This is a genomic window from Devosia sp. XGJD_8 (genome assembly GCF_046614475.1).
Taxonomy (GTDB): Bacteria; Pseudomonadota; Alphaproteobacteria; order Rhizobiales; family Devosiaceae; genus Devosia.
This window is the reverse complement of record NZ_JBKJHF010000001.1, coordinates 2,974,191-3,085,224: the sequence shown is the minus strand read 5'-3', so window position 1 is coordinate 3,085,224 and position 111,034 is coordinate 2,974,191. Positions and strand designations below refer to the sequence as shown.

Genomic DNA, 111,034 nt, shown 5'->3' with positions numbered 1-111,034 from the left:
GACCCTCGAGACTGTCGACCGCTTCGTCGACAAGCTCTCGAGAAACGGCCTTGTCGAGGACAACCGCGTGGTTGCCTCGGTCGTCTCCGGGCATCCGATGGCCATGTCGGAGCGGACGATGCAGCGGCACTTCCTCAAGACCACGGGGCTGACCTACAAGGCCTTCACACAGATCGAACGGGCCCAGAAAGCAGCTGCGCTGCTCCGGCAGGGGCGCCCGGCCGCGGACGTCGCCTTTGCGCTTGGCTATGCCGACCAGCCGCACCTGATCCGATCGCTGAAGGCCATCATGGGGCAGACGCCAAGCCAGCTTGCCGCTCCCTAATCTGTCGGAAATCTTCAATCCCGCCGTTGGCCCGCTGGCTAGAAAGGAAGCCCTTTCCACCAGCGAGGACGCCGCAAATGACCACCATCACCCCCTTCAAGATCACGATTCCCGAAGCCAAACTGGCCGACCTGCAGCAGCGACTGGCCAATACGATCCTGGCCAATGAAGTGCCTGGCGCCGGCTGGAGCCAGGGCCCAACGGTCGCCTTTGTCAGCCGCATGATCGACCGCCTGCAGAACGGGTTCGACTGGCGTGCACAGGAAGCCGCAATCAATCGGCATCCACAATTCCTCACCGAGATCGACGGGCAAACCTTGCACTTTCTCCACGTCAAGTCTGGCCGGGCCGGCGCCATGCCGCTTCTGCTGCTGCATGGCTGGCCGGGCTCGTTCGTGGAGTTCCTCGATGCCATTGCGCCACTGTCGGCGGCGGGGTTCGATCTCGTCATTCCCTCCCTGCCGGGCTTCGGCTTTTCCGGGCCGACCCGCGAGGCCGGCTGGAACGATGGCCGCATTGCCGGCGCCCTGCTCGAGCTGATGCAGCGGCTCGGCTATGAACGGTTCGGCGTGCAGGGCGGGGATGCAGGCGCGGTAATCGCGCCGGCCATTGCCCGGGCCGCGCCCGGCCGGGTCATCGGCGTTCAGGTCAATGCCGCGACCATGGGCTTTATTCCCTTGGGTCCGATCGAACCAAGCGAGATTGCCAGCTTCAGCGATGCGGAGAAGACGCGTCTGCAGCGTCTGCAGCAGTTCATGGCAGAACGCTTTGGCTTCAACGCGCTGCAGTCGAGCCGGCCACAGACGGTCGCCTTCGGGATTACCGATTCCCCGGCTGGCCTGATCGCCTGGCTCGGGGACATGTTTGCCGGATTTGGGGACAGCCCGGATGCCGTGGAGCAGGACAAGTTCCTGACCAATGTGCTGGTCTACTGGTTCACTGGCACTGCCGCTTCGTCGATCCGGCTGTATTACGAAAACGCGCACGACCCGGAGGCCTGGTCGCCAAAGCCCAATTCGGGCGTGCCGACGGGTGTGGCGGTGTTTGCTCGTGACGAGGTCGCCATCCGCCGGTTTGGCGAGACCGGCAACAGCATCGTGCGCTGGACCGAGCTGGACAGTGGCGGCCACTTCGCGGCGATGGAAGTGCCGGCGGTCTGGGCAACGGAGGTCGCCGGCTTCTTCTCAACGCTCAGGACATAATTGCTGGAGAGCCGAGCGAAGCACTTTTCGGGGTCGGCGCCTTGCCGACCCTCTTTGCTAGTCCTCCGAACGACCGGCGGTGTCGCGATCCTGCTCGTAGTGGTGCTTGAGCGGGAAGGGCGGAAGCCAGGATTCGCGGCGGGTGGTCCAGAGTTCGTAGGTTGGTACCAGCTGGTTCGGGGCATCGAGGGAGCCGAGGTTGACCTCGATTTCGTCGGCGCTGCGCGAGAAGACGGGCGAGCCGCAGCGCGGGCAGAAGAAGCGACCCAGATAATCCCGGACCTCGCCCTCAATGGCCACTGCATGTTGCGGGAAAATGGCGGACGCGTGGAAGAGGGCGCCGTGATGCTTGCGGCAATCCAGGCAATGGCAGATGCCAACCCGGTAGGGTTGTCCTGTAGCGACTATCCGCACGCTGCCGCACAGGCAGCCACCGGTGTACTGGTCCATGCGGGTCTCCTTGCGCAGGCTATTCCGCGGGCTCGGGGACGTCATTGGCCGCATCGAGTTCGCGCTCCAGGCGGGCTTCCTCCTCGGCCTTTGGTTTGCTGAAGCGGGCCAACAGGAGATAGGCCACCGGCGTCAGGTAGAGCGTCGAGATGGCCGCAAAGCTGAGGCCGCCGACCATGACCCAGCCGAGGGCCGAGCGGGCTTCGGCGCCGGCGCCGCTGGCGAGGACCAGGGGCAGGCCGCCGAGAATGGTGGCGATCATGGTCATCATGACCGGACGCAGGCGAATATTGGACGCTTCCTCGATGGCTTCGGCGACGCTGCGGCCCTGATCCCGCAGCTGGTTGGCGAACTCGACGATCAGAATGCCGTTCTTGGCCATGATGCCGACGACCAGTACCAGCCCGATCTGGCTGAAGATATTGAGACTGCCCCCTGTCACCAACAGCGCATAAAGCGCCGCCGCCACACCGAAAGGCACGGTGGTCATGACGATGATGGCGCTCCAGAAACTTTCGAACTGGGCGGCCAGGACGAGCAGGATGATGACGAGGGCGAAGCCGAAGGTGATGAAGAGGCCGTTGCTGGCTTCCCCGATGGTCCGGGCTTCGGCCAGCGGGACGATCGAGACGCCTTCAGGCAGGACGGGGCGGGCGATGTCGAGCATGCTGTAATAGGCGTCGCCCAGCGCCTGCGCGCCATCGAGACTGGCCGAAACCGGCACGGCCCGGCGCTGACCTTCCCGGCGCAGCGAGGGGGGCACGGCGGACTCGGTGATGCTGGCAATGGTCGACATGGGCACGTAACGGCCATCGCCGGTACGCAGGAAGATGGATTCGAGGTCGCGCGGGTCGTTGACCGGATTGCTGGTCGAGACCATGCGCACGGTATAGCTGGTATCGTTGATGAAGATGGTGCCGACGTCGCTGCCGTCGATCATGGCCTGCATGGTGGTGGCGAGGCCATTGATGTCGACACCCAGAGCATCAGCGCGGGCCCGATCGACAGTGAGCGTGAGCTGGGGTTGGGTGGTGTCGAAGTTGACGCTGACATTGCCGAAGCGGCCATCGGCATCGAGCAGATCGGCGATGGACTGCGCGGTTTCGGCAAGGACGGCATAATCGGAGCCGACAACGGCAAACTGCAGGCCCGAGCCGCCGCCGCGAATGCCGAGGCTGTTGCCCTGGCCGACATTGGCGCGTACGCCCGGCACCTGCGCCATGAGGGCGGTAATGTCCGCCGCGATCTCCTGCTGGCCGCGCTCGCGTTCGCCCCAGGGTGCCAGTGTCAGGGTCAGCGCGCCGCCGCTGCCCCAGCCGGAGAGCACGAAGATGGACTGCACTTCGCCGTTCTCGACGAAGGGCTGCAGCATGGCTTCGATCTGGGTCATGCGGGTGCGCACGAAATCGAGGCTTACCGTATTGGGCGCGGAGACCCGCAGGAAAATCTGCGAGCGGTCTTCGGGCGGGGTGATTTCCTGCCGGAGGTTGCCATAGACGAAGTAGGAGGAGGCGGCGAACAGCAGGGCGATCAGCACGACGACGAAGGGGTTGTGCAGCGCGACGCGGAGGGTGAGGCGATAGAGGGCGGCGAAGCGGCGCCCGAGCGCGGCGACCGGGCCGCCATGGTGGCGGGGTTCATGCGCCTTGAGGAAGCGCGAGGCGATCATCGGACCCATGGAGAGGGCGACGACCGAGGAGAGGAGCACCGCAATGGCGAGGGTAAAGCCGAATTCGCGGAACAGCCGGCCGGTCTGGCCCTCGAGGAAGGATAGCGGGACGAAGACGGCGGCGAGGGTCAATGTGGTGGCGACGACGGCGAAGAAGACTTCCTGGGTGCCCAGAACCGCGGCGGCGCGAGGACCGGCGCCCATGGATTTGCGGCGGACGATGTTCTCCAGCACGACGATGGCGTCGTCGACCACGAGACCGGTGGCGAGGACAAGGGCGAGCAGGGTGATGATGTTGAGGGAGAAGCCGGCGAGATAGATGCCGGCGACGGCGCCGAGCAGGGCAATCGGCATGGCGATGGCGGGGACGATGGTGGCGCGCCAATCGAGCAGGAACAGGAAGATGATGGCGACGACGACGACCAGCGAGACCAGGAGGGCAATCTGCACCTCGTGCAGGGCGCCCTCGATGAAGACGGCATCGTCGCTGGACACGCGGATGTCGACGCCTTCAGGCAGGGTCTGGTTGAGCGTCTCGACCGCGGCGTGAATGCCGTGGGAGATCTCGATGGTGTTGGACTGGGCCTGCCGGACAATGCCCAGGCCGATGCCCGGCTTGCCGTCGGAGCGCAGCGAGGAGGTGCTGGCGGCGGCGTCGAAGACGACTGTCGCCACATCGCCCAGCAGAGTGCGGCCATCAATGATGATGCTCTCGAAATCCTCGGGCGTGGTGACTTCCGAAATGGCGCGGACGGAAATGTTCTGGTTGGGGCCGTTGATCGAGCCCGCCGGCGTATCGAAGGCGATGGTGGCGAGCGCGTTGCGCACATCGGCCACCGTCAGGCCCAAACTGGCGAGCTTGAGCGGATCGACGTCGATCTCGAAGGCGGTGTCCCTGGTGCCATAGACCTGCACTTCGGCCACGCCATCGACCGCGGCGAGACGCTCGACCACGATGTTCTCGACCAACTCGCTGAGATCGGCAACGGACAGGGCGTCGGCGGTGACGGCGAGCTGGATGACGGCCTGGGCGTCGCTGTCGGCCTTGAAGATGGTAGGATCTTCGACGCCATCGGGCAGGTTTCGGTTGACCCGGCTCAACGCGTCGCGGACGTCGGACGTGGCAGTGTCGAGATTGGTGCCGTCGGAGAATTCGAGGGTGACGCGGCTGCTGCCGACCGATGAGCTGGCGGAGATGGAGGTGACGCCCTGGACGCGGGCCACGGCGCCCTCGACCACGGCGGTCACTTCGCGATCCACGGTTTCGGCGGCGGCGCCGGGAAAGCTTGTGGAGATCGACAGCACAGGCTGCTCAACGCTGGGCAGCTCGCGCACTTCGGCCCCGAGCAAGGCGGCAAGGCCCGCCACGACGATAAGCGCATTGATGACCACGGCCATAACCGGCCGCCGCACGAAGAGCGCCGCCAGGGTGCCGCCGCGTTCGTTCTTCTGGGCGATCGACATGGGCTCTACTCCGAGGTGGCTGCGGTTTCCGCGGCGGCCTGGCTGCCGTCGGGGCCATCGAGCAGGGTCACCGCGGCGCCATCGCTGAGCTGGAGGATGCCTTCGGTAATGATAGCGTCGCCGGGGCCGAGATCGCCGCGGACGAGGACGCCGTCGCTGTTGCGCTGGACGATTTCGGCCGGCACGCGGGCCGCCTTGCCGTCAGCGTATTTCCAGACATAGGAGCCTTCGGCCGACCACAGGATCGCCAGCGGATTGACGGTGGGATACTGCTCGCCCGGGAAGCGCAGGGCCACCGAAAAGGACATGCCGGCGCGCAGGTCGCCGTTCTCGTTGGGAATCTGGGCCTGGACCTGCAGCGTGCGGCTGGCCGGGTCGATGCGGTTGTCGATGGCGCTGACCTCGCCGGAAAAGCTGCGCCCGGACAGGGCAACCGAGGAGATCGTCACCGGTGCGCCCAGCTCGATGACGCCGACATAGCGCTCCGGCACCCAGAAATCGACGAGGATGGAGGAGGTGTCCTCAACCGTGGTGACCGTGGTCTGGGCGGCGACATAGTTGCCCGGGGTGACGCGGATCAGGCCGACGGTGCCGGCAATCGGGCTGGCAATGGTGCGGCGGGCGAGGGCAACGCCGGCATTGCGCAATTCGAGATCGGCATTGGCCGCGGCCAGCTGGGCTGCCGTCAGGGCGGTGGTGGCGACGACGCTGGAACTCGCGAGGCCCTCGGTGCGGGCCAATGTGGCCTGGGCGTCCTCCGCGGCCAGCCGGGCGCGGTCATAGGCGATCTGCTCGGCCTCGGCATCGAGCCGGGCGATGACGTCGCCCGCCGCAACCACCTGGCCCGGCCGCACCAGAATCTCCGCGAGCGTACCGCCGGCAGGGGAGGTCACGGTGACGGAACTGGCGGCAGTGCCCTCGCCAACTGCGGCGAGCGTGTCGTTTATGGTCGACAGGGTAACCGGCGTGGTCACGACATTGGTTTGCCGGCCGCCAAAGCCGCCCGGTCGTCGGCCGGCCTGGGCCTGCGGTTCAGGCGGCCCGGCTGCGAAGGGAAGGACTATGCCGGCACGGGCCAGAGTTTCGGTGGAACCGGGGACAAAAAAGACCCAGGCCGCTGCCGCGGCCGCCAGAATGAAGAGAGACGCGACGAGTTGCCGGATCAAGCGAAGAATCCTGAAAATTGCGATGGGGTGGCCGAGGCCGCCGAATATGGAGCAAGACTAACAGTGCCTGCCCGGACCGCACATTACAAAACTGTAAGGTCAGTTCATCAAGACGCGATCTCGGCGTCCGGCCGTGCGCCCCATTCGGCCCATGAACCATCGTAGACCGCGACCTCGGAAGCACCCGCCAGTTGCAGCGCCAACGCCAGCGTCGCGGCGGTGATGCCCGAGCCGCAGGAGGTGATGACCGGCTTGGTGAGGTCTATGCCGCGATCGGTAAAGAGCTGGGCCAGTTCAGGTTCGGGCCGCATCTGGCCATTGGCGGTGAGCAGGCTGACCGGGATGTTGAGGCTGTTGGGGATGTGGCCGCCCCGCAGGCCGGGGCGCGGCTCGGGTGCTTCGGCGTGAAAGCGGGGCGCTGGGCGGGCGTCGGCGATCTGGGCGGCGCCATCGTGGCTGCGGTCGCGCACGGTTTCAAAGTCGGCGACCAGATCGGGATCGAAACTGGTGTGAAAGACCTGTGGCGGGCGGGCGACGAGGCCGGTTTCGGTAGCGCGACGCTCTGCCCGCCATTTGGGGCCACCGCCGGCCAGGATGCGGACATCGGCGGCGCCCATGGTGCGGAAGGTCCACCAGACGCGCGGCGCTGAGAAAAGGCCAAGCTCGTCATAGATGACGATGGTCATGGTGTCCGAAATGCCCAGGGCGCCGACCATGCGGGCAAAGTCATTGGGCGCGGGCAGCATGTGAGGCAGGTCGGTGCTGGTATCGGCAACGCCGTCGATATCGAAGAAGACGGCACCCGGGATATGACCGGCGAGATATTCGGCCTGGGCGTTGCGCGCGGCATTGGGCATATGCCAACTGCCATCGAGCACGACCAGGTTGGGGTCGCTCAAGTGGGTGGCAAGCCAGTCGGTGGTGACGAAGGGGGATTCCATCTGGGCGTCGCTCCGTCGGTTCGCGTCAGTCGTACCCTCCTGTCCGCCTCTCCCGCAAGGGGGAGTGCCATTGCATGTCCGCTATGTGGCTAGAGAATCAGCAAATTCTTGCTGGCAAGACTGATGGTGACCGGCTCGCCGCGAACCGGCGGGACGGTGCGCTGGTCGTTGAATGTGTCGAGGCTGATGACATTCTTGCCCAGCGAGACGCGCAGGCGAATGACCGAGCCGAGGAAGGTGACATCGGCAATAGTGCCGGTGAGCGTGACGTCATTGCCCTCACTGGCGCCGACAGCCACGACTTCGGGGCGCAAAGTCAGCTGCGTCTGGGCATTGGCCGCGGCGTCGGCGGGCAGGTGGGGGACGGTAACAATGTGGCCATCGATCGACACGGTCCTGGCCGCTGGATCGACAATGGTCGCCTCGATGCTGTTGAGCTGGCCGACAAAGGTGGCGACGAAACGGGTGGCAGGCTTGTTGTAGATTTCGTGTGGCGCGCCGAGCTGTTCGATATTGCCGGCATGCATGACCACGACGCGATCGGAGATGGAGAGGGCCTCCTCCTGGTCGTGGGTGACGAAGACGGTGGTGATGCCCAGATCGAGCTGAATGGCGCGGATTTCCTCGCGCAGCGAAACGCGTATCTTGGCGTCCAGCGCCGACAGCGGTTCGTCGAGCAGCAGCATACGGGGGCGCGGGGCAATGGCGCGGGCGAGGGCGACGCGCTGCTGCTGGCCGCCGCTCATTTCATAGGGATAGCGTTTCTCGTAACCCGGCAGGCCGATCAGCCTGAGCATTTCGTCGACGCGGGCGCGGCGCTGTTCGGCGGGCATGCCGGCGATCTTGAGGCCAAAGCCGATATTGTCGCCGACGTTGAGGTTAGGGAACAGCGCATAGGCCTGAAAGACCATGCCGAGCTGGCGCTGGTTGGGCTTGAGATGGGTGATGTCCTGCCCCTCGACCTGGATGGTGCCGGCTGTGACGCTTTCAAAGCCGGCAATCATGCGCAGGATCGTGGTCTTGCCGCAGCCGGAGGGGCCGAGCAGGGAGATGAACTCGCCCTTGTCGAAGGCGAAGCTAACGCCCTTGACCACGGTATTGCTGCCGAAGGACTTGGTGAGGTTCTGGACTTCGAGGAAGGCTGCCATGGGGTCAATCGGTCCGGGCGGAGGTGCGGGGGGCGAAGCGGCCGAGCACGTTGATCATGCCCATGGCACCCCAGGTGATGATGAAGGAGATGATGGCGAGCGCTGCCGGCTCATAGGCGCGGTTGGTGCCGATGCCGACAAGATAGGGGCCGAAGGCGGGCCTGTTGAGCAGGCTCGCAATGGTGAATTCGCCGATGACGATGGCGAAGGTCAGGAAGGCGCCGGAAAGAATGGCGACAAGGATATTGGGCAGGATGATCTGCCAGATGATCTGGACCTGATTGGCGCCCATGATCTGCGCGGCCTCGGTCAGCGTGCCGATATCGATGGTGCGCATGCCGGTATCCACGGCGCGGTACATATAGGGCAAAGCGAGGGTGACATAGGCGCCGGTCAGCAGGATGTCGGTGCCCAGGGCGCTGCCGGTGAAGGGGATGATAGAGCTCGAATTGTAGAGCCGGATGTAGCCATAGACCAGGACCAGCGCCGGGATGACCAGCGGCAGCAGGGTGACAAACTCGACGAAGGGCCGGAGCCAGGGCATGCGCAGCCGCACGAAATAGACCGCCGGAACGATGACCAGGACCCCGACCACGATGGTGAACAGGCCAATGAGCGTCGAATAGCCGAAGGTCGCGTGAAAGCGCGGATCGGCGAAGACGGAAGCGTAGGCGTCGAAGCTGTATTCGCCGCGGCGCATGCGCAGGGAAAATTCGAATGTGGCGATCAGCGGCACGATGAAATAGGCGGCGCCCAACAGGAAGACCAGCCAGGACCAGAAGCGGTTGGTCTTCATTTCATCCACCTCTCGGCGCGGTGGGCAATCACGAGGTAGATGATGTTGGCGCAGGAAGTGATGACGATCATGCCCAAGGCCAGGGCGGCGCCGAGACCGGGGTTTTGCAGGGCATCGCCGCGGATCTGGTTGTAGAGCAGCACGGTCACGATGTTGAGATTGGAGCCGGTCAGGGCCCAGGCCGTGGCGATGGCGCCGAAGGCATTGGCAAAGAGCAGCGACAGGGTGCCGAGAAAGCTGGGCCACAGGATGGGCAGGCCGATATAGCGCCAGAACTGCCATTGGCTGGCCCCCAGCATCTGCGCGGCTTCGCTCCATTCCTTTTTCAGGCCGTCGACGGCCGGCGCGATGATGAGCACCATCAGCGGGATCTGGAAATAGAGATAGGTCAGCGTCAGGCCCCAGAAGCTGAGCAGGTTGAAACCCGAGCGATAGAGATCGAAACCGAAGACGGTCTTGAGCACGATGGTGACCAGCCCGAGCCGGCCCAGCGTCGAGATGAACGCGAAGGCCAGCGGGACGCCGGCGAAATTGGAGGCGACGCCGGAAAAGGTCATGACAGCGGAACGCAGCCCGGCGGGCAGGCGACCGCGAATGATGGCGAGCGTGATGGCAAGGCCAATGATGGCGCCAAGAATGGCGGATGCGCCGGAAATACGGATGGAGATCCAGTAGGCGGCAACGATCTGGCCAGTGCCGAGATCCAGGATGTTCTGCAGGGTGAAATTGCCCGCGCGGTCGGTGAAGGCGGCCACGACCAGCGACAGGGTGGGCAGGAAGAGGAACATCACGGCGAAGATGGCGAAGGGAGCGACGGCCAGGACGTCCCAGGGCAGGCGGCGGGTGGATGGAGGCGTGCTCATGGCGGCGTGGGAAGACCCCCTCCTGGCCTCCCCCTGGAAGGGGAGGGACCGCGCCCTGAATGTTGCGCGATACTACCTCAAACTCGATATGGCTCCTCCCCCTCTTGAGGGGGAGGATGGGTGGGGTGTCGCGCCCCATGGGCGCGACGTTGAGCAGGTTACTGAACCGAGGCGCCGACGGTGGTGTCCCAGCCGGTGGTGATGGTGGCCTTGTTGGCGTTCTGCTCTTCGATGCTCGGAAACACGGCCTTGGCATAGTTCTCGGCGGCGGGGAGCTTGGCCATCAGGTCGTCCGGCAGCACACCGGCTTCGGCCATGGCGCTGAAGCGGATCGGGTGGCAGTAGCCGGCCAGCCAGCCGAGCTGGCCTTCGTCGGAATAGAGATACTCCATCCAGAGCTTGGCAGCGTTGGGATGCGGGGCGTGGGCCGAGATGGCCTGGACATAGACGCCGGCGACGACGCCATCGGAGGGCACAACCACGTCGATCGGCGGGTTGCCGTTGAGGTTGTCGCGGGCGGCCAGCAGATTGTAGTCCCAGTTGATGGCGATGGGCGTGGTGCCCTGGGCGATGGCTGCCGCTTCAGCGTCGACGGGCACGAAATTGCCCTTGTCGTTGAGGGCCTTGAAGTAGTCGAGGCCAGCCTGGGCGGCCGTGGCGGCGTCGGCACCGGTCGACAGACCGGCGGCATAGACCGACATGATGGCATTGTTGGCGGTACGCGGATCGCCGGCCAGGGCGACGGAGTTGGCGAACTCGTCCTTCATCAGGTCGGCCCAGGAAGCCGGGTTGTCGCCAGTGATGATGTCCTTGTTGATGCCGAAGGCCAGCACGCCGTAATAGTCACCATACCAGAAGCCTTCGGCATCCTTGGCGTCATCGGGGATTTCGTCCCAGGTGGAGACCTTGTAGGCCTGCAGCAGGCCCTCATCCTTGGCCTGCGGGCCGAAGGCAAGGCCGATATCGAGGACGTCCGGCGCCTGTGGGCCGGTATTGCCGATATTGGCGCGCACTGCCTCGAGTTCGTCGGCAGAGCCGGCGTCGGGGTTGAGTTCGTTGACGGTGATGCCTGGATACTTGGCCTTGAAGCCTTCGATCACGCCGCCATAGTTGCACCAGGAGTGGGGCAGGGCGATGGTGGTGAGCTGGCCCTCGGCCTTGGCCGCTTCGTAAAGCGCGTCGAGGTCAGTCTGGGCGAAGGCGGGGGCAGAAACGGCGAGCACCGCAAGCATCGATACCGATGCGGCGAGAGTCTTCTTGATGGACATGTTCAGTCTCCCTGAAAAGTCGTTCGCGAGTGCCTGACGACAGGCGACCCGGGCGAACTTCTGGTGGAATTAGAGAGACGGTGTGACAGTGCAATGACGGTGGGCGGAACGGCGTGTGACAGCCGCAATCGCCATGATTTCAACCGTTTGCGCCATGCGCCCGTCGGTGCTGCTTCCTCCCAGTCGCAACCATGACAGTGCCCGTTTGTGACAGTTTCGTCCAGATGGTCAAAAATTGCTTTTGGGCTGCCGGCTACGGCGGTGGACGTGAGCTTTCGCGCAGGACCAGTTCCACGGGCCAGAGCTCGTGCACGTCCTCCAGCGGCTTGCCGCCCAGCATCTGCAGAACCAGCTCAGCGACGCGGCTGCCGGCCTGCCGGATGGAGGAGCGGGTGGTGGACATGGTGGGGTACATGTTGTCGGCGTTGAGATAGGGGAAGACGTCGTCATGGGCGATCATCGAGACGTCCTTGCCCAGGACGAGGCCGGCCTGGCGGATGGCGCGGAACACGCCCAGGGCCGTCATCATCGAGCCGGCCAGAAAGGCCGTGGGGCGGGGCCGGAGCTCAAGCATGGCCTGGGCCATGCGGAAGGCCACTTCGTCGGTGAAGACCGAATTGCCCATCAGTGCCGCGTCGAAGGGCACGCCGCGGGCCGACAGGGCGGCCAGATAGCCGATTTCGCGGTGTTCGGCGAAGGTGCGGCCCTTGACCCCGTTGAGCAGGGCGATGCGACGATGGCCCAGATCGAGCAGGTGGCTGGTGGCGCGTTCGACCGCGCTGGTATTGTCGATGTCCATCCAGGCAACCGGCTGGCCGATATTGGTGCGGCCATGCATGACGAAGGGAATATTGAGGTCGAGCAGCAGTTCGGCCCGTGCATCCTTGAGCGTGGGCGAATGGAGCACGAAGGCGTCGACCTTCTGGCTCGCCGCAAGCCGGCGATAGGCCGCCATCTCGTCCTGGAAATTCTCCACCGTGATGAGCAGGATGTCGATTTCCTCGGTGCTCATGCGCCCGCTCATGCCGGCCATGAACTCGCTCATATGCGGCCCCAGTTCGTCCGCGCCGCGCAGCACAAGGCCGATCGCGCCAGCGCGGCCGGTGGCCAGACGCAAGGCGCTGGCATTGGGGCGATAACCGAGGCGCGCCGCCGTCTCGGCCACGCGCAGACGTGTCGCCTCGTTGACTTCAGGATAGCCATTGAGCGCGCGGCTGACAGTGGTTTGCGACAGGCCCAGGTGTTCGGCCAGATCCTTCAATCTCATCGCTGCAAACTGGCCCCAGGCACGGCATGACCAACGCTTTGTGGGCGGCGCATCCAAGGGGCGCGCCCGGTCTGCCTTGCCTTTAGGGCACACAGGCCGCCTTGAACAGCGGTTCCTGCCTACTCCTCCGGCGATCATTCAAAGCGATTTCAAATTTTGATGCAAGAGCCGAAATCGTTGTCAGTATTCTGAGGTGCGTACCTCATGAAAAATGTGGATGGGTTTCGGTGCGGCGTCGTTGGCTTCATATCAACGTATTGAAAAGATTGATGAATTCAGATCGCCTGGTGAAATTCACAAAGATTCCACCTGAGCCCCGCTTGACAGAAATTCGCAGCTCTGGTTCTTTTTGACCCAAAGCGCTTTGGAAATGTAGGCGGAACAGCCGCTGAAACGGGCGCTTTTACGGGGAGGAGAATTTGTTCAAGGCCGGCGCTTCAGCGCAGGCCGAACAGGTGTGCCCCCCGACGGTTGCTTCATTCGGGAGGATATCTAATGAAAATCAACAAGCTGCTCGTTGGACTTTTGACGAGCGTAACGCTGGTCGTGGGCTCAGCGCAGGCCGCGGAACTGTCGATCGTTTCGGGTGACACCGGCAATGGCCTGGCATTCCTGCGCAGCCAGCTCGACAAGTTCGAAGCCGACACCGGCCACACGGTCACCGTTGTGCCGATGCCATCCTCGACCTCCGACCAGTTCGGCCAGTATCGCCTGTGGCTCGCTGCCGGCAATACCGACATCGACGTGTACCAGACCGACGTGATCTGGGCGCCCCAGCTCGCCGACCAGTTCCTCGACCTGACCGAGGCCGCCAAGGACGTCGTGGGTGACCACTTCCCGTCCATCATCGAGTCGCAGACGGTTGACGGCAAGCTCGTTGCCCTGCCGGCCTTCACCGACGCACCCGCCCTGTTCTACCGCACCGATCTGCTGGAAAAGTACAGCAAGCCCGTGCCGACCACCTGGGCCGAGATGGAAGCGACCGCCAAGGAAATCATGGATGCCGAGCGCGCTGCCGGCAATTCCGAGATGTGGGGTTTCGTGTTCCAGGGCAATGCCTATGAAGGCCTGACCTGCGATGCCCTCGAATGGGTCATGTCCAATGGCGGTGGCCAGATCATTGAAGCAGACGGCACGATCTCGATCAACAACGAGCAGGCCGCTGCTGCTATCGACCGCGCTGCCGGCTGGATCGGGACGATCTCTCCGGAAGGCAACCTGGCCTACCAGGAAGAAGAAAGCCGCGGCGTGTGGCAGCTCGGCAATGCCGTGTTCCACCGCAACTGGCCCTATGCCTATGCACTGGGCAATGGCGATGACTCGGCCGTGAAGGGCAAGTTCGACGTGGCTCCGCTTCCCGCCGGTGACGGCGAAGGTGCTCGCTCGGCGGCTACGCTGGGTGGCTGGAACGTCGCTGTGTCCAAGTACACGCCCGATCCGGAAGCTGCCATCGAACTGGCACTCTTCCTGAGCTCGACCGAAGTGCAGAAGGAACGCGCGATCAACCAGTCGAACCTGCCCACCATCGAGTCGCTCTATGACGACGCCGATGTGCTGGCCGCTTCGCCGTTCATGGCAAACTGGAAGGAAATCTTCCAGAATGCCGTGCCGCGTCCGTCGGCGCCGACCAAAGTGAAGTACAACGAGGTCTCCTCGATGTTCTGGAGCGCCGTCCATAATACCCTCTCGGGTAACGGGACTGCCGCCGAGAACCTCGAACTCCTCGAGGCCGATCTGGCCGATCTCAAGGGCGACGCCTGGTAAGTCCTCCCAGGGCCCATGCAGGGCGGACGGCCGGGCTATCCCGGCCGCCCGCTTTGCGCCAAGATGACGACAAACGGGGAGGAGGCCGCAATGACGACCGAAACGCTGGCGCCGCCGATCACGGTGACCGCGCCTAAGATCAAATCGGAGCTGATGCAGCAGCGCGTGCGTGCCGCGCGATGGTTCCTGGTGCCCATGCTGCTCGCTCTTGCCGTGGTGGCAGGCTGGCCGCTCCTTCGCTCGATCTATTTCTCTTTCACCGATGCCTCCCTCAACGACCTCTATGGGGCCGAGTGGGTGGGTTTCGGCAATTATCTGCGCTGGCAGACGCTCGACAGCGGCGTGGTCCGCTATCGCGGACTGCTGGCGGATCCGGCCTGGTGGAACGCGGTGTGGAATACGCTTCGCTTTGCCTTCGTGTCGGTGAGCTTCGAGGCGGTGCTCGGCATGATCGTCGCCCTGGTGCTCAATGCCGAATTCAAGGGCCGCGGCATCGTCCGCGCCGCCATTCTCATTCCCTGGGCCATCCCGACCATCGTGTCGGCCAAGATGTGGTCATGGATGCTCAACGACCAGTTCGGCATCATCAATGACCTGGGCATGAAGCTGGGCCTGCTGAGCCAGAAGGTGGCCTGGACCGCGACGCCGGAGACGGCAATGACGGCGGTGCTGATCGTCGATATCTGGAAGACCACGCCGTTCATGGCGCTGCTGATCCTGGCCGGTCTGCAGATGGTGCCCAAGGATATCTATGAAGCCGCCGAGCTCGATGGGGTGCATCCGGTCAAGCAGTTTTTCCGGATCACGCTCCCGCTGGTGCGTCCCGCCCTCATGGTCGCGATCATCTTCCGGCTGCTCGATGCCCTACGCATTTTCGACCTGATCTACGTGCTGACGCCCAACAGCGTTGCCACCAAGACCATGAGCGTGCTGGCCCGAGAGAACCTCTTCGATTTCGACAATTTCGCCTATGGCTCGGCGATGTCGACCATGTTGTTCCTGATCATCGCGCTGATGACCATTCTCTACATCTGGCTGGGCAAAGTTCGGTTCGACGGGGGAGACCGCTGATGGGCGCGACAATCGATCTCTGGAAAATCACCAAGACGGTACTGTTCTACGCGCTTGTGACGTTCATCGTCGTGGTGTCGGTCTTCCCGTTCTACTATGCGATCCTGACCAGCTTCAAATCGGGCACGGATATCTTCCGCGTCACCTATTGGCCAGTATCGTTCAGCCTCGAAAACTATACCGCGGTGTTCAGCCAGGGCAGTTTCCCGCGCAACCTGCTCAATTCGGTCTTTGTCGCCTCGGTGACGGTGATCCTGGCACTGTTTCTCGCCGTGACCGCCGCGTTCGCTCTCAGCCGCGTGCGGTTCCGGGGCCGGGGCTTCCTGCTGATGGTCATTCTGGCCGTGTCCATGTTCCCGCAGATTGCGGTGCTGGCGGGCCTGTTCGAGGTCATCCGGTTCCTGGGCATCTACAACACGCCCTGGGCACTGATTTTCTCCTACACCATCTTCACGCTGCCCTTCACGGTGTGGGTGCTGACCACATTCATGCGCGACCTGCCGATCGAGATTGAAGAGGCTGCGATTGTCGATGGGGCCTCGCCCTGGGTCATCATCACGCGGGTATTCATGCCGCTGATGTGGCCGGCGCTGGTGACGACGGGCCTGCTGGCCTTCATCGGAGCGTGGAACGAGTTTCTGTTCGCGCTGACCTTCACCTCATCGAACGACACGCGCACCGTGCCGGTGGCCATCGCGCTGCTGTCGGGTGGTTCGCAGTATGAAATTCCGTGGGGCATCATCATGGCGGCATCGGTGATCGTGACCGTGCCCCTGGTTTTCCTCGTGCTGGTCTTCCAGCGCAAGATCGTGTCCGGCCTCACCGCCGGCGGCGTCAAAGGTTAAGGAGCTACAGAAATGGCAAGCATTGAGCTTCGCAATATCCGCAAGGCCTTCGGCGCCGTCGAGGTGATCAAGGGGGTCGACCTCGAAGTCCGCAAGGGCGAGTTCATGGTGTTCGTCGGCCCGTCGGGCTGCGGGAAATCCACGCTGCTGCGGCTGATCTCGGGGCTGGAGGACATCACCTCGGGCGAGATGCTGTTCGACGGCAAGGTGGTCAATGCGCTGGCACCCTCCAAGCGCGGCATCGCCATGGTGTTCCAGTCCTATGCGCTCTACCCGCACATGACGGTCTACGAGAACATGGCCTTTGGCCTGACGCTCGAAAAGGGCCACGACAAGGACGAGATCCGCCAGCGCGTCGAAAAGGCCGCGGATATGCTGCAGATCCGGCAGTATCTCGATCGGTTGCCCAAGCAGCTTTCGGGCGGTCAGCGTCAGCGCGTCGCCATTGGCCGCGCCATCACCCGTGATCCCAAGGTGTTCCTGTTCGACGAGCCGCTGTCGAACCTCGACGCCGCTTTGCGCGTGGCGACCCGTATCGAGATCGCCAAGCTGCATGAGAGCATGGACAATGTCACCATGGTCTATGTGACGCATGACCAGGTCGAGGCCATGACGCTGGCTGACCGCATCTGCGTGCTGCGCGATGGGCTGATCGAGCAGGTCGGGACGCCCATGGAGCTCTATGAGAAGCCCAATTCGGTATTCGTTGCCGGCTTCATCGGTTCGCCCAAGATGAACTTCATCGGCGGCGAGCGGGCGGAGAAGTTCGGCGCGCATACGCTGGGCATTCGCGGCGAACACATCACCATCACCCCCGATAACGGGCTGTGGAACGGCACGGTGATCCACACCGAGAATCTGGGCGCCGATTCCTACGTCTATCTGGAGATGGGGACCGAGGAGCCGGTCGTGGTGCGCCTCGATGGCTCGAACAATTACAAGAGCGGCGAGGTGGTCCACATTTCACCGATGGAAGACAAGATCCACCGCTTCGACGCAGCCGGCAAACCTGTCCGCTAAAATTACGGGCAGGGCCATGGCCCTGCCGCAATGCCTTTCTACCCCCGGATGCGCAAGCGGCGGCGGGTGGCAAAAGACGCGCCGGCAGCCAGCCGGCGCCAAACCAATGCGATAGCCGTGACGGACGGGCCTCCCTCCTGTGACTGCGCGGCAAATTCCAGCACGTATTCCAAGGAGACTACCAATGCCGATCCGTACCCTAGTGTGGGGCGAAAACGTTCACGAGCAGAAGAACAAGATCGTGGCCGACAACTATCCCACCGGCATGCACAACCAGATTGCCAAGCTGCTATCCGCCGACAGCAATATCGTGACCAAGACCACGACCCTGCAGGACCCAGAGCATGGCTGCACCGTCGAGGCCTTGGCCGAGACGGATGTGCTGGTATGGTGGGGCCATGCCGCGCATGGTCAGGTCGAGGACGAGATTGTCGAGCGCATCGCCAAGCGGGTGTGGGAGGGCATGGGCCTGATTGTGCTGCATTCCGGGCACTTCTCCAAGATCTTCAAGCGCCTGATGGGCTCGCCATGCGCGCTGCATTGGCGCGAGGCCGGCGAGCGCGAGCGGCTCTGGGTCACCAATCCGGGGCACCCCATTGCCAAGGGCCTGCCGGCCTATTTCGAGCTCGAAATGGAAGAGATGTATGGCGAGCCCTTCAGCGTGCCTGAGCCGCTGGAGACGGTGTTCGTCAGCTGGTTCCAGGGTGGTGAAGTGTTCCGGAGCGGCCTGACCTATCGTCGCGGCGCCGGCAATATCTTCTATTTCCGCCCGGGCCACGAAACCTATCCGACCTATCACGACGACACGGTCGGCCTCGTGCTGCGCAATGCGGTCAACTGGGCCTATAACGAGAACCAGTTCCCCCAGATTCTCGACGCACCGAATACCCCGGTGGAAGAGGCGCTGGAAAAGATCGAAGAGCGCGGCCCCAAGCTGCATCACGGGCGTGAAGAGGGCTTCCGGTAGGACCTGCAGGCGGGCGCCGATCCAAAGCCGCCCGCCCACTGCGCCATTCCCGCGAAAGCGGGAAGCTCAGTTTGTCGGTGCCGTAAGAAGACAGGGGTTTCCGCCTTCGTGGGAATGACCCGGTGGAATGTTGACCAGCGGTCACTGCGGTGACCCACAAGGAATATGAAATATGCGTATCCTCATTCTGGGTACCGGTGGCATGGCCAATCAGCATGCCAAGCATTTTGCCGCGATCGAGGGCGTGACCCTGGCCGGTGGCGTGGACGTCGATCCGGCACGCGTCGAGGCGTTCTGCACGACGCATAGCATCGAGCGGGGTTTCGGCTCGCTGGACGCCGCCCTGGCGTGGGGCGAGTTCGACGCGGTGGCCAATGTCACGCCCGACAGCGTGCATCATCCGACGACCATGGCCGCGCTCAAGGCGGGCAAGCATGTGTTCTGCGAGAAGCCGCTGGCGACCGACCATGCCAAGGCCATGGAGATGACCGAGGAAGCCGAGCGGCTGGGCCTGATCAACATGGTCAACCTGACCTACCGTAATGTCAGCCAGCTGCAGAAGGCGCGCGAGATCGTGCAATCGGGCGCTGTCGGCAAGGTCAAGCATTTCGAGGCGAGCTATCTGCAGAGCTGGCTGGTGAGCAAGGCCTGGGGCGACTGGCGTACGGAATCGCAGTGGCTGTGGCGCCTTTCCAAGAAGCACGGTTCCAATGGCGTGCTGGGCGATATCGGCGTGCATATTCTCGACTTTGCCGCCTATGGGGCCGGCAGCGATTTTTCCAAGGTATTCTGCCGGCTGGAGACGTTCGAGAAGGCCGAGAACAATCGTATCGGCGAATATGATCTCGACGCCAATGACAGCTTTGCCATGACGGCACAGCTGGAGAATGGTGCGCTGGGCGTGATCCATGCGACGCGCTGGGCCACCGGGCACTTCAATGAGCTGCGGCTGCGCGTCTATGGCGAACTGGGTTCGGTGGAAGTGCAGCATCGGCACGACTGGTCCAAGCTCTTCACCTGCCTGGGCGACGATGCCGAAACCGGTACCTGGACCGAAGTGGTGACCGAGACCGTTCCGACCAACTATATGCGCTTTGTCGAGGCGGTGCGGGCCGGCAAGAATGATGAGCCCAGCTTCCGTCACGCCACCAACATCCAGAAGGTGCTGGACCTGGCTACCGCGACAGACCGTGACCGGATGGAACACCAAGTCTAGGTCGACTTGCCGATTAGAACAAAAAACCCCGGCCTCGCGGCCGGGGTTCGTCGTTCATACCGTCAGATTAAGCGCGGTCGTCAACATAGACGATCACGGAACCATCGGCATTGCTCTTAACCGCGACAACGTCGCTGGAGGCATGGCCTTCGGCTTCCAGCTTGGCCTTGATGGCGGCATTGCCTTCCACATTGGTGTGGAGGGTCGTCATGGCATCGGCATTGGCCGAAAGCGCCTCATCAAGGGCCGCAGCCTCGGTGTCCGCATTGCCCTGCAGGGAGGACAGCAGGACGATCGTGACATTGGCTTCATCGGTCACAGCCGACAGGTCAATATCGGCAGAGCCGGAGATGGAGGACATCACCGAGCCGAAGGTGTTGTCGGACATGCCGCCGGCATTGGCGCTGGCGTTCGCGGCATTGGCATTCGCATTGGCGTTTGCGTCAGCACCGGCTGCAGCGTCTACTGCAGGGGTATCAACGGTCACGCCGGCGCCGGCATCGACACCGACTGCAGCGTCCTGAGCCAGCGCGGGGAGAGCGCTGGTCGAGAGCAAGGCAGCAATGGTGGTGGCAATAATGGTCTTCTTCATTTTCTAGACTCCTCAGTGGGATTGTGCCCCCCACTTGAACAGCCTCCCAACGGCACCGTCGGCGAAGAGGTTGCACATTTATTGATCACATTTGACCATTCGGGGACGCCTCTTGGACGGGATGTGTCCCCTCAGGCCTGCTGGTAACGCGGGGCCGGCGCACCATTCTGGGTGCCGCCAAACAGGCGGGCGCGAGCCTCGTCATAGGCGGTCCACAGGGCGGCATCATGCACGGAGGGGAGGGTGACTTCTTCGCCGCGGTCCATGCCGACGAGAGCCGCATCGACAAGCTGTTCTGCGGTCATGAAGGCGGACTGGTCAAAGGCTGCAAGGGGCACGCCGGCGGTGTCGTAGAAATCGGTGATGGTGCCAGCAGGCAGCACCGCCTGAACCAGGATGCCCTGGTCTTTGACCTCCTGTTGGATGGCCCGGCTATAGGTGAGGACGAAGGCCTTGGTGGCGCTGTAGAGCGAGGTGACCGGCATGGCATGAAAGGCCATGACCGAGCCGACATTGACGATAGTGCCCTGGCGGCGTGCACGCATGCCAGGAAGCGCGGCCCGTGTCAGGCGCATCAAGGCGGTGACATTGAGCGACAGGGTCGCGGCGGCATCGGCGTCGGATAGATCGGCGGTGGGCGTAATGGGCCCGATGCCGGCATTGTTGACGAGGATATCGATGGGTTCGCTGCGCAGCGCCTGCTCGACAAGCGCGATGTCCCCCTCGGCGGTGAGGTCGGCCGGCAGGGTGCGAACGGCGACAGCGTGATCACGCCTCAGCGCAGCAGCCAGAGCGTTCAGGCGGTCGGCACGACGGGCCACCAGAATGAGGTCATGGCCGCGGGCGGCCAGACGGCGCGCATAGACCGCACCAATGCCGGACGACGCGCCAGTAACGAGAGCGAGGGAGGGAGCAGACATGGAATTCTCCTTTGGTTGAGTGCTCAACTATCTGTGTCGGGTTTCACGCCTTGTCAATGGTAGAGTGCTCAACTATTTTAGGTGCAGAGGTGTCAGGTGGCCAATAAATTGCGTTCCGACGAAGCCGACGTGGAGCCCTATGACGCGCTGAGCTGCACGCATACGTCGTTGCGACGCGCGGCGCGGCAGTTCACCCAGCTCTATGACGATGCGCTGGCGCCGGCAGGGCTCAGCTCGGCCCAGGCCCTGCTGGTGGCGCAGATTGACCAGCTGGGCGGCGCGCCGGGTGGCAGGGGACCGTCCCTGCAGGCGCTGTCGAAGCGGCTGGCGATCCAGATCTCGGCCCTGACCCATGCGCTGCGTCCCCTGGTGCGCGATGGGTTGGTGAGCCTTCATACTGACGGGGAAGACCGCCGCATCAAGCGCGCCGTGCTGACCGAGCAGGGCATGAGCCAAACCAGGCAGATGTATGTGTTGTGGCGTGAGGTGAACCAGCGGATCGAAACCGTGCTGGGGGACGGTGCAGCCGAGCAATTGCGCGGCCTTGCCAATCGCGTCGCCTCTCCGGATTTTCTTGCGGCCTTTGGCCAGACGACAAAATCAGCCGATTGACCCGCAGGGCTGCAACCACCTCGGCCGATGCGAATTGTGTTGCGAGATCAAACTGGAGCGTCAATTCATGGGAATTATCTGGGCCATCATCATCGGTTTTCTCGCGGGCCTCATCGCCAAGTGGGTCACCCCGGGCGATAACAAGCCGAGCGGCTTCATCCTTACGACGGTGCTGGGTGTCATCGGTTCGGTGCTGGCGACATGGCTGGGCCAGGCGGTCGGGCTCTACGGTCCGGGCGATGGCGCGGGCTTCATCGCGTCCATTATCGGCGCGGTGATCATCCTGCTGGCCTGGAACCAGATTGCGCGACGGGCCTGAGGGCCGTCGCCCCGCGGAAAGAAAAAGGGCGCCCACCGGGCGCCCTTCCTGCTTAGAGAGGCTTATTCGATGACCGTGATGCGGCCGTCGGTATAGGGGGTGTATTCCCCACCCTGCTTGGCGATGAAATCGGCCAGGACCTGCTCGAGCGGCGGGCCAAAGTCGTAGGGATTGTCGCCTTCGGCAAAGGTGCCGTAGCCGTCGCCGCCACCACGCATGTAGTTGTTGGTGACGATGGAGTAGGTGGCAGCCTCATCGATCGGGGCCCAGGTGTCGCCCGAGCCGACCATGACATCGCTGATGCGTTCGCCAGCCGGGCTAGCCAGGGTGTAGCTGTATTTGAGGCCTGCAACCTGCGGGAAGCGGCCGGCACCGTTCTCGATATCGCTGACGCCGTTTTCGAGCGCCTCGATCACATCTGCGCCCGAGAGGTCCACGGTAGCCAGGGTGTTGGAGAAGGGTAGCACGGTGATGACTTCACCGACGGTGATTTCACCAGCGTCGATGGAAGCGCGCAGACCGCCACCATTCTGGATGGCGATGGTCACACCCTGATCGACAACGCGGTCGAGCATGGCATCGGCAACGAGATTGCCCATCTGGCACTCGACGACGCGGCAGGTTTCGCGCGAGCCGTCGATGTCAGCGGTGGTGGTACCGATGACCACGCCCATGGCTTCCTCGATCGGCGCGGCGAGTTCGGCGAGCTGGCCGGCGAAGTCCTCGTTGCCGACAACCGAGGCGTCGATCAGGTAGGGTTCACCTTCGGCCTTGGTGACAACACCGTTGTCATCCCAAGTGATGGCGATGTCGCCGAGATACTTGCCATACTGGTTGGCCTGAACCACCGGCACTTCAACCCCGTCGGGGTTGGTGACCATTGTGGGATAGGGGCCGGCAGCGCCTTCGGCGGTGTTGGACAGCAGGGTGTGGCTGTGACCACCCACAATCACGTCGACCAGCGGCAGGGCGGCGGCGACATCCATGTCCACGGTATAGCCGATGTGGCTGAGCAGGATGATCTTGTTGACGCCAGCGGCGTCGAGCGCTTCGGAGGCGCCGCGGACATACTGGATCACGTCGGTGAATTCGACGTTCGGACCAGGCGATGCAATTTCCGGCGTATCTTCGGTGGTCGCGCCGATGATGCCGATCTTCTCGCCGCCGATTTCGATGACGAAGGAGCCCTTGATCTTGCCACGCAGGTTTTCATCGCGCGTGACGTCGAAGTTGCCGCCGATAATCGGGAACTCGGCCGCTTCGATGAACTTCATGAACTCTTCCGGGCCGTCATCGAATTCGTGATTGCCGGTGGCGACCACGTCAAAGCCCATCTGATTGAAGAAGTCCGACACCACCTTGGATTTGTAAGTGGTGTAGTAGAGCGAGCCCTGGAAGTTGTCGCCGGCCGAGAGCAGCAGCGAATTGCCGTCTTCATATTTGGCACGGGTGTCGTCGATGATGGTCTTGAGGCGCGCAATGCCGCCGAAGCACTCACCGGCCGCATCATCTTCAGCATTGCAGTTGGAGTCGGTGCCAGTGATCGGATCGAAGCGGGAGTGGAAGTCGTTGATGTGCAGGATGTTGAGCGTGAAATCCGCATGGGCCGCACTGGAAAATCCAGCGCAGAGGGTGAGCGCCGTAGCGCCGAGTAGTAGTCGTTTCATCCCTGTATCCTTTGGTTGCTTGACGGCAGTCCAGACCCCGCGGCCCTCGGGTGTTGTCGATCGGCACTCCTTGAACGGGAACGCGCGTTTCCAGCCACGGCGATAGGGGAGTTAACCAGTCTTTTGTGACAGTGAAAAGTGGACCTTTTGGTCAATTTTCACGTTCATCCCTCCACAGGCATGGGCGCCATGCGGTGATGTGGGGTTCAACAATCATCAACCATCCCGCAAGACAGCATCTGGCGGGGGCGTCGCATAAACCGGCGGGAAAGGCAGCGGGCGCATTGTGTCCCCTGGTAGAACCGCCAGCCACCACAAGGACGATACCGGCCATGAGTGCCTCGCTAGAAAGCCTGATGCGCGAAGTGCCCCGAGCGAGCGCACCGCAATGGGGCGGGCTTTTGCTCTTCATCGCCATAGGCGGGGCGGGGGCTGCGGCCTTCGTGGTGCTGTCCACGCTCATCATCTGGCTCGATACCGGCATTGCCGACTGGATCGTCAACACGATCTGCTATGGCGTCCTGATCGTTCCAGTTTACCTGCTGCACCGGCTCTATTCGTTTCAGTCCGAGGCGTCGCACTGGCAGGCTTTGCCGCGCTACCTGGCCGTGCAGGGCATGGCACTGCTGCTGGCGGCGCTTTTTTCATTTGTCATTCACGGCGTCACGGCGCTGCCCAGCGTCGTCGTATCGATCCTGGTGATCGCGCTGACCTCGGGCGTCAATTTCATGGTCTTGCGCGGCTGGGCCTTCGCCCGGGCGCAATGGGGCGTTGCGGTTCCAGCATGATCGCACAGTCTGCCAAGGCCCTGCTCAATCGCGTGCACGATTCCGTGGTCTTCGGGCGACGGGTAAAGGTGTTGTCCCAGGCCCTGGCCGCGGCCATCCCCACTGGGGGAAGCGTGCTCGATCTGGGCTGCGGCGATGGGCAGGTGGCGTTGGGCCTGATGGCGCTGCGGCCCGATCTTGCCGTAGAGGGCGTGGATGTGCTGCTCCGACCGGTGACGCATATCCCGGTGACACTTTATGATGGGGCCAGCCTGCCTTTTGCCGATGGCAGCTTCGATTATGTGACCATTGTCGACGTGCTGCACCACACCGACGATCCAGCGGCGGTGCTGGCGGAAGCAAGCCGCGTTGCCCGAAGGGGTGTGGTGGTCAAGGACCATCTGCGCCAAGGCGTGCTGGCCGGCCCGACACTGCGGCTGATGGACTGGGTGGGCAATCGCGGGCACGACGTGCGCCTACCCTACAACTATCTCGATGCTGGCCAATGGACCACCGCCTTCGAGCGTGCCGGGCTTGCGAAAGCAAGCTGGGCGGATGCGCTTGGGCTCTACGGCGCCCCCCTGAACTGGCTGTTCGAACGCAAGCTGCATTTCGTGGCATTGCTGAAGCCCGTCGAGCGGGGTTCCTTTAGCCAGCCAGTCGGGTAATCTCCGCGCCGTTTGATTTGCGGGGAATTGCAGTATGAAAAGCGCATTGATCGTCTATGGCGGCTGGTCCGGGCATGATCCGGAAGAGTGCGCCGCCATCTATCGTCGATGGCTGCACGAAGACGGTTTCTCCGTGCGGACCGCCACCGAGACCAGCGCGTTTGCTGACCCGTCCATCCACGATCTGTCGCTGATCATTCCGATCTTCACCATGAGCAAGATCGAAAAGGCCGAGGTCGAGAACCTGACCAAGGCGGTCGAAGGTGGCGTGGGCCTCGCCGGCCACCATGGCGGCATGAGCGATGCCTTCCGCGATGCGGTGGACTACCAGTTCATGGTGGGCGGCCAGTGGGTGGCTCATCCCGGCAACATCATCGACTACACCGTCGACGTGGCCGATCCGCTCGATCCGGTGATGGCGGGGATCAAGTCGTTCCCCTACACGTCCGAGCAATATTACATGCATGTCGACCCCTCCAACAAAGTGCTGGCGACGACCACATTCAGCGGCGAGCACGCGCCCTGGATTGCCGGGGTGAAGATGCCGGTGGTGTGGAAGCGGATGCATGGCAAGGGCAAGGTGTTCCACTCCACGCTGGGGCATCAGGCCAAGGAGTTCGACGTGCTTGAGATGGCCACCATCATGCGGCGCGGCATGAACTGGGCGGCGCGGGACGAGTAGCCGCTACCAGCGCAGCAGGAAGCGACCCAGGACTGCGCCCAGCACGCCGACAATGAGAATGCCCAGCGTGTACCAGAGCGCAAGGAACATCATGCCGTTCTCGGCGCAGGCAAAGGAATAGACCCAGGCGCCGGCGCCGCCGGCCATGATGCCGGCGGCGAACCCCGCCAGGGTCGGGTTGGCGGGGGCCATGCGGCGCAGCGCGATGATGGAGGCTAGCAGCATGGGCAGGCCCAGGACGACGATGCGCCAGGGGCAGACCAGCGAGGTGCCGCCAATAATCAGCGGCATCATGTCGTCGGGTCCGGCGGCGGCGAGCTGGATGAAGGCGCCGATGACCAGCAGGGCGAGCAGGCCGAGCACTGCTATCCACGGCCAGCGAATACGTCCGTCCGGCCGGGCCAGTGCCATTGTGGCCACGCCGCCCAGCACGGCCACAGACAGCGTATAGCCGAACTTGGTCCAGAAATTCATCGTGGACATGGCCGTGTCCAGGTCCGGGCGCATGCCGAGCCACATATTCATCGCGACAATGGCCACGAGTGTACTGACCAGAGTCGCGCCGAACAGCAGCCGCTGCATGGCCATGGGGCGCACGGGCTTAAGATCGGCGGAAAGGCGGGCGATCAGGTCGTCGGTCATTTCGGCCCTCCCGCAAAGCGAGCGGCCAGCGACTTGAGCCCGCGATGGATGGATACCTTGGCTGCGGTTTCGGAGATACCGTGAGCGGCGGCCGCCTCGGCAACCGAGGCGCCATCCACCTTGGTGCGACGGATCAGGTCGCTGGTGCGGGGCGGAACAGCCTCGAGCACGACATCGAGATCGCGCCGGGCAATGGCGTCGGCGCTGTCGTCGTGGGCGAAGATGGGCGCGTCATCTTCCAGCGGCACGGTCAGCCGGATCGACTGGCGCCGGACATGGTCGACGAATTTGTGATGCGCCACGGCATGCAACCAGGCCGTGAAGGGCCGGTTGCGGTCATAGGTCATGCGGCGGGTATGAATGGCCAGCAGAGTGTCCTGCACGAGGTCCTCCGCGTGCGATGCGAAGGCGGGGGTGAGCCGCCGGGTGAAATACGGGCGCAGATGGCGGCCCAGTTCGGCCAGCAGCGACCGGTAGGCCGCGGCATCGCCGTCCAGCGAAGCAAGCATCAGCGCCCGCAGTCGCTTCTCGGTCGGATCGGTCTGCATTGCTCGTTCATTCGGCCCCATGGCCAGTATGGTTACATCGCGGACGGAAATCAGGAAATGGCTTTTCCGCGATCACGACGGCGTGAGCACGTAACGGGCATCGTCGGCGCCGCGAATGGCGGGGCATGATCTCGCCGATGGGGCGAAGGTCGATCCAGGGAGACCATTCATGACAATTTCACTGCGCAGCCTTTCCTTCGCTGCAGTCGCGGCTATTGCTTTTGCCGGCACGCCTGCCAGCTTCGCCCAGGACGCAATGGCGACCGATGCCATGGCCACCGATGCGATGGCACCAGACGCCATGATGAGCGACGACGATCTCAAGCTGTGCCTCGAACAGGCGGCGATGATCACCTTCCCGCATGTGATGGATGTGGCGTCGGCAGCCTGCCATGAGGCACACAACAGCCCAATGGGCGGGGACGCCATGGCGACGGATGCGATGGCGCCTGATGCCATGGCCACCGATGCCATGGCGCCCGCTACCAAGTAACGAATACGTGTTATCTGTCATTTTGCCCCGCACCGAGCCGTTGCTCATAGTGTGGGGCAGTTTGGTCCCAGGACCAGCGGGGGAAATATGAGCGACGTATCCGGCATGCCGGCGGCCAAGGGGCCGCTGATCTATCGTCAGTCGATCTGGACACGGGTGACGCACTGGATCTGGGCGATCTGCCTGTTCTTCCTGCTGCTGACAGGCCTGCAGATCTTCAATGCGCATCCGGCGCTCTATATCGGCCAGGAATCGGGCTTCGAATACGAGAACGCCATTCTTGAGATCGGCGCGTTCAATACCGAGGCCGGTCCGCGCGGGCGGACGACGATTTTCGGACAGACCTTCGACACCACTGGCGTTCTGGGCATGAGTGGCGCTGCCGAGCGGCCGGTATTCACGGCCTTTCCAGGCGCGGTGACAATTCCCTCCTATCGCGACCTCGGCACCGGGCGCGTCGTCCACTTCTTCTTCGGCTGGATTTTTGTCGCGACCATGCTGGTCTGGTTCGTCGCCAGCTTCATCAACGGCCATATCAGGCGCGACATCGTGCCTGGTCCGAGTGACATCAAGGGGGTGCCACGCGATGTCGCCGAGCATGCGACCCTGCGCTTCAAGCATGGACGCAGCTATGGTCCACTGCAGAAGCTTGCCTATTTCAGCGTGTTCTTCATCCTGTTTCCGCTGATCGTCGCCACGGGCCTCACCATGAGCCCGGGCATCAATGCCGCAGCGCCGTGGATGCTGGACCTGTTCGGTGGGCGGCAGACGGCGCGGACCATCCACTTCATCGTCATGGTTCTGCTGGGGGCATTCTTCATCATCCATATCGCCATGGTGCTGCTGGCCGGACCTTTCAACGAATTGCGCTCGATGATCACCGGCTGGTATCGCGCCAGCCCGGGCACGCCGAGCGTCGAAGGAGACAAGCCATGAGCCGGCTGATCACACGCCGCAACTTCCTGCGCAGCTCGGCCATTGCAGGGTCCGGGCTGGTGCTGGCGGGCTGCAACCAGTTCGACTTTCTCGGGTCCAAGGAAAACCAGGTCCGCAAGGTCATGGAGCAGGCCAATGTCCTGACCTATCAGGTGCAGCGACAGTTGATCGGGGCACAGACGCTGGCGCGCGAATATTCGGCCAGCGAGATCCGCCAGGGCATGAAGCCCAATGGCTCGGTGGAGCCGAGCACGCCGGAATACATGTTCCTGCAGGCGCAGAACTTCGCCAACTACAAGCTCACCGTCAAAGGCATGGTGGAGCGCGAGGTGAGTTTCTCGCTTGAGGAATTGCGTAATATGCCCGCGCACAGCCAGATCACGCGGCATGACTGCGTCGAGGGTTGGAGCTGCATTGCCAAATGGACCGGCACACCACTGGGGCCGATCCTCGACATGGCCGGGGTGAAGCCGGAAGCGCGGTTCTGCGTCTATCACTGCTTCGACAATATCCAGAGGACGCTCAGCGGGGACATTCTCTACTATGAGAGCTCCGACCTGATCGACGCCTACCACCCCCAGACCATCCTCAGCTATGGCCTCAACGACCAGGTGCTGCCGGTGTCCAATGGTGCGCCGATCCGCCTGCGCATCGAGCGGGCGCTGGGCTACAAGCAGCCCAAATACCTGCACACGATCGAGCTGGTCGATGACCTGTCACCGTTCGGCCAGGGCAAGGGCGGCTATTGGCCGGACCAGGGTTATGACTGGTATGGCGGGATTTGAGGGGAATCCGAAATCCCTGCAACCCCGTCATGCAGCGGCCCGCCGCGAATATCCTTGCTATTTCAGGCGCCTTCGCCCATATCAGCTGCATCGTCGCGGCTGAGGCTTAAGCCCAGCACATCATAATCGCGACGGACTTCTCTTCTTATCCCCTGCGGTGAGCGGCGAAGTCAGCCCGGAAACAGTTTGTCCGGGTTCGAGCCAGCACCCGCGCGATATCTCCCTTTTATCGCCCGATTGCACCTGTTGACCCGCCGACGCATTGCGTCCGGCGACATGCGCGCTTGCATGGTCCTGCGCGCGTTGCAGCGCCATATCGGCGCAGAAAGACGTGTCTTTTGAACGACTTCATTTCTCTCGGCCTGCCGACCGTACTCACCGACAGCCTGACTGCCGGCGGCTTTACCGAGCCCACCAAGATCCAGGCCCAGGCCATTCCCAAGCTGCTCGAAGGCCGCGACATGATGGGCATCGCCCAGACCGGTTCGGGCAAGACGGCGGCCTTCGGCCTGCCGATCCTGGCCGGCATCCTGACCCTCACCGGCCGTCCGCGGCCGCTGACCACCCGCGCCCTCATCCTTGCCCCGACGCGCGAGCTGGCCGTCCAGATCGACGAAGCCATCCGCAAGTTTGCTGGCAGCAAGATGAAGCTTGATACCGTGCTGCTGCTGGGCGGCGTGTCGCGCTACCATCAGGTCAAGCGCCTCGAGCGCGGCGTCGACATTGTCGTCGCCACCCCGGGCCGCCTCAAGGACCTGATGGACGACGGCAAGATCAAGCTCAACGAAACCCGCTGGCTGGTGCTGGACGAAGCCGACCGGATGCTCGACATGGGCTTCATTGCCCCGGTTCGTGCCGTGGTCAAGGCGATCGGCATAAAGCGCCATACCATGATGTTCTCGGCCACCATGGCCCCGGAGGTTGCAGACCTGGCCAAGAGCCTGCTGCAGGATCCGGTACGCGTCGATGCGTCGGTTGCCGGCTCCACCGTGGTCAAGATCGACCAGCGCGTGATCCTCTCCGGTGCCAAGGCCAAGCGCGGCGTGCTCAATGAGCTGCTGGCCAGCGAGACCGAGAACATGGAACGCGTGATCATCTTCTCGCGCACCAAGCATGGCGCCGACCGCGTCGCCAAGAACCTCGAGATCGACGGCCACAAGGCCGCGGCGATCCATGGCAACAAGAGCCAGAATGCACGCCAGGCGGCCCTCAAGGGCTTCACCACCGGCGACGTCCGCATTCTCGTGGCCACCGACATTGCCGCCCGCGGCATCGACGTGCCCGGCATCACCCATGTGGTGAACTATGAGCTGCCCGACGATCCGGAAAACTATGTCCACCGCATCGGCCGCACTGGCCGCAACGGCGCCTCGGGCATCGCCATCACCCTGTGTGACGGCACCGAGCGCGGCAAGCTGCGCGATGTGGAGCGCCTGATCCGTCGCACGCTGCCCTATACGGGCGACCTGCACCTGGCCAATGAAACCGGCGTCGTGGAAGCACCGCGCTCGGCCTACAAGAAGCCAAGCGGTGGCCGTCCCGGTCCGCGTTCTTCCAAGAATCCGCGTGCGCCGCAGGCTGACCGCCGCTCGCCCGCCGAGCGTCGTCCCTTCGCCGAATTCGCCAAGGATGTCGGTGGCCGCAGCCAGCCGCATCACCAGCCTTCGGACACCCCGCGTGCCCGTCCTGTCGATGCGACGCGCGCCCGTCCGGACAGCGCTCCGCGCACCCGCCCGGCAGAGGGCGGCGCCCCGGCGCGCGGCGTACGCCGCGACATGGAAACCGGCAAGCCGATGGCCAACAACAAGCCGGCTGGCGACAAGACCAAGCAGCGCTGGGGCAAGACGCAGAAGGAAGCGGCTCGCAGCAATGGCCGCTCCAATGCCGATCGCCAGCGCGGTCGCGCTTAGCGCCAAAATCGAATAGACGAAGGGCGGCCCTCGGGCCGCCCTTTTTGTTTGGAGCTGAGCATGACGACAATCGCAGTCATCGGACCGGGCGCGATCGGCGGTACCGTCGCCGCATGGTTGGTGCAGGACCCAGCTCTTGCGATCACCATCTGCGCCCGCACGCCGCTGGATGATCTGAGGGTCGAGACGCCGAGCGGGGTGATCACCGCGCGCCCCAAGGTGCTGACGGACCCGGCCCTGGCGCGACCGGTCGATTGGGTGCTGGTTGCAACCAAGACCTATGATGTCGACTCGACCGAGCCTTGGCTGGGTCATCTGGTGGATACCCATACGCGGGTCGCCATCATCCAGAACGGGGTGGAGCATGTCCGGTTGTTTTCCCACCTCGTCCCGGCCGAGCGCCTGGTTCCCGTGATGATCAACCTGCCGGCCGCACGCAGCGCGCCGGGACGGATCGTGCAGAGCCGGCATGGCATCATCGCCGTGCCGGCGGGACAGAATGGCGACGATCTTGTGGCCTTGTTTGCCCATACCGAAATCGAAGCGAGGGCCCATGCCGATTTCCTGTCGCAGGCCTGGGTCAAGCTGTGCGGCAATTGCGCTGCCATTGTCCCGGCGCTGACGCTGCGGGCGACAGGTCCGGTCTGGAGTGCGGACCTCGAAGCCATCGTGCGGGGGCTGGCCGAAGAATGTGCGGCCGTGGGGCGGGCCGAAGGCGCCGATATTGCGGACAGCGTGGTCGAGTCCACGGTGGCCAATGCCCGCAACATGGCGGAAGGGTCGACAGGGGGTTCCATCCATGCCGACCGGCTGGCCGGCAACCGGATGGAAATCGATGCGCGCAATGGCGTGATCGTCCGGCTCGGCCACAAGCACGGCATCGCGACGCCAATGAACCAGCTGCTGGTCACCCTGCTGGCGGCGTCCGGCAGCCCCTGGGTGAAGTAGGCTTACAGTCCCTTCACCGCCGGAGTCATCGCGGTGCGATCTGCCGATCCGGTCGGGCCGCCCTGTCCACCACCGGGTGGTTGGCCGCCGGCGGGCCGATTGCCGCCACCCATGGAGAAGCCCACGGCCGAGCTGGCAGTCGGATCGACGCCGACGATCATGGCGACGAGATATTCCTCATCCAGTTCCTTGATGAAGGCGAAGGCGGCGCGCGTCGACTGGGCGGCAATGCTGTCATTGGAATTGAGCGTATCGCGGTTTCCGGCTCGATCATTGTAGGGCGCCACATTGAGGTAGATGTATTCGCTCAGCGCATCGGGGAAGAAGATCTGGCCGGTGAGGATATTGGTCTCGTCGAGGAAGATCTTGAAATGTACATGGGTCGTGCGCCCGCGATACCAGCTGGGATAGACCGTTTCGAACTCGACAATGCCATTGTCGTCGGCGAACTGGGTGCCGCGCATGAAGGTCTGGCCAGTCGTGTCGATCGAGCCGTCGTCACCCTGGCCGGCATAGCCTGAATAGACGCCAGTGGCGTCGCAATGCCAGATGTCGACGCGGGCGCCGGGCATCGGCGCGCAGGCGCCGTCGACCACCTGCAGGCGAATGCGGGTGGGAATGCCGGGGCGGCCCTCGGTGATGTCGACCCGCTCCATAGCCGGATCGAAATAATAGGGGCCTTCGGTCACTTCGGGGATGATGGCGCAGACATCGGCGCCCTGCAGCAGGGCCGCGGTCTGGGTAACTGTGGCGCCGGCCTCTTGCGCGAAGGCCTGCTGGCTCATCAGCAATCCACCCGAGGCGGTTACGGCAACGGCCTTGAAGGCGTCACGACGATTTATCCTGGTCATCTTGCATTCCCTTGCTGCACCGGATCGGGCCATACCCCGCTCAACGCCGGCATCATGGGAATGTGATACTGCCCTGCAGCGCAAAAGAGGCGTTACAAGGCAGAGAGGTGGATGACGATTTGGTAAGGCGCCCATCAGGCGCTTCGGGCGTTAAGCGACCGACGCCAGATAGAGAATATCCCGCGTCGACGTACCGTCGCGTGCACTTGCCGGGGCCAGCCGTTCAAGGAAGCTCTGGCTCCAGTTGTCGATATTGTGCTTGCGCGCGGAGGCCATGAGCGACTGCCAGCGTTGCTTTCGTTCATCGAGAGACATGTCGAGCGCCATGCGCAGGGCTTCGGCCGTTTCATCGGTATCGAAGGGATTGACCAGAATGGCATCCTCGAAAATCTCGGCGGCGCCGGCAAAGCGGGACAGCACCAGCACGCCTGGATCGTCCGGGTTTTGCGAGCCGACATATTCATGGGCGACAAGGTTCATGCCGTCGCGCAGGGGCGTTACGAGGCCGACGCGAGCCAGCCGGTAAAGCCCGGCCAGGCTCGCCTGGCCGTAGGCGCGCTTCACATAGGTCAGCGGCTGCCAGTCGGGCTCGGCAAACCGGCCCATCACCCGGCCACACATGGCGTCCAGCGTGTCGCTGGTTTCCTGGTATTCCTTGATGCTGTCGCGCGAGGGCGGCGCCACCTGGAGCATATGCACCAGACGGCGGAAGCGGCTGTTGTTGGCGAGGAGCTTCTCATAGGCCTCGACACGTTGTGGCAGGCCCTTGGAATAGTCGAGCCGGTCGACGCCCAGAACGAGTTCCTGCTCACCCATGACGCGCTCCATGCGCCTGATCATCTTGGTGGCGGCGGGGCTGACGGCAAGCCGGGCGAACGCGTCGGGGTCGGAACCGATGGGAAAGGCGGCGACCTCGGTGCGGCCGAAATCGACCGATTGCAGCGGAGATCCCGACAGCGTCGAGGGGGTCTGGTGTTCGGCAAATTCGGTGAAGGCGGCGACATCGCGATTGGCCTGCATGCCGACCAGATCGTAGCGCGACAGGTCCCGCATCAGCTCCTGGTGGTGCGGAATGGCATAGAGTGCGTCGGTGGTCGGGAAGGGGATGTGCAGATAGAACCCGATGCGGTTGCGTACGCCCAGGTTGCGCAGCTCGCTGGCCAGCGGGATCAGGTGATAATCGTGCACCCAGATGATGTCGTCGGGCTTGAGCAGAGGCAGCAGCGCGCGGGCGAACTGCAGGTTGACCCGCCTGTAGCCCTCATACCAATGCGCCTCAATGGTCGCGAGGTCGAGGCGAAGGTGAAAGCTCGGCCAAAGGATCGAGTTGGAGAAGCCTGCATAATAGGCGTGATGATCGTCGCGGGTCAGGTCAATCTGGGCGACGGAGAGGCCATCGATATCTTCGATACGAGCGGTCGGCGCGGGGCTCTCCACCAGCTTTCCCGACCAGCCGAACCAGAAGCCCTCGCGCTCGGCCAAGACCTTGCGCAGGGCCACGGCCAAGCCGCCTGCCGCCGGACCCTTGCCCGGCGTACGGTTCGAAACAACGATAATTCGGCTCATGCAATGCCCCCAGTCAGTCCAGTTTAGTGTGTCAGTGCGGTTTCGCGATCGCGCGCGGCGATGTCTCCCAGTCCCCGGATCAGTGCATGCACGGAGGCGACATTGGGAATGCGCATGCGTGCCGCGGTTTCGCCGTCGCCCAGCTTGATGCCGACGCCGCCCAGGTCCTGGGCAGCGATAAAGCCATCTTCGTCTGTGACGTCATCGCCAATGAAAATTGGCGTGCGACCGATAAACGGTTCTTCCCGCATGAAGGCGCGCAGGGCCTCGCCCTTGCTGACGCCGAGCGGCCGTGCCTCGAGCACCATCTTGCCCGGCACCAGGCCGAAGCCCGCAGTGTCGCGGACGGCTTCTTCCATGGCGCTTCGCACGGCGGCCTCGAGCTCGGGCGCCTGGCGATAGTGCAGGGCGACAGCGCCCTCCTTCTTTTCCAGCAGCAAGTCCGGATTGGCAAGGATCAGCGGCTGCACGGACTTCGCAATGGCTTCGGCACCACGGACTGTCGCGGGGTCTATGGCTTCGAGCACGCCGTCGGCGCGTCGACGCTGTGTGCCATGGGCGCCGGCGACCGGCAGGTGCAGTGGCGCCAGATATTTGTCGATGTCGGCGATCTCGCGACCGGTCAAGACAGCAAAGGCGCTGTCCAGTTCGCGCATGGCGTGCCGCAGCTCCTCAAGCAGCGTGTCGGCAACTTCAATGGCATCGGGAGTTTCCGCGAGTTCTACCAGCGTGCCGTCAAAGTCGGTGAAAATGGCGAGCTGGGGTACTGCGCGGGAAACGGTGTCGATCTGCGACATCTTCTGGGCCTTCCAAGAATGGGTCGGAAACAGAACGCGCTTTGGCAGGATTGGTTCGCTTCACATGGCTGACATGCGGGAACCGGTATTCTGAACAGAAGATTAATGCGCCATTGGTTCGGCGTTCAAACCCTTGGGGCTAACAGAAGAGTCATGCGTCACCTAATGCCCGGATTGAACAAGATGTCCCAGTTCCTCCTCACCGCGCTTTTTGCGATTGCGCTGAGCTTCCTGACCTTCGCCGCCTCGTTCGCCGAGGTTCCGCGCAGTGAACTCGTGTCGCTCGCGGTCACCCAGCAGTAGTTCAGGCCAGGGGGATGCCTTTGGCACCCTTGCCGTTCTGGTAGGTGGCCGAGAGGTCACCATAGAGCCCATTCAGATCGTCGAAACGCCCGAGCAGGGCTTCCCGGTGGTCCCGGTCGAGGCCGGCGATCATCTGCACGATATTGTGGCTGGTCCAATAGCGATTGGTACGGTTGTAAAGCGGGCGGTCGGGCGGAACCGAATCCTGGCCGGGATCGGGCACCGCATAGACAGCCTTCAGGATCTGAATGTCATAGGGGATGGCGAAAGCGTCCCGGCTGTCTTCGTGGCTGAACAGGTAGTAAAAATTGTCAAAGCCTGACCAGGTGATGCCTGAAAGGCAGAGCGAACAGGGTTCGTGCGTGGCGAGGAACAGGCAATTCTTGACGTCAGGCCGCTGATCCGCCGGCAGCTCGAAGAAACGCTTGATGGCATGCATTTCGCCGTGCCAGAGCGGATTTTCGATTTCGTTGTTGGTCTCGGCGACCACTACGGACAAATCAGATTTCCGCAGGATGGCCGCACCGAAGAGCTTGTTGCCCCGCGCGACGCCGTTGCGGGTCACTGGGGCGATGTCGCGTTCGATGACGTCGAGCAGGCGGGAGACGAGAAGAGCGGTATCCATGGTGGCCCCAATTGCGTGGCCCGAGCCTAGCCACACGGAGCCGGGTTGGAAAGCCTCAGTCTTGTCTGACGAGGCCGACCAGGGGCACGCCTGCAGCGTCGACCAGTTTGAGGGAGTTGCCCGAAAGCTCGTAACCCACGGTAGCGCCGAGCGCGGCGAAGAAGCGGGTCTCCTGGGCCATGATGTCAGGGGCGCAAGCCATGCGCGTACCGGCGATGGGGCCGAAGGCCAGGGGCGGTTCGGTGAAGCCGGCTTCGGTGAAGTAGTTGTTGCAGCCACTATTGCCGCCGGCGCGGTAGTCGGCCGCAATCGAGAATGTGACCTTGCTCCCCGGCAGGGTTGGTTCACCGCCGATGCTGGTGACGGTCCAGATGGTTTCGAGCAGGGGGTTGGGTGTCTCGACCGGTGGAAGGATGGTCTCTTTCTGCTCATGGGGAGGATCTGGCGAGAGGGTGACCAGGATAACGGTATGGGTGGGCGCCGCAGGATCGACCGGCACGGGTTGCTGGCTGCGGAAGAGCGTTCGTCCCTCGCTGCGGATTTCGGCGACAAGGCCATAATCACGGTCGGGCCTGATGACGTTGCTGCGCACGTCGAGAGCAAATTGCAGCGGCGCACTGGCCCGACCGACAGTGTCGGCGGTGGCGCCGGCGACGGGTATCGCCCCCGGCAGGGCAACCAGCGTAATCCGGAGTTCCACGCCCGCCGGCAGGGCGATGCGCTCGCGATAGGTGACTTCGCCGGAGAAGGTGATGTCGTCGGCCGCTGCCGGCAGCACGAAAGCAAGCAGCGCAAACAGCGCCATGGCACAGCGAATGAGCCGCGTGGGCAACATGATGATCTCCATCCCTGGCCACCAAACTAGCGCAGGGGCGTTTCGGTTGCGAGGCTGGATGGATGGCAGGGTTTACGGCGCTGCGATGGGCCCGCTAGCGCGCCACCGTCCAAGGCGGATCGAAGTGATGCTCTTCGAGATTGTTGCCCTCGCCGCCCCGGTCGACGACGATGAAGTCACTGACAGCCTCCAGCGGGGTCAGCACGCCGTGCCAGGTATTCATGGCTATATTGACGCCTTGGCCGGGGACGGGCTGGAAGGCGCGGAGACGGACGGGAACGCCACCCTCGTCCTCGGCGACGATGACCAGCCAGGGATTGGCCGAAAGCGGGTAAAAGGCCTGGCTGCCCAGGGGGTGTCGCTCGACGAGACGCAGCGTCAGCGGCAGAGCATAGGGCTGGCCGCGAAAGATCGAGATCAGCGGCCGGGCATGGACCCCGCCCAGTTCGACCCGCGCCAGATCATGATAGCGCTCGGTCATGCCGTTGTTGATCTTGTAGTGCTGGGCGTCGTCGATCTCGATCACCTGCCCGAACGACGCGAAGGCCGCCGCGGTCAGGGGCTCGATGCGGATCGCGTTCATTTCGGCAATCCCAGCTTCATGTGCCGGTTGACGTCCTTGTACAGCAGATAGCGGAAGCGGGCCGGTCCGGCATAGCAGGCCTGCGGGCAGAAGGCGCGCAGCCACATGAAATCGCCCGCTTCCACCTCCACCCAATCCCGGTTGAGCCGGTAGACGGCCTTGCCCTCCAGCACATAGAGACCGTGCTCCATGACATGGGTTTCCTCGAAGGGTATGACCGCACCGGGCTCGAGGGTGACGATATTGACATGCATGTCGTGACGCAGGTCGGTGGGATCGACGAAGCGTGTGGTGCCCCAGGTGTTGTTGGTGCCGGGCATCCAGATGATCGGCTCATCCTGCTCGTTGGCAACGAACGCGGTGGGCGATGCCACCCCTGCGACGGCCTCATAGCGCTTGCGCACCCAGTGGAAGCGCGTGGGGGCGGTGCCCTTGTTGAAGAGCGACCAGCTGCAGCCGGGCGGCAGGAAGGCATAGCCGCCGGGCTTGAGCAGGTGGCTCTTGCCATCAACGACAAGGCTGGCATGTCCCTCGACCACGAAGATGACCCCTTCAGCCTCCGGTTCGGGCTCGGGCTGGGACGAGCCGCCGCCGGGCATGACCTCCATGATATATTGCGAGAAGGTCTCGGAAAAACCCGACATGGGTCGCGCAATCACCCAGGCACGGGTCTGGTCCCAGTGCGGCAGATAGCTCGTAACGATGTCGCGCATCACGCCATGTGGGATAAGCGCATAGGCCTCGGTGAAGACGGCGCGGCCGGTGTGAAGTGCGACTTGGGCCGGCAGGCCGCCGGGCGGCGAGGCATAGGTTGAGTCGGCCATTATGGTCCTGGGCAGTGCGGGTTCGCGTGGCGCGAACTCAGGCGGTCTGGCGATAATCGGCGACGATGCGGCCGGCGGCAAGGGCTTCCTGCTCGTAGGCGGTCCGCCGCCAGCTTTCTCTGAGCGCCGCCGCGTACCAATCCTGCATCGCGGGCAGGTCGAGCAGGCGCCGGGCATAGGCGGCGGCCGGTTCGCTCAGCTGCAGATTGTAGGTCTGCACGCGGAAAGCGACAGCAGTGAAGAAGGCATCTACGGCCGTGAAGCGTGCGCCGGCAAGGAACGGACCACCAAACCGGCTGAGGCCGGCGCTCCACAGCGCGTCAATGCGGGCAATGTCCTGCGCTAGGCCGGCAGGGATCGACGCGAGTTCGATGCGAAGGCCGACATTCATGCCGCAGATATTGCGCAGGTTGGGGAAGCCGGAGTGCATTTCCGCGGCGGCGGAGCGGGCAAAGGCCCGGGCGGCGCGGTCCTCCGGCCAAACCTGCCTGTGGCTCTCGGCCAGATATTCGGTGATGGCGAGCGAGTCCCAGACCACTGTGTCGCCATCGATGAGGCAGGGGAAGCGACCGCTGGGCGAGACCCCGGCGAAAGTGAGGCCCGGTCCATCGTTGAACGGGCGCACCTGTTCGTCAAATTCAATGCCCAGCACGCGCATCAACACCCAGGGACGCAGCGACCAGGACGAGTAGTTCTTGTTGGCAACGTAGAGCGTGTACATGAGCGAGCCTCCCTACATCGCGCATAGCGCCTTGGCAGCCGCGCTGCAAGCCAGGCCGCGCAAGGGGTGGTTAGGGTTACCAGATCTTCAACCTTTGGCGCGACAATGTCGGTTATGTACCAGCGTTCTGTCCATCCCGGGGTCGCGCCCCATTCCTGGCTGCAGCACTATCTGCCATGGCTGGGTCTCTTCGCGCTGATGCTGGGCCTGTCCCGGGAAGAGCCCGATATCGGCTTCGACCCGGATGAGTTGAACGGGTAGCCTCGCTCCCGTAATCACCCCAGCAACGCCTGCAGCCGCAGGAGCGCAATCCGCTCGACCTGCGTGCAGGCAGTGGCAAATTCCAGCTCCGCGCTATTGTCGATCCGCCGCTCGAAGGCCGCCAGGATCGACGCCTTGGTATTGTCGCGCACCGCGATGATGAAGGGGAAACCGAATTTCTCCACATAGGCGGTGTTGAGCGCGCTGAAGCGCTCGCGCTCGGCGTCGGTCAATGCGTCCAGACCGGCCGAGGCCTGTTCGGCCGTCGAGGCCTCGGTCAGGCGCCTGGCGGCTGCCAGCTTGCCGGCGAGATCGGGATGGGCCCGCAGGACGGCGAGGCGCTCCTCCGGCGTTGCCAGGCGGAACTGCGTGCGCAGCGCGAAATGGAGGCCGACCGCGGTATCGTTGGCCGGGGCCAGTTCGCCCTCCCAGGCGCGTTCGGCGATCCAGGTTGAATGCTCGAAGATCGACCCGTAGCGGGAGACGAATCCGGCCTTGTCGAGCTGGGAGGGAATGACCTCTGGGGCGATATAGGGATGCTCCCTGGCCCAATGCTCGGCGATGGCGAGGCGCGTTGGCACCCAGACCTTGTCGAAGCCCTTGATGTAGTCGACAAACTTCTTGAGTCCCTGATAGCGGCCGGGCTGGCCGACGAGGCGGCAATGCAGGCCGATCGACATCATCTTGGGCGCGCCGGCCTGGCCCTCGGCATAGAGGCAGTCGAAACTGTCTTTCAGAAACTGGAAATACTCTTCGCCGTTATCGAAGCCCGAGGCGGTGACGAAGCGCATGTCGTTGGCGCTCAGCGTATAGGGAATGATGAGCTGCGGGCGGCCGTGATGCACGCGCCAATAGGGCAGGTCGTCGTCATAGGTATCCGAGACATAGGCGAAGCCGCCTTCCTCCGAGACCAGGTCGACGGTGTTGAGCGAACACCGCCCGGTATACCAGCCGCGCGGCCGCTCCCCGGTGGCGATGGTGTGGATCCGGATCGCCTCGGCGATCTGCTGGCGCTCGATATCGGCCGGCATATCCTTGTGCTCTACCCACTTGTAGCCGTGGCTGGCGATTTCCCAACCGGCCTCCTGCATGGCGGCGAGCTGGGCCGGCGCGCGCATCAATGCGGTGGCGACGCCATAGATGGTGACGGGCAGTTGGGCTTGGGTAAACAGCCTGTGCAGCCGCCAGAAGCCGGCGCGGGCGCCGTATTCGTACATGGATTCGATGTTCCAGTGGCGCAGGCCCGGCCAGGGCGCGGCGCCCACGACGTCAGCGAGGAAGGCCTCCGAGCCGGCATCGCCATGCAGGATATTGTTTTCCCCGCCCTCTTCGTAGTTGAGCACGAACTGCACTGCCACATGGGCCCCCCCGGGCCAATTGGCCTTGGGCGGATTGGGGCCGTAGCCATGCATGTCGCGGGGATAGCGCATCGGTCTGCTCGCGTCTGGTGTTTGCAGAATAGTATGAGTCTGGAACCGCAGAACAAGATGCACAAAAATGGACCAGATGGTAAAAAATGGGCATTGCGCAACGGCGGTGATGCGGTAGTCTTGCCCTGGGGACGACGGACGGAGCAATCATGGCGGGTAGTGGACGCCTCACGACGCATGTACTGGACACCATGCACGGCAAGCCGGCGCGTGGCATGCGAATCGAACTGTTATTCGTCCATGGCGACCACACTCACCATATCGCCGACAGTTATACCAATGCCGACGGGCGGGTGGATCAGCCTCTGCTCGACGAAGCGCAGTTCCAACATGGCGAGTTCGAGCTTCACTTCCATGTCGGGCAGTATTTCGAGCGGCTGGGCGTCGAGCTCGAAACGCCCTTCCTCGATGTGGTGCCGATCCGCTTCACGATTTCCGAGGACAAGCATTATCACGTGCCCCTGCTGGTCAGTCCCTTTGCCTATTCCACCTATCGGGGGAGCTGAGGCATGACCGAGGTTTCGGGCGCCATCCGCTTCATCCTAAACGACGAGGAAATCAGCCTTTCCGACGTCAAGCCCGATGCCACGCTGCTGGACTGGCTGCGGCTGGAGCGGCGCCTGCGCGGCTCCAAGGAAGGCTGCGCCGAGGGCGATTGCGGGGCCTGTACGGTGCTGGTCGGCCGGCTGATGGGCGACGAGATCATCTATGACTCGGTGACCGCCTGCATCCGCTTCGTGGGCAGCCTGCACGGCACCCATGTGGTGACTGTCGAGCATCTGCGCGGCAAGGAGGGGCACCTTCATCCCGTGCAACAGGCCATGGTGGACGAGCACGGCAGCCAGTGCGGCTTCTGCACGCCGGGCTTCGTGATGAGCCTTTATGGCCTCTGGATGCGCGATCCGGACCCCAGTCAGGCGGCGATCGAAAAGGCGCTGCAGGGCAATCTCTGCCGCTGCACGGGGTATGCGCCGATCATCCGTGCCGGCAAGGCAATGTCCAGCTATGGCCGGCCCGAGGGCGATCCGCTCTGGGCCGAGCGCATCGCGCTCAAGGGCAAGATCAAGGCGATCAATGACGGCAAGCGCGTCGAGATCGGGGAGGGCGCGGCGCGGATCATCGTGCCGGCGAGCCTCGACGACTTCGCTGCTGTCTATGAGGCGCATCCTGATGCCACCATCGTCAATGGCTCGACCGATGTCGGGCTGTGGGTCACCAAATTCATGCGTGCCATCGGGCCGGTGATCTTCATCGGCCATCTGCAGGAGCTCAAGCGCATTGCCGAGAATGACAGCGAAGTGCGCTTCTATGCCGGCGTGAGCTATTCGGAAGCGCTGCCGGTGATTGCGGCGACCTTCCCCGATATGGCCGAACTTTGGAACCGCATTGCGGGTGAGCAGATCCGCAATATGGGCACGATCGGCGGCAATATCGCCAATGGATCGCCCATCGGCGATACACCGCCACCCTTTATCGCGCTGGGGGCCAAGCTGCATCTGCGCCGCGGCGAACACCGGCGCGAGATCAAGCTCGAGGATTATTTCCTCGCCTATGGCAAGCAGGACCGGCAGCCCGGCGAGTTCGTCGAGAGCGTCACCATCCCCCTGCTGCCAGCAGGCGAGAAATTTGCCTGCTACAAGATTTCCAAGCGCCGCGAGGAAGATATCTCGGCGCTGTGCGGGGCGTTCCGGGTCTTTGTCAGCGATGCCGGCATGGTGGGCATGGCCCGCATCGCCTTTGGCGGCATGGCAGCAACGCCCAAGCGGGCCAAGGCCGTCGAGGCCGCCCTGGTCGGCAAGGCCTGGACCATGGAGACGGTGGAGGCTGCAATGGTGGCCTTCGCCGAGGATTATCAGCCGATCTCGGACATGCGGGCCAGCGCCGAATATCGCCTGCTGACCGCGCAGAACCTGCTGCGGCGCTTCTTCCTTGAAACCACCGGCCAGGGGCAGCGGCTCAAGCGGGAGGTGGCATGAACAAGCACGAAGCGCCGATCAGCCTAGCCAGCCTTCATACGTCCACCCGCCATGACAGCGGGCCCAAGCATGTCACAGGCACGGCCGAATATATCGACGACATGATCGAACCGGCTGGTACGATGCATGCCTATCTGGCGCTGTCGACACGGGCGCATGCGGAGATCGTCGCCATCGACTATGCGGCCGTTCGATCCGCGCCGGGCGTCATCGGCGTGCTGACGGCTGAGGATATTCCCGGCGAGAACGACGTCAGCCCCAGCCACAAGCATGACGAGCCGATCTTCGCCATCGGCAAGGTGCATTTCTGGGGGCAGCCCCTCTTCGCCGTCATTGCCGAGACGCGTGATCTGGCCCGCCGGGCGGCGCATCTGGCCAAGGTCGAATACCGGGATCTGCCTTACGCCACCGATATTCGTGCCGCGCAGGCAGCAGGCGGACAGCTGGTCACCGAGCCGCTCAAGCTGGAACGCGGCGATATCAAGGCCGGCCTCTCCGCTGCGCCACGCCGGGCCAAGGGCAGTTTCGAGATTGGCGGGCAGGACCATTTCTATCTCGAAGGCCAGATTTCCATGGCCGTCCCGGGGGAGGATGAGGACGTCACGATTTTTGCTTCCACCCAGCATCCGAGCGAGGTGCAACTGATGGTGGCGGCCGTGCTGGGCATTCGCCAGCACGCGGTGACGATCAATGTGCGCCGCATGGGTGGTGGCTTTGGCGGCAAGGAAACCCAGGGGAACCTGTTTGCCGCGGTGGCGGCGCTGGCCGCCAAGAAGTGGAACCGCACCTGCAAGATCCGGCCCGATCGCGACGACGACATGACCGCCACCGGCAAGCGGCACGATTTCGTGGTCGATTATGACGTGGGCTATGACGATACGGGCAAGATTCACGCGGTGGATGCGGTCTATGCCGCCCGTGCCGGCTTTTCGTCAGACCTGTCTGGCCCGGTGACCGACCGTGCCCTGTTCCACGCCGACAATGCCTATTGGTATCCGGCGGTGCGGGTGCGCAGCGAGCCGCTCTACACCAATACTGTCTCCAACACCGCCTTTCGCGGATTTGGCGGGCCGCAGGGCATGCTGGCGGCCGAGCGGTGGATCGAGGATATCGCCTATGCCCTGGGCAAGGACCCGCTGGCGATCCGCAAGGCCAATTTCTATGGCACCCACACCGACAATGTGACGCCCTATCACCAGACGGTGGAAGACAATATCGTTCACCGCGTGGTCGATGAGCTGGAGGCCTCGTCGGACTACCAGGCGCGCCGCGCCGCAATCGTCAAATACAATGCAGGCAGCCCGATCCTCAAAAAGGGCATCGCCCTGACGCCGGTCAAGTTCGGCATCTCCTTCACCGCCACCTGGTACAATCAGGCCGGCGCGCTGGTGCATGTGTACAAGGACGGCTCGATCCATCTCAGCCATGGCGGCACCGAGATGGGGCAGGGGCTCCATATCAAGGTGGCGCAGGTGCTGGCCGATGCCTTTGGCGTCGGGCTCGACAGCGTCAAGATCATGGCGACGTCGACAGGCAAGGTGCCCAACACTTCGGCCACCGCAGCCTCGTCCGGCTCTGACCTCAACGGCATGGCGGCGTGGGACGCGGCCGAACAGATCAAGACGCGGCTGCTGGCGCATGCGGCTCGCCTCTACAATGCCGATGCAGGCGACTGCCATTGGGTGCAGGGCGGCATGCAGGTCGGCCGCAAGTTCGTGCCCTTTGCCGAACTGGTCGCCTCGGCCTATCTCAATCGCGTGCAGCTTTCCGCCGCCGGCTTCTATGAGACGCCCAAGATCCACTGGGATCGCGCCACCGGCCGGGGGCGTCCATTCTACTATTTCGCCTATGGCGCCTCGGCCAGTGAAGTCACCATCGACACGCTGACCGGCGAATATGTCGTCGATCGCGTCGATATCCTGCATGACGTTGGCAAGTCGCTCAATCCGGCTATCGATATCGGCCAGATCGAGGGCGGCTTCATCCAGGGCATGGGCTGGCTCACCACCGAGGAGCTGGTGTGGGACGACAAGGGCCAGCTGCGCACCAAGGCGCCCTCGACCTACAAGATCCCGCTGGCCAGCGACGTGCCGCCGATCTTCAACGTCAAACTGGCCGAATGGTCGATCAATGCCGAGCCGACCATCGGTCGCTCCAAGGCCGTCGGCGAGCCGCCTCTGATGCTGGCGATGAGCGTGGTCGAAGCGCTCTCGATGGCGGTGGCGAGTGTCGCCGACTACCGGGTAGCGCCGCGGCTGGATACGCCGGTGACGCCGGAGCGGGTGCTGATGGGCTGTGAGCGGATGAAGGGGGCGCGGGGGTGAGGGCACGTCTCGGCATCGGAGTACCCCCACCTAGCCTCCCCCTGATAGGGGGAGGGACCGCTCCGTTCCTGAACCGCTATCGAGGCAAACTCGATGGGCCCGTCCCCCTATCAGGGGGAGGTTGGGAGGGGGTATCCTCTTCAAAATGGGCCGTATGCTCATGACCCGCCTCACCCAACTCACCAATTTCCTCGCCGCCAATCCCCACGCCATCGCCTGCGAGCTCACCTCAGTTCGCGGCTCATCCCCCCGCGAGCAGGGCACGTTCATGCTGGTCGGCCCCGCCGACTTGTTCGGCACCATCGGTGGCGGCGCCCTCGAATACATGGTCATCGAGCATGCCCGCCGGCTGATCGCCAACGGCAAGGCCGAAGAGGCCATGGACGTGCCGCTTGGCCCCGAAATCGGCCAATGCTGTGGCGGCCGGGTCGAAGTGAGCCTCAATTATGCCGATGCCGATATGCGGTCGGCGCTTGCGGCGCGGATTGCCGCCGAGGATGCCGCGCTGCCGCATGTCTATGTGTTCGGTGCTGGCCATGTTGGCCGGGCGCTGGCGCAGATCCTGTCGCTGCTGCCGGTGCAGCTTGAGGTCATTGATACAAGGCGCGAGGAACTCGACCTGCTGCCGGCCGATATTGCAGCGCATGCCGTTGCCATGCCGGAAGCCGTGGTGCGTTCGGCCCCCGAGGGCAGCAGCTATGTGATCCTTACCCATGACCATGCGCTCGATTTCCTGATCGCCCAGGAAGCACTGGCGCGGACCGACGCGCCCTATATCGGCATGGTCGGCAGTCGGACCAAGCGGGCGCGGTTTGCCAGCTGGTTCAAGACCGAAGGCGGGGACGCCCGGGCGCTCGAACAGCTGGTCCTGCCCATCGGACAACAGGGCCTTGGGGATAAACGGCCGGCGGTTATCGCGGCACTGGCGGCGGCAGAAATTATGGTTCACATTGGGCAACGGGAAGCTGAAATCGCGCGGGCACGCGCCCCCAGAACCAAGGGGGCGGTGATTGGACGCTAGTATGCCGTATCGGCTTGAATTGACCGGCATTACCAAGCGGTTTCCAGGCGTTCTCGCCAATGACAACGTGACATTTGCGGTCAAGCCGGGCGAGATCCATGCGCTGCTGGGCGAAAACGGCGCCGGCAAGTCCACCCTGGTCAAGATGATCTATGGCATCATGCAGCCCGATGCCGGCGAGATCCGCTGGGATGGACAGCCTGTCGTGGTGCCCAATCCCAAGGCGGCCCGCAAGCTCGGCATCGGCATGGTGTTCCAGCACTTTTCGCTGTTCGACGCGCTGACCGTTCTCGAAAATATCGCACTTGGCATGGATGCCAAGATCCCCTCGCGCGAGCTTGAGGCCCGCATCCGCGAGATCATGGGCCGCTATGGCCTGCTGCTCGATCCACATCGTACCGTGGCGACCCTGTCAGTGGGCGAGCGGCAGCGGATCGAGATCGTGCGCGCATTGCTGCTCGATCCAAAGCTGCTGATCATGGATGAGCCCACCTCGGTGCTGACGCCGCAGGAGGTGGAGCAACTGTTCGATGTCCTGCGCAAGCTGGCGGCGCAGGGTTGCTCCATCCTCTACATCTCGCACAAGCTGCATGAGATCAAAGCCCTGTGCGACACGGCGACCATCCTGCGCGGTGGCAAACTGGTCGATACCTGCGACCCCAGGCAGGAGACCAGCCGCTCGCTGGCCGAGAAGATGATCGGCGCCGGCCTCAAGGACATCGTGCGGGGCGAGGGCCGGACGCTGGGCCTGCCCAAACTGGTCGTCTCGCGGCTCTCCACCGTCAAGACCGGGCATTTCGACGTGCCGGTCGACAATGTCAGCTTCACCGTTCGCGCCGGGGAGATCTTCGGCATAGCCGGGGTAGCCGGCAACGGGCAGAATGCCCTGCTCGATGCGATGAGCGGGGAAGTGCGCGGCGGCGACAAGGATGCCATTACCCTTGACGGGTTTCCGCTCGGTCTGCTGGATACGACGGGGCGCCGCAAGCGCGGCCTTTGTGCCGTGCCGGAAGAACGCAATGGCCACGCCGCCGTGGGTGATTTCACGCTGAGCGACAATTCGGTGCTCACGGCGCGCGACCGGCTGGGCATGGTGATGATGGGGCTGATCAGCTCAGGCGCCGCCCGGACCTATACCGGCAAGGTGATCGCCGACTTCGCCGTCAAGGCGCTGGGGCCGGGCTCGACCGCTGGATCGCTGTCGGGCGGGAACCTGCAGAAATACATCATGGGCCGCGAGATCCTGCAGAACCCCAGCGTGCTGGTGGTGAGCCAGCCCACCTGGGGCGTCGATGCCGGCGCTGCGGCGGCGATCCATCAGGCGCTTGTCGACCTGGCCGCGGCCGGTTCGGCCATCGTGGTCATCAGCCAGGATCTCGATGAGCTGCGTGCACTGTGCGACACGCTGGCGGTGATCAATATGGGGCGCCTTTCGCCGGCTCGCCCGACCGAGGAGATGAGCGTTGAAGAAATCGGCCTGCTGATGGGCGGCGTGCATGGAGCGACGGAGGTGCATGATGCAGTTCCGGCTTGAAAAGCGCCGCGAGCCGTCCAAGGTCATGGTCTATGCGACCCCGGTCGTGGCCGTGGTGCTGACCATGGTGGTGGGCGCCATCATCTTCTCGCTGATCGGCTATGACGGCGTCGGCGCGGTGCGCGAGATCTTCCTCACCCCGCTGACCAATTCGTTCAAGTGGCAGGACCTTGGGGTCAAGGCGGCGCCGCTGATCATCATCGGCGTCGGCCTGTCGATTTCCTACCGGGCCAATGTGTGGAATATCGGCGCCGAGGGGCAGTATATTATCGGCGGGCTGGCGGCCACCTGGGTCGCGCTGGCCACCCATGGCATGACCGGGTGGTGGATCCTGCCGACCATGTTCGTCGCCGGTATGCTGGGCGGCGCGGCCTATGCGTCCATCCCGGCGCTGCTCAAGACGCGCCTCAACGTCAATGAAATCCTGACCTCGCTGATGCTCACCTATGCGTCGGTGCAGCTGATCTATTACCTGGTGCGCGCGCCCTGGAAGGACCCCATGGGCATGGGCTTTCCGCAGACCCGCATTTTCTCGGAGGCCGCACGCCTGCCGACGCTCATTCCCGGCACGATCGTGCATCTGGGCGTGCCCATCGCCATCGTGGTGGCGCTGATTGCCTGGTTCATCATGTCCCGCTCGGTGTTCGGCTACCGCATGCGCGTGGTGGGGGCGGCGCCCCATGCGGCGCGCTATGGCGGGTTCAGCGAAAACAAGACGATCTGGCTGGCTTTGCTGGTCAGTGGCGGTCTAGCGGGCATGGCCGGCATGCTGGAAGTGGCAGGGCCCTTCCAGCGCATGGTGCCGGGCTTTCCGACCAATTACGGCTTCACCGCCATCATCGTCGCCTTCCTCGGGCGGCTCAATCCGCTGGGCGTGATCTTTGCCGGCATCGTCATGGCCATCACCTTTGTCGGTGGCGAGGTGGCGCAGACCACGATCGGGCTGTCCAGTTCGGCCACCGGGGTGTTCCAGGCCATGATGCTGTTCTTCCTGCTGGCGGGGGATATTCTCATCCGCTACCGCATCAAGCGCGTGGTCCCGGCGGCGGAGGTGCGCGCATGAGCCCGGAACTGATCATTGCCATCATTGTCACCGTGGTGGGTGCCTCGACCCCGATCCTGATCGCTGCCTTGGGCGAGCTGGTGGTCGAGCGCTCTGGCGTGCTCAACCTCGGTGTCGAGGGCATGATGCTGGTGGGCGCGATCACCGCCTTTGTGGTCGTCTTCCTCACCGGCAACCATTATCTCGCCATCCTGCTGGCGGCGGCGGCGGGGCTGGGCACGTCGCTGATCTTCGGCTTCCTGACGCTGAGCCTTTCCGCCAATCAGACCGCTACGGGCCTGGCGCTGACCATTTTCGGCACCGGCTTTTCGGCGCTGGCCGGGCAGGGTTACAGCGCCAGGCCGGTCACGCTGCTGGGGCCGCTGTTCCCGTCGGAGCTGGCAACCCATCCCGTCTGGCGTGTGCTGTTCGGCTATTCCGCGCTGGTCTATTTCGCGCTGATCATGGTGGTCGCCATCTGGTGGTTTCTCAAGAAGACCCGCGCTGGCCTCATCCTGCGCGCCGTGGGCGAGAATGACCTGTCGGCCCATTCGATCGGCTATTCGGTGATCGGCGTGCGCTACCTGGCGGTGATGTTCGGCGGCGCCATGGCGGGTATTGCCGGCGCATGCTTTCCGCTGCTGCTCACCCCGCAATGGGCCGAGCGCATGACGGCCGGGCGCGGCTGGATCGCCGTGGCGCTCGTCGTGTTCGCTTCCTGGCGGCCGTTCCGCCTGCTGGCCGGGGCCTATCTCTTCGGCTTGGTCATGACCATGGAGCTTTATGCCAAGGCCGGAGGCGGCCCGCTTTCGGTCGTGCCCTCCGAGCTTTGGGCGGCTCTGCCCTATCTCGCCACCGTCGCCGTGCTTGTGCTGATCTCGATCCGGCGCGATGCTTCCACCAATGCTCCGGCCTGCCTCGGCAAGCCGTTCTTGCCTTCCAATTGAGGCGGCGGCAATGACCGCCTCGATCACCAACGAAAAGCAATCCTCAGGAGAAACGAAATGACCCTATCTCGTCGCAATGTCCTCAAGGCCGGTGCGGCCGCGGCTGCCCTGCCGCTGCTCGGCACCAAGGCCTTCGCCCAGACCGAGCCGCTCAAGGTCGGCTTCATGCTGATCGGCACGCCCAATGACAATGGCTGGAACTATGGTCATGCCACGGGTGCCAAGTTCATGAAGGACACGCTGGGTGATCTGGTCGCCGAGCCCACCATCGTCGAGAACGTGCCGGAAGGCCCCGATTGCGAACGCGTGCTGCGCGAACTGGCCCAGTCCGGCCACAAGCTCATCTTCGCCACCAGCTTCGGCTATGGCGACTATGTCATCAAGGTTGCCCAGCAGTTCCCGGACGTAAAGTTCGAGCATGCCACCGGCTACCAGCGCTCGGACAATGTGGCGACCTACAATGCCCGCTTCCATGAAGGCCGCGCCGTCTGCGGCACCATTGCCGGCCATCTCTCCAAGACCGGCAAGGCGGGCTATATCGGCTCGTTCCCGATCCCGGAGGTGGTGATGGGCATCAATGCCTTCGTGCTGGCGGCCCGCAAGGTGAACCCGGAATTCACCATCACCCCGGTCTATATCTCGACCTGGAATGACCCGGCCAAGGAAGCCGACGCGGCCCGCGCCATGATCGACCAGGGCATCGACATCATTGCCCAGCATACCGATGGTCCTGCTGCGCTGCAGGTTGCCGAAGAGCGCGGCATTGTCGGCGGCTTCGGCCAGGGTGCCGACATGGCGGCCTTCGCCCCCAAGGCCCAGCTGACCTCGATCATCGACCATTGGGGTCCGACCTATGTGCAGTCCGCTCAGGCCGTGATCGATGGCACCTGGACCAGCGCCGACCGCTGGCCGGGCCTCAAGGAAGGCGAAGTGCAGATCGGGCCGTATAACGAGTCGATCCCGGCTGACGTCGTGGCCGCCGCCGAAGCTGTCAAGAATGGCCAGATCGACGGCTCGTTCAACATCTTCACCGGCCCGATCAATGATCATACCGGGGCGGAAAAGGTCGCTGCCGGCGTGACGCTGACCGATGCCGAGCTGCTCAGCATGGATTGGTATGTCGAAGGCGTGAACCCGCCGGCATAAGCCGCGCCCAACGTGATTTGAGAGGGGCGGGTCTCGGCCCGCCTCTTTTTGCGACGACCATTCGGATTGTGGGTGGTGGTTGCCTTCTCCCCTTGAGGCAGAAGGTGCCCGAAGGGCGGATGAGGGGTGGCGAGCTATCGGCGCCTCCGGGCATGCGAATGGCTGGACACCCCTCACCCGTCTCGCGCTGCGCGCGATCCGCCCTCTCTCAAGGGGAGAGGGGACGAAGGAGAAGACGATGCCCGATTATGCGATTTTCTATGAATGGCTGAGCTTTGCGGTCCGCTGGCTGCATGTGATCACGGCCATCGCCTGGATCGGCTCGTCCTTCTATTTCATCGCGCTCGACCTGGGCCTGCGCAAGACGCCGAGCCTGCCGCCGCTGGCGCATGGCGAGGAGTGGCAGGTGCATGGGGGCGGTTTCTACCACATTCAGAAATACCTGGTGGCGCCGGAATTCCTGCCCGAACACCTGACCTGGTTCAAATGGGAAAGCTACTGGACCTGGTTTTCCGGCCTGATGCTGATGGCGCTGATCTATTATGTCGGGGCCGATCTTTATCTCATCGACCGCAATGTGCTGGACGTGCCGGCCTGGGCGGCCATCGGCCTGTCGATCGGCTCCATCGTGCTGGGCTGGGTGCTTTATGACAGCCTCTGCAAGTCGCCGATCGGTAATTCGACGTCCGGGCTGATGCTGGTGTTGTTCGCCATTCTCGTGGCCATGAGCTGGGGCTATACCCAGCTGTTCACGGGCCGTGCGGCCATGCTGCATATGGGCGCCTTCACCGCGACCATCATGGCGGCCAACGTGGCCATGATCATCATTCCCAACCAGAAGATCGTGGTGGGGGATCTCAAGGCCGGCCGGGTGCCTGATGCCAAGTATGGCAAGGTCGCCAAGCAGCGCTCGCTGCACAACAACTACCTGACGCTGCCCGTCATCTTCTTCATGCTCTCGTCCCACTATCCGCTGGCCTTTGCCACGCAGTGGAACTGGATCATTGCCAGCCTGATCTTCCTCGTCGGGGTGGTCATCCGGCACTATTTCAACACGCGCCATGCCCGCAAGGGCAATCCGCACTGGACCTGGCCGGTGGCGGTCATCCTCTTCATCATCATCGCCTGGCTGTCGTCGGGCCCGAAACTGCCGGGCTCGGCAGGTGAGGAGGTGGCGTCTCGGGCGGCCGAACCCTTTCTCGCAGCAAGCCATTTTGCCGCTGCCAGCCTGACCGTGCAGACCCGCTGCGCGATGTGCCACACCGCCGAGCCAGCCTGGCCCGGCGTTTATCAAGCACCCAGGAATGTCGTGCTCGACAATGATATCGCCATCGCCAACCACGCAAAGGATATCGCGATCCAGGCCGGCTATGCCCATGCCATGCCGCCGGGCAATGTCAGCGAGATGACGCCTGACGAGCGGGCGCTGATCGTCGAATGGTTCCGTGAGGGTTCGGGGCCATGAGACGGACCATTCTGCGCGGCCGCGTGCTGACCTTCGTCAGCGAGCCGCAGGGCATCGATGACACCGCGAGCTACCGCTATCTCGAGGATGGTGCGATCACCATTGAGGATGGCAAGATCATCGCTGTTGGCGATTTTGCTGCCGATGACAGTGCAGAGGTTATCGACCACCGCCCGCACCTGATCCTGCCCGGTTTTATCGACACGCATCTGCACTATGTGCAAAGCCAGATGATCGCCTCCTATGCGGGGTCGCTTCTCGAATGGCTCAATACCTACACCTTTGTGGAAGAGCAGAAGTTCAGCCAGCAGGGCCATGCCAGCACCGTCTCGGCCGCCTTCTTCGATGAGCTGATCCGTCACGGCACCACGACGGCCGTTGCCTATTGCTCCAGCCATCCTCGTTCGGTCGACGCCTATTTCGGCGAGGCGGCGAAGCGCAACATGCTGATGGTCGGCGGCAAGGTGATGATGGACCGCAACGCGCCCGAGGCGCTGTGCGACACCGCACAGTCCGGCTATGACGATACCAGGACGCTGATCGCGCGCTGGCACGGCAAGGGCAGGGGCCTCTACGCCATCTCGCCGCGCTTTGCCCTTACCTCGACCCCGGAGCAGCTGGACGCGGCCCGGGCCCTGGTGGCCGAGTATCCCGATTGCTACGTCCAGACCCATCTCAGCGAGAATGCCGCCGAGATCACCTATGCGATGGAGCTCTATCCCGGCTCGCCGGATTATACGGGCATCTATGAGGATTTCGGCCTGCTGGGTCCCAGGACACTGCTCGGGCATTGCATTCATCTCAATCACCGCGAAACCCAGGTGCTGGCCGAGACCGGTGCGGTGGCGGTGTTCTGCCCGACGTCGAACCTGTTCCTGGGCTCGGGCCTGTTCGACCATGAGAGGCTCAGCAAGGCGGGGGTGCGCATCGGCGTAGCCACCGATATCGGTGGGGGCACCAGCTTTTCCATGCTGCGCACGCTCGACGAGGGCTACAAGGTGCTGCAGTTGCGCGGTCAGCGGCTGACGCCGCTCAACTCGTTCTACATGATGACCCTTGGCAATGCGCGATCGCTCTCGCTGGAGGGCACGATCGGGGCCATCGCGCCGGGCAATGCCGCAGACCTCGTCGTGCTCGATGCCGGCGCCACGCCTGCCATGGCATTGCGCCTTGCGACGGCAAGTTCGCTCGTTGAAGAGCTGTTCCTGCTACAGACTCTCGGTGATGACCGGGCCATTGCCGAAGTCTATGTTGCAGGCGCAAGGGCGAAGTCGACTTTAGGCGGGTTGTGAGGGCAATGGCCTTGCCCTAGTTTGCGCTCGGGTTTGCGGGTCTGGCGCCTCTTCACCTCTCCCTCTGGGCGAGAGGTCGACCGTCTTTGGTCGGGTGAGGGGGCCTTACCCAAGCACCGGACAACGAGAAGGCCCCCTCACCCGGCGCGGTCGCGCCGACCTTTCCCCCAAAGGGAGAGGTAAGAAAGAAGAAGGATCAAGAATGACCTCCTACCTCGCGAAGTCCGGCCTCTCCGTCCATCCGCTGCTGGTCGATTTCGTCGAGAAGGAAGCGCTTGCGGGCCTTGCCGTAACCGCCGAGCAGTTCTGGTCCGGCTTTGCCGCCCTGATTGCCGAGCATGGGCCGACCAATGCGGCTCTGCTGGCCAAGCGCGACCAGATCCAGAGCCAGGTCGATGACTGGCATCGCCGGTATGGTGCCGTCGCCGACAATCCGCAGGGCTATGAATTCTTCCTTCGGGAAATCGGCTATCTGGTGCCTGAGCCAGCCGACTTCACCATTGAGACGACCGGGCTCGATCCCGAAATCACCACGCTCTGCGGCCCACAGCTGGTGGTGCCGGTCTCCAATGCGCGCTATGCGCTGAACGCCGCCAATGCCCGCTGGGGCAGCCTCTACGACGCGCTCTATGGCACCGATGTCATCAGCCGCGACGGTGGATTGGCGCCGGGGCAGGGCTTCAATGCCGCGCGCGGCGCGGCGGTGGTCGACAAGGCTGCCAGCTTCCTCGACGAGAACTTCCCCCTTGCCAGCGGCAGCCATCGCGATGTCACGGGCTATCACGTCATCAAGGATGGCGAGACCCGTCACCTGCAGGTCGACACGGCCGCTGGTCGCACCGGCCTGCGCGATCCGGGTGCCTTTGTCGGCTATGGTGGCACCGAAGCCAAGGGCGAACTGGTGCTGCGCCATCATGGCCTGCATGTCATTCTCGTCATCGAGCCGGGCAGCGTGATCGGCGGCATGCACAAGGCGGGGCTGAGCGACGTCATCGTCGAGGCGGCGCTCACCACCATCCAGGACTGCGAAGACTCCGTTGCTGCGGTCGATGCCGAGGACAAGGTTGGCGTCTATCGCAACTGGCTCGGCCTGATGAATGGCACGCTGGAAGACACGTTCGAAAAGGGCGGCAAGACCGTTACCCGCAGGCTCAATGCCGACCGGACCTACAAGGACGTCAGCGGCGCGCCGCTGGTGCTCAAGGGGCGCTCGCTGCTGCTGGTGCGCAATGTCGGCCACCTGATGACCACTGATGCCGTGTTGTTCGATGGCAAGCCGATCGGCGAGGGGTTGATGGACGCAGCTGTCACCGTGCTCTGCGCCATGCAAGACAAGGTCAACAGCACGACCGGCGCCATCTACATCGTCAAGCCCAAGATGCACGGCCCCGAAGAAGTTGCCTTTGCCTGCGCCATCTTCGCCTCGGTCGAAAAGATGCTGGGCCTCGCCCCACTCACCATCAAGATCGGCATCATGGATGAGGAGCGCCGGACCTCGGCCAATCTCAAGGCGGCGATCTACGAAGCCCGCCAGCGGGTATTTTTCATCAATACCGGTTTCCTCGACCGCACCGGCGACGAGATCCATACCTCGATGGAGGCGGGCGCTGTGCTGCGCAAGGACGAGATCAAGTCCGAACGCTGGATCGCCTCCTACGAGGACCGCAATGTGCTGATCGGCTTGGCCTGCGGGCTGTCTGGCCGGGCGCAGATCGGCAAGGGCATGTGGGCGCGGCCGGACGACATGGCGGCGATGATGGCGTCCAAGGCGGCCCATCCCAATGCGGGCGCCAATACCGCCTGGGTGCCGTCGCCCACCGCCGCCACGCTGCATGCTCTGCATTATCACGAGGTCGACGTGTTCGAAGCGCAGAAGCGCCGGCACAATCAGGCCGTGCCGACCCTGTCGGAACTCTTCTCCATGCCGGTGCAGGCGCCGTTCTCATTGAGCCGCGAGGAGATCACCCGCGAGCTGGAAAACAACGCTCAGGGCATTCTGGGCTATGTCGTGCGCTGGGTGCAGCAGGGCGTGGGGTGCTCCAAGGTGCCCGACATCAACAATGTCGGGCTGATGGAAGACCGGGCCACCTGCCGCATATCGAGCCAGGCCGTCGCCAACTGGCTGCGCCATGGCCTGGTCAGCCGGGACGAACTGACCTCAACCTTCGAGCGCATGGCCGCCGTGGTGGACGAACAGAATGCCGGCGATCCGCTCTACCGCCCGATGGCCGAGAACTTCCAGTCCATTGCCTTCCAGGCGGCACTCGACCTGGCGCTGCACGGCGCCGATCAGCCCAGTGGCTATACCGAGCCGCTGCTGCATGCCGCCCGGCGCAAGGTCAAGGCGCGCGACGGGCACTAGTCGACGAAGTCGAACTTGTCGACGTCGAACAGTCCGCGGTCGGTCATCTTGAGGTGGGGGATGACGGGCAGCGCGAGGAAAGCAACCTGCAAGAAAGGTTCCGGCAAGCTGCAATCAAGTGCGTAAGCAGCTTGCCGCAAAGCGTGCAGGTCATGCGTCACCTCCTCGAATGGCTTGGGGCTCATCAGCCCGGCAATCGGCAGCGCCAGTTCCGCCGTTACCCGGCCGCCGTCCGAGACGACGAAGCCGCCATGCAGCTCGATCAGCCGGTTAACGGCCACGGCCATGTCCTCGTCGGTGGCGCCGATCACCGTGATATTGTGGCTGTCATGGCCGACTGAGGACGCGATGGCGCCGCGCTTGAGGCCGAAGCCCTTGACGAAGCCGCGGCCGATATTGCCATTCTTGCCATGCCTCTCGATCACCGCAACCTTGAGCACATCGGCCTCGAGATCGGGCATTGTGCCGCGATCGCCGCTCGGCAGCACCGCGGATTCGCGGAAGGTCAGGATCAGGCCCGGCTTGACCCCAATCACCGGCGTCTGGTTGCGGTCGGCGCGGACGGGCACGATGAAGTCGTCCGGCGCCACCGGCTTGGCCTTCATCGAGCTCAGCCCCACAGCAGCGACCGGCCGGCGCGCGGCGAAGAGGTCCGGAGCAACCAGTCGTCCCGCCGTCACCACATCGCTGACGCGGCAATCTTCCAGGCTGTCGAGTAGCGCAATATCGGCGCGCCAGCCTGGGGCGACCAGACCGCGATCGCGCAGGCCGAAGATGCGGGCGGCCGAGTGGCTGGCCGCGCGATAGACGTGGTGCAGCGGCCGGCCCATGGCGATCAGGCGGCGGATGGAGCTGTCGAGGTGCCCCTCCTCGGCAATGTCGAGCGGGTTGCGGTCATCCGTGCAGAGCGCAACGAAAGACGAGGTGTTCTCATCCAGCACCTCGGCCAGGGCCTTGAGATCCTTGGAAACCGAGCCTTCGCGGATAAGAATGGCCATGCCCTTGGCCAGCTTTTCGCGCGCTTCGGCGGCGCTGGTGGCCTCATGGTCCGTCCGGATGGCGGCGGCCAGATAGCCGTTGAGATCCATGCCGAGCACCAGGGGTGCATGTCCGTCGATATGGCCGCCTTGGAAGGCGGCAAGTTTGGCGATGATGCCCGGATCGGCATGGAGCACGCCGGGAAAGTTCATCATTTCGGCGAGGCCGATCACCTTGGGATGGGAACGGAAAGGCTCCAGGTCCTCGATTTCGAGCGCCGCGCCGGCCGTTTCGAAGGCGGTCGCGGGGACACAGGATGAGAGGTTGACCCGCACATCCATCACGGTCTGTTCGGCGCAATCGAGGAAGTAGCGGATACCCTCGGCGCCCAGCACATTGGCGATCTCATGCGGATCGCAGATGACCGTGGTGACGCCATGCGGCAGCACGCAGCGGTCGAACTCGAAGGGGGTGACCAGCGAGGATTCGATATGCAGATGCGTGTCGATGAAGCCGGGCACGGCAAAGCGGCCCTGTCCGTCAATGACAGTCTTGCCCTCATAGCGCGCATGGGTGCCGACGATGCGGTCGTCGACAATGGCGATGTCGGTTTCGGTCACCGCGCCGGTGATCACGTCGAGCAGGCGCACATCCTTGATGACCAGGTCGGCCGGTTCCCTGCCCTGTCCGGCCATGATCATGCGGGTGAGGGCGGCGGCACTGGTCATGGAATTATCCTGGGTAAAGTCACGGGCAAGGGTCGGACGGCATGCGGCCTGCGTCAAGGCCGGCGGAACCTGCATGGCACGCGGCACGTTTGCCATCAACCGACAGAGGAGAGCGTCATGGAAACCTACGATCCGAAAAAGAGCCAGACCGAAGTAAGGCAGGGCAGCCCACGCAAGATGAACCTGCGCGTGCTGATCATGTCGCTGAGTGCCGTCATCGTGCTCTTTGCCGTGGTTTTCCTGGTTTTCTCGCTCACCCAATCCAGCCCCGCCTGATGCGATGCGACTGATCAAGGTTGTCCGCGCTGATCTGACGCTTACCCGGCAAAAGCGGGGCAAGGGCTTCTGCTATCGCGATGCAACGGGCGCCCTGATCTGCGACGCTGCCGTTAGAGGCCGGATCAGGGCGCTCGGCATCCCCCCTGCCTGGCGCGAGGTGCGGATCGCCGAACGCGTCAATGCCCATATCCAGGCATTGGGGATCGATGAGGCCGGGCGCGACCAGTATATCTATCATCCCGAATGGGAATTGCGGCGGCATGGCAAGAAGCAGCTCCGGCTGGCGGCGCTGACGTCCGTGCTGCCCAAAGTGCGTCGCAAGGTCAGTTTGGCGCTGGCGGCCGAAACCGGCAGTCGCGAGCTGGCGCTGGCCATCGCGGTGGCATTGATCGACAAGACGGCGATGCGCGTTGGCCGCGAGAAATACCTCAAGCAAAATGGCACCCGCGGCGCTGGTACGCTCTATACGCGTGATGTCCGGGTATCCGGCGACGAAGTCTGTATGACCTTTGATGCCAAGGGCGGACAGCGGGCGGAATATTGCGTGATCGATGCCCGTCTCGCCCAGGCGGTCGCTCGCATCAAGACCCTGCCGGGTAAGCGCCTACTGGTCTTCCGGGATGAAGCTGGCCAGGTGCGGCCGATCAAGACCGGCGCGATCAATGCCTATCTGCGCGAGCTGGCGGGCGTGGAAATCTCCGCCAAGGATTTCCGTACCCTGCATGCCAGTGCCCTCGCGGGAGAAGCGCTGGCACAGCTGGAGGTTGGCGGGTCGGACACCGCGCGGCGGCGGCAGATGGCCCAGGTCGCGCGCGAGGTTTCCGAAATGCTCCGCAATACGCCGGCGATCTGCCGGAAATCCTATATTGCGCCCTGCCTGTTCAAGCTGTTTGACGACGGCCGGCTGAAGGCCATGTGGGACGGGGCCGGCAAAGGCCAGGCTGGGCTACTGGCGCGCGAAAAGCGGCTCGGGGTAGTGCTGGCCGCCATGGCCTAGGCCGATACGACCTCAGGGCTCTCTGGTTCGAACGCGTTCGCCCTGTCGGCAAACATGGTGGTGATCTGATCCGCCGGAACGCCGCCAGAAAACAGAAAGCCCTGCAGGGTATTGCAGCCCAATTGCCCCAGAATCGTTGCCTGCCCGTCCGTCTCCACACCCTCGGCGGTCACTGCGAGATCCATCGCATGGGCGAGGCTGACAATGGCCTGGGTGATTGCTACCGACACGTGGCCATCGGCGAGCTGAGAAACAAAGGACCGGTCGATCTTGATGCGGTCGACGGGGTAGAGCTTGAGATAGCTCAGCGAGGAATAGCCGGTGCCGAAGTCGTCCAGCGCAATGTGGATGCCGGCGGATCGGAAGGCGCGCAGGTTCTGTCCGGACAGATGTTCATTGTCGAGCAGGATCGATTCGGTGATCTCAAGCTCAAGATCGACGGGGCGCATGCCGGTATGGCTGAGGATATCGAATACCTGGCTTGAAAAGCGCGGATTGCGCAGTTGGGTGGGGGAGATGTTGACGGCAATGGTACGCCCCGGCGCCGTGGCGCCGAGCTCGCAGGCCAGGCGGAGGACAAACTCACCCAGCGCTTCGATGAGGCCGGTATTCTCGGCCACGGGAATGAAGCGCGCGGGAGAAATCTGCCCATATTTCGGGTGGTGCCAGCGGGCGAGACACTCGGCGCCGATTACCTTGCGCGTTTGCTGATCGACCAGCGGCTGGAAGACCACCGAAAGTTGGTCATCGCGCTGCAGCGCCTCGCGCAGTTCGGCTTCGATCGTATGCTGGAGCTGCAGCAACTCGTTCATGTGCTCCTCATAGACAACGGCGCGGTTTCGTCCGCCCGCCTTGGCCTCGTAGAGCGCAATGTCGGCCTTGCGCATCAGCTCCTGGGCTTCGGCATTGCCGGCACCGGCGTGGACGATGCCGATGCTGGCGCCGACATGTGCCTTGAACCGGTTTAGATCAAATGGCTGTCCGATCGCCTCGATGATCCGGCTTGCCAATGCCGTGGCCATGCCGTGGTCACGTTCCACGATCAGCATCACGAATTCATCGCCACCAAGTCGGGCAATTGTCACGCCGGGGCCCACGATCGAGCGGATGCGCTGGCCAACGGCACGGATCAGCTCGTCGCCGGCCTGGTGACCAAGCGTGTCGTTGACCTGTTTGAAGCGGTCGACATCGAGCATTAACAGGGCAAGGCCGGCCGCCCTGCGCGGCTGGTCGGCGAGAGCGCGGGCCAGTTCGGCATCAAAGCTCGTCCGGTTGGGCAGGCCGGTCAACAGGTCATGAGCGGCCTGATATTCGGCCTCGCGCCGCTCGGCCTCGAGCGCAGCGGACGAGTGGCGCAACTTGCGCAGCAGCAGGAAGACCAGCACTGCGGCCATGATGAATGCGGCGGCCAGGACCGGCCCGGTCTGGCGGAGAAGCATCAGGCCAGGCCTGTCGCGGTTCCACTCGAAGAAGGCAATGAAGCGCCCGGCGGAGCTGAAGATCGGATATACGGCGCGATCCGGATCATCGGTGCGGCTCAGGCTGAACCTGCCCTGTTCGAAGAGATACTCCCGGGCCAGTTCGGCGGCAGCGGCATCGTCAAGGTATTGCACGGCGGCAATCAGGGGCTCGGTGCCGGGCGGCTGGACGATTGCGCCCGTATCGGAGACCAGGGTCATTGCGGCGATGAGGGAGGGCATGCCGTCCACCACGGCATAATCGGCCAGGGCGAGCGGCTGGTGCGAGGTCCCGGGGGTGGCCGGTGTGTGGGGCAGAGCGCGCAGCCGGTCGACAAGCAGTTGCACCGGCCCCGATGGGCCTGCACCCGCTTCGACATCCTGGGAAATGCCGTCGCGCATGAGATAGAGCGGCTGGTTGGTGCCATCGAGCACAACGGTCTGGTCGTGTCCGAAAAACTCCTGCGGCCAGGCTCCGAGATTGGTGTTCACCCAGTTGAAGTTGAACATCAGCCGCGTATTGATCACGGAGTCGTCCCAGATGGCGACGCTGCCCAGTTCATGGATCAACTGATCCTGGCGGGCGTCCATGACCTCGTGGATCATGTTGGCCTGGCGTTCAAGGGCCCGCTGGTCGATGCCGGCAGTGGACCACAGGACAAAGCCGAAGGTCGCTGCGGCGGTTACGCCCAGCGCCAGAACAACGGGTAAGAGAATGGCGGCGGAAAAGTGCCAGCGCTCGAGCGTCGAGGTTTCAGACGGCATCTAGTGTCCGGATTGGCCATTGCAGATTTTGACTGTAGCAGCGGGTAATTGCGGACTGGTTACCAAGCCAAAACAGTGTTCGTCTGCAGCCTGTTAGCCGTTTTCCTTGAACAGGACTTCCCGATCCTGCGTAAAATTGGCCAGCAGGGGCAGGCAGGCGCCGCCGATTTCGCGCGCGCCGAAGCCGATCGTGCCCTCGGCAATGGTGAACGGGGCGAGCCCCTGCAGGTCGAAATTGACCAGGGCCGCCCGGGTCGCCTGCACCAGGTTGGCGCGAACCGCCTCGGGGAAGGCGCCATCGATGACGATGGTGCGGAAATCGATGATGGAAACGGCGCTGACCGCGGCTATGGCTAGGCTACGCGCGGCATCGTCGATCCAGGCCTGCAGGGGCTCGCCCAGTTCGCCCCACCGGCCCGGCTCGCGCCAGAGCACCTGCGGGTCCATGCCTGCGGCGGTGAGACGGTCAGCCAGCACATAGATTGAGGCGCTGCGCAGGATCTGCTGGAAGCCGCCATCACCCGTGGGCACGGGCAGGGGGCCGATGGCGCCACCATAGCCGGTGCGTCCCGGAAACAGGTGCCCATTGAGCACGACGCCGCCACCGATGAAGGAGCCAAGGAAGATATAGAGGAAGTCGTCGCCATGCTGGCCATGGCCCAGCACGAGTTCGGCGGCGCAGGCGGCGGTGCCATCATTATGGAAATAGACGGGCCAGGGGCTGATAGCGGCGATATCGCCGCGAATATCGGCCTGCCGCCAGTCTTCCAGCACATCCGGGGGCGCGCCAAGCTGGGATTCCCAGTTCCACAATTCGAAAGGCGAGGCGATGCCGAAGCCGGCGATGCGCTGCCGCTCTGCCGCGTTCAGTGACGCGGTCAATTCTGCGATGCCGCGGCCGGCAAGAGCGCGGATGATCTGGGGCGTCGGATAGGGATGCGGCTCGTGGATCCGCCCCAGCACGGTGCCGGCAAAGTCCATCAGTACGATATCCGAGCTACGGCGGCCGATCTTGAGGCCGAGAAAGAATGCGCCGCGTGGATTGAGGGCATAGGGCACCAGCGGCTGGCCAACCTTGCCGCGGAGCGGGTCGAGTCGAATGATGATTCCATCGGCCTCGAGGCTGTTGGCAATGGTGGAAATGGTTTGCGGCGACAGCCCGGTGCGGCGCGCGATGTCGGCCTTGGGCAGGCTGCCATGGCGGCGGATCAGGGAGAGTACAAGGCGCTCATTGTAGAGCCGCACACCCGACTGGTTGGTGCCCCGGCTCAGATCGTCCAGGCCAGTGCGTCCCACGCCCCTTCTGACCATCAAGTCGCCCCTCCGTTAACCCGCATACGCTTTTCAGGATCAGCCATAGGCGGCATGAAACGCCAAATTGCAATCGATTTCATTGGGTTATTGCGTTTCCTCGGCACTAGCAAAGGGCAAGGGCCGCCCTCTGTCAATTAATAAATCACTTGGATTAACTTATTGACAGCGGCGTGCCGATGCATTGTTATGACGGTCATTGGGACGGGTGAGGACGAGAACGCGCCCGGCCTTTTTGGCGGATCGACGGCCCGGATAAGGGCTGCGGACGCCCATGTGAAATCCTCGGGAGGATATATTGATGGGTAAGTTTTTGAAGGTCGCGGCCGCCGGGGCCGTGATGCTCGGCCTCATGTGCGGAACGGCTGCCTATGCCCAGGAAGTCGTGGTGGGCCTTATCACCAAGACCGAAGGCAATCCGTTCTTTGTGAAGATGCGTGAAGGCGCCCAGGCCAAGGCCGACGAACTCGGGATCGAGTTGCGCACCTTTGCCGGCAAGTTCGACGGCGACAATGACAGCCAGATCGCGGCGATTGAAAACCTCATCGCTTCGGGCGCCAAGGGCTTCGCTATCGTGCCGTCCGACTCCAGCGCCATCGTGCCGACCATCCAGCAGGCGCGCGATGCCGGTCTGTTGGTGATCGTGCTCGACACGCCGCTCGATCCGATCGATGCGGCCGACGCGACGTTTGCCACTGATAACCGCAAGGCAGGCATGCTGATCGGCCAGTGGGCTGCCGGCACGCTCGGTGACGCGGCCGCGACTGCCAAAATCGCGCTGCTCGATCTGGCAGTGAATCAGCCGACTGTGGACTATCTGCGCAACCAGGGCTTCCTCGAGGGCTTCGGCATCGACGTGAAGGATCCCAACAGGATCGGCGATGAGGATGATCCGCGCATCTGCGGGTCCGAAGTGACGGCCGGCGCGCCCGACGGTGGCCGTACCGCCATGGAAACGCTGCTGCAAAAATGCCCGGACATCAACGTTGTCTATGCGATCAACGAGCCGGCCGCAGCCGGTGGCTATGAGGCCCTCAAGGCCGCGGGCCGTGATGACGGTTCGGTGCTGATCGTCGCCGTCGATGGCGGCTGCCCGGGTGTCGCCGACGTCAAGGCCGGCGTGATTGGCGCCACCAGCCAGCAGTATCCGCTCCTGATGGCCTCGATGGCCATGGAGGCCATCAAGAAGTTCGCCGATACCGGCGAGAAGCCCTCAGCCACCGAAGGCCTCGATTTCTTCGACACCGGTGCAACCCTGGTGACTGACAAGCCAGTCGACGGCGTTGAATCCATCGACACCACCAAGGGCACCGAGCTCTGCTGGGGCTGATCCCTCAATAAAAAATCTGCGGGTCGCCCCCCGGGCGGCCCGTCTGTCGTTTCTGCGAGACCCTGGGAGGGGCGTTGATGAGTGATGATGCAACCGGTTCGGCGACAGCCGAAAAGGGATTGGCCGGGGCCACGCAAACCGTTGCCAGCTTCGAGGAGGATACGCCCAGCATGGTGCGGCGCATGCAGGCCTTCCTGCACAGCTATCCCACCGCTATTCCCTTCATCGTGCTGATCGTCGGCATTGCCTTCTTCTCTGTCGCCGCCGGTTCCAAGTTCTTCGCGCCGTTCAACCTGTCGCTGGTGCTGCAGCAGGTCACCATTATCGGCGTGCTGGGCATTGCCCAGACGCTGATCATTCTGACCGCCGGCATCGACCTGTCGGTCGGCGCCATCATGATCCTGTCCTCCATCGTGATGGGCCGGCTGTCGGTCGTTGCCGGTGTGCCGGTCGAGATTAGCTTCGTGCTGGGCCTCGCCACGGGCATCCTGTGCGGCCTGATCAACGGCGTGCTGGTGGCGCTGGTCAAGCTGCCCCCCTTCATCGTGACGCTGGGCACCTGGTCGATCTACGGCGCCATGATCATCTTCATCTCGAACTCCGAGACCATCCGCAGCCAGGATATCGCGGCCATAGCGCCCATGCTGCAATGGATGGGCGCACGAGTGGCCCTGGGTGGCGGCGCCATCCTGACGGCCGGCTCCATGGTGATGATCCTGATTGCGGCGACCGTCTGGTATATCCTCAATCGCACTGCCTTCGGCCGCCACATCTACGCCACCGGCGACGATCCGGAGGCGGCACGCCTGGCCGGTATCAACACGAAGATGACGCTGATCGGCGTCTATACGCTGGCCGGGTTCATCTGTGCTTTGGCGAGCTGGGTGCTGATCGGTCGCGTCGGCGCGGTGTCCCCGCTCGGCAGCCAGACAGCGAACCTCGATTCCATCACTGCGGTGGTGATCGGCGGCACGTCACTGTTCGGCGGGCGCGGCTCCATTGTCGGCACGCTGCTTGGCGCGCTGATCGTCGGCATGTTCCGCAACGGGCTGGCTTTGGCCGGCGTCGACGTGCTCTGGCAGGAATTTGCCGTGGGCGCCCTCATCATCATCGCTGTCACCACCGACCAGTGGATCAGGAAGATCTCCGCATGAGCCTCGATCAGACTGCAAGCCTTACCGCCACCCCGATTGCCGGACCGCAACCGATCCTCAGCGCCACTGGCCTGCAGAAGCGTTATGGCAAGGTGGTGGCGCTGGACCATGCCGATTTCGAGTTGATGCCAGGAGAAATCCTGGCGGTCATCGGCGACAATGGCGCGGGCAAATCCACCCTGATCAAGGCGCTATGCGGCGCGGTGATTCCTGACGCCGGCACTGTGCGGCTGGACGGCTCACCTGTGCATTTCAAGTCACCGATGGAAGCGCGGCTCGCCGGTATCGAGACGGTGTATCAGAACCTGGCCTTGTCACCCGCCCTGTCGATCGCCGACAACCTGTTCCTGGGCCGCGAAATGCGCAAGGCGGGACCGCTGGGCAACATCTTCCGGCTGCTCGACCGGTCACGGATGAACAAGCTCGCCCGCGAGAAGCTCAGCGAACTCGGCCTGATGACCATCCAGAACATCAATCAGTCGGTCGAGACACTTTCCGGCGGCCAGCGCCAGGGCGTGGCCGTGGCCCGTGCGGCCGCCTTCGGCTCGAAAGTCGTGATCATGGACGAGCCAACGGCCGCCCTGGGTGTGAAGGAAAGCCGGCGCGTGCTGGAGCTGATGCTGGACGTCAAGCGGCGGGGCATGCCCATCGTGCTGATCAGCCACAACATGCCGCATGTCTTCGAAGTGGCCGACCGCATCCATATCCACCGCCTGGGCAAGCGGATCGCGGTGATCAATCCCAAGGACTATTCGATGTCCGATGCGGTGGCGATCATGACGGGCGCGATGCAGCCGCCGGGGGCATAGTCATCACCCCGGCCGTGGGTTAGAAATGCTCGTCCGCTGGGCGATTGCCCGGCCACTCGTTCATCTATGCCCGGGATTCCAGCATGACCCAAGTCCGCGCCCTCGTCCTTGAACGCCAGCACGAGCTGGCCCTGCGCGATATCGATCTGCCGCTTGATGTCGGACCGGGCATGGTCAAGATCGCCATCCATACCGTGGGGGTCTGCGGTTCGGACGTGCACTATTACACCCATGGCAAAATCGGCCCCTTCGTGGTCAATGCCCCCATGGTGCTGGGGCACGAGGCCGCCGGCACGGTGACAGAGGTCGGGGCCGGCGTGACCCATCTCAAGGTGGGCGACCGGGTCTGCATGGAGCCGGGCATTCCCGATCCCAATTCCCGCGCCAGCCGGCTGGGCATGTACAATGTCGATCCAGCGGTGAACTTCTGGGCGACGCCACCCGTGCATGGCGTGCTGACCCCCGAGGTCGTGCACCCGGCGAACTACACTTTCAAGCTGCCCGACAATGTGAGTTTTGCCGAGGGCGCCATGGTCGAGCCCTTTGCCGTGGGCATGCAGGCGGCCACCAAGGCCCGGATCACGCCCGGTGACACTGCCGTGGTTCTCGGCGCAGGTCCCATCGGCACCATGGTCGCGCTGGCCGCGCTGGCGGGCGGTTGTGCCCGGGTCATCGTGGCCGACCTGGCGCAGCCGAAGCTCGATATCGCAGCGCAGTATCAGGGCGTCATACCGGTCAATATCCGCGACAGGAATGTCGTCGAGGAGGTCGCGCGGCTCACCGAAGGCTGGGGCGCCGATGTGGTGTTTGAATGCTCGGGCTCGCCGCATGCCTGGAAGACCATCATGGACCTGCCGCGGCCCGGTGGTGCCATCGTCGTGGTCGGGCTGCCGGTGGACCCGGTGGCGGTGGATATTGCCGGCGCCTCGGTGAAGGAATTGCGGATCGAAAACGTCTTCCGCTATGCGCACCAGTATGACCGCGCCATCGCACTGATCGCCTCGGGCAAGGTCGACCTCAAGCCGCTGATTTCCGAAACTTTTGCCTTCGAGGATTCCAGGAAGGCGTTCGACCGGGCGGTGGAAGCGCGGCCAAGTGATGTGAAGCTGCAGATCAGGGTAGCGGCTCAGGGAGACTGACCTATGGACCTCAATCTACGCGACAAGGTTGCCGTCATCACCGGCGGGACGGTGGGTATCGGCCTGGCGGTTGCCGAGGGGCTGGCCGCCGAAGGCGCCAACCTGGTGCTGGTTGGGCGTAACAAGGATCGCGCGGATGACGAAGCGGCGCGCGTCGCCAGCACGTTCGGCATCATCGCCACCGCCATCGCCGCCGATGTCGCAACGGCCGAGGGCTGCGCCGCAGTCATCAAGGGGACGAGCAAGGCCTTTGGCGGTGCCGATATCCTGATCAACAATGCCGGGACCGGATCGAACGAGACCATTGCCGAGGCCGACGATGCCAAGTGGCAGTATTACTGGGACCTGCATGTGATGGCCGCGGTGCGGCTGGCGCGCGGCATGCTGCCCAGCATGAAGGCGCGCGGCGGTGGGGTGATCCTGCACAATGCGTCGATCTGTGCCGTGCAGCCGCTATGGTACGAGCCGATCTACAATACCACCAAGGCGGCGCTGATGATGTTTTCCAAGACCCTCGCCAACGAGGTGGTGGGCGACAATATTCGCGTCAATACCATCAATCCAGGCCTCGTCCTCACGCCCGACTGGGTGAAGACCGCCAAGCAGATCGCCGGCGAGGATGGCTGGCAGGCGCATCTGCAGGGTGTGGCCGACGAGGCCGGCGGCATGAAGCGCTTCGCGACGCCCGAGGAACTGGCCAACTTCTTTGTCTTCATGTGTTCGAACAAGGCCAGCTATTCCACCGGCTCCACCTACTTTGTCGACGGCGGCTGGCTCAAGACGGTCTGATGCTGCCGGAGTCAGGATCGGTCCTGGGAGTTGATGTCGGCTGGTCGACGCGGCAGCGGTCGAGTGCCGCCTGCCGCCTGGACTGGGACCGCGAGGGAGTGCGCTGGATCATAAGACGGTTCACGGCCGACGACGCAGACCGGCGCGCCGGCTTGCTGGCGGTGGCCGGGCCGCACCACCTTCTGGCTGGGGCCTTTGACGGCCCATTGCGCGGCGATCTGGAGCCAATCGACAGCTATCGCCTGGCCGAGCGGCGGCTCAGCGAGCGACCGATCCGCGATGCCATCGGAAAGCTGGCGCAGTCGAACAGCGGCAATGGGAGGCTGCTCAATGGGGCGACCAATGCCTGCGCGCGCATCATGCTGGAGCGCGGATCACTTGCGCCGGCGGCGCATCAGCATGCTATCCATCGCTTCGCCATCGCCGAGGCATTTCCGAACAGTTTTCTCGGACTGATGCTGGTCGATCCCGCGCCGTTCAAAGGCGGTCGCGGCAAGCGGTCGGATCGGTACTATCTGGCGCTTGCGGAGGATGGCACTCTGGCTCGTCTGCTGGCCCACCATCTGCCACACCGACTGATGGAGCAGAACTTCGGGTCGGTTACCAACCATGACGATCGCGCCGCACTGGTCTGTGCAATTACGGCTCTGGGCGTTGCCAGCAACGACTACACCGCCGTCGGCGACGGCGACGGCTGGATCATCCTGCCGCCGGCTGCATTCATCGCCGATTGGGCGCGCCCGCTGGTCGCAAGCTGGAACCAGGCAACACCCCGCGCGGTTGTCACGTCAGCGTCATAAACCAGGAACACCGCCATGGATGTCGGCAACGAATTCGGTTTCGTGCAGACCTATCTGCCTCAGCACATCATTGCCATTCGCCTGCTCATCGCCGCGCTGCTCGGCGCGATGATCGGCTTCGAACGTGAGATCAACACCGCCGAGGCGGGGTTGCGAACCCATATCCTGGTGTCGGTGGCAGCGGCGCTCTTTACGATTCTGGCTTTCGAGATCTTTCACACGATAGAGACCGGGGATGGGGTCCAGGCCGATCCGATCCGCGCGGTCGAAGCAGTGACTGCGGGCATAGCCTTCCTTGGAGCAGGTGCCATCTTCCGGTCCGGCGGCGGCGTTCAGGGGCTAACGACAGGCGCCGGCATGTGGTTGGCGGGCGCAGTCGGCCTGGCGACCGCCTTGGGCTACTACATCATCGCGTTCGGCGTCGCCTTGCTCGCGGTGATCGTGCTGGCTGCGCTGCGCGCGCTGGCGCACAATATCATCCGGCACGACAGCGGCCTTAAGGACACTGAAGGGCCGACCTGATCTACAGGTCGTCATAACGGTGGTTGGGGTCTTGTCCGCGAACGGGCAGTGGGGAGAAGCAATGGACTTCGGCAGCTGCGCTGAGGGACCCGCGCGCTGCCAATTTGCCTCCCCCCAATACGGCCACGACCGGGAGGTGTCGCGACCGCGCCCCGCATCAGCCCCCTTGGAGTAGGGCTGGTGCTCCCTCAGCCGCGCGAAGCGCGAACAGAGAGGTAACAATGATCGGGGGGACGCTTGGGAATGCAGGAGCAGTCCGAAGACCATTCATGCAGCGTCCCACCCGATCGTGGCATGCAACCTGTGGACGCAGGTGTTACATGCCAACCGCATCTAGGCGCTGACTGCGCGCCCAGAAACTGACAATGCTCGCCGCCTCGCGCCGATAGGCGTCGAGTTCGGCTTGCCGGACGAAGACCGCTGCCGCGCCGGCATTCTGCAGGGCGTTGCGTTGCGCTAGGTCGCCCGGCTGCACCATAGCCGCGACCGGCACGCCTTTCTGGCGCAGCAGGGGCCGGATGGACGCGATGAATTCGAGGTTGGCGTTGCTGTGCGCCTTGAGGTCGACAATGACGAGGCCAGGCCAGTTGGTCGCCGGGTCCGCCAGGAGAGTCGTGAGGCAGCTGCGGCCCGCATTGGCGTCGCCATACCACTTGATGTCGGGCGATCCATGGGCAAGCAGCATGCGCGTCAGCAGATGCGCCGAGTGCTGGTCGTCATCGATAAGTGCCACGAAGGGCTGGTTTTCCGCCTGGTCGTTCAAATGCACACCCCATCGTCCCGACTGCGTTGGGACATGTCGTCATAACGAAACGCATGCCCGCGCACCGCTGGAGCAGTGGCAGGCGTTACTATTTCAAACTAGGTGGTCAAGCTTCGGTCGGGGCCTAGCCGAGCGAAGCAGCGCCGTACCGCAGATACGACAGCGACCGGCCTATGCAGCAGACATGAGCTGGGCGATAGGCAAGCTGAGGTAACTTCGACGTAACCCGGCCTTGCGTTTTACATGTAAAGTGCGACTATTGCGGCATCGGGGAGGTGGCTTTTTTGACCGGGCCTGAGCCCAATCGCCAGGCGATCATGTTGGCCCTTGAGCGACTGCTCTCGTGGCCGGAAATCGCACGCTCGCCGCAGCTGGCCCGCTTCCTCGACTATATTGTACGGCGAAAGCTCGATGGCGAAGAGCAGTCGGTCAAAGCCTATTCCATCGCCGTGGACGTCTTTGGCCGGTCCACCGATTTTGATCCCCAGGCTGACCCGATCGTGCGGGTGCAGGCGCGGCGGCTGCGCCGGCTGCTGGACGAATACTATCAGGGGCCCGGCCTGGGCGAGAGCGCGCAGATTCGGCTTCCGGTGGGACGCTACATTCCCGATTTCGTCGTACAGGCCGAAGGGGAGATGCCAGCTCCAGCTCCACTGGTGCCCCCGCGGGGCGAACCGGTCCGCGGGCGCACGGGCAGACTGCCGTCGTCCTGGTTTGCGCTGGCGGTGCTTACTCTTGGCACGGCTCTCGGCGCCTATGCACTTGGCGAGTGGGGGCGGGCGCGGGAAAATGTGGCGCAACCCGCCAACGCGCTGCAGCGTCCGACGGTCGGCATTGTGGAATTCCAGAATCTGTCGACGGATGCCCAGCTGCGCCCGCAGGTGTCCGGGCTCGCCATCGAACTGGTGACCGATCTTGAGCAGTTTCGCACCATAGGGACACGCTATGCCGGCACGGGGGAGGCCAGCGCCATCCCGGCCGATCAGCCGATCAGCGATTTCATGCTGAGCGGCATTGTGCGCCTCGATGGGGGTGTGGTGCAGTATAGCGCCATCCTCACCGAGATGGGCACCGGCGGCGTGGTGTGGAATCATACGCTGGCGATAGATCCAGACGCGGCGATGGCGCCCGGCGTGCTGGACGACGTGGCGAAGTCGTTCGCGTTGGTGCTCGGCAGCCCGCGTGGGCCGCTGCATGCTCCGGCCCGGTTGATGTTGGCGTCCAACGGCGCCGAGCAGGGGGCGGTCAGCCTGTACCTCTGTCGCGTCCTGTTCGATCTTTATCGCGAGACTGGTGGAGCAGCGGAAGCAGGGCGGGCCGATGTCTGCTTCTCTGCCCTGCCGGAGACCGACAAGCAGACCGCCGAGGCGCTGGCCGCCACAGCCAGCCTGGTGGTCGAGCAGGGCGGCCCGTCCATGGCGGTGGAGACAAGTCTCGCCGACCGGTTCCGCATTGCCGAAGCCAATCTGCAGCGCGCCCTGAGCCTGGATCCGGTCAATGGCTTTGTGTGGGAGCAGCAGGCTCGGCTGCATCAGGCAGAGGGGGCATTTGATCTGGCGCGGGACGACTTCGCGTCCGCTGTCCAGCTCAATCCGGCCAATGCCGATGTGCTGGCCGGCTTTGCCCGCCTTCTGGCCCTTGGCGGCAGCTTGAGCGAGGCCGAGCCGATGGCGCTTGACGCCACGGAGGGCTCACCAAGTCCGCCGCCCTGGTATTTCGGAGTGCCGGCCCTGCTGGCGCTGCGGGATGGCGATTTGCCCAGGGCCATCGAGAGTGCAGAGCGCTATGCCGAGGCTGACCGCGAACTGGGGCCGATCCTGGCCATCATGGCAGCGCAACGCTCTGGCGACAGCGCTGTGGTCAACCGCTACCTGCCACAGATACTCGACGTTCCTGCCTTCCGGGCCAAGGGTGTCCTGCCGCGCCTGCGTGAGCGCATCAGCGACGGCGCGCTGCTGGCGGCGATCCGCAACACGCTGGTTGCAGCGGGCGTGCCGCCGCAGGCCCTTGTTCGAAGTTTCTAGTGTGCCGAGGACTGTGAGAAGAGGTTGATCACCAGCACGCCAGCAAGGATCAGGCCAATGCCGATCAGGGCCGGCAGGTCCAGGGTCTGCCCATAGACGAAATAGGCGATGATCGAGACGAGAACGATGCCGACCCCGGACCATATGGCATAGCCAATGCCGACTGGAATGGTCTGCAGGGCCAGCGAGAAAAAGTAGAAAGTCACCCCGTAGCCGACAATGACGACGGCGGTGGGCACCAGTTGGGTGAAGCCGGCCGACGCCCGCAGGAACGAAGTGGCAATGACCTCGCCGACAATGGCAATGCCGAGATAGATCAGGCCGGTCATGGCGCCTCCAGGGCTTTGGGTGTCGATACCCCGTTCTATGCCCCGCACGGGGGCCCGCGAGAACTACCGATAGCCGCGCGGATTAGCCGAAGATGGCTTGCGCAAGCTCGACAAATCGGAGCCCACGCGCTTCGAAATTCTTGAACTGATTATAGGAAGGCGCACCCGGCGACAGGATCAGCGCGTCGAAGTCATTGCGATGTTGGTACAGCGCCTGCATCGCTGCCTCGAGATCAAGTGCCGGGAGGACATTGATGTCCGGCGCTGCAATGCGGGTTGCTGCAGCCAGGCGCATCCCGGTGACCGGCAGGCAGGCGACCGTGGTCACGCCATAGCCCTCCAGCAACCCCGCCAGTTCGCCATAGTCCTGTTGGCGCTCGTGGCCGCCGCCGATCAGCGCCAGGCGATAGCCCTTGTAGGCGGCAAGCGCCGCCTTGGTAGCCTCGGGGGTGGTGGAGATCGAATCGTTGACGAAGAGCTTTCCGCCGAACTTGTGCTCTTCAAGCCGGTGGGGCAGGGGCTTGAAGACTGCAATGCCACGCACCACGCCTTCGAGCGTCGCGCCGGCGGCGAGGGCGATGCGGGCGGCCAGCTGGGCATTGTCGAGATTATGGGCGCCCTTGAGACGCGAGCCGGCCACGGCCCGGTCGATGGCGACGGTTTCTTCCGGCGTCAGCTCGCGGATCAATCGGCGGTGGTCACGCACCGCCATGGCCACGAGCGCATTGCCCTTGGCCGCTGCGCCCAGTGCGACGGGGAAGCCGCCTTCGCGGTCGATCAGATGCAGCTTATCGCGATAGTAGCGCTCGAGCGAACCGTGCCAGTCGACATGCTCGGGATAGAGGTTGGTCACCGCTGCGATATCGGGCAGGAAGCTCATGTCGGCGGTCTGATAGCTGGACAGCTCGAACACCACCACCTTGTGCCGGTCCGCAATATCGAGCGGGGCGAGGCCGACATTGCCGGCCAGCCCGGCGTCAATGCCGGACTGTGTCAGCATCAGGTGAACCAGCGTCGCCGTGGTCGACTTGCCCTTGGTGCCGGTGATGGCAATGACCGTGCGGTTGACGCGATAGGCAGCGCCCCAGAGATTGAGGTTCGAGGTGACCGGAATGCCGGCATCGCGGGCGATGTCGAACACATCCTTGTAGCGCGACACGCCGGGGCTTTTGACGATGTGGCCGAAGCGATGCGCCTTGATGGCCGCGGTCAGCTCCGGGGGGGGAATGACCTCGGTGTCGGGAATGTCGGCCTCGCCGCTGTCGACGGTGACGAAGACCTTGAGATCGGGCTGGCGCGCCTTGAGGAAGGCCCGGGTGGACAGCGCCTCGCGTCCGGCGCCATAGAGCAGGATGGGCTCTTCAAACCGCATAGGCGGCCACCTTGGCGGCGAGCGCGGGAGGGATGTGATGGTCGTGACTGTCGGTCAGGCATTCGGCCATGGCGGCCTGCAGCTTGGGCTCGCCATACTGGGAGAGAAGATCGGCCTTGACTGCGCGAACCACGGCGGCCTGGTGCCAGTCGGCATGGCGCGTCAGCGTATAGAGGCAAGCCGCAGCCTCGAGGATTTCGCCGACACATTCCCAGGGCTTCTGGCCGGCAAGGCCGGCCAATTCGCGGAACGAGCCCTCGTTGGCCGGGTTGTCGAGCAGGTCCTTGCCGAAGATCGACAGCAGCCGGTCCTTGGCCATGAAGGGCGCGAAGATCAGGAAGACGAAGTGGCATTTGGGGCATTCGCCGCACCAGAGCGGGCCGTCGTGGCCCGCCAGGCGGAAATTGCGATTGCAGCTGGAAAAAACGTGGTCGAACTTGGTCTCGTGCGTGAACAGCGAGGCGATGCGGGCTTCCGAATAGGGGCGCAGCAATGAGAAATACTTGAGCGCGCCACCGGTGGCGTCGCTCAGGATCGCCGCGATCAGCAATTCGAAGCCGAGCGATTTGGAATACTGGTGATTGGTCTCGCGCCCGTCGAACTCGACATTGCCCTCGCTGGCCGACCGCTCATTGGAGAGGACGATCTGGTTGTAGCCGTAGAGCAGGGCGCAGAGCGCCGCGATCATCGAGTTGATGGCGGTCGAGGGAACGTGGCCATTGTAATAGCCGGGCTGCTGGCCGAGCCGGATCATTTCGGGGTCGAGCGTGCGGGTGACATAGACCGGGGGCGTTCCAATCTTGGCCACCGAAGTCAGGATCGGTCCCTTGGGATTGACTGCAAAGGGTGCAAACTCGACGCCGACATGGCTCAGCAGATCGACGCTCACCAGCGAATCCTTGCCGCCGCCGATGGGCAGCAGAGTGCGGTTGGGCAGGCTGACGGGCGGCTTGGTCTGGTCGGCATCCAGCGGGGCCTCGATCGAGAGCTTGCCGAAGCGCATCAGATTGTTGCGGGCATAGAATTCGCCCAGGCCATTCTCATAGACGTCGATGGCAAAGGCGCGCTCCGCCTCGGTCAGGGCGATTTCGGGCGCTGCGAGCACGAAGGGCGCGCGCAGCTTGAAATAACTGACGCCCAGGACCACTGCGGTGAGATCGAGCAGCTTGCGGAAAGCCGGGCTCGCCGCCGCTGCCGCATCGGCACCGGCGGGCAGGCCGAGGGTTTCGACGAAATGCAGGCCATCCAGCCCATAGCCGAAAACGGTCTTTCCCGTGGCAGGATCGAATTGCGGGCGCTCGATGTGGAATTGCTCGGTCAAGGCTGGGAATACTCGCGGTTGGCTCATCATATAGGTGATTTGCCGGCATGGCGGGAGTGGGGCACTTTCGTGTTTGTCAAAATCGGGCCAGCCCGTTCGTCGTATGGTCATGGGGCCGATAGGGGCGCCCCGGCAAACGAGGAGATTTTCAGATGCGTGTCATGGTGATGGTCAAGGCAACTGCAGACAGCGAAGCGGGCATCATGCCGCCTTCGGGCCTGCTGGAGGCCATGGGCCGATTCAATGAAGAACTGGTCGATGCCGGCATCCTGCTGGCCGGCGACGGGCTGCAGCCATCAACGAAAGGCAAGCGCATCGGCTTTGACGGCGCCGAGCGCCTGGTCATCGACGGTCCCTTTGCCGAAACCAAGGAACTGGTGGCCGGCTATTGGCTCTGGGAGGTGCGCGATATGGATGAAGCCGTTGCCTGGGTCAAGCGCTGCCCCAATCCGATGCCCGGCTACAGCGAGATCGAAATCCGCCCGGTCTACGAGCTGAGCGATTTTGCCGAGATCATGACGCCCGAGGCGGAAGAGATACACAACCGGGTGGCGGAGAAGGAAAAGGCGGCGAGGCAGTAAGGCCGGCGGCGGCGGCCGCAGCGCCGGCGGCTAGATGATGCGCATCTGCAGGCGCATGACGATTTCGCTGCCCAGGCGCTGATAGCCATATTCGCGCATGGTGCAGGCCCAGCCGTCGCCCGCCCGCTCGATGCGGAACAGGTTGTAGCGGGCGGGGTCGTCAAGCGTGCCGCCCTGTGCTGCGCTGGCGGCAGCAACGCCGACTACCGGCACTTCATGCGTCTTGCCCGGAATGGAATGGATCGAGGCGCGATGGGTGTGGCCGTGCAGAACCAGTTCGGCGCCGTGCTGGGCGATGACCTGCCGGAACAATTTGTGCCCCTTGAGCCCGAATGAGGGATGCTGCAGTTCGGGATTGGGCGGGTGATGGATCAGCACCGTGCGGAAATAGCCGGCTTCGCCCATGACATGCAGGATGCGGCCCAGCCGCTCGGCCTGTGCTTCGTCAAAGCGACCGATCGCGAGGAAGGGGCGGGTGGGCACAGCACTGGAGCAGGAGATGATGGCCAGCTCGCCCATACGGCGCACGTAGGGAAAGATGGCGCTGTCGAGCGTCTCGCCGCGCATATAGTCGCCCCAGATGTCCTGGGCTGATTCCAGCGCGCCGGGCACGTAGGCATCGTGGTTGCCGGGGCAGACGGCGATCTTGTCAGGGGCGCCGAGAGCCTGCAGCCACTGTCCGGCGCGATCGATCTCCGAGCGCATGGCCAGGTTGACCAGATCGCCGGTGACGGCGGTGAAGTCGGCATTCTGGGCCTGCAAATGGGCGACCAGGCTCGCAAGCGTCTCGCTGTTGAGCTCGTCGTGGCGCTTGAGCTTCCAGTTGAGATAGCCGGTCAGGCGCTTGCCGAGAAGGTCACGCCAACCCACGTCGGGCATCGGGGACAGGTGGATGTCGGATATGTGGGCCAATGTAATCATTGTGGGCGTAATGCCAGAAGGGGGAGAGCAAGAAAACGGTCAATCGCTGCAGTGGTCGATTTTGTCGCCATCAAGTCTCTGCTACCGGTTGGTTCCCAAGGAGGGTTTTGATGCAGATGAATCGCATGCAGCGGCTGGTCGCCAAGGTGTTCCTGACCACCAAGGGGCTGTGGCATCGCATGACCCTGGGCGCCCGCGTCATGGTCGTGGATGGCGACAAGGTGCTGCTGATCCGGCACAAACACGTTCCGGGCTGGCAGTTTCCCGGCGGCGGTGTCGGTCCGGGTGAATCAATTGAACAGGCGGGCGCTCGCGAGACGCTGGAGGAAACCGGCTACCGCGTGATCGGTTCCATGGAGCTGTTCGGCATCTATCACAATACCAGCCCCGTCACGAACCGCGATCACGTGGCCTTCTATGTCGCCAAGGGCTTCGAGAAGGCTTTTGACCGCAAACCCGACAATGAAATCGCCGAGGTCGGCTGGTTCGACCGCCATGCCTTGCCCGAGAAAGTGACTCCGGCCACCTCCCAGCGGATCGACGAATATTTCGATCACGCGCCGAAGCGGGATGTGTGGGGGTATTAGCCCCTGACCTCTCCCTCGGAGGGAGAGGTCGTCGCGTAGCGCGAGGTCAGGGGGTTCTTTGGGTGGGTGCATTGGGAAGGCCCTCGACCTCCCCTCGAAGGGAGAGGTAAGCAACCCCTACTTCAAAAACGGCAGTTCCGGCCCGATGGGGATGATCCGCGTCGGGTTGATGGTGGGGTGGCTCCAGTAATAGTGCGTGCGGATATGGTCGAGGTCGACCGTTTCCTTGATGCCGGGGACCTCGTAGAGCGCCTTGAGATAGTGCGAGATGTTCTTATAGTCGGCGATGCGCTGCCGATTGCACTTGAAATGGCCGACATACACCGCGTCGAACCGCACCAAAGTGGTGAACAGACGCCAGTCGGCTTCCGTGACAGTGTCGCCGGTGAGATAGGCGGTTTCCCCGAGCAGGCCTTCGACCCAGTCGAGCGCCTCGAACAGCTTGGCCACGGCTTCGTCATAGGCGGCCTGCGTGGTGGCAAAACCGGCCTTGTAGACGCCGTTGTTGATCTCGTCATAGATGCGGGCATTGATCGGGTCGATCTTGGCGCGCAGGGCTTCGGGATAGTAGTCGTCGCCATTGCCGGTCAGCTCGTCGAAGGCCGAGTTGAACATGCGGATGATTTCCGAGCTCTCGTTGGAGACGATGGTTCCGGTCTGCTTGTCCCACAGGACCGGCACGGTGACGCGGCCTGTATAGTCCGGCACGGCCTGGGTATAGACCTGCCAGAGATAGTCCTTGCCGAACAGATCGTCGCCGGTCGAGCCGGTGGTCTTGTCGAAGCTCCAGCCCGTTTCGTCGGGCATTTTGGGGGAAACGACGGAAACCGGGATCAGCTCTTCCAGATTCTTGAGCTTGCGGAAGATCAGGGTGCGGTGCGCCCAGGGGCAGGCCAGCGATACATAGAGGTGGTAGCGCCCGGCCTCGGCCTTGAAGCCTGGCGCACCGGATGGGCCGGCACTGCCGTCGGCGGTGACCCAGTTGCGGAAGCCGGCCTGGCTGCGCTCGAATTTGCCGCCGGTCTTCTTGGTGTCATACCACTGGCTGGACCATTTGCCGTCGATCAATTGTCCCACGATCGAACCCTTTCCGTCATGTTCTAGACTCGTTGTCCGGGTCAAATGCCCCGAACGTTCAATGCTGTGCCTGACACATAGCGTCGGGTGGGGCGAGCGATAAGGCGGCATGGCGGCAACTGACCGTTGTGCATTTTGAACACAGATGCCCTGCGCGTCTTGAATTTACCGGGTGCGGCCACGATTTTCATTTTACGCGGGGCACCCTTGGTGCTAATGCGATTTCAGGCGTGGAGGCGCCCAGGATGGTAAAGGTTTTGCTGGTGACACGACGACCGTAGCGGTCTCTAGAAGCGGTGCTTTTTCAAGCGCCGGGTTTGTCCTACGCATCCCTCATCCTGGATTATTGCCATGTCCCCCATTGCTGCGCCTTCGGCCGCGACCGCTGCTGTCTCTGCATCTCCCATTTCCGGCCCGACCGTACGCCCCGCGACCGAGCAGGACGATGCGTTCATTGATGAGCTGCAGTCCATTGCCTTTGGTCCCGGCCGGTTTGCGCGCACGGCGTTCCGCATCCGCGAGCGTTTTCCGATCGACAAGAGCCTGAGCCTCGTCGCCGAAGTCGACGGTACGGCGTGTGGCTCGGTGTGGATGACCCCGATCAGCATTGGCGGCATCAATGGCTGGATGCTGGGCCCCCTCGCGACCCACCCCAATTTCCGCAAGCTCGGCGCCGGCAAGCTCCTGGCGCGCGAAGTCACCAAGCGCGCCATGGCGCGGGGCGACGGCCAGTTCGTGATGCTGGTGGGTGACCGCGATTATTACTGCCCGCTGGGCTGGGAGCCGACCACCCTGGGCAATATTGAGTTCCCCGGTCCGGTGGATCCGACCCGCGTGCTGGTCTTTGCCGAAGACCCGACCCTGGCACAGACCCTGTCGGGCGCGATTGCTGCCTGGCAGCAGGGCTAGATGCCTGCCTCTCCCTTTCGGGGAGAGGTAAGGGCTGCCCTTAAGGCAAATCCTCGCTTAAGCTCCCGCTCCCGAAACGAAATCCGGTGCTTTCTTGTCGTCCGACGACATCATCATCGAGCGTCTGGCCAGCCGCCTGCTGGCCGCGCCACCGGCCCCGCCGGCAGAGCACATGCTGGTCCCCGATTGGGCGCCGACGCAGCCGTTCAGCCGTCCGCCGGTGCCGGCTGCAGTGCTGATTGCCCTGGTCCGGCGGCCCGAGGGCCACACCGTGCTCTATACCGAGCGCTCGCCGGACCTGCGCGCTCATTCGGGGCAGGTGGCGTTTCCCGGCGGCAAGGTCGACGCTGCCGATACTGACGCCGCCGCGGCAGCCTTGCGCGAAGCTTTTGAGGAAGTGGGCATGGTGCGCACCGATGCGCGGGTCATCGGCTTCATGCCGACCTATTTTACCGGCACCAATTATCTCATCACGCCCGTCGTCGCCACGGTTGAGCCGAGCGGACCTTTTGTCCCCAATCCGGGCGAGGTGCATTCGGTGTTCGAGGTGCCATTGCAGCGTATTCTGAGCCCCCAGAGCTATGGCGAATTCCGCATCAAACGCGACGGCAAGGAGCACCGGACCTGGCAGATCGACCATGATGGCCACCGCATCTGGGGAATCACGGCCAATCTGACGCGCCGTTTTCGCGACCTGGCCATGGGCGAGGTCGTGTCATGAGTGGCGATCCGCTTGGTTCGGCGGAGTGGCTGTGGCGCGCCGAGACGCAGGCAATCCTCATGGCGCTGGATGGCGGCAAGCGGCGAACGAGGGCGGTCGGCGGCGCAGTTCGCGATGCCATCATGGGGCGGCAGCGCGAAACGGCCGATATCGACATGGCCACCGAATTGTTGCCGGAGGACGTGATCGAGCGGGCCAGGGCGGCTGGCATCGCTTTTTATCCGACCGGTATCGAGCATGGCACGGTCACCCTCAAGCTTGGCGACACGCTGGCCGAGGTGACCACTCTACGGCGCGATGTGGAAACCGACGGTCGCCGTGCCGTGGTGGCCTTCGGTACGGATTGGGTGGAGGATGCCCGCCGCCGGGATTTCACCCTCAATGCCCTCTATTGCGCTGCCGACGGCACGCTGTTCGACCCGCTTGGCGGCGCTGAGGATGCCCGCAATGGCATTGTCCGCTTCATCGGCGATGCCGCCCAGCGCATCGAGGAGGATGGTCTGCGCGTCTATCGCTTCTTCCGTCTGTCGGCGAGCCATGGCGGTGAGCAGTTTGATGCCACTAGCCTCGCTGCCTGCGCCGCGGCGGTGACGCAGCTGTCTCACCTCTCACGCGAGCGGGTGGGGGGCGAGGTCCTGCGCATGCTGGGCCTGCCCAGGATCGTCCGCACGCTTGGTCAAATGTCGGAAATCGGCCTGCTGCCGCTTCCTGCCGCCACACTCGCAGCGCTCGCTGCCTATGAGAAGCTCGGTGGTCAGTCTGCCGCCACACGGCTCGCCCTGATTGCCGGCGACCGGCTCGACGCGGTGAAGGTCGAATGGCGCCTTTCCAAGGATATGGTCGGCGCTGCCCGCAACATTGCTGCCTCGGCTGAACTGTTGGCCGACGATCGGGTGGCGGAAGCCGCCTATCGATATGGCGAAGCGGCAGTGGAAGGTCTGGCCGCTGCGGCTGCATCGGGGGATTGGGTACAGGCCAGGCTCGCCGAAGCGGCGCGTGCGCTGGCGGCAATCGTCGTGCCGCCATTCCCTGTTTCGGGGCACGACCTCGCCGGCCTCGGCATTGCGCAGGGGCCGGCCATGGGTGAGGAACTGGCTCGTCTGGAACAGGCCTGGATCGAAAGCGGGTTCGCCCTCGGCAAAGCAGAACTGCTCGGGCTCGTGCGCCCCTAGTGCTTGGTTGACTTGCCTGGGTGCTTGGCCGGCTTGGCTGACGCATCCTCGACGTCGACGATGCGCTCCTTGATAAGATCGATCATGTCGGGTCGAATCTCGGTTTCGCCGTGATAGGTCCTGAGGTTTTCGACAGCGCGGCGGACCACTTCCGCTTCGCTTTCGGCCTCGGCGTGCCAGGTGGCACCGGGGATCAGTGAGCCCGATTCAAATCGTTTCATTGTTATCTCCCGCGGTCATTGTGCCTTGGCACAACGTCCGGGCGGAGGACGGGGTTCCCAGATTGCGGGCATATCGCGCGGGCGCGATGAAACATCGCGTTCACGAGGGCAGGATCGAGTTCCCTTTGTCACCTTATCACCCTAAGATTGTCCCGAAAGTCGAGGTGCATGGCGTAGATGAGAGCAGGTTTGCTGAACAGAATCCGGGACTTGGCCTGGCCGCGCATGGGTTTGCGGCGCTATGGCACCTATCTGCGCAAGCGGGTGATGCGGCTGTCTGCCAGCCCGCATGCCATTGCCGCGGGTGTCGCGTCCGGGGCAGCCGTATCGATGTTTCCGCTGATCGGCCTGCACTTCTTTCTTGGCTTTGTGCTGGCTTTTGCCACGCGCGGCAACATGATAGCCGCCGCAATAGGCACAGCTTGGGGCAATCCCGTCACCTTCCCCTTTTTCTTCGCGGCGGCTTATGCGGTGGGCGACTGGCTGCGCGGCGGCGGGGGCGTCAGTGCCGCCGAATCCGAGCAGCTTGCCACGACCGGCGCGCAGCTCAGCGATGGCCTGTTCTCCGGCGGGTTTGAAGCCATCCTGCCCACCTTCACCACGATGATGCTGGGCGGGCTGCCCATCGCCGTTGTGGTCTATGGCGCCTTCTACATCGTGGTCCGGACCGTAGTGACCCGCTTCCGGGCGATGCGGCAGGCGCGCATGGCGGAACGCCGGGGCATGGCGCAGCAGTCCTGATGCTCTGATCAGTCGTCGACGAAGGCGCCGATCTGGCTGAGACCTTCAAGCCAGGTGCCGCCATCGCGCCGCACGACGGCGCGCGGCAGGATGCCGGTTTCCGCCGCCAGCGCATCGGCAAGCACCTGCGAATGGGTTACGACCCAGACCTGCGTGCGCTGTGCCGCCTTGGCGATGATACGCGCCAGCGCCGGCAGCAGGTCGGGGTGAAGACTGGCCTCGGGCTCGTTGAGCGCGATCAGCGGGGGCAGGCGATAGGCCAGCAGCGCGCCCATCAGCGCCAGAAACTGCAGCGTCCCGTCCGACAATTCATGCACGCCGAAGTCGCGCCTTGGCGTATCGGCAAAGCGCATGGTGAAGCTGGCATGGGTTCCGGGCGGCGGCACGCTGAGCCGTGCGCCCGGAAAGGCATCTTCCACGGCTGTATGCAGGTCCTGGGCATCTCCCCGGATATGAACCAGCGTCGCGAACACGGCTGCCAGATTGCCGCCATCGGCATCCAGCATGGGGGCGGTCACGGCCAGCGATGGCCGGCGCAGCAGGGCCTCCGTGTCGGTGCGAAAGCCATGGTAGAATCGCCAGGCCGCAAGCGCGTAGCGCACCGCGTCGATCTCCGGAACGGCACCGCGCAAGCCCGACAGGGCCGTCTCGCTGCCGAGCAGCGTTTCTTCCATCTGCCGCCTGTTGCCATCGTCATCGCGATACCAGGCCGCCACGCCCTTGCGTTCCAGCAGGGCAACGTTGCGCTTGGCATGGCGGATGGTCAGCGTTTCCCGCTTGATCTGTGGCTCAAGCTCGAACACGGCCTCGTATCGGGAGTCGCCAAAGCCGATTTCGACCTCATAACTGGGCGCAAGGCCTCCCTTGTCATCGGCCAGCACGTCTTCGAGGCCGACGCGCAGCACCATGCGTGGCGGTTCGCTCGCCTTGCGCTCGCCGGCCCACATGGCAGATCCGAGCCCGCCTTCCCGCGCCAGGGCAAGGGCCAGGTCTCCCGTCGCGGCCGATCGAACCAGTTCAAGTGCCCGGTAAAGGTTGGTCTTGCCCACACCATTAGCGCCCACCAGCACCGAGAGCTGGCGCACGGGAAAATGGATGGAGCGGACGGACCGATAGCCGGCAATGTGGATATCGGTCAGTCCCATGCGCTAGGGCCAGATAACGGCGGGCGGCATGGAGGACAGAATCGAGTTCACATTGCCCCCGGTCTTGAGCCCGAATGTCGTGCCGCGGTCGTAGAGCAGGTTGAATTCGACATAGCGGCCGCGGCGTACCAGTTGCTCGTGCCGGTCCGCGTCGGTCCACTCTGTCTCGAAATTGCGGCGCACCAAATCGGGATAAATCCCGAGGAAGGCCTCGCCCACCGCCCTGGTGAAATCGAAGTCGGCGGACCAGTCGCCGGAATTGTGGTGATCGTAGAAAATGCCGCCAATGCCGCGATGCTCGTTGCGGTGGGGCAGGAAGAAATAGTCGTCGCACCACTTGCGGTAGCGCTCATAGTCCACGCCCGGGCGCCCTTCACAGGCGGCGCGCATGGCGGCGTGGAAATCGAGGCTATCGCGGTCATCCTGCACGCGACGGCGGTCGAGCACCGGGGTCAGGTCGGCGCCGCCGCCAAACCACTGCTTGCCGGTGACGATCATGCGCGTGTTCATGTGCACGGCAGGGACGTGCGGGTTCCAGGGATGCACGATCAGCGAAATGCCGGCGCTCCAGAATTTGGCGCCAGCCTCGGTGCCCGGCATCTGCTTGGCAAAGTCCTCCGAAAACTCGCCATGCACCGTCGAAATGTGCACCCCGGCCTTCTCGAACACCCGGCCATGCAGCATGCCCATTTCCCCGCCGCCCCCGGCCGGGCGATCCCAGGGGGAAATCTCGAACCGGCCTGCCGGCATCTGCGCATTGGGGCCGCGCACCGCGTCCTCAATGCTCTCGAATGCCGCGATGATCCGGTCGCGCAAGGCGCGGAACCAGGCCTGGGCGGTGGCTTTCTTGTCTTCGATGTCGTCGGGAAGTGTCATGGTATCCGTGAAATGAACCGTCATGCGAGCCCTGTAAACCCGTCCGTCTGCCTTTTTGCTTCGCCCAGGATAAGTGTCGCCGCCAGGGCGACATTGATCGAGCGCAAACCCTCGCGCATCGGAATGCGGATCCGCAGGTCTGCCGCATCGGCCACGGCGTCGGGCACGCCGGCGCTTTCCCGCCCAACCATCAGGATGTCGTCGGGCCGGTATTCCACCGAATAGGCAGAGGTCTCCGCCTTGGTCGTCAGCAGCACCAGCCGGCGCCCGGCTGCGCGCCGCCACGCGTCGAACTGGCTCCAGCTGGCATGTTCCTGGACGCTGGCATGGTCGACATAGTCGAGCCCGGCGCGGGCCAGGGCCTTGGCCGAAAAGGGGAAGCCGGTGGGGTGGATGAGGTGGATCCTCGTGCCGAGGCACGCGCCGAGCCGAATGAGGGTTCCGGTATTGTTGGCGATGTCGGGCTGGTAGAGGGCGAGTTCGACCGGCATGGCGGATTCCATCGAATGTGAGGCATCTGGCGGTGGTTGCGGGGGCATGAGCGGCTGCCGGCCCGGGTATAGTGTCGCAGTTGAGCCGTGTCACTCGTAGGCGCTCTGGACAAGTTCCTATGACAGTGCAAAAAGAACCGCCACTGACGGGCCGCTTGAGGGCGGACGGCTGCTGATTCCGCCTAGGTGGGAAATGGTTTGCCTCGCCGGCCGCGTCTGATGTGATTGTACGGGGATACGGACCTTGGCCACGCAAGCTCAACATTCAACAACGCGGCGGGATTTCATCTTTGTCGCGACGGGTTCGGTGGCCGCTGTCGGCGCTGCCGCTACGGTCTGGCCATTGATCAACCAGATGAACCCCGATGCCTCGACGCTCGCCCTGGCCAGCATCGAATTCGACGTTTCTGCCATTCCTGAAGGTCAGTCGGTCACCATCATGTGGCGCGGCCTGCCGGTGTTCGTGCGTCATCGCACCCCGGCCGAGATCGAGGAAGCCAAGGCTGTGCCGCTGAGCGATCTCAAGGATCCTGCGACGGACGAGCAGCGCACCAAGGAAGGCCACGAACAGTGGCTGATCATGATTGCCAACTGCACCCATCTCGGCTGCGTGCCCGTGGGCGATGCTGGCGATTTCGATGGCTGGTTCTGCCCATGCCATGGCTCGCACTACGATACTGCCGGCCGTATCCGCAAAGGTCCCGCACCCACCAATCTGGTGCTGCCGCCTTATGAATTCCTCAGCGATACGCTGGTCCAGATCGGTTAGTGGGGGCTTTCCCGATGTCAGAACATTCAACTTACACACCCGGCAACGGCGTCGAGAAGTGGCTCGATGAACGCCTGCCGATCATCCGGTTCTCCAAAGAGCACCTGATGGACTTCCCCACGCCGAAGAACCTCAACTACTGGTGGACCTTCGGCGCGATCCTGGTGATGTGCCTGGGTATCCAGATCGTCACCGGCATCATCCTGGCGATGCACTATACGCCCCATGTCTCGATGGCATTCGACTCGGTCGAGCACATCCGCCGCGACGTCAATGGCGGCCGGATGATCCAGGCGTTCCACGCCGTGGGCGCCTCGATGTTCTTCGCCGCCGTCTATATCCACATCTTCCGCGGCATGTATTTCGGCTCCTACAAGGCGCCCCGCGAGATCCTGTGGATCCTGGGCGTGCTGATCTTCGTGCTGATGATGGCAACCGCCTTCATGGGCTATGTGCTGCCCTGGGGTCAGATGTCCGGCTGGGCCGCGACGGTTATCACCAACATCTTCGCAGCCATCCCCGTCATCGGTACGCCGCTGCTGGAATTGCTGCGTGGCGGCTTCTCGGTGGGCAATCCCACGCTGAACCGCTTCTTCTCGCTGCATTACCTGCTGCCCTTCGTCATCGCCGCCGTGGTTGCGCTGCATATCTGGGCGCTGCATGTGCCCGGCAACAACAACCCGACCGGCGTCGACGTCAAGGACAGCCGCGATACCTTGCCCTTCCATCCGTACTACACGATGAAGGACGCGTTCGGCATGGTGCTGTTCCTGATCCCGTTCGTCTGGTTCGCCTTCTTCGCGCCGGATATCCTGGGTCACCCCGATAACTACATCCAGTTCAGCAGCACCGTGACGCCGGCACATATCGTTCCCGAATGGTACTTCCTGCCGTTCTACGCGATCCTGCGCGCCATCGACTTCAACATCCTGTTCATCGACTCCAAGCTGGGCGGCGTGATCTTCTTCGGCGGCTCGATCGTCATCCTGTTCTTCCTGCCCTGGCTGGATACGTCCAAGGTTCGTTCGGGCAATTTCCGCCCGATGTTCAAGTGGTTCTACTGGCTGTTCGTGATCAACTTCGTGGCTCTGACCTATCTGGGTGCAGCGCCGGCCGAAGGCATCTACGTGGTTCTCGCCAAGATCTGCACCGCCTACTACTTCATCCACTTCCTCATCGTTCTGCCGCTCCTCAGCCGCATCGAAACGCCTCGGCCACTGCCGACCAGCATTTCGGAAAGCGTGTTGAGCAAGTCGCACGCGTAAGGGAAGGGGAAGGAACCATGATGAATATCAAGACCATCCTCTCCGCGCTGATCCTTTCGTTCGGTATGGGCGCTGCGGCCCAGGCTGCCGAGGCAGGCGTTGCTATCGAAAAGCAGAGCTGGAGCTTTGCCGGCATTTTCGGCACCTATGACGAGAACCAGCTGCAGCGCGGCTTTCAGGTCTATCGCGAAGTCTGCGCCAGCTGCCACGGCGCCCGGCTGATCGCCTTCCGCAACCTGGCGGAAGCGGGCGGCCCGGGTTTCTCCGAGGAGCAGGTCAAGGCGCTCGCGGCCGAGTATGAAGTTGCCGATCCTGCCGCTGACGGCGGCTTCCGCACGGCCGTTCCGGCAGACCGCTGGCCGTCACCCTTTGCCACCGAGCAGGATGCCCGTGACGCCAATGGCGGCGCGCTGCCGCCCGATTTCTCGGTTCTGGCCAAGGCGCGCGGTGTCAGCGACCCGTTCCCGTTCTGGGTGTTCAACTACTTCACCGGCTATTCGGAAGGCGGTCCGGATTATATCCATGCCCTGCTGACCGGCTATCATGACGAAGTGCCGGAAACGGCGCCGCACAACTCCGACGGTACGCCGTTCGAGCTGGCCGAGGGCAAGTATTACAACGACTACTTCCCCGGCCACGCTATCGGCATGGCGCCCCCGCTGCAGGATGAGCTGGTCACCTATACGGTTGCCGAAGGCCAGGCCGAAGTGCCGCTGACGGTCGACCAGTATGCCACGGACGTTGCTGCCTTCATGATGTGGATGGCCGAGCCCCACCTGGCCGGCCGCAAGCAGACTGGTTTCGTCGTGCTGCTGTTCCTCGTCATATTCGCTGGCCTGATGTACGCCACCAAGCGCAAGATCTGGGCCGGCATCGAGCACTAGTCACCGGCCGCCGTCGGCGGCGAAAACGCGCCAGTGGCGCGTTTTCAGGTGACTAGGCCCCGGAGAGCTATGCTCGCAGGGCGACCGGCGGACCAAATCCTCAATCCGAAAGGGCCCTGATGGGCCCTTTCTCTCTTGCATCACACACAGTTCAGCCTCTTGCCATTCGGGCCGCGCACCGCAATATTCGACGGGCGCAAATCAGTTGCCCAGGGAGCCGACATGTCCGCCATTCGCATTGCAGTGACTGTCGTAGGCGCCGCCATCACCGTGAGCCGTCATCCGGCGGTTCGGGCCGGCATTAATGCCGTGGCCACCAATCCCAAGGCGCGTGAGACGGCAATCGCCGTGACCCGCTCGGCCGCCTATAATGCCGGCGTGCTGGCGCGCCATCTCATCGGCCGCCGGACGCGCTGAACTCTTCTCCCCCTGACACAGGTTTGCCATGCCGCTCGACCTCAAGGCCCTCGTGCGCACGATTCCGGACTATCCCAAGAAGGGTATCCTGTTTCGTGACATCACTACGCTGATCGAGCATCCCGAGGGGTTCAAGGAGAGCATCGAGCGGATCGCCCGGCAATTCCGCGGCCAGGGCATCACCCATGTCGCCGGTATCGAGGCACGTGGCTTCATCTTCGGAGCGGGCGTCGCCATCGCACTGGGCGTCGGCTTCCTGCCGATCCGCAAGAAGGGCAAGCTGCCGGGGGAAACCATCGGGCAGAATTATGCGCTCGAATATGGCGTCGACACGATCGAGATCCATGCCGACGTGATCGACAGCCGCCACAAGGTTCTCCTGGTCGATGATCTCATCGCCACGGGCGGCACGGCCATCGCGGCGGTCGGCCTGCTGCGCCGCACGGGCGCAACGATCGAAAAGGCGGCCTTCGTCATCGACCTGCCAGACCTTGGCGGCGCCGCCAAGCTTGAGGCCGAAGGCGTCGATGTGATGTCACTGATCGCGTTCGAGGGACACTGAGCCGCCACTGGCTACCAGTTGTTCCGCCCGTCCATTTCCTCCACCTTGACCCCGGACCAGTCCAGGTCCTCCACCAGCCGCAGGTTCAGCCCGAAGCTGCGCGCGGTGGGAATGGAAGAGCCAGCGCCATCCTTGGGCGTGCCGTCAGCATTGTAGGCGCTCGACCAGTCGGGACTGTCGCCCCAGGTCTGCATGCCGCAGCGTCCGCAGAAATGGTGCTGATGTATCTCGGGTGCCGTCGAGTAGCTGCGTTCGTCCTCGCGCGACAGGAAGGTCAGCTCGCCGGGCTTGTAATAGGCCCAGACCGCTCCGGTTCGCGCGCAATAGGTGCAGTTGCAGGTCTTGGCCTCGGTGGGCTGGCGGGGCAGCTCGATCCGGGTGGCGCCGCAGTGGCATGAAGCGATGAGAGACATGTCGGGACTCCGTGCTGGTGTCTTTCAACCATCGCGGATCGTGCTGACAGGGCCTGTCAGCAAGTTCGACTAGCTCCTGTCGCGTCAGGCGGCCATGGCCTCGCGGGCGTCGACCAGGCAGAACTGGTTGCCTTCGGGGTCGCGCATCACCGTATAGGTGGGCAGCACGCGCACGGTTTCGGCTCCGGCCTGCTTGAGCCGTTCGACGGTGCCATTGCGATCCCCGACCTCGACGTCGAAATGCACCCGGTTATTGTCGTAGCGGCGGCCTTCCACATTCTGGAAGCAGATGGAAGGTCCCGGGCCGTCGACCATGACGGTCGGATCGGTGTCGGGCGTCAGGCCCAGTGCCGCAAGGCGGGCGATCTCGGCCTCGTCATAGGCGCGCACTGCGTAGCCATCGAGCAGGCCAGCCCAGAACTGGGCCAGTCTGGCCGGCTTGTCGCAGTCGAATACGATCTCGTTGATCTTGCCCATAGGGTGGTCTCCTTCTTCTGAAGCTCAGTCCCGATAGCCCGCAAATGCGGCAAGACTGGGCACTGCTCGTAGAGGCGGCAGCGCCCGGTCCTCCCACCACCTGCTACTCGGCTGGCTGGTGCTTCAAATGCCCGCCTGCGACGCCCGGTTTGCCGGCCAGGGTCTTCTGGCCCACGAGGACGGTCAACAGCGCCAGGGCACCTGCCACCACGGAGACAGTGAAGCCGTTGCTGGCGCCATAGGTGTCGACCACCCAGCCAGCTGCAAAGGAGCCCAGCGCCATGCCGATGCCGATGCCGGTCATCACCCAGGTGATGCCTTCGGTCAGCATGCTGGCCGGCAGCCGGCGTTCGATCAGGCCAAAGGCGGTGATGAATGTGGTGGAGATGGCGATGCCGCTGGCAAAGACGGCGATGGTCAACAGCGGTACGGTCGACACGAAGAGCAGCGGCACGGCGGTAACGGCGATGATTGCAACCGCGATGGCAAGCTGCTGCTGCAGCGGCAGCTTGAGCTTCACCGCCCCGAAGATCAGGCCGACCACGAAGGAGCCAATGGCATAGACCCCGATCACGAGGCTGGCTGCCTCGGGCTGGCCCAGGGCTTCCGTCATGGCGACCGCAGTCACTTCCGTGGTCGCAAACATGGAGCCGATGAAGATCAGGATCAGGGTGACGATCTGGACCGGTCGTTGCCAGATGGCGGAGTGCTGGGCCACGGCGGTCTCGAGGCTGACCCTCGGCTCAGTTGCCCGCTGGGCGATAAAGGCAATGGATCCCAGGGCGAGGAGGGCGGTGCTCACGGCCATGCCCGCCTCGGGGAACAGGGCCACGCTAAGCCCGACCGACAGGGAGGCGCCGGCCACATAGACCAGCTCGTCCGCCGCCGATTCGAAGGCGAATGCGGTGTGGAGCTCCGGCCGGTCGCGGAACAGCTCGCTCCAGCGGGCGCGCAGCATGGCCGGATAGCTGGGCATGAATGCCGCCAGCAGGGCGGCGGCGAACAGGGTCCAGACGGGCCAGTGCTGGTTGGCGGCCAGGATCAGCGCCACGAATGCCAGGACAGAAACAATGGTGGTGGGGACCAGTATCCGTGACTGGCCGAGGCGATCCACCAGGCGTGAAATCTGTGGCGAGAGCAGGGCGTTGGCCAGCGCATAGGCGGCCGATACGGCACCGGCCAGCCAGTATTCGCCGTGGGTTTGCGACAGCATGGCCACGATGCCAATGGGGGCCATGGCCATTGGCATGCGCGCAAAAAAGCCGGCGGCGGCGAAACCCTTTGCGCCGGGCGCGCGGAAAATAGCTCCGTAGGGGTTGGACATTTCTACGATTCCTCGACATTTGATGGAGCGCCACCTAAATGTAGAGACATACGTGGCGTATGCTAATTGCGTAATCTCATACGCATCGTATGTCAATTAACATACGATGCGTAGGTCAATCAGGTGTGCCGATGGCTCGCAAACCCCGTAGCGAAATGATCGCCGAGACCCGCGCCAAGCTGATTGCCGCTGGCCGTCAGGCGTTCGGAACCATTGGCTATGCGGATGCGTCGATGGATGATTTCACGGCCGCAGCCGGGCTGACCCGGGGCGCGCTCTACCATCACTTTGGTGACAAGAAGGGCTTGCTGCAGGCGGTCATCGCCGAGATCGATGCCGAAATGACCGCGCGGCTGAAGCTGCGGGCGGCCAAGGCGCCGACGCCGTGGGAGGGCTTCGTCGAGGAGGGCATTGGCTATATCGAGATGGCGCTGGAACCCGAAGTGCGGCGCATCGTGCTGCGCGATGGGCCTGCGGTGCTGGGCGATCCGGCCGCGTGGCCGACGGCCAATGGCTGCATCACCGCCATGACAAACAGTCTCGAAGCCCTGTTCGAGGCGGGGGTGATTGGCGCGGTGGATTTCGAGGCAACCGCCAGGTTGCTGACCGGGGCGTCCAGTTATGCGGCGCAGTGGATTGCCAATTCAGACGACCCCGAGAATGCCTCGAAGCGGGCCTCGGTGGCCTATCGCCAATTGGTAGAGGGCCTGTTATGCGACCGGCCGGATATGGCCGCGGAGAGCCGGTAACGACGTTGATTTGCCCGGCGCCGAAGCGCCGGGCTTCGCGGTCAGTTGCGTGGTGATTTCAGCAGGGCCTCCAGGGCAGGCAGGGGCATGGTGGCCTCCTGCCTGGGCTGGGCGACTTTCCTGGCTTCGATCTTGCGCATCGGAATGGGCGCGCCGTGGCGTGGCACATTGCGCGTATGGGCGACCTGTTGCGGGCGCTGGAAGATGTTCTTGGGCATCAGCAAAACCTTTCTCCTTCCCGTCCGACTTGTTTCAGAGCGGCGGGATTGAAATGGACGCAGCGCAAGGCGCCGCGCGATGAAGCGTGGTTTGGCGGGACGCAGGGATATCGTCAGGGGGAGTGGATGGGTCAGCCAGCCGCCAGGGGCGGGCATGGACCAGGACCTGATCTCGCTCTGAACGGCATCCATACTCTTTCGGTCACGCGCTGGCGCTGAGCGGAAAAGTGTCTGGCGTCCGGGGCAAGTTTTCAGATCATTTCGGGTCGCAACCTCATCTTGGAACGAGGCGAACCATAAAAAAACTGCGGGCACCCGTCAACCGGGCGCCCGCTGCTTGTTCGGTCAGGGCTCGAGACGTCCCGATTCCGGCACCTGCTCGGCGCCGATATCGGGCTCGTTGCGGGTCTTGTAAAGCGAGTAGATCACGCCGCCGGCCAGGATGGAGATGGTGACGATCAGCGAGAGCAGCGTGTCGATCTTGATGCCCATGGGCACGAGGAAGATCTTGATACCCACCAGCACGAGGATGATCGCCAGGGAAATCTGCAGGTAGCGGAAGCGGTTCATGGCCGCTGCCAGGGCGAAATACAGCGCGCGCAGGCCCAGGATGGCGAAGATGTTGGACGTATAGACGATGAAGGTGTCCTGCGTCACGGCGAACACGGCCGGGACAGAGTCGACCGCAAAGATCAGGTCGACGGTTTCCACCATGATCAGCGCCACGGCCAGCGGGGTCAGCCAGGTGACGATCTTGCCGGTCTTGGGGTCGGGCTGCTTGACCGTGAAATTGCGGCCATGCAGCTCCTTGGTGACGCGGAAGCGCTTGGTCAGGAAGCTGTAGACCGGGTTTTTCTCGATACTGGGTTCTTCATCCTGGTGCTTGAACATCCGGATGCCGGTGAAGACCAGGAAGGCGCCGAAGAGGTAGAGGATCCAGATATACTGGTAGACGAGCGCCGCCCCCAGGCCGATCAGGATGGCGCGGAAGAAGATGACGCCAAGGATGCCCCAGAACAGCACGCGGTGCTGGTAGATGCGCGGGATGGCCAGGAAACCAAATATCGTGGCGATGACGAACATGTTGTCCATCGCCAGGCTCTGCTCGATCAGGTAGCCGGTATAGAATTCGAGCCCGGCCTCGGCGCCGCGCTGCCACCAGACCCAGCCGCCGAAAGCCATCGCGATCGCGACGTAAAAGCCGTAAAGCGTCAGGCTTTCCTTGGCGCCGATCTCGTGCTCATCGCGGTGCAGGATGCCCAGGTCAAAGACCAGCAGGGCAATGACGATGGCGACGAACGCCACCCAGAAATAGACGGGAGTACCCAGAAATTCGCCCATAAGGGCGCTAAGAAGCGATTCCATCGCCGGACCTTTCTCCATGAAGTTTGGAGCGGCTCCGACATCACGAGAGCAATAGTCGCTCTCGCCAGAGGGGCCCGGCGCCGCAACAGCAAAATGCCTGATTGGGAGAAAAGTTCAACCCCATCGCGGCAGAATGTCGCTTTAGGGCTTGGCTAGCGCGGCGTGCAGAGCATGACGATGGCTTCGGCCGTTTCCAGCTGGATGGCCGTGCCATAGGTCGGGTCGGGGATGACGCGGCCGGCCGTCATGTTGCGGGCCGTCTTGAGGCCGCCATCGTTGAAGCCGACGCCGTCCTGATAGATGGTGATGGTCCCGGTGCCCGAGCTGGCATCGCCCACCACGGTCGACGCGAAGCCATAGACCTCGCCATAGATGGTCAGGATGCCCGCCTTCGCGGTGGTGGCGTCGCGACAAGCCCAGTTGCCCACAAAGTTCTGGGCCATGGCCGGCGCTGCGGACAAGACGGTGAGGGCGGCTATGAGGGCGATTCGGCGCATGGGGCAGAGAGTGCCGCCGCGCGGAAATGCTTTCAAGAGCCGCGTTTCAGCAAGGGGCCGATCAGTGGCAGTTTGGTGAGGGCAAGCAACAGTCTGAGCTTGAGCGGCATGCTGTAGTCGCGCAGCTTGGAGAAGCCGACGAGCTCGGCGCGATAGACCAGCTCGCCGTGCTGGTTGGTTGCCGTCAGGCGGTTGAACAGCAGGCCCCAGCCGGGAATGGAGTTGGAGGCGCGCTTGTCGGTCACCACAAGCTCATAGCTCACCGTGTCGCCGGGGCGCACCGGCACCTTGAAGACCATGGAATTGACCCCGGGGGAGGGGCCGGACACGCCGGGCTGCCTGCCCTCGGCCAGAAGGCGCTCTTCTTCGGCAAACAGGGCGTCCACCATCTTGCGGTGGCCGACGCTCACCGTGTGCCAGCCGCTGGCGACCAGCCCGCCAAACTGGCTGTGCTGTGCCGCCACGGCGTCGAGGTGGAAATATTGCGGATCATAGAGCGTGGCAAAGCGGACGATCTCGTCGGCGCCGAAGGTATGGCTGCCGAGCGGGAAGACCTCGTCGATGACGATATCCTCGAACCAGCGGGTCATGCCGGCACTCCGGGCTCGCGTGTATCGATCAGGTTGGCCAGGCGCATGGTCAGCACCGGCTGGTCCTTCTGGTTCCGCACGTCGAAATCAAGGGTCATGATGCCCCATTGCGGATGGCTGGCCGAGCGGCGCAGTTCGGCAATGGTCACCGTGCCGCCAATGGTGTCGCCGACCATGACCGGGTTCTTCCATTTGAGATCGGAAAAGCCCAGCCCCCCGGCCGAGGCGACCTTGCTCAGAAAGGCGTCGACCAGCATGCGCAGGCTCAGGGCGCCGGTCTGCCAGCCGCTTGAGGCCAGGCCACCCAGCAGGCTCGCTTTGGCCGCCGCCTCGTCGAGATGGAAGGGAAACGGGTCGAATTCGCGGGCGAAGGTGATGATCATCTCCTTGCTCACGGTGATATGGCCCAGATCGGCGACTTCGCCGACCGTGAGGTCCTCGAAGTGGCGGCGATCTTTGGTGACAGGATTGGTCATTGGCTTGCCCTATACGTCAACGGACGTTTTGCCCTTTTTGCCTGCGCAAGGCAACCCGGATTTGCCTCATGTGCCAGCTGCCAGCCGCGCGCTGGCGCGAAACTGCAGCGGTGCCACGCCCCGTTTGCGCCGGAAAGCCTTGGCGAGATAGTTGGCGTCGGCGAAGCCGGTGGCCTGGGCTATGGCGACGACGCTCATGTCGGTGGCCAGCAGCAGGCGTTCGATTCTCTCGATGCGCCGGTCCAGCACGAAGTCGGAGGGGGGCGTGCCGACCGCGGCGCTGAACTGGCGGACGAAGTGGCCCCGGCTCATCTCGGCTAGGCGTGCCAGCCGTTCCACCTGCAGCGGCTGGCCCAGATTGGTCTCGACATGGGCCATCACGCGGGCAATGGCGGGTGGCAGGCCTGGCTCGGGCACGGCGCTGACGCCGAAGACGCCATCATGCAGCGCCGCCATGGCGGCATAGGCAGTGGCTGACACCTCGCCGGGCGTGATGTCGGGCTGCTCGATCAGGGACAGGCAGGCCCTGGCTATGCGGTCCACCACGCCTGCGGGCGGGCGCATTACGGGCCCGGTGGCATCGATCAGTTCCCGCGCCAGTCGCAAGGCCTCGCGGCCGTTCAGCACCATCCAGAAATATTCCCAGTGCCCGCCGCGCTCCAGCCAGTAGCGATGGGCGTGGGGCATCGAGAGCAGCATGGTCTGGCCGGGCACCAGCCGATGCTGCACGCCGGCAAAGTCGAGCCGCCCCTCACCGACGATCGTGTGCTGGATGACCAGGAAGGGAGCCGTGCCGCGCTGCAGCCCGTCCCAGGAATAGACTTCGTTGCGGCGCTGCTCATAGCCGGCGCTGATCGCCATGCAGTGGAGCGGCACCGCGCTCTTGGGCAGCGTCAGGACGCGGACGTCATAGCCATGGTCGAGCAGGTCGGAGAGCACAATATTACCCTGATTGGCACAACCTTTCTCTAGCACTCTCCGGCGCCGAAAGGCTAGCAAAGTGCAAGCAAACCGCAAGCATGCCGGCAGAAGGTGCTGGTTGGAGGATCGCTATGTCGTTCAAAGTCACAGTCATCGGCGCCGGGTCGATCGGCTTCACCAAGACGCTGATCTCGGACCTGCTCAAGGTGCCGGAATTCGTCGGCTGCGAGTTCGCGCTCACCGACATCAACCCGCACAACCTCGACATGGTCAAACAGGTCATCGAGACCATCGTCTCGGTCAACAAGCTGCCGGCCAAGGTCACAGCCACCACCGACCGGCGTGCCGCCATCACCGGCGCGCGCTACATCATGTCTTGCGTGCGCGTCGGGGGGCTCGAGGCCTTTTCGACGGATATCTCGATCCCGCTCAAGTATGGCGTCGACCAGTGCGTGGGTGACACCATCTGCGCCGGCGGCATTCTCTATGGCCAGCGCAACATCCCGGTCATTCTCGATTTCTGCAAGGATATCAGGGAAGTAGCCGAGCCCGGCGCGCTGTTCCTCAACTATGCCAACCCCATGGCGATGAACACCTGGGCCGCCGAAATGTATGGTGGCGTCAATGTGGTTGGCCTGTGCCACGGCGTGCAGCATGGTGCGCACCAGATCGCCAATGTGCTCGGCGTCACCGATGACGAGCTGGACTATGTCTGCGCCGGCATCAACCACCAGACCTGGTATATCGATATCCGCGCCAAGGGCCGGAAGATCGAGGCCGACGAGCTGATCGCGGGTTTCGAGGCCCATCCGGTCTATTCCAGGCAGGAGAAGGTCCGCATCGACGTGCTGAAGCGCTTCGGCGTCTATTCCACAGAATCCAACGGCCACCTCAGCGAATACCTGCCCTGGTATCGAAAGCGCCCCGAGGAGATCGGCCGCTGGATCGACATGAGCGACTGGATCCACGGCGAGACCGGCGGTTACCTGCGCTACTCGACCGAGCGCCGCAACTGGTTCGAGACCGACTTCCCGATGTTCAAGGAGCAGGCCAACAAGCCGCTCAGTGAACACAAGCGGACCAGCGAACATGCCAGCCACATTATCGAGGCCATGGAAACCGGCCGGGTCTATCGCGGCCATTTCAACCGCCGCAATAATGGCATCATCACCAACCTGCCGGACGACGCGATCATCGAAAGCCCCGGTTTTGTCGATCGTTTCGGCATCAACATGATCGAGGGCATCACCCTGCCGACGGCCTGCGCGGCCACCTGTTCGGTGTCCGTGTCGGTGCAGCGCCTCTCGGTGGAGGCTGCCATGACAGGCAATATCGATACGCTCAAGCTTGCCGTGCTGCATGATCCGCTGGTTGGCGCCATCTGCACGCCTGACGAAGTCTGGGCCATGGTGGATGAGATGGTCGTGGCGCAGGCCCAGTGGCTGCCGCAATTTGCCGACGCCGTGCCGGCGGCCAGGGAACGCATGGCCAGGTCGACGGTCAAGACCAGCGACTGGGATGGTGCCGCGCGCAAGAAGGTTCGCTCGGTGGAAGAGCTGCGTGAAGTGGTCGGCGGCCACCACTAGGGTTTTGCAGCCAGGACATGATCTTGGGCAGGCAGTGGTGCGCCTGCCCTTTTTCTTGCCCAGGCAGACCCGCCAGAGCAGCAGCCGCTAAGCCATGTCGTGCGGCAGGTTGGCCGGTATCGCCACACCGTGCTCGGCATATTCGCGCAGCTTGTTGCGCATGGTCCTGATGGAAATGCCCAGTATGTTGGCGGCGTGCGTGCGGTTGCCGTCGGTATGGCGCAGGGTCGCCAGGATCAGGTCACGCTCAACTTCAGCCACGGGCAAGCCGACCAGTGCTTCGGTCGCCTGCGGGTCGGGCTCAAAGAAGTAGGTGTCGAGGTCGTACATAATGGTCGCTTTCTGAGCCCCCAAAGGCTTCGTTCAGCGCCCGGCCAGCGTGCGGCCGTATAGTTAACGACTGGTTAACAACTCGGCGGGCGGCCGATCACATTTGAAGGGCCGCCCGCCGGTCGTGGGAGGGCGTATTTACGCCACGCGCTGCTTCCGCGAGCCGCGGGCCCATTCAGGCAGCATGCTGCCATGGGCTTCGGTCAGGTCGTCCACAAGGTTCCAGATCTGCTCCAGATCCAGCTCGGCGGCGGTGTGGGGATCCATCATCGCGGCATGGTAGATGTGCTCGCGATTTTCGGTCATCAGCGCCGCGACCGTCAGTTCCTGCACGTTGATATTAGTGCGGATCAGCGCCGTCAGCTGGGGCGGCAGGTCGCCGATAAAGGTCGGCTGCAGCCCGTTCTCGTCGACCAGGCATGGCACTTCGACGGCCGCATTGTTGGGCAGGTTGGTAATCACGCCGTTGTTGCGCAGGTTGCCGTAGATCACCGAAGGTTCGCCGGTCCATACCGAGTTGACGATGGAGCTGGCATATTCCTTGGATTGCTTGACCTCGATGCGGTCGGCCTTGCGATAGTCGTCGGAGGTCTGCTTCCAGCGGGCGATCTGCTCGACGCAGCGCTTGGGATACTCATCGAGCGGGATGCCGAACTTCTCGATGATGTCCTCGCGGCCTTCCTTGATGAAGTAGGGCGTATATTCGGCGAAGTGCTCCGAGCTTTCGGTGACGAAATAGCCCAGGCGCGTCATCATCTCGTAGCGCACCTTGTTGGGGCAGCGCGGATTCCAGCCGGGCTTGGGCGCGCGGCCCTCGGCATAGGCGCGGTGCAGGGCCGGGTAGAGGTCCTTGTAGGAGCCATCGGGCTGGCGGTGCTCGAACTTGAGGTAGAAGGCCATGTGGTTGATGCCGGCCGAGCGGTAGCGGATGTCCTCGTAGGGAATGTCCAGGTCATGCGCCAATTCCATGGCCGTGCCCTGGACCGAGTGGCAGAGGCCCACCTGCCTGATGGTGGGGTATTTCTCGGAAATGGCCCAGGTGTTGATGGCCATCGGGTTGACATATTGCAGCATGATCGCCTCGGGCGCGACCTGCAGCATGTCCTCGCAGATGCTCCACAGATGCGGCACGGTGCGCAGCCCGCGCATGATGCCGCCGACGCCCAGCGTGTCTGCGATGGTCTGGCGCAGATTGTACTTCTTGGGCACGTCGAAATCGATCACCGTTGAAGGCTCGTAGCCGCCGATCTGGAAGCAGACCACCACGAAATTGGTGCTATCGAGCGCCTGGCGCTGGTTGGAGAATGTCTCGACCGTTGCGGGCACCCCGAGCGTGGCGATCAGCTTCTTGGCGATGATCTCGCTCTCTTCCAGCCGCGTCGGGTTGATGTCCATCAGGCGGATGGTTGCGCCGGCCAATGCCGGGCGCTGCAGGATGTCGCCGACGATGTTCTTCATGAACACGGCCGAGCCGGCGCCGATAAAGGTGATTTTGGGATTTGCCATAAAGAATGCTCCAGCTAGGCGGCTATTTCGAATGCGGCGCGAACCAGTCGGGCCGTATATTCGGTTTGAGGATTGGTGAGGACTTCGGCCACGGGTCCCTGTTCGACAATCTTGCCGTACTGCATCACCATCACGCGGTGGCAGAGGGCCCGAACGACTTTGAGATCGTGGCTGATGAAGAGGTAGGAGAGGCCTTTTTCGTCCTGCAGCTTGCGCAGCAGGTCGATGATCTGGGCCTGCACCGACAGGTCGAGCGCCGAGGTCGGCTCGTCGAGCAGGATGAATTCGGGTTCCAGCGCGATGGCGCGGGCAATGGCGATGCGCTGGCGCTGACCGCCCGAAAATTCATGCGGGAAGCGGTTGAGGATGGTGTCGGGCATGCCGGCATCGCGCAGCGCCTGACGCACGCGGTCGCCGCGTTCGACGCGATTGGCACCGATCTGGTTGACGATCAGCCCTTCCTCGATGATCTGGCGGATCGACATGCGCGGATTGAGGCTGGCAAACGGGTCCTGGAACACGATCTGCATGCGGCTGCGCAGCGGGCGCATGGCGGCGCGGTCCTTGTTGTGGATCGGTTCGCCATCAAAGAAGATCTGCCCGCCCTGGTTGCCGATCAGCCGGATCAGCGCCTGACCGAACGTCGTCTTGCCAGAGCCGGATTCCCCCACAATGCCAAGGGTTTCGTGGCGCATAAGCTTGATGTCGAGATTGTCGACTGCCTTGAGCTCGAAGAAGTCGGGCTTGAAGAAGCCGCCGCGCTTGAGGGTAAAGCTGACCTTGACTTCCTTGCCCTCAAGCACCGTTTCATGCGCGCCCTCGGCCAGTGGCAGCGCGGTGCCCTTGGGTTCGGAGGCCAGCAAATGCTTGGTATAGGCATGGGTCGGATTGGCGAACAAGGCCTCGGTGGCATTGTGCTCCTGCACCCGTCCATTCTGCATCACATAGACATATTCGCTGAACTGGCGGACCACGGTCAGGTCATGGGTGATCAGGATCACCGCCATGCCGTACTTGTCCTTGAGGTCCTTGATCAGGTTGAGGATCTGCGCCTGTACCGTCACGTCGAGCGCGGTGGTGGGCTCGTCGGCGATCAACACGTCGGGCCGGTTGGCGAGCGCCATGGCGATCATCACGCGCTGGCGCTGGCCGCCCGAGAGCTGGTGCGGGTAGTTGTTCAGCCGCGCCCGGGGTTCGGGGATCTGCACTTCCTCGAGCAGCGCCTCGGCCTTGGCCATGGCCTCGCCGCGGCTCATGCGGTTATGCAGGTGCAGCACCTCGCAGATCTGCTGGCCGATCGTATAGACCGGGTTCAGCGAGCTCATCGGCTCCTGGAAGATCATGGCGATATCATTGCCGCGCAGCTTGCGCATATCGCGGTCGCCCATGGTCACGATGTTCTTGCCCGACAGCGTAATCCGCGTCTCCGGCAAAATCGTCGCCCGTTTTGTCAGCAATTTCATCAGCGTGCGGGCCGTCACGGACTTACCCGAGCCGCTTTCGCCGACCAGGGCGATGGTCTCGCCCCGATGCAACTGGAAAGAGACATCACGTACGGCGTTGACCGTGCCGCCCTCCACCTTGAAATCGACACCGATATTGCGGGCATCGAGGATCAGTTCGCGGCCGTGGCTGCCGAGGTCGTGGCGTGTGTCGGAGACAGGCGTGTAGCTGGGTTCAGTCATGGCCTGATCCTCAATACGGGTCGATGGCGTCGCGCAGACCGTCACCCAGCGCGTTGAAGGCGAAGACGGTGATCAGCACGAAGATGACGGGACTGAGGATCCAGGGGTAGGAACCGATCACCGAGAAGGTGCCCGTATCCTGCAGCATCAGGCCCCAGGAGATCAGCGGCGGCTTAACGGCAAAGCCGAGGAAGCCGAGAAAGCTCTCCAGCAGCACGACGCTGGGAATAGCCAGGGTCACCGCCACGATGATGTGGCTCAGCACGTTGGGCAGGATGTGCCGCGTGATGATGCGGGCATCGGATGAGCCAACGGCGATGGCAGCGCGGACATATTCGATGCGCGCCAGGGACAGGGTCTTGGAGCGCACTTCGCGGCTCAATTGCGCCCAGCCCAGCACCGCCATGACAAAGATCACGAAGGACAGGAACACGTTGGACGGCGCCGTGACCGGGATCAGCGAGGTGAGTGCCAGATAGAGCGGCAGTTGCGGGAAGGCGAGAACGAAGTCGACGAAGCGCTGTACCCAGCTGTCGAGCCGCCCGCCGATATAGCCGGATGTGATGCCCACCAGGGTGCCGACAATGGTGGTGATGGAGACGACGGCCAGGGCAATCATCAGCGAGATGCGCGAACCGATAATGCCGCGCGAGAGGATATCACGCCCGAACTTGTCGGTGCCGAGCAGCTGGATCGGGCGGCCATCGGTCGAGCCGAAGAAGTGGATATTGGCCGGGATGAACCAGAGCAACTGATAGGGGTGGCCGGAGACGAAGAAGCCGGTCGGCGTCGGATTGTCCTTCACCAGGCCGGTGAGCGGCTGGAAGGTGATGGGATCGAACTCACCGGTGTCGCCTATGGGATAGACATAGGGGATCAGGCTGAAGTTGCCATCGGGGTCTTCGAAGGCAATGACATCGGGCGGCGCGAAGGGCAGGTTGGCCTGCTTGGGGTCCATCGGTGCGAAGAAATCGGCAAAGATCGAGACCACCAGCATGATCACGACCAGGACGAGGCCGATCATGCCCATGGGCGAGCGCTTGAAGCGGCGCCAGACCAGGGTGGCATAGGTTTCGTTGCCGCTGCCGAAGCGGGTGAGGACGGGGGAGGGTGCAACATCCGCCTCTTCGGCCGGCGTGGGCATCGGGCCGCCGCTGGCATCGGTGGGCAGGGGGATGGAGGCGTGGGTATCGAGCTTGCTCATTCGTTGCTTCCCCCAAGGCGAACACGGGGATCAAGCGCCACCAGCAGAATGTCGGAGATGATGTTGCCGATGATCAGCGTGACGGCGAGGACCAGCATGAAGGTCGCGGTGACGAAGACGTCGCCGACGCCCATCGAGCCCACAATGGCGGGGCCGACCGTTGCCAGCCCGAAGACGATGGCAACCTCGATCTCGCCGGTCAGCATGTAGGGCAGTACAACGCCCTGGTAGGCAACCAGTGGATGCAACGCATTGGGCACGGCGTGCTTCATGATGACCGCGCCTTCAGGCAGGCCCTTGGCCCGCGCAGTCTCGACATATTGGCTGTTGAGCACGTCGAGCAGGTTGGCCCGCATCACGCGCATATTGTACGCAAGACCGCCGAACGTCGCGATGAAGATCACCGGCCAGATATGCTGCATCAGGTTGACGAACTTGTCCCAGCTCCAGGGGGCGCCGCCGTAGCGCGCGGAGAAGAACATGCCGACTTCCGAGACATTGAGCCGGAAGACGAGGAAATAGAGGATGATGATCGCCAGCAGGAAGCGCGGGATCGTCATGCCGAGGAAGGAGATGATGCCCAGGCCGGTATCGACCCAGGAATACTGGCGGGTTGCCGCGATGATGCCGAGGCCGATGCCCAGCACGGAGGCCAGGATATGGCAGGTCAGCGCCAGAAGGATTGTCGCTGGAAGCCGCTCGGCCACCACATTGCCGACGGGCTTGTTGTAATAGAGCGAATGCCCGAAATCGAAACGTGTGACGATGCCGGTGATCCAGCGGAAATACTGCACGACGATCGGGTCGTTGAGGCCATTGGCCTCGCGATAGATTTCGGCCTGCGCCTCGGCAAGGTCGGGCTGGACGCCGCCCTGATTGATCAGCATGGATCGGATATAGTCGGCATAGTCGCCGGGCGGTGCCTGGATGATGGCGAAGGTCACCACGCTGAGCAAAATCAGCAGCGGGATCGCGCCCAGGACGCGCATGGTGAGAAATCGAAGCATGCCGCAAGCCTTTCCGTTGGAGGCAGGGGGAACTGATCCCCCTGCCGAGTTCGTGCGCTAGACTGCGATTACATCGGGCCGGCCGAGCCGGGTGCGCCCGGCAGGGTTTCGGGATGCAGTTCGTAGTCGCCCTGTGCGTCGGCCGGAACGAAGACACGCTCGCGGATGATGTTGTCTTCGGCCCAGTTGAACATGAAGATCGGGGCACCTGCCGGGATATTGGCAAAGCGCTTGTTGATGATCAGTGCACCGGGATATTGCGTCAAACCGACGGAATAGACGTTCTCGGTGAAGATGCGCTGATACTTCTTCATCAGTTCGGTCCGCTCCGCATTATCGCTTGTGGCGATGAATGCGTTGACGGTATCGACAAGCTCCTGCTCGAAGGGCAGCAGATCGAGGGTGCCGTCGGTGCCCGCACGGTGGAAGTAGTGCGTGCGCGGGCCGGTCGGAGCGAGTGCGGCAGTGCCCTGCACCACCGAGACCATTTCCGAGCCCTGGCGCTCGACATGCCAGTCGAACTGGCCAGCCTGGGCCATGTCGTCACGCGCCGTACCGGACTGGAAGTTGGCGATCACGCGGATGCCAAGCGGTTCCATCTGGGCGATGACGCCTTCGGCAAGGTTGGTGTCCGTGCCGTAGTCGGTATTGGCCAGCAGGGTGATTTCCACGTCGCCACCGCCAGCGGTGCCTTCGGGGAAGTTGCGGATGCCATTGCCGTCGGTATCAACCAGGTTGAGGCCATCGAGCAGGGCATTGGCCGCTTCGATATTGTACGGGTAGTACACGGTCGAAGCCTTGTCGTAGTAGGTCGTGCCGGCATAGAGGCCGCCGGGATAGATGGCGGTGAACGGACCGCGGACCAGCGATTCACCCAGGCGCTGGCGATCGGTAGCGATCGAGATTGCCTTGCGGAAATCCAGCTCGCGGTTGAGTTCGCGAACGGCCTGAGCGCGTTCGTCGGGCTCACCCCAGCCATTGGCCGAAAGGTTCATGCGCAGGGCATAGCCGATGGTGCGGGCACCGAACTGCAGGCGGGCCGGAGCGCTTTCCTCGGCTGAGCGACGCAGCGCCTCGACATAGCTTTCAGCCTGTTCGAGGTTGGAGAAGTCGCCCGAACCGGCCACGGCCTGCACGTCGCGGTCAGCCCAGGTGCTGAGGCGATAGTGCATTTCGTTGAGGTAAGGCAGCTGGTTGCCTGCCTCGTCGACCTTCCAGTAGTAGGGGTTGCGGCGCATGACGACGATGTCGTCAGGACGGTACTCGACCGGCACCCAGGCGCCCATGACCGGAATGTTCATATATTCGGGCGGAAAGGCGTTCTTGTACTGCTCGTAGGTATTCTCGGGCTTGTACTTGGGATGCTCGGCCTTGAGGATATGGCTCGGGCCCGGGCAGAACGTGCCATAGGCCATCGCATAGAGGTACTGGGTGGGGCGGACTTCCTTGAAGGTCCACTTGATGGTGTAGGGGTCGAGCGCTTCAAGCGTCGTGCCCACGCCAAACGTCTCGGGGGTGCCGCCGTTGAGCGGGGAGACGTTGGTATCCAGGATATGGTCTTCCCAGTAGAACATCACGTCTTCAGCGTCGAAGGGGTCGCCGTCGGACCACTTGGCGCCTTCGATGAGCTTCATGGTCAGCTCATGGCCGTCCTCGGACCATTCCCAGCTCCTGGCCAGGTTGGGCAAGGGCTCGAGTTCGTCGGCCTTGACCGTGAACAGCGGGCCGGTGCGCGTCAGGCATTCGGAAAGACCGATATCGATGCCGCCCCAGCCCTGGGACTGGCCGCCGATATAGTTCCAGCCTTCCGGGCGGCCGCCGATGACATGGCGCATGGTGTCGCCATAGACACCGACGCCGTCGGGCATGTTGGCGGTCTTGTAGACCATGGGTTCCTTGGGGAGACGCTCGGCGACGGGCGGCAGGGTGCCGGCCTCGACATATTTCGACGTGACCCAGTCGGGCTCGTGATATTCCGGCAGCGCCTTGAATTCCAGGATGTCCGAAACGCTGACGAAAATGGGTTCGCTCTGAGCGGCAAATTCCGGCGGATCCGGAAGCTCGCCCGTCAGGTCCTGGGCTTGTACCGCTATTAGCGAGACGCCCAGCATCAGTCCGGCCCCACCAAGGGCCATTGCGTGTTTTCTCATAAAACCTCCCATGGCAGCGGGTCGGCATTGATTGCCTGCGTCGGCCACTCCCTGCCGACTGGTCCCGTGCTCAGGCCAAAATCCTACGCCTTGCCATTGGTGAAGCAATCCGGGATGATAGAGACTTATTCCGGTTTTCTAAGAAATCGACGGATAAGTATGACTGTTGATAGCGCCGTCCAGCTGCGCCGCGCGCGCGAAAAAGCGCCCCGGCCGACCCCGCGGCCGGACCGCAGCTTCTATTCGTCGGGCAAGGCTTTCGGCCGCTTCGGCATGCGCTCCTTTGCGCCCCAGATCATGCCCCAGCCGCATGTGCACGGCCATATCGAATTCAACTGGCTGACGCGCGGCAGCATGGATTATGTGTTCGACGGCGGGCCGGTCACCGTCGGCTCGGATCGGCTTGTCGCCTTCTGGGCCGGCATCCCGCACCAGACCATCGGCCTCAGCCCCGAGACGGCAGAGGGGCGTCAGCTTAACATCTACCTGCCGATGGACGCCTTTCTCGAAATGCCCCAGCTCGGGCGGCTGACCGAGACCTTGATGGGGGGCGGCGTCATCCAGCTCAATCCGGACTGCATCGGGCTCGAAACGCTCGATCGCTGGCACCAGGATTATCGCAGCGGCAATGCCCTGCGCACCGATATCGTACGTTCCGAGATCGGCACCATGTTCCGCCGCGCCGCCATCACCGGCTGGGACACCCTGCTGCCCGCCTGGGTGGAAACGACCGGTACGCGCACGCGCACCGGCTCGCCAGTGCGCTATGTGGTGCGGATGGTGCGACACATCGTGGAAAACATCACCGATCCGCTCAGCGCCGAGGACATCGCCAAGGTGGTGGGCCTGCACCCCAATTACGCCACCAACCTTTTCACCAAGGTGATGCATACCTCGGTGCAGAAGTTTGTCACCCGCATGCGCCTGATCCGCGCCCGCTCGTTGCTGTTCGACGGCAGCCTCTCGGTTGCCAATGTGGCCTTCCAGGCCGGCTTCGTCAGCCAGACCCAGTTCTATGAACACTTCCGCAAGGCCTATGGCATGACGCCGAGCCAGATGCGTCGGGATACGATCGAGGGCTAGGTGTTGGCAATAATTTAGCCAAAGCTGCCATCGCGGCAGCCCAGCCAATGCGGCCAAATCGCGATGCTGATCCTCTAGTGGTCGCGCTGGTCCCGGCTAAGGCCTGGGACGGGTGAAATTGTCTTCGAAGTGCTCCACCAACGCTTCAAAACGTGGCTTATCCCGTGCAGGGAAGGTGATCTCGAAGGCCGAGAAGGTCTGGTGATCGGACGAGAACAATACCTTCGTATAAAAGATCGTATCCTTCCTCTCCCCGCCATAGAAACCGGAAAGGACAAACCAGGAGTCACCCCCGGCCCTATAAGTTGTGGTGCTGAGCTGCGCACCGGTTTCTAGCCGGTCTTCCAGTGCCTCCCTGGTCATTCCTTGCGCGGGGCCACCGTAGAGGTTCACGGTGGCTTGCCCACCGATTTCCCGAAGAGCCATCCCAGGTGTCCCTTCCGCTTCGACGACCTCGAAGGCACCCAGTGGCAGTGCCGCCGAGAAGCCATAGGCGCTGTCCAGGTAGGGTTGCCATCCGCCGCTGACCTGAGCCAACGCGGCCGGCGTTATGCTCAATGATGCGACAAAGACCAACGCAGCGAATCGGAACATGTCTTCCTCCAAGGCAGTGGGATGTTCCCTCAATGTCTGGGGTGCCGGTCTGTTCCTCGAGGCATGTTACGTTTGATGCGATCCAAACTTGCCGTCTTGACCCTAGAGTGATGCCGACCCAAAGTTAGGCATGGCAACAAACATCTGATCAGCCGCGACCTGTGGCATCGAGCCAAGTGCAGTCACGCAGAAGTGCGGGACGCAGCAACCGTCCATACCCTGATCAGAGATTTCCAATGCCCACACTCTATCTGACCTGCGGCCTGCCCGGCTCCGGCAAAACTTCCCTCGCTAAAATCATTGAGCATGAAGTACCTGCCCTCCGTCTGACCGGAGACGACTGGATGCACAGGCTTTACCCCGGAATCTCGACGCCGGAAGCCGAACTTGGACCTTGCCGAGGCCGAGTGGAGCAACTGCAATGGCAAGTCGCGCTGCAAGTGCTTCGCCTTGGCTGTAGCGTTGTCGTTGATTGGGGAGTGTGGTCACGGGCAGAGCGCGATACCTGCCGAGAAGAAGCTCGCGCCGCTGGTGCACGGGTCGTCCTCTGCTTCCTTGATGTCCCGTTTCAGGAGCTCTGGGACAGGGTCGCAACCCGGAATGCCGCGCGTCCAGCCGATACCTTCGAAATCTCACGGACAGACTTGCGTAGGTGGTCAAAACTCTTCGAACCTCCCACGGAAGAGGAGTTGGCAAATTACGATCTGCCTGGCGACCTTGAGTTCCGATGACCTCACTCTGACATCGCTGGAGCGTTGGCTGTGCGTGGCAGGTTTTGGGTACGGTGCATCCACGACAAATGGCGGAAATGGGGTCGGATTCAGCCGCCCCGACCACGCGATGTCATGCCGGCGAAGGCCGGGGTCCACCCTAGGTATGGCGACGAAAACGATGGTTGGGCTGGCTGAAGAGTCCGTGCTCGCGGTGCATCTGGGCCATTCGACCATAGGTCTCATGGCCTTAGGACCTAAAATCGCTCCACTGGAGCGATTTTGCCGCGAAGCGGCCGGTCCTAAGTATTAAACTTGAACAGCATGACGTCGCCGTCCTTGACGACATATTCCTTGCCTTCGTCGCGGGCCTTGCCGGCTTCCTTGGCTGCGACTTCGCCGCCCAGGGTTATGAAGTCCTCGTAGCCGATGGTCTGGGCGCGAATGAAGCCGCGCTCGAAATCGGAGTGGATGACGCCGGCCGCGGCCGGGGCCTTGTCGCCCTTGTGGATAGTCCAGGCGCGCGTCTCCTTGGGACCGACCGTGAAGTAGGTCTGCAGGCCGAGCAGGGCATAGGCCTCGCGGATCAGCCGGTTGAGGCCGGCTTCGTGCAGGCCCAGGCTTTCGAGATATTCAGCCTGCTCGGCATCGGGGAGCTGTGCCAGCTGGCTCTCGATTTCTGCCGAGATGATGACGACACCAGCGCCATTGGCATGGGCATAGGCTTCGACGGCCTTGCTCATCTCATTGCCGTGCTCGGCCGAGCCCTCGTCGACATTGCACACATAGAGCACGGGCTTGGACGTCAGCAGCTGCAGCTCCTGGAAGGCCTTCTCTTCTTCGGCTGAACGCTCGACGAAGCGGGCTGACTTGCCCTCGCGCAACAGCACGAGCGAGCGGTCGATCAGGTCGAGCGTGACCTTGGCGTCCTTGTCATTGCCCTTGGCTTTCTTCTCGACGCCGGTGCGGCGCTTCTCGAGGCTTTCGAGATCGGCCAGCATCAGCTCGGTTTCGACCACTTCGGCGTCGGCCAGCGGATCGACCTTGTTGGCGACATGGATGATGTTGCCGTCTTCGAAGCAGCGCAGCACATAGGCGATGGCGTCGCATTCGCGGATATTGGCGAGGAACTGGTTGCCCAGGCCCTCACCCTTGGATGCGCCCTTCACCAACCCGGCAATGTCGACAAAACTCATACGAGCCGGCAGCACGTTCACCGACTTGCCGATTGCCGCGAGCTTTTGCAGCCGCGCGTCGGGCACGGGCACGTCACCCACATTGGGCTCGATGGTGCAGAACGGAAAATTCGCTGCCGCTGCGGCGGCGGTGCGTGTGAGTGCATTGAAAAGGGTCGACTTGCCGACATTCGGCAGGCCGACAATGCCCATCTTGAAACCCATGGGGATGCTCCGGAAACTGTTGGTCACCACATCGGCGGTCGAGCCGCATAAGTCAATGCACTCGGTGGGCTTGTGTAGCAGGCCTTTCGCCGTTCAGGCCGGATAAGCGGAATAAACGGCCTTGCTCTGGTCAATGCCGTGCTGGGTTGCAAAGGCCTCTGGGTCAAAGCCTGCGCCCTCATGGCTGGCTCGTACGGCGGCGCCTGCGACTGGCAGGAATGAAGCATCCTCCCATTCGACAAGTGTCACGATGTTGAAGCGGCCCGTGCCCTCGATCCGCTCGAACCATTGGTCGCGCACGAAACCGGGCTGGCTGCGCAGCACGACCAGGGAGCGTTGCGCGGCACTGCGGAACTGGGGCAGTGCTGCGGAGGGAACCTGAAAACTGTCGATACGAAAAACGGCGGCCATGAGAATTCCTATTGGTTGGTTGCGCCAACGTTGGCAATACCAATCAATATTGGATCGTTGGTCCTGTCAACGAATATCGGCTATGATATGGGCCATGGATCCGACCGATATCGAAATTGCCCCGCTTCTCGACGCGCAGCCCTCGCGACTGCTGTCGCAGGTCGCATTGATGGTGACGCGCAGTACAGCGCAGGCGCTCGAACGGCTCGATGCTCATCGCAATCACTTTGCGGTACTGGCGACGCTTCAGGCCTTTGGCCCGCAGAGCCAGGCAGAGCTGTCGCGCCGCACAGGCGTCGATCGCAGCGATATTGTGGCGGCCATTGATCAGCTTGAGCGGGACAAGACGGTATCGCGCGCTGTTGATCCCACCGACCGGCGGCAGAACATCATCACGCTGACATCAGTCGGCGAGGCGAGGCTTGAAGAACTGGCGGGAGCGCTCGAGCGCGCGCAGGCGGCTGCATTTGCACCGCTGAGCCAGACCGAGATGTCCGACTTGGTCTCGATGCTCGGCCGGCTGCGGGAGCATCACCGTCGCCGGGTCGGTGACGACGCCGGGACGTCGTGACGTCTATTCACTACCGAAGAGTTTCTTGAGCATATTGGCCATCGGACCCGTCTCGGGCAGTTTGGCCTGCGGCTTGGCGGGACGCGCCTGCCTGATGTGGCTCTGTGCTTTGGGGGCCGGCTTTGCAGCTGGTTCGTCGGCGGCCCGGGTTGCCAGCGCCAGCTTGTTCATGAAGCCGCTGTCGTCGCCCTTGATCAGCATGTCGGCATGCTTGCCGATGCCCTCGAGCAGGGGCGCCAGCCAGTCCTGGTCAGCCTTGGCGAAGTCGCCCAGCACGTGGTTGGTCACATATTCCTTGCCGGGATGGCCGATGCCCAGCCGGACGCGCTTGTAGTCGAGCCCGATCTGCGGATCGATGGAGCGCAGGCCATTGTGCCCGCCATTGCCGCCGCCGATCTTCACCCGCACCTTGCCCGGCGCAAGGTCGAGTTCGTCATAGAAGACGATGATGTCGGCCGGCTCGATCTTGTAGAATTTGGCGACCTGCTGGACGCTGTCGCCAGAGCGGTTCATGAAGGTCTGCGGCTTGAGCAGGATCACCTTCTCGCCGGCGATCGTCCCTTCGGCCAGACTGCCCGCATGCTTGGAGCGGAACTGGGTGATCCCGTTCTCGCGTGCAATGGCGTCGAGCGCCATGAAGCCGATATTGTGGCGATTGCCTTCATATTGGTTGCCGGGATTGCCCAGGCCGACAAGCAGCTTCATCGCGAACTCCAGAAACGAAAGAGGCGGCCCGAAGGCCGCCTCGAACTCTTAGCAGAAAGACGGCAGAAGGACGATTACTCGGCCTTGGGCTCGGCTTCGCCTGCTTCTTCAGCCTCATCCTCGGTGCCAGCCGACTTGAGAGCCGACGGGGCGACGATGGTGGCAATGGTCACGTCTTCTTCGTGGCTGTGGTCGACGGCGCCAGCAGGCAGCTTGATCGACGAGATGTGGACGGTGTCGCCGATATCGAGACCGGTCAGATCGACGGTCACTTCCTCGGGGATGTTGTCCGCATCGACGGTCAGGTCGAGCGTATGGTGCACGATGTTCAGGGTGCCGCCGCGCTTGAGGCCCGGGCTGGCTTCTTCATTGATGAAGTTGACATGCACCTGGACGTTGAGCTTGGAACCCTTGCCGACGCGGAGGAAGTCCACGTGCATCGGGAAGTCCTTGACCGGATCAAGCTGGTAGTCGCGCGGAATCACGCGATGCTTGGTGCCGTCCACATCGAGTTCGATGATGTGGCTCAGGAAACCGCCAGCATAGATGTACTTGTGCGCATCCTTGTAGGCGAGGGCGATGGTGACGGGGGCTTTCTTGTCACCGTAGATAACTGCAGGAACGAGTCCCTGACGGCGCAGTTCACGAGCGGCCCCCTTGCCCACTCCCTCACGCGCCTGTGCCTTGAGCACCTTTGTAGTCGCAGCCATGGAAATATCCATTCTGGTTGGTGTATGCGTCACTACAACAGCATACGCGCCCGTCCTCCAGGGGTGACGAGCGCTTCATGAGCGGGGCTATAGCCGAAAGGGGCGGGAGGGGCAAGCGGGAAGGGTTTAGCCGTCCTGCAGCTTGTTGCGCTGGGCCGCCAGATATTGTCGCACGGCCTCGTCGGTGGCCAGGCCCATGGCCAGGGTCAGCGCCTCATGCGCCTCCGCCTTGCGGCCGGCGCGCGCCGCCAGGTGGCCCCGTGCAGCCCAGTAGGGCTGGTAGTCCGCCATGCGCCGGTCGGTGGCGATC

112 protein-coding genes and 1 pseudogene (2 of these 113 only partly in view) are annotated in these 111,034 nt (G+C 63.4%); 56 read left to right on the top strand and 57 right to left on the bottom strand.

All coding sequences use genetic code 11. From position 1 onward, the window contains the following. Both ACLI1C_RS14765 and ACLI1C_RS14760 read left to right on the top strand, forming a co-directional pair. Positions 1 to 325 carry the 3' portion of a helix-turn-helix domain-containing protein gene (locus tag ACLI1C_RS14765; RefSeq protein WP_411397938.1) on the top strand. 290 nt of this gene lie to the left of the window's left edge, so the window shows 325 of its 615 coding nt (coding positions 291-615); its start codon lies beyond the left edge, outside the window; its stop codon occupies positions 323 to 325. Positions 326 to 402: 77 nt separating this feature from the next. After that, entirely contained in the window at positions 403 to 1,527 is a 1,125-nt protein-coding gene (locus tag ACLI1C_RS14760; protein WP_411397936.1) for an epoxide hydrolase family protein, read from the top strand. A 57-nt stretch (positions 1,528 to 1,584) separates the two neighbouring features. Here the strand turns inward: ACLI1C_RS14760 and ACLI1C_RS14755 are convergent, their stop codons facing one another. The 9 genes from ACLI1C_RS14755 to ACLI1C_RS14715 all read right to left on the bottom strand — a co-directional run bounded on the left by ACLI1C_RS14755 (position 1,585) and on the right by ACLI1C_RS14715 (position 12,559). Beyond that, positions 1,585 to 1,977 carry a GFA family protein gene (locus tag ACLI1C_RS14755; protein WP_411397934.1) on the bottom strand — a complete coding sequence of 131 codons (393 nt, stop codon included), beginning with the start codon at positions 1,975 to 1,977 and terminating at the stop codon, positions 1,585 to 1,587. 19 nt (positions 1,978 to 1,996) lie between these two features. Further along, entirely contained in the window at positions 1,997 to 5,110 is a 3,114-nt protein-coding gene (locus tag ACLI1C_RS14750; protein ID WP_411397932.1) for an efflux RND transporter permease subunit, read from the bottom strand. Between the two features lie 5 nt (positions 5,111 to 5,115). Beyond that, the gene (locus ACLI1C_RS14745; RefSeq protein WP_411397930.1) at positions 5,116 to 6,276 is read right to left on the bottom strand and encodes an efflux RND transporter periplasmic adaptor subunit; all 1,161 of its coding nucleotides are present in this window, start codon (positions 6,274 to 6,276) and stop codon (positions 5,116 to 5,118) included. A 107-nt stretch (positions 6,277 to 6,383) separates the two neighbouring features. Beyond that, positions 6,384 to 7,217 carry a 3-mercaptopyruvate sulfurtransferase gene (sseA, locus tag ACLI1C_RS14740; RefSeq protein ID WP_411397928.1) on the bottom strand — a complete coding sequence of 278 codons (834 nt, stop codon included), beginning with the start codon at positions 7,215 to 7,217 and terminating at the stop codon, positions 6,384 to 6,386. 89 nt (positions 7,218 to 7,306) lie between these two features. Next, complete coding sequence (locus tag ACLI1C_RS14735) at positions 7,307 to 8,365, bottom strand: ABC transporter ATP-binding protein (RefSeq protein ID WP_411397926.1); 1,059 nt, start codon at positions 8,363 to 8,365, stop codon at positions 7,307 to 7,309. 4 nt (positions 8,366 to 8,369) lie between these two features. After that, complete coding sequence (locus ACLI1C_RS14730) at positions 8,370 to 9,161, bottom strand: ABC transporter permease (RefSeq protein ID WP_411397924.1); 792 nt, start codon at positions 9,159 to 9,161, stop codon at positions 8,370 to 8,372. Next, positions 9,158 to 10,024 carry an ABC transporter permease gene (locus ACLI1C_RS14725; protein ID WP_411397922.1) on the bottom strand — a complete coding sequence of 289 codons (867 nt, stop codon included), beginning with the start codon at positions 10,022 to 10,024 and terminating at the stop codon, positions 9,158 to 9,160. The genes ACLI1C_RS14730 and ACLI1C_RS14725 overlap by 4 nt, the downstream gene beginning before the upstream one ends. A 158-nt stretch (positions 10,025 to 10,182) precedes the next feature. After that, positions 10,183 to 11,292: an ABC transporter substrate-binding protein gene (locus ACLI1C_RS14720; RefSeq protein ID WP_411397921.1), complete on the bottom strand. Its 1,110-nt coding sequence runs from the start codon at positions 11,290 to 11,292 to the stop codon at positions 10,183 to 10,185. A gap of 253 nt (positions 11,293 to 11,545) precedes the next feature. Continuing rightward, on the bottom strand, positions 11,546 to 12,559 hold the full coding sequence (locus tag ACLI1C_RS14715) for a substrate-binding domain-containing protein (protein WP_411397919.1): 1,014 nt from the start codon (positions 12,557 to 12,559) through the stop codon (positions 11,546 to 11,548). A gap of 495 nt (positions 12,560 to 13,054) precedes the next feature. On the opposite strand from ACLI1C_RS14715, the gene ACLI1C_RS14710 reads away from it, so the two are divergent. From ACLI1C_RS14710 to ACLI1C_RS14685, 6 genes are all read left to right on the top strand, one after another. After that, complete coding sequence (locus ACLI1C_RS14710; protein ID WP_411397917.1) at positions 13,055 to 14,323, top strand: ABC transporter substrate-binding protein; 1,269 nt, start codon at positions 13,055 to 13,057, stop codon at positions 14,321 to 14,323. A gap of 90 nt (positions 14,324 to 14,413) precedes the next feature. Beyond that, complete coding sequence (locus tag ACLI1C_RS14705; protein ID WP_411397915.1) at positions 14,414 to 15,394, top strand: carbohydrate ABC transporter permease; 981 nt, start codon at positions 14,414 to 14,416, stop codon at positions 15,392 to 15,394. After that, entirely contained in the window at positions 15,394 to 16,239 is an 846-nt protein-coding gene (locus tag ACLI1C_RS14700; RefSeq protein ID WP_411397914.1) for a carbohydrate ABC transporter permease, read from the top strand. Before ACLI1C_RS14705 ends, ACLI1C_RS14700 begins: the two co-directional genes overlap by 1 nt. A 12-nt stretch (positions 16,240 to 16,251) precedes the next feature. Continuing rightward, positions 16,252 to 17,259: an ABC transporter ATP-binding protein gene (locus ACLI1C_RS14695; RefSeq protein ID WP_411397912.1), complete on the top strand. Its 1,008-nt coding sequence runs from the start codon at positions 16,252 to 16,254 to the stop codon at positions 17,257 to 17,259. A 184-nt stretch (positions 17,260 to 17,443) separates the two neighbouring features. After that, positions 17,444 to 18,226: a ThuA domain-containing protein gene (locus ACLI1C_RS14690; RefSeq protein ID WP_411397910.1), complete on the top strand. Its 783-nt coding sequence runs from the start codon at positions 17,444 to 17,446 to the stop codon at positions 18,224 to 18,226. A 172-nt stretch (positions 18,227 to 18,398) separates the two neighbouring features. After that, on the top strand, positions 18,399 to 19,442 hold the full coding sequence (locus ACLI1C_RS14685; RefSeq protein WP_411397908.1) for a Gfo/Idh/MocA family protein: 1,044 nt from the start codon (positions 18,399 to 18,401) through the stop codon (positions 19,440 to 19,442). A 67-nt stretch (positions 19,443 to 19,509) separates the two neighbouring features. Here ACLI1C_RS14685 and ACLI1C_RS14680 read toward each other — a convergent pair whose 3' ends face one another. Further along, positions 19,510 to 20,034 (bottom strand): hypothetical protein, encoded by a 525-nt coding sequence (locus tag ACLI1C_RS14680; RefSeq protein ID WP_411397906.1) that lies wholly within the window; start codon positions 20,032 to 20,034, stop codon positions 19,510 to 19,512. A 131-nt stretch (positions 20,035 to 20,165) separates the two neighbouring features. Then, a complete protein-coding gene (locus ACLI1C_RS14675) occupies positions 20,166 to 20,954 on the bottom strand; it encodes an SDR family NAD(P)-dependent oxidoreductase (protein ID WP_411397904.1) in 789 nt (262 codons plus the stop codon). Between the two features lie 96 nt (positions 20,955 to 21,050). Between ACLI1C_RS14675 and ACLI1C_RS14670 the strand changes: the two genes are divergently transcribed. Then, positions 21,051 to 21,566, top strand: coding sequence for a MarR family winged helix-turn-helix transcriptional regulator (locus ACLI1C_RS14670; RefSeq protein WP_411397903.1), 516 nt, complete (start codon positions 21,051 to 21,053; stop codon positions 21,564 to 21,566). Positions 21,567 to 21,633: 67 nt separating this feature from the next. Further along, a complete protein-coding gene (locus tag ACLI1C_RS14665; RefSeq protein WP_411397901.1) occupies positions 21,634 to 21,885 on the top strand; it encodes a GlsB/YeaQ/YmgE family stress response membrane protein in 252 nt (83 codons plus the stop codon). A gap of 62 nt (positions 21,886 to 21,947) precedes the next feature. Here the strand turns inward: ACLI1C_RS14665 and ACLI1C_RS14660 are convergent, their stop codons facing one another. After that, on the bottom strand, positions 21,948 to 23,552 hold the full coding sequence (locus ACLI1C_RS14660) for a bifunctional metallophosphatase/5'-nucleotidase (protein WP_411397899.1): 1,605 nt from the start codon (positions 23,550 to 23,552) through the stop codon (positions 21,948 to 21,950). Positions 23,553 to 23,884: 332 nt separating this feature from the next. On the opposite strand from ACLI1C_RS14660, the gene ACLI1C_RS14655 reads away from it, so the two are divergent. Genes ACLI1C_RS14655 through ACLI1C_RS14645 form a run of 3 tightly spaced genes read left to right on the top strand, consistent with a single transcriptional unit; the run spans position 23,885 to position 25,669 of the window. After that, positions 23,885 to 24,340 carry a GtrA family protein gene (locus ACLI1C_RS14655; protein WP_411397897.1) on the top strand — a complete coding sequence of 152 codons (456 nt, stop codon included), beginning with the start codon at positions 23,885 to 23,887 and terminating at the stop codon, positions 24,338 to 24,340. Beyond that, positions 24,337 to 24,987 carry a class I SAM-dependent methyltransferase gene (locus ACLI1C_RS14650; protein ID WP_411397895.1) on the top strand — a complete coding sequence of 217 codons (651 nt, stop codon included), beginning with the start codon at positions 24,337 to 24,339 and terminating at the stop codon, positions 24,985 to 24,987. Before ACLI1C_RS14655 ends, ACLI1C_RS14650 begins: the two co-directional genes overlap by 4 nt. A gap of 34 nt (positions 24,988 to 25,021) precedes the next feature. Continuing rightward, complete coding sequence (locus ACLI1C_RS14645) at positions 25,022 to 25,669, top strand: ThuA domain-containing protein (RefSeq protein WP_411397894.1); 648 nt, start codon at positions 25,022 to 25,024, stop codon at positions 25,667 to 25,669. Between the two features lie 3 nt (positions 25,670 to 25,672). On the opposite strand, the gene ACLI1C_RS14640 is transcribed toward ACLI1C_RS14645, so the two are convergent. Together ACLI1C_RS14640 and ACLI1C_RS14635 are read right to left on the bottom strand one after the other, a co-directional pair. Then, the gene (locus tag ACLI1C_RS14640) at positions 25,673 to 26,311 is read right to left on the bottom strand and encodes an NrsF family protein (RefSeq protein WP_411397893.1); all 639 of its coding nucleotides are present in this window, start codon (positions 26,309 to 26,311) and stop codon (positions 25,673 to 25,675) included. Then, entirely contained in the window at positions 26,308 to 26,832 is a 525-nt protein-coding gene (locus ACLI1C_RS14635; protein ID WP_411398346.1) for a sigma-70 family RNA polymerase sigma factor, read from the bottom strand. Before ACLI1C_RS14635 ends, ACLI1C_RS14640 begins: the two co-directional genes overlap by 4 nt. Positions 26,833 to 27,028: 196 nt before the next feature. On the opposite strand from ACLI1C_RS14635, the gene ACLI1C_RS14630 reads away from it, so the two are divergent. The 5 genes from ACLI1C_RS14630 (at position 27,029) to ACLI1C_RS14610 (ending at position 31,931) form a co-directional block, all read left to right on the top strand. Next, positions 27,029 to 27,352, top strand: coding sequence for a pentapeptide MXKDX repeat protein (locus tag ACLI1C_RS14630; RefSeq protein WP_411397891.1), 324 nt, complete (start codon positions 27,029 to 27,031; stop codon positions 27,350 to 27,352). Between the two features lie 87 nt (positions 27,353 to 27,439). Beyond that, positions 27,440 to 28,288 carry a cytochrome b/b6 domain-containing protein gene (locus ACLI1C_RS14625; protein WP_411397890.1) on the top strand — a complete coding sequence of 283 codons (849 nt, stop codon included), beginning with the start codon at positions 27,440 to 27,442 and terminating at the stop codon, positions 28,286 to 28,288. Then, positions 28,285 to 29,073, top strand: coding sequence for a molybdopterin-dependent oxidoreductase (locus ACLI1C_RS14620; protein ID WP_411397888.1), 789 nt, complete (start codon positions 28,285 to 28,287; stop codon positions 29,071 to 29,073). The genes ACLI1C_RS14625 and ACLI1C_RS14620 overlap by 4 nt, the downstream gene beginning before the upstream one ends. Before the next feature lie 338 nt (positions 29,074 to 29,411). Beyond that, entirely contained in the window at positions 29,412 to 30,983 is a 1,572-nt protein-coding gene (locus tag ACLI1C_RS14615; RefSeq protein WP_411397886.1) for a DEAD/DEAH box helicase, read from the top strand. A 60-nt stretch (positions 30,984 to 31,043) separates the two neighbouring features. Then, positions 31,044 to 31,931: a 2-dehydropantoate 2-reductase gene (locus tag ACLI1C_RS14610; RefSeq protein ID WP_411397885.1), complete on the top strand. Its 888-nt coding sequence runs from the start codon at positions 31,044 to 31,046 to the stop codon at positions 31,929 to 31,931. A 2-nt stretch (positions 31,932 to 31,933) separates the two neighbouring features. Here ACLI1C_RS14610 and ACLI1C_RS14605 read toward each other — a convergent pair whose 3' ends face one another. From ACLI1C_RS14605 to ACLI1C_RS14570, 8 genes are all read right to left on the bottom strand, one after another. Further along, the gene (locus ACLI1C_RS14605; RefSeq protein WP_411397884.1) at positions 31,934 to 32,782 is read right to left on the bottom strand and encodes an intradiol ring-cleavage dioxygenase; all 849 of its coding nucleotides are present in this window, start codon (positions 32,780 to 32,782) and stop codon (positions 31,934 to 31,936) included. A 150-nt stretch (positions 32,783 to 32,932) separates the two neighbouring features. Then, entirely contained in the window at positions 32,933 to 34,348 is a 1,416-nt protein-coding gene (locus ACLI1C_RS14600; protein ID WP_411397883.1) for a trehalose-6-phosphate synthase, read from the bottom strand. A gap of 23 nt (positions 34,349 to 34,371) precedes the next feature. Beyond that, on the bottom strand, positions 34,372 to 35,145 hold the full coding sequence (otsB, locus tag ACLI1C_RS14595) for a trehalose-phosphatase (protein ID WP_411397882.1): 774 nt from the start codon (positions 35,143 to 35,145) through the stop codon (positions 34,372 to 34,374). A gap of 304 nt (positions 35,146 to 35,449) precedes the next feature. Then, entirely contained in the window at positions 35,450 to 36,073 is a 624-nt protein-coding gene (locus tag ACLI1C_RS14590; protein ID WP_411397880.1) for a nucleoside deaminase, read from the bottom strand. A 55-nt stretch (positions 36,074 to 36,128) separates the two neighbouring features. Then, positions 36,129 to 36,908: an META domain-containing protein gene (locus ACLI1C_RS14585; protein WP_411397878.1), complete on the bottom strand. Its 780-nt coding sequence runs from the start codon at positions 36,906 to 36,908 to the stop codon at positions 36,129 to 36,131. Positions 36,909 to 37,002: 94 nt separating this feature from the next. After that, entirely contained in the window at positions 37,003 to 37,491 is a 489-nt protein-coding gene (locus tag ACLI1C_RS14580) for an ureidoglycolate lyase (RefSeq protein WP_411397877.1), read from the bottom strand. Then, positions 37,488 to 38,315: a bifunctional allantoicase/(S)-ureidoglycine aminohydrolase gene (locus ACLI1C_RS14575; RefSeq protein WP_411397876.1), complete on the bottom strand. Its 828-nt coding sequence runs from the start codon at positions 38,313 to 38,315 to the stop codon at positions 37,488 to 37,490. The genes ACLI1C_RS14580 and ACLI1C_RS14575 overlap by 4 nt, the downstream gene beginning before the upstream one ends. A gap of 37 nt (positions 38,316 to 38,352) precedes the next feature. After that, positions 38,353 to 39,036: a glutathione S-transferase family protein gene (locus tag ACLI1C_RS14570; RefSeq protein ID WP_411397874.1), complete on the bottom strand. Its 684-nt coding sequence runs from the start codon at positions 39,034 to 39,036 to the stop codon at positions 38,353 to 38,355. Positions 39,037 to 39,150: 114 nt separating this feature from the next. Here ACLI1C_RS14570 and ACLI1C_RS14565 point away from each other — a divergent pair, with 114 nt between their 5' ends. Then, positions 39,151 to 39,297: a hypothetical protein gene (locus ACLI1C_RS14565; RefSeq protein WP_332687505.1), complete on the top strand. Its 147-nt coding sequence runs from the start codon at positions 39,151 to 39,153 to the stop codon at positions 39,295 to 39,297. A gap of 14 nt (positions 39,298 to 39,311) precedes the next feature. Here ACLI1C_RS14565 and puuE read toward each other — a convergent pair whose 3' ends face one another. After that, positions 39,312 to 40,727 carry an allantoinase PuuE gene (puuE, locus tag ACLI1C_RS14560; RefSeq protein ID WP_411397872.1) on the bottom strand — a complete coding sequence of 472 codons (1,416 nt, stop codon included), beginning with the start codon at positions 40,725 to 40,727 and terminating at the stop codon, positions 39,312 to 39,314. Positions 40,728 to 40,876: 149 nt separating this feature from the next. On the opposite strand from puuE, the gene uraH reads away from it, so the two are divergent. The 11 genes from uraH (at position 40,877) to ACLI1C_RS14505 (ending at position 55,836) form a co-directional block, all read left to right on the top strand. Beyond that, positions 40,877 to 41,233 carry a hydroxyisourate hydrolase gene (gene uraH, locus ACLI1C_RS14555; RefSeq protein WP_411397870.1) on the top strand — a complete coding sequence of 119 codons (357 nt, stop codon included), beginning with the start codon at positions 40,877 to 40,879 and terminating at the stop codon, positions 41,231 to 41,233. 3 nt (positions 41,234 to 41,236) lie between these two features. Then, positions 41,237 to 42,703: a xanthine dehydrogenase small subunit gene (xdhA, locus tag ACLI1C_RS14550; RefSeq protein ID WP_411397869.1), complete on the top strand. Its 1,467-nt coding sequence runs from the start codon at positions 41,237 to 41,239 to the stop codon at positions 42,701 to 42,703. After that, the gene (xdhB, locus tag ACLI1C_RS14545; protein ID WP_411397868.1) at positions 42,700 to 45,027 is read left to right on the top strand and encodes a xanthine dehydrogenase molybdopterin binding subunit; all 2,328 of its coding nucleotides are present in this window, start codon (positions 42,700 to 42,702) and stop codon (positions 45,025 to 45,027) included. The genes xdhA and xdhB overlap by 4 nt, the downstream gene beginning before the upstream one ends. 145 nt (positions 45,028 to 45,172) lie before the next feature. After that, positions 45,173 to 46,048, top strand: a complete 876-nt coding sequence (xdhC, locus tag ACLI1C_RS14540; protein WP_411397867.1) for a xanthine dehydrogenase accessory protein XdhC — start codon at positions 45,173 to 45,175, stop codon at positions 46,046 to 46,048. 1 nt (position 46,049) lies between these two features. Then, positions 46,050 to 47,582, top strand: a complete 1,533-nt coding sequence (locus ACLI1C_RS14535) for an ABC transporter ATP-binding protein (protein WP_411397865.1) — start codon at positions 46,050 to 46,052, stop codon at positions 47,580 to 47,582. Beyond that, complete coding sequence (locus tag ACLI1C_RS14530; protein ID WP_411397863.1) at positions 47,563 to 48,645, top strand: ABC transporter permease; 1,083 nt, start codon at positions 47,563 to 47,565, stop codon at positions 48,643 to 48,645. Before ACLI1C_RS14535 ends, ACLI1C_RS14530 begins: the two co-directional genes overlap by 20 nt. Beyond that, positions 48,642 to 49,571, top strand: a complete 930-nt coding sequence (locus ACLI1C_RS14525) for an ABC transporter permease (protein WP_411397862.1) — start codon at positions 48,642 to 48,644, stop codon at positions 49,569 to 49,571. The genes ACLI1C_RS14530 and ACLI1C_RS14525 overlap by 4 nt, the downstream gene beginning before the upstream one ends. A gap of 57 nt (positions 49,572 to 49,628) precedes the next feature. Beyond that, on the top strand, positions 49,629 to 50,717 hold the full coding sequence (locus ACLI1C_RS14520; protein WP_411397860.1) for a BMP family ABC transporter substrate-binding protein: 1,089 nt from the start codon (positions 49,629 to 49,631) through the stop codon (positions 50,715 to 50,717). A gap of 238 nt (positions 50,718 to 50,955) precedes the next feature. Then, on the top strand, positions 50,956 to 52,182 hold the full coding sequence (locus tag ACLI1C_RS14515; protein WP_411397858.1) for a urate hydroxylase PuuD: 1,227 nt from the start codon (positions 50,956 to 50,958) through the stop codon (positions 52,180 to 52,182). After that, entirely contained in the window at positions 52,179 to 53,474 is a 1,296-nt protein-coding gene (gene guaD, locus ACLI1C_RS14510) for a guanine deaminase (protein ID WP_411397857.1), read from the top strand. Before ACLI1C_RS14515 ends, guaD begins: the two co-directional genes overlap by 4 nt. Positions 53,475 to 53,676: 202 nt before the next feature. Further along, a complete protein-coding gene (locus ACLI1C_RS14505; RefSeq protein WP_411397855.1) occupies positions 53,677 to 55,836 on the top strand; it encodes a malate synthase G in 2,160 nt (719 codons plus the stop codon). On the opposite strand, the gene ade is transcribed toward ACLI1C_RS14505, so the two are convergent. Then, the gene (gene ade, locus ACLI1C_RS14500; RefSeq protein ID WP_411397854.1) at positions 55,833 to 57,542 is read right to left on the bottom strand and encodes an adenine deaminase; all 1,710 of its coding nucleotides are present in this window, start codon (positions 57,540 to 57,542) and stop codon (positions 55,833 to 55,835) included. The genes ACLI1C_RS14505 and ade overlap by 4 nt on opposite strands. A 117-nt stretch (positions 57,543 to 57,659) precedes the next feature. On the opposite strand from ade, the gene ACLI1C_RS14495 reads away from it, so the two are divergent. Next, positions 57,660 to 57,818: a hypothetical protein gene (locus tag ACLI1C_RS14495; protein ID WP_411397852.1), complete on the top strand. Its 159-nt coding sequence runs from the start codon at positions 57,660 to 57,662 to the stop codon at positions 57,816 to 57,818. Between the two features lie 4 nt (positions 57,819 to 57,822). Further along, positions 57,823 to 58,818 (top strand): DNA topoisomerase IB, encoded by a 996-nt coding sequence (locus tag ACLI1C_RS14490; RefSeq protein WP_411397850.1) that lies wholly within the window; start codon positions 57,823 to 57,825, stop codon positions 58,816 to 58,818. Here the strand turns inward: ACLI1C_RS14490 and ACLI1C_RS14485 are convergent. Continuing rightward, positions 58,815 to 61,040, bottom strand: coding sequence for a putative bifunctional diguanylate cyclase/phosphodiesterase (locus ACLI1C_RS14485; protein ID WP_411397848.1), 2,226 nt, complete (start codon positions 61,038 to 61,040; stop codon positions 58,815 to 58,817). The two genes, ACLI1C_RS14490 and ACLI1C_RS14485, sit on opposite strands and share 4 nt — an antisense overlap. A gap of 93 nt (positions 61,041 to 61,133) precedes the next feature. Beyond that, a complete protein-coding gene (locus tag ACLI1C_RS14480) occupies positions 61,134 to 62,351 on the bottom strand; it encodes an ROK family transcriptional regulator (RefSeq protein WP_411398344.1) in 1,218 nt (405 codons plus the stop codon). Between the two features lie 301 nt (positions 62,352 to 62,652). Here ACLI1C_RS14480 and ACLI1C_RS14475 point away from each other — a divergent pair, with 301 nt between their 5' ends. From ACLI1C_RS14475 to ACLI1C_RS14445, 7 genes are all read left to right on the top strand, one after another. Continuing rightward, a complete protein-coding gene (locus ACLI1C_RS14475) occupies positions 62,653 to 63,681 on the top strand; it encodes a sugar ABC transporter substrate-binding protein (protein WP_411397847.1) in 1,029 nt (342 codons plus the stop codon). 77 nt (positions 63,682 to 63,758) lie between these two features. Next, complete coding sequence (locus ACLI1C_RS14470; protein WP_411397845.1) at positions 63,759 to 64,835, top strand: ABC transporter permease; 1,077 nt, start codon at positions 63,759 to 63,761, stop codon at positions 64,833 to 64,835. Further along, positions 64,832 to 65,644, top strand: coding sequence for an ATP-binding cassette domain-containing protein (locus ACLI1C_RS14465; protein ID WP_411397843.1), 813 nt, complete (start codon positions 64,832 to 64,834; stop codon positions 65,642 to 65,644). Before ACLI1C_RS14470 ends, ACLI1C_RS14465 begins: the two co-directional genes overlap by 4 nt. A gap of 83 nt (positions 65,645 to 65,727) precedes the next feature. Continuing rightward, positions 65,728 to 66,783, top strand: a complete 1,056-nt coding sequence (locus ACLI1C_RS14460) for an NAD(P)-dependent alcohol dehydrogenase (RefSeq protein ID WP_411397842.1) — start codon at positions 65,728 to 65,730, stop codon at positions 66,781 to 66,783. A 3-nt stretch (positions 66,784 to 66,786) separates the two neighbouring features. After that, complete coding sequence (locus tag ACLI1C_RS14455) at positions 66,787 to 67,572, top strand: SDR family NAD(P)-dependent oxidoreductase (RefSeq protein WP_411397840.1); 786 nt, start codon at positions 66,787 to 66,789, stop codon at positions 67,570 to 67,572. Next, complete coding sequence (locus tag ACLI1C_RS14450) at positions 67,572 to 68,372, top strand: hypothetical protein (protein WP_411397839.1); 801 nt, start codon at positions 67,572 to 67,574, stop codon at positions 68,370 to 68,372. The genes ACLI1C_RS14455 and ACLI1C_RS14450 overlap by 1 nt, the downstream gene beginning before the upstream one ends. A gap of 15 nt (positions 68,373 to 68,387) precedes the next feature. Continuing rightward, positions 68,388 to 68,894, top strand: a complete 507-nt coding sequence (locus ACLI1C_RS14445; RefSeq protein WP_411397837.1) for an MgtC/SapB family protein — start codon at positions 68,388 to 68,390, stop codon at positions 68,892 to 68,894. A gap of 316 nt (positions 68,895 to 69,210) precedes the next feature. On the opposite strand, the gene ACLI1C_RS14440 is transcribed toward ACLI1C_RS14445, so the two are convergent. Next, a complete protein-coding gene (locus ACLI1C_RS14440) occupies positions 69,211 to 69,663 on the bottom strand; it encodes a hypothetical protein (protein ID WP_411397836.1) in 453 nt (150 codons plus the stop codon). Between the two features lie 278 nt (positions 69,664 to 69,941). Between ACLI1C_RS14440 and ACLI1C_RS14435 the strand changes: the two genes are divergently transcribed. Continuing rightward, positions 69,942 to 71,681 (top strand): hypothetical protein, encoded by a 1,740-nt coding sequence (locus tag ACLI1C_RS14435; RefSeq protein WP_411397834.1) that lies wholly within the window; start codon positions 69,942 to 69,944, stop codon positions 71,679 to 71,681. Here ACLI1C_RS14435 and ACLI1C_RS14430 read toward each other — a convergent pair. From ACLI1C_RS14430 to ACLI1C_RS14420, 3 genes are all read right to left on the bottom strand, one after another. Beyond that, on the bottom strand, positions 71,678 to 72,010 hold the full coding sequence (locus tag ACLI1C_RS14430) for an SMR family transporter (RefSeq protein WP_411397832.1): 333 nt from the start codon (positions 72,008 to 72,010) through the stop codon (positions 71,678 to 71,680). The genes ACLI1C_RS14435 and ACLI1C_RS14430 overlap by 4 nt on opposite strands. Before the next feature lie 82 nt (positions 72,011 to 72,092). After that, on the bottom strand, positions 72,093 to 73,382 hold the full coding sequence (murD, locus tag ACLI1C_RS14425; RefSeq protein ID WP_411397830.1) for a UDP-N-acetylmuramoyl-L-alanine--D-glutamate ligase: 1,290 nt from the start codon (positions 73,380 to 73,382) through the stop codon (positions 72,093 to 72,095). Next, positions 73,372 to 74,703: a hypothetical protein gene (locus ACLI1C_RS14420; RefSeq protein ID WP_411397829.1), complete on the bottom strand. Its 1,332-nt coding sequence runs from the start codon at positions 74,701 to 74,703 to the stop codon at positions 73,372 to 73,374. Before ACLI1C_RS14420 ends, murD begins: the two co-directional genes overlap by 11 nt. Positions 74,704 to 74,855: 152 nt before the next feature. On the opposite strand from ACLI1C_RS14420, the gene ACLI1C_RS14415 reads away from it, so the two are divergent. Continuing rightward, positions 74,856 to 75,284: a YciI family protein gene (locus ACLI1C_RS14415; RefSeq protein WP_411397827.1), complete on the top strand. Its 429-nt coding sequence runs from the start codon at positions 74,856 to 74,858 to the stop codon at positions 75,282 to 75,284. A gap of 30 nt (positions 75,285 to 75,314) precedes the next feature. Here ACLI1C_RS14415 and ACLI1C_RS14410 read toward each other — a convergent pair whose 3' ends face one another. Next, positions 75,315 to 76,196 (bottom strand): metallophosphoesterase family protein, encoded by an 882-nt coding sequence (locus tag ACLI1C_RS14410; protein WP_411397826.1) that lies wholly within the window; start codon positions 76,194 to 76,196, stop codon positions 75,315 to 75,317. Between the two features lie 119 nt (positions 76,197 to 76,315). Between ACLI1C_RS14410 and ACLI1C_RS14405 the strand changes: the two genes are divergently transcribed. Then, positions 76,316 to 76,792, top strand: coding sequence for an NUDIX domain-containing protein (locus ACLI1C_RS14405; RefSeq protein WP_411397825.1), 477 nt, complete (start codon positions 76,316 to 76,318; stop codon positions 76,790 to 76,792). Positions 76,793 to 76,909: 117 nt separating this feature from the next. Here the strand turns inward: ACLI1C_RS14405 and ACLI1C_RS14400 are convergent, their stop codons facing one another. Next, the gene (locus ACLI1C_RS14400) at positions 76,910 to 77,869 is read right to left on the bottom strand and encodes a glutathione S-transferase family protein (RefSeq protein WP_411397823.1); all 960 of its coding nucleotides are present in this window, start codon (positions 77,867 to 77,869) and stop codon (positions 76,910 to 76,912) included. A 351-nt stretch (positions 77,870 to 78,220) separates the two neighbouring features. On the opposite strand from ACLI1C_RS14400, the gene ACLI1C_RS14395 reads away from it, so the two are divergent. The 3 genes from ACLI1C_RS14395 (at position 78,221) to ACLI1C_RS14385 (ending at position 80,671) form a co-directional block, all read left to right on the top strand. Continuing rightward, on the top strand, positions 78,221 to 78,778 hold the full coding sequence (locus ACLI1C_RS14395) for a GNAT family N-acetyltransferase (RefSeq protein WP_411397821.1): 558 nt from the start codon (positions 78,221 to 78,223) through the stop codon (positions 78,776 to 78,778). A gap of 94 nt (positions 78,779 to 78,872) precedes the next feature. Continuing rightward, the gene (locus ACLI1C_RS14390; RefSeq protein ID WP_411397819.1) at positions 78,873 to 79,499 is read left to right on the top strand and encodes a CoA pyrophosphatase; all 627 of its coding nucleotides are present in this window, start codon (positions 78,873 to 78,875) and stop codon (positions 79,497 to 79,499) included. Continuing rightward, complete coding sequence (locus ACLI1C_RS14385; RefSeq protein ID WP_411397818.1) at positions 79,496 to 80,671, top strand: CCA tRNA nucleotidyltransferase; 1,176 nt, start codon at positions 79,496 to 79,498, stop codon at positions 80,669 to 80,671. Before ACLI1C_RS14390 ends, ACLI1C_RS14385 begins: the two co-directional genes overlap by 4 nt. On the opposite strand, the gene ACLI1C_RS14380 is transcribed toward ACLI1C_RS14385, so the two are convergent. Continuing rightward, complete coding sequence (locus ACLI1C_RS14380; RefSeq protein ID WP_411397817.1) at positions 80,668 to 80,892, bottom strand: DUF1059 domain-containing protein; 225 nt, start codon at positions 80,890 to 80,892, stop codon at positions 80,668 to 80,670. The two genes, ACLI1C_RS14385 and ACLI1C_RS14380, sit on opposite strands and share 4 nt — an antisense overlap. A gap of 189 nt (positions 80,893 to 81,081) precedes the next feature. Between ACLI1C_RS14380 and ACLI1C_RS14375 the strand changes: the two genes are divergently transcribed. Next, complete coding sequence (locus ACLI1C_RS14375) at positions 81,082 to 81,633, top strand: DUF2062 domain-containing protein (RefSeq protein WP_411397816.1); 552 nt, start codon at positions 81,082 to 81,084, stop codon at positions 81,631 to 81,633. An 8-nt stretch (positions 81,634 to 81,641) separates the two neighbouring features. Here the strand turns inward: ACLI1C_RS14375 and ACLI1C_RS14370 are convergent, their stop codons facing one another. The 3 genes from ACLI1C_RS14370 to ACLI1C_RS14360 are packed head-to-tail and all read right to left on the bottom strand — an operon-like array spanning position 81,642 to position 84,145. Continuing rightward, on the bottom strand, positions 81,642 to 82,778 hold the full coding sequence (locus tag ACLI1C_RS14370) for an AAA family ATPase (protein ID WP_411397814.1): 1,137 nt from the start codon (positions 82,776 to 82,778) through the stop codon (positions 81,642 to 81,644). Between the two features lie 3 nt (positions 82,779 to 82,781). Continuing rightward, positions 82,782 to 83,654, bottom strand: a complete 873-nt coding sequence (hemF, locus tag ACLI1C_RS14365; RefSeq protein ID WP_411397812.1) for an oxygen-dependent coproporphyrinogen oxidase — start codon at positions 83,652 to 83,654, stop codon at positions 82,782 to 82,784. A 20-nt stretch (positions 83,655 to 83,674) separates the two neighbouring features. Continuing rightward, positions 83,675 to 84,145 carry a tRNA (cytidine(34)-2'-O)-methyltransferase gene (locus ACLI1C_RS14360; protein ID WP_411397811.1) on the bottom strand — a complete coding sequence of 157 codons (471 nt, stop codon included), beginning with the start codon at positions 84,143 to 84,145 and terminating at the stop codon, positions 83,675 to 83,677. A gap of 244 nt (positions 84,146 to 84,389) precedes the next feature. On the opposite strand from ACLI1C_RS14360, the gene petA reads away from it, so the two are divergent. The 5 genes from petA (at position 84,390) to ACLI1C_RS14335 (ending at position 88,042) form a co-directional block, all read left to right on the top strand. Further along, the gene (gene petA / locus ACLI1C_RS14355) at positions 84,390 to 84,914 is read left to right on the top strand and encodes a ubiquinol-cytochrome c reductase iron-sulfur subunit (protein WP_411397810.1); all 525 of its coding nucleotides are present in this window, start codon (positions 84,390 to 84,392) and stop codon (positions 84,912 to 84,914) included. Positions 84,915 to 84,928: 14 nt separating this feature from the next. After that, the gene (locus ACLI1C_RS14350) at positions 84,929 to 86,179 is read left to right on the top strand and encodes a cytochrome b (protein ID WP_411397809.1); all 1,251 of its coding nucleotides are present in this window, start codon (positions 84,929 to 84,931) and stop codon (positions 86,177 to 86,179) included. A 20-nt stretch (positions 86,180 to 86,199) separates the two neighbouring features. After that, positions 86,200 to 87,063 (top strand): cytochrome c1, encoded by an 864-nt coding sequence (locus ACLI1C_RS14345; RefSeq protein ID WP_411398342.1) that lies wholly within the window; start codon positions 86,200 to 86,202, stop codon positions 87,061 to 87,063. Between the two features lie 222 nt (positions 87,064 to 87,285). After that, on the top strand, positions 87,286 to 87,480 hold the full coding sequence (locus tag ACLI1C_RS14340; RefSeq protein ID WP_411397807.1) for a hypothetical protein: 195 nt from the start codon (positions 87,286 to 87,288) through the stop codon (positions 87,478 to 87,480). 28 nt (positions 87,481 to 87,508) lie between these two features. After that, entirely contained in the window at positions 87,509 to 88,042 is a 534-nt protein-coding gene (locus ACLI1C_RS14335) for an adenine phosphoribosyltransferase (protein ID WP_411397805.1), read from the top strand. 11 nt (positions 88,043 to 88,053) lie between these two features. Here ACLI1C_RS14335 and ACLI1C_RS14330 read toward each other — a convergent pair whose 3' ends face one another. From ACLI1C_RS14330 to ACLI1C_RS14320, 3 genes are all read right to left on the bottom strand, one after another. After that, entirely contained in the window at positions 88,054 to 88,455 is a 402-nt protein-coding gene (locus ACLI1C_RS14330) for a GFA family protein (RefSeq protein WP_411397803.1), read from the bottom strand. 84 nt (positions 88,456 to 88,539) lie between these two features. Then, positions 88,540 to 88,932, bottom strand: a complete 393-nt coding sequence (locus ACLI1C_RS14325) for a VOC family protein (RefSeq protein WP_411397801.1) — start codon at positions 88,930 to 88,932, stop codon at positions 88,540 to 88,542. Positions 88,933 to 89,035: 103 nt separating this feature from the next. Continuing rightward, positions 89,036 to 90,256, bottom strand: coding sequence for an MFS transporter (locus tag ACLI1C_RS14320; protein WP_411397799.1), 1,221 nt, complete (start codon positions 90,254 to 90,256; stop codon positions 89,036 to 89,038). A gap of 131 nt (positions 90,257 to 90,387) precedes the next feature. Between ACLI1C_RS14320 and ACLI1C_RS14315 the strand changes: the two genes are divergently transcribed. Next, on the top strand, positions 90,388 to 91,005 hold the full coding sequence (locus tag ACLI1C_RS14315) for a TetR/AcrR family transcriptional regulator (protein ID WP_411397797.1): 618 nt from the start codon (positions 90,388 to 90,390) through the stop codon (positions 91,003 to 91,005). A 41-nt stretch (positions 91,006 to 91,046) separates the two neighbouring features. On the opposite strand, the gene ACLI1C_RS14310 is transcribed toward ACLI1C_RS14315, so the two are convergent. From ACLI1C_RS14310 to ACLI1C_RS14285, 6 genes are all read right to left on the bottom strand, one after another. After that, positions 91,047 to 91,223 carry a hypothetical protein gene (locus ACLI1C_RS14310; RefSeq protein WP_411397795.1) on the bottom strand — a complete coding sequence of 59 codons (177 nt, stop codon included), beginning with the start codon at positions 91,221 to 91,223 and terminating at the stop codon, positions 91,047 to 91,049. A gap of 345 nt (positions 91,224 to 91,568) precedes the next feature. Continuing rightward, a complete protein-coding gene (locus tag ACLI1C_RS14305) occupies positions 91,569 to 92,588 on the bottom strand; it encodes a TerC family protein (RefSeq protein WP_411397793.1) in 1,020 nt (339 codons plus the stop codon). Between the two features lie 152 nt (positions 92,589 to 92,740). Beyond that, complete coding sequence (locus ACLI1C_RS14300) at positions 92,741 to 93,085, bottom strand: hypothetical protein (RefSeq protein ID WP_411397792.1); 345 nt, start codon at positions 93,083 to 93,085, stop codon at positions 92,741 to 92,743. A gap of 32 nt (positions 93,086 to 93,117) precedes the next feature. Beyond that, positions 93,118 to 93,675: a MaoC family dehydratase gene (locus ACLI1C_RS14295; protein WP_411397791.1), complete on the bottom strand. Its 558-nt coding sequence runs from the start codon at positions 93,673 to 93,675 to the stop codon at positions 93,118 to 93,120. Then, on the bottom strand, positions 93,672 to 94,151 hold the full coding sequence (locus ACLI1C_RS14290; RefSeq protein WP_411397789.1) for a MaoC family dehydratase: 480 nt from the start codon (positions 94,149 to 94,151) through the stop codon (positions 93,672 to 93,674). The genes ACLI1C_RS14295 and ACLI1C_RS14290 overlap by 4 nt, the downstream gene beginning before the upstream one ends. 66 nt (positions 94,152 to 94,217) lie before the next feature. Continuing rightward, positions 94,218 to 95,090 carry a helix-turn-helix domain-containing protein gene (locus ACLI1C_RS14285; RefSeq protein ID WP_411397787.1) on the bottom strand — a complete coding sequence of 291 codons (873 nt, stop codon included), beginning with the start codon at positions 95,088 to 95,090 and terminating at the stop codon, positions 94,218 to 94,220. 113 nt (positions 95,091 to 95,203) lie between these two features. Here ACLI1C_RS14285 and ACLI1C_RS14280 point away from each other — a divergent pair, with 113 nt between their 5' ends. Next, a complete protein-coding gene (locus tag ACLI1C_RS14280) occupies positions 95,204 to 96,658 on the top strand; it encodes an alpha-glucosidase/alpha-galactosidase (RefSeq protein WP_411397785.1) in 1,455 nt (484 codons plus the stop codon). 87 nt (positions 96,659 to 96,745) lie between these two features. Here the strand turns inward: ACLI1C_RS14280 and ACLI1C_RS14275 are convergent. From ACLI1C_RS14275 to ACLI1C_RS14250, 6 genes and pseudogenes are all read right to left on the bottom strand, one after another. Continuing rightward, positions 96,746 to 96,949: pseudogene (locus ACLI1C_RS14275) on the bottom strand (helix-turn-helix domain-containing protein); the annotation flags it as partial. A 177-nt stretch (positions 96,950 to 97,126) separates the two neighbouring features. After that, the gene (locus tag ACLI1C_RS14270) at positions 97,127 to 98,494 is read right to left on the bottom strand and encodes an alpha-glucosidase/alpha-galactosidase (RefSeq protein ID WP_411397783.1); all 1,368 of its coding nucleotides are present in this window, start codon (positions 98,492 to 98,494) and stop codon (positions 97,127 to 97,129) included. A 14-nt stretch (positions 98,495 to 98,508) separates the two neighbouring features. Next, on the bottom strand, positions 98,509 to 100,179 hold the full coding sequence (locus tag ACLI1C_RS14265) for an ABC transporter ATP-binding protein (protein ID WP_411397782.1): 1,671 nt from the start codon (positions 100,177 to 100,179) through the stop codon (positions 98,509 to 98,511). A gap of 10 nt (positions 100,180 to 100,189) precedes the next feature. Continuing rightward, on the bottom strand, positions 100,190 to 101,323 hold the full coding sequence (locus tag ACLI1C_RS14260; protein ID WP_411398340.1) for an ABC transporter permease: 1,134 nt from the start codon (positions 101,321 to 101,323) through the stop codon (positions 100,190 to 100,192). 56 nt (positions 101,324 to 101,379) lie between these two features. Further along, the gene (locus ACLI1C_RS14255; protein ID WP_411397781.1) at positions 101,380 to 102,390 is read right to left on the bottom strand and encodes an ABC transporter permease; all 1,011 of its coding nucleotides are present in this window, start codon (positions 102,388 to 102,390) and stop codon (positions 101,380 to 101,382) included. Positions 102,391 to 102,458: 68 nt separating this feature from the next. Then, positions 102,459 to 104,540 carry an ABC transporter substrate-binding protein gene (locus ACLI1C_RS14250; protein WP_411397780.1) on the bottom strand — a complete coding sequence of 694 codons (2,082 nt, stop codon included), beginning with the start codon at positions 104,538 to 104,540 and terminating at the stop codon, positions 102,459 to 102,461. A gap of 159 nt (positions 104,541 to 104,699) precedes the next feature. Here ACLI1C_RS14250 and ACLI1C_RS14245 point away from each other — a divergent pair, with 159 nt between their 5' ends. After that, entirely contained in the window at positions 104,700 to 105,623 is a 924-nt protein-coding gene (locus ACLI1C_RS14245; RefSeq protein WP_411397778.1) for a helix-turn-helix domain-containing protein, read from the top strand. Between the two features lie 96 nt (positions 105,624 to 105,719). On the opposite strand, the gene ACLI1C_RS14240 is transcribed toward ACLI1C_RS14245, so the two are convergent. Further along, positions 105,720 to 106,217, bottom strand: a complete 498-nt coding sequence (locus ACLI1C_RS14240; RefSeq protein WP_411397776.1) for a hypothetical protein — start codon at positions 106,215 to 106,217, stop codon at positions 105,720 to 105,722. A gap of 176 nt (positions 106,218 to 106,393) precedes the next feature. Here ACLI1C_RS14240 and ACLI1C_RS14235 point away from each other — a divergent pair, with 176 nt between their 5' ends. Beyond that, entirely contained in the window at positions 106,394 to 106,948 is a 555-nt protein-coding gene (locus ACLI1C_RS14235; protein ID WP_411397774.1) for an AAA family ATPase, read from the top strand. 281 nt (positions 106,949 to 107,229) lie between these two features. Here ACLI1C_RS14235 and ychF read toward each other — a convergent pair whose 3' ends face one another. After that, positions 107,230 to 108,327 (bottom strand): redox-regulated ATPase YchF, encoded by a 1,098-nt coding sequence (gene ychF, locus ACLI1C_RS14230; RefSeq protein WP_411397772.1) that lies wholly within the window; start codon positions 108,325 to 108,327, stop codon positions 107,230 to 107,232. Positions 108,328 to 108,420: 93 nt separating this feature from the next. After that, positions 108,421 to 108,738, bottom strand: a complete 318-nt coding sequence (locus ACLI1C_RS14225; RefSeq protein WP_411397771.1) for an antibiotic biosynthesis monooxygenase — start codon at positions 108,736 to 108,738, stop codon at positions 108,421 to 108,423. A gap of 94 nt (positions 108,739 to 108,832) precedes the next feature. Here ACLI1C_RS14225 and ACLI1C_RS14220 point away from each other — a divergent pair, with 94 nt between their 5' ends. Beyond that, complete coding sequence (locus tag ACLI1C_RS14220) at positions 108,833 to 109,309, top strand: MarR family winged helix-turn-helix transcriptional regulator (RefSeq protein WP_411397770.1); 477 nt, start codon at positions 108,833 to 108,835, stop codon at positions 109,307 to 109,309. Between the two features lie 3 nt (positions 109,310 to 109,312). Here the strand turns inward: ACLI1C_RS14220 and pth are convergent, their stop codons facing one another. The 3 genes from pth to ACLI1C_RS14205 all read right to left on the bottom strand — a co-directional run. Beyond that, positions 109,313 to 110,014 (bottom strand): aminoacyl-tRNA hydrolase, encoded by a 702-nt coding sequence (pth, locus tag ACLI1C_RS14215; protein WP_411397768.1) that lies wholly within the window; start codon positions 110,012 to 110,014, stop codon positions 109,313 to 109,315. A gap of 74 nt (positions 110,015 to 110,088) precedes the next feature. Beyond that, complete coding sequence (locus tag ACLI1C_RS14210; RefSeq protein ID WP_411397766.1) at positions 110,089 to 110,724, bottom strand: 50S ribosomal protein L25/general stress protein Ctc; 636 nt, start codon at positions 110,722 to 110,724, stop codon at positions 110,089 to 110,091. A gap of 126 nt (positions 110,725 to 110,850) precedes the next feature. Beyond that, positions 110,851 to 111,034, bottom strand: the 3' portion of a protein-coding gene (locus ACLI1C_RS14205; RefSeq protein ID WP_411397765.1) for an RNA polymerase sigma factor. Its footprint extends 1,052 nt past the window's final position; 184 of the gene's 1,236 nt are visible here — the last part of the coding sequence; its start codon lies beyond the right edge, outside the window; the stop codon is at positions 110,851 to 110,853.

Bases quoted from the DNA above. Each gene is read 5' to 3' on its own strand.
- ACLI1C_RS14395 (WP_411397821.1), top strand. From the start codon at position 78,221: ATGTCCCCCATTGCTGCGCCTTCGGCCGCGACCGCTGCTGTCTCTGCA.
- ACLI1C_RS14690 (WP_411397910.1), top strand. From the start codon at position 17,444: ATGCCGATCCGTACCCTAGTGTGGGGCGAAAACGTTCACGAGCAGAAG.
- ACLI1C_RS14460 (WP_411397842.1), top strand. From the start codon at position 65,728: ATGACCCAAGTCCGCGCCCTCGTCCTTGAACGCCAGCACGAGCTGGCC.
- ACLI1C_RS14465 (WP_411397843.1), top strand. From the start codon at position 64,832: ATGAGCCTCGATCAGACTGCAAGCCTTACCGCCACCCCGATTGCCGGA.
- ACLI1C_RS14665 (WP_411397901.1), top strand. From the start codon at position 21,634: ATGGGAATTATCTGGGCCATCATCATCGGTTTTCTCGCGGGCCTCATC.
- ACLI1C_RS14725 (WP_411397922.1), bottom strand. From the start codon at position 10,024: ATGAGCACGCCTCCATCCACCCGCCGCCTGCCCTGGGACGTCCTGGCC.
- ACLI1C_RS14315 (WP_411397797.1), top strand. From the start codon at position 90,388: ATGGCTCGCAAACCCCGTAGCGAAATGATCGCCGAGACCCGCGCCAAG.
- ACLI1C_RS14330 (WP_411397803.1), bottom strand. From the start codon at position 88,455: ATGTCTCTCATCGCTTCATGCCACTGCGGCGCCACCCGGATCGAGCTG.
- ACLI1C_RS14450 (WP_411397839.1), top strand. From the start codon at position 67,572: ATGCTGCCGGAGTCAGGATCGGTCCTGGGAGTTGATGTCGGCTGGTCG.
- ACLI1C_RS14290 (WP_411397789.1), bottom strand. From the start codon at position 94,151: ATGACCAATCCTGTCACCAAAGATCGCCGCCACTTCGAGGACCTCACG.
- ACLI1C_RS14695 (WP_411397912.1), top strand. From the start codon at position 16,252: ATGGCAAGCATTGAGCTTCGCAATATCCGCAAGGCCTTCGGCGCCGTC.
- ACLI1C_RS14610 (WP_411397885.1), top strand. From the start codon at position 31,044: ATGACGACAATCGCAGTCATCGGACCGGGCGCGATCGGCGGTACCGTC.
- ACLI1C_RS14585 (WP_411397878.1), bottom strand. From the start codon at position 36,908: ATGTTGCCCACGCGGCTCATTCGCTGTGCCATGGCGCTGTTTGCGCTG.
- ACLI1C_RS14535 (WP_411397865.1), top strand. From the start codon at position 46,050: ATGCCGTATCGGCTTGAATTGACCGGCATTACCAAGCGGTTTCCAGGC.
- hemF (WP_411397812.1), bottom strand. From the start codon at position 83,654: ATGACACTTCCCGACGACATCGAAGACAAGAAAGCCACCGCCCAGGCC.
- ACLI1C_RS14280 (WP_411397785.1), top strand. From the start codon at position 95,204: ATGTCGTTCAAAGTCACAGTCATCGGCGCCGGGTCGATCGGCTTCACC.
- ACLI1C_RS14735 (WP_411397926.1), bottom strand. From the start codon at position 8,365: ATGGCAGCCTTCCTCGAAGTCCAGAACCTCACCAAGTCCTTCGGCAGC.
- ACLI1C_RS14240 (WP_411397776.1), bottom strand. From the start codon at position 106,217: ATGTTCCGATTCGCTGCGTTGGTCTTTGTCGCATCATTGAGCATAACG.
- ACLI1C_RS14490 (WP_411397850.1), top strand. From the start codon at position 57,823: ATGCGACTGATCAAGGTTGTCCGCGCTGATCTGACGCTTACCCGGCAA.
- ACLI1C_RS14255 (WP_411397781.1), bottom strand. From the start codon at position 102,390: ATGCTTCGATTTCTCACCATGCGCGTCCTGGGCGCGATCCCGCTGCTG.
- ACLI1C_RS14590 (WP_411397880.1), bottom strand. From the start codon at position 36,073: ATGGATACCGCTCTTCTCGTCTCCCGCCTGCTCGACGTCATCGAACGC.
- ACLI1C_RS14575 (WP_411397876.1), bottom strand. From the start codon at position 38,315: ATGGCCGACTCAACCTATGCCTCGCCGCCCGGCGGCCTGCCGGCCCAA.
- ACLI1C_RS14295 (WP_411397791.1), bottom strand. From the start codon at position 93,675: ATGACCCGCTGGTTCGAGGATATCGTCATCGACGAGGTCTTCCCGCTC.
- ACLI1C_RS14415 (WP_411397827.1), top strand. From the start codon at position 74,856: ATGCGTGTCATGGTGATGGTCAAGGCAACTGCAGACAGCGAAGCGGGC.
- ACLI1C_RS14360 (WP_411397811.1), bottom strand. From the start codon at position 84,145: ATGCCGGTCGAACTCGCCCTCTACCAGCCCGACATCGCCAACAATACC.
- ychF (WP_411397772.1), bottom strand. From the start codon at position 108,327: ATGGGTTTCAAGATGGGCATTGTCGGCCTGCCGAATGTCGGCAAGTCG.
- ACLI1C_RS14380 (WP_411397817.1), bottom strand. From the start codon at position 80,892: ATGAAACGATTTGAATCGGGCTCACTGATCCCCGGTGCCACCTGGCAC.
- ACLI1C_RS14370 (WP_411397814.1), bottom strand. From the start codon at position 82,778: ATGGGACTGACCGATATCCACATTGCCGGCTATCGGTCCGTCCGCTCC.
- ACLI1C_RS14300 (WP_411397792.1), bottom strand. From the start codon at position 93,085: ATGCGCCGAATCGCCCTCATAGCCGCCCTCACCGTCTTGTCCGCAGCG.
- ACLI1C_RS14730 (WP_411397924.1), bottom strand. From the start codon at position 9,161: ATGAAGACCAACCGCTTCTGGTCCTGGCTGGTCTTCCTGTTGGGCGCC.
- ACLI1C_RS14320 (WP_411397799.1), bottom strand. From the start codon at position 90,256: ATGTCCAACCCCTACGGAGCTATTTTCCGCGCGCCCGGCGCAAAGGGT.
- ACLI1C_RS14755 (WP_411397934.1), bottom strand. From the start codon at position 1,977: ATGGACCAGTACACCGGTGGCTGCCTGTGCGGCAGCGTGCGGATAGTC.
- ACLI1C_RS14645 (WP_411397894.1), top strand. From the start codon at position 25,022: ATGAAAAGCGCATTGATCGTCTATGGCGGCTGGTCCGGGCATGATCCG.
- ACLI1C_RS14210 (WP_411397766.1), bottom strand. From the start codon at position 110,724: ATGGCTGCGACTACAAAGGTGCTCAAGGCACAGGCGCGTGAGGGAGTG.
- ACLI1C_RS14660 (WP_411397899.1), bottom strand. From the start codon at position 23,552: ATGAAACGACTACTACTCGGCGCTACGGCGCTCACCCTCTGCGCTGGA.
- ACLI1C_RS14225 (WP_411397771.1), bottom strand. From the start codon at position 108,738: ATGGCCGCCGTTTTTCGTATCGACAGTTTTCAGGTTCCCTCCGCAGCA.
- ACLI1C_RS14565 (WP_332687505.1), top strand. From the start codon at position 39,151: ATGTACCAGCGTTCTGTCCATCCCGGGGTCGCGCCCCATTCCTGGCTG.
- uraH (WP_411397870.1), top strand. From the start codon at position 40,877: ATGGCGGGTAGTGGACGCCTCACGACGCATGTACTGGACACCATGCAC.
- ACLI1C_RS14680 (WP_411397906.1), bottom strand. From the start codon at position 20,034: ATGAAGAAGACCATTATTGCCACCACCATTGCTGCCTTGCTCTCGACC.
- ACLI1C_RS14405 (WP_411397825.1), top strand. From the start codon at position 76,316: ATGCAGATGAATCGCATGCAGCGGCTGGTCGCCAAGGTGTTCCTGACC.
- ACLI1C_RS14345 (WP_411398342.1), top strand. From the start codon at position 86,200: ATGAATATCAAGACCATCCTCTCCGCGCTGATCCTTTCGTTCGGTATG.
- ACLI1C_RS14455 (WP_411397840.1), top strand. From the start codon at position 66,787: ATGGACCTCAATCTACGCGACAAGGTTGCCGTCATCACCGGCGGGACG.
- ACLI1C_RS14505 (WP_411397855.1), top strand. From the start codon at position 53,677: ATGACCTCCTACCTCGCGAAGTCCGGCCTCTCCGTCCATCCGCTGCTG.
- ACLI1C_RS14760 (WP_411397936.1), top strand. From the start codon at position 403: ATGACCACCATCACCCCCTTCAAGATCACGATTCCCGAAGCCAAACTG.
- ACLI1C_RS14335 (WP_411397805.1), top strand. From the start codon at position 87,509: ATGCCGCTCGACCTCAAGGCCCTCGTGCGCACGATTCCGGACTATCCC.
- ACLI1C_RS14700 (WP_411397914.1), top strand. From the start codon at position 15,394: ATGGGCGCGACAATCGATCTCTGGAAAATCACCAAGACGGTACTGTTC.
- ACLI1C_RS14675 (WP_411397904.1), bottom strand. From the start codon at position 20,954: ATGTCTGCTCCCTCCCTCGCTCTCGTTACTGGCGCGTCGTCCGGCATT.
- ACLI1C_RS14265 (WP_411397782.1), bottom strand. From the start codon at position 100,179: ATGACTGAACCCAGCTACACGCCTGTCTCCGACACACGCCACGACCTC.
- ACLI1C_RS14495 (WP_411397852.1), top strand. From the start codon at position 57,660: ATGGAAACCTACGATCCGAAAAAGAGCCAGACCGAAGTAAGGCAGGGC.
- ACLI1C_RS14530 (WP_411397863.1), top strand. From the start codon at position 47,563: ATGATGCAGTTCCGGCTTGAAAAGCGCCGCGAGCCGTCCAAGGTCATG.
- xdhA (WP_411397869.1), top strand. From the start codon at position 41,237: ATGACCGAGGTTTCGGGCGCCATCCGCTTCATCCTAAACGACGAGGAA.
- ACLI1C_RS14310 (WP_411397795.1), bottom strand. From the start codon at position 91,223: ATGCCCAAGAACATCTTCCAGCGCCCGCAACAGGTCGCCCATACGCGC.
- puuE (WP_411397872.1), bottom strand. From the start codon at position 40,727: ATGCGCTATCCCCGCGACATGCATGGCTACGGCCCCAATCCGCCCAAG.
- ACLI1C_RS14525 (WP_411397862.1), top strand. From the start codon at position 48,642: ATGAGCCCGGAACTGATCATTGCCATCATTGTCACCGTGGTGGGTGCC.
- ACLI1C_RS14470 (WP_411397845.1), top strand. From the start codon at position 63,759: ATGAGTGATGATGCAACCGGTTCGGCGACAGCCGAAAAGGGATTGGCC.
- ACLI1C_RS14520 (WP_411397860.1), top strand. From the start codon at position 49,629: ATGACCCTATCTCGTCGCAATGTCCTCAAGGCCGGTGCGGCCGCGGCT.
- xdhC (WP_411397867.1), top strand. From the start codon at position 45,173: ATGGGCCGTATGCTCATGACCCGCCTCACCCAACTCACCAATTTCCTC.
- ACLI1C_RS14705 (WP_411397915.1), top strand. From the start codon at position 14,414: ATGACGACCGAAACGCTGGCGCCGCCGATCACGGTGACCGCGCCTAAG.
- ACLI1C_RS14475 (WP_411397847.1), top strand. From the start codon at position 62,653: ATGGGTAAGTTTTTGAAGGTCGCGGCCGCCGGGGCCGTGATGCTCGGC.
- ACLI1C_RS14480 (WP_411398344.1), bottom strand. From the start codon at position 62,351: ATGGTCAGAAGGGGCGTGGGACGCACTGGCCTGGACGATCTGAGCCGG.
- ACLI1C_RS14570 (WP_411397874.1), bottom strand. From the start codon at position 39,036: ATGTACACGCTCTACGTTGCCAACAAGAACTACTCGTCCTGGTCGCTG.
- ade (WP_411397854.1), bottom strand. From the start codon at position 57,542: ATGACCAGTGCCGCCGCCCTCACCCGCATGATCATGGCCGGACAGGGC.
- ACLI1C_RS14600 (WP_411397883.1), bottom strand. From the start codon at position 34,348: ATGAGCCGAATTATCGTTGTTTCGAACCGTACGCCGGGCAAGGGTCCG.
- ACLI1C_RS14445 (WP_411397837.1), top strand. From the start codon at position 68,388: ATGGATGTCGGCAACGAATTCGGTTTCGTGCAGACCTATCTGCCTCAG.
- ACLI1C_RS14640 (WP_411397893.1), bottom strand. From the start codon at position 26,311: ATGACCGACGACCTGATCGCCCGCCTTTCCGCCGATCTTAAGCCCGTG.
- guaD (WP_411397857.1), top strand. From the start codon at position 52,179: ATGAGACGGACCATTCTGCGCGGCCGCGTGCTGACCTTCGTCAGCGAG.
- ACLI1C_RS14655 (WP_411397897.1), top strand. From the start codon at position 23,885: ATGAGTGCCTCGCTAGAAAGCCTGATGCGCGAAGTGCCCCGAGCGAGC.
- ACLI1C_RS14220 (WP_411397770.1), top strand. From the start codon at position 108,833: ATGGATCCGACCGATATCGAAATTGCCCCGCTTCTCGACGCGCAGCCC.
- ACLI1C_RS14325 (WP_411397801.1), bottom strand. From the start codon at position 88,932: ATGGGCAAGATCAACGAGATCGTATTCGACTGCGACAAGCCGGCCAGA.
- ACLI1C_RS14485 (WP_411397848.1), bottom strand. From the start codon at position 61,040: ATGCCGTCTGAAACCTCGACGCTCGAGCGCTGGCACTTTTCCGCCGCC.
- ACLI1C_RS14250 (WP_411397780.1), bottom strand. From the start codon at position 104,540: ATGAGAAAACACGCAATGGCCCTTGGTGGGGCCGGACTGATGCTGGGC.
- otsB (WP_411397882.1), bottom strand. From the start codon at position 35,145: ATGTCGCAGATCGACACCGTTTCCCGCGCAGTACCCCAGCTCGCCATT.
- ACLI1C_RS14270 (WP_411397783.1), bottom strand. From the start codon at position 98,494: ATGGCAAATCCCAAAATCACCTTTATCGGCGCCGGCTCGGCCGTGTTC.
- ACLI1C_RS14630 (WP_411397891.1), top strand. From the start codon at position 27,029: ATGACAATTTCACTGCGCAGCCTTTCCTTCGCTGCAGTCGCGGCTATT.
- ACLI1C_RS14580 (WP_411397877.1), bottom strand. From the start codon at position 37,491: ATGAACGCGATCCGCATCGAGCCCCTGACCGCGGCGGCCTTCGCGTCG.
- ACLI1C_RS14245 (WP_411397778.1), top strand. From the start codon at position 104,700: ATGACTGTTGATAGCGCCGTCCAGCTGCGCCGCGCGCGCGAAAAAGCG.
- pth (WP_411397768.1), bottom strand. From the start codon at position 110,014: ATGAAGCTGCTTGTCGGCCTGGGCAATCCCGGCAACCAATATGAAGGC.
- ACLI1C_RS14620 (WP_411397888.1), top strand. From the start codon at position 28,285: ATGAGCCGGCTGATCACACGCCGCAACTTCCTGCGCAGCTCGGCCATT.
- ACLI1C_RS14340 (WP_411397807.1), top strand. From the start codon at position 87,286: ATGTCCGCCATTCGCATTGCAGTGACTGTCGTAGGCGCCGCCATCACC.
- ACLI1C_RS14750 (WP_411397932.1), bottom strand. From the start codon at position 5,110: ATGTCGATCGCCCAGAAGAACGAACGCGGCGGCACCCTGGCGGCGCTC.
- ACLI1C_RS14385 (WP_411397818.1), top strand. From the start codon at position 79,496: ATGAGTGGCGATCCGCTTGGTTCGGCGGAGTGGCTGTGGCGCGCCGAG.
- ACLI1C_RS14710 (WP_411397917.1), top strand. From the start codon at position 13,055: ATGAAAATCAACAAGCTGCTCGTTGGACTTTTGACGAGCGTAACGCTG.
- ACLI1C_RS14720 (WP_411397921.1), bottom strand. From the start codon at position 11,292: ATGTCCATCAAGAAGACTCTCGCCGCATCGGTATCGATGCTTGCGGTG.
- ACLI1C_RS14625 (WP_411397890.1), top strand. From the start codon at position 27,440: ATGAGCGACGTATCCGGCATGCCGGCGGCCAAGGGGCCGCTGATCTAT.
- ACLI1C_RS14685 (WP_411397908.1), top strand. From the start codon at position 18,399: ATGCGTATCCTCATTCTGGGTACCGGTGGCATGGCCAATCAGCATGCC.
- ACLI1C_RS14430 (WP_411397832.1), bottom strand. From the start codon at position 72,010: ATGACCGGCCTGATCTATCTCGGCATTGCCATTGTCGGCGAGGTCATT.
- xdhB (WP_411397868.1), top strand. From the start codon at position 42,700: ATGAACAAGCACGAAGCGCCGATCAGCCTAGCCAGCCTTCATACGTCC.
- ACLI1C_RS14715 (WP_411397919.1), bottom strand. From the start codon at position 12,559: ATGAGATTGAAGGATCTGGCCGAACACCTGGGCCTGTCGCAAACCACT.
- ACLI1C_RS14350 (WP_411397809.1), top strand. From the start codon at position 84,929: ATGTCAGAACATTCAACTTACACACCCGGCAACGGCGTCGAGAAGTGG.
- ACLI1C_RS14260 (WP_411398340.1), bottom strand. From the start codon at position 101,323: ATGCCCACGCCGGCCGAAGAGGCGGATGTTGCACCCTCCCCCGTCCTC.
- sseA (WP_411397928.1), bottom strand. From the start codon at position 7,217: ATGGAATCCCCCTTCGTCACCACCGACTGGCTTGCCACCCACTTGAGC.
- ACLI1C_RS14515 (WP_411397858.1), top strand. From the start codon at position 50,956: ATGCCCGATTATGCGATTTTCTATGAATGGCTGAGCTTTGCGGTCCGC.
- ACLI1C_RS14605 (WP_411397884.1), bottom strand. From the start codon at position 32,782: ATGACCAGGATAAATCGTCGTGACGCCTTCAAGGCCGTTGCCGTAACC.
- murD (WP_411397830.1), bottom strand. From the start codon at position 73,382: ATGCGGTTTGAAGAGCCCATCCTGCTCTATGGCGCCGGACGCGAGGCG.
- ACLI1C_RS14305 (WP_411397793.1), bottom strand. From the start codon at position 92,588: ATGGAATCGCTTCTTAGCGCCCTTATGGGCGAATTTCTGGGTACTCCC.
- ACLI1C_RS14650 (WP_411397895.1), top strand. From the start codon at position 24,337: ATGATCGCACAGTCTGCCAAGGCCCTGCTCAATCGCGTGCACGATTCC.